General features: G+C 74.2%; 98 protein-coding genes (1 of these 98 running past the window's edge). 68 read left to right on the top strand and 30 right to left on the bottom strand.

Annotation, left to right across the window (positions count from 1 at the left end; all coding sequences use genetic code 11):
- On the bottom strand, positions 1 to 304 hold the 5' end (the start) of the coding sequence (locus ACJ6WD_RS27890; RefSeq protein ID WP_233660421.1) for a DUF1015 family protein. Its footprint begins 962 nt before the window's first position; only the first 304 of its 1,266 coding nucleotides appear in the window; it begins with the start codon at positions 302 to 304; its stop codon lies off the left edge, out of view.
- A gap of 177 nt (positions 305 to 481) precedes the next feature.
- Between ACJ6WD_RS27890 and ACJ6WD_RS27885 the strand changes: the two genes are divergently transcribed.
- Entirely contained in the window at positions 482 to 1,531 is a 1,050-nt protein-coding gene (locus ACJ6WD_RS27885) for an HAD-IIA family hydrolase (protein WP_374206861.1), read from the top strand.
- 95 nt (positions 1,532 to 1,626) lie between these two features.
- Here the strand turns inward: ACJ6WD_RS27885 and ACJ6WD_RS27880 are convergent, their stop codons facing one another.
- Positions 1,627 to 2,514 (bottom strand): siderophore-interacting protein, encoded by an 888-nt coding sequence (locus ACJ6WD_RS27880; protein WP_407616753.1) that lies wholly within the window; start codon positions 2,512 to 2,514, stop codon positions 1,627 to 1,629.
- Between the two features lie 73 nt (positions 2,515 to 2,587).
- Positions 2,588 to 3,616, bottom strand: a complete 1,029-nt coding sequence (locus ACJ6WD_RS27875) for an ABC transporter substrate-binding protein (RefSeq protein WP_233660423.1) — start codon at positions 3,614 to 3,616, stop codon at positions 2,588 to 2,590.
- Positions 3,617 to 3,728: 112 nt separating this feature from the next.
- Here ACJ6WD_RS27875 and ACJ6WD_RS27870 point away from each other — a divergent pair, with 112 nt between their 5' ends.
- The 3 genes from ACJ6WD_RS27870 (at position 3,729) to ACJ6WD_RS27860 (ending at position 6,895) form a co-directional block, all read left to right on the top strand.
- Complete coding sequence (locus tag ACJ6WD_RS27870) at positions 3,729 to 4,787, top strand: FecCD family ABC transporter permease (RefSeq protein WP_407616752.1); 1,059 nt, start codon at positions 3,729 to 3,731, stop codon at positions 4,785 to 4,787.
- 70 nt (positions 4,788 to 4,857) lie between these two features.
- Entirely contained in the window at positions 4,858 to 5,961 is a 1,104-nt protein-coding gene (locus tag ACJ6WD_RS27865; RefSeq protein ID WP_407616751.1) for a FecCD family ABC transporter permease, read from the top strand.
- 100 nt (positions 5,962 to 6,061) lie between these two features.
- The gene (locus ACJ6WD_RS27860) at positions 6,062 to 6,895 is read left to right on the top strand and encodes an ABC transporter ATP-binding protein (protein WP_407616750.1); all 834 of its coding nucleotides are present in this window, start codon (positions 6,062 to 6,064) and stop codon (positions 6,893 to 6,895) included.
- Here ACJ6WD_RS27860 and ACJ6WD_RS27855 read toward each other — a convergent pair.
- Complete coding sequence (locus ACJ6WD_RS27855; RefSeq protein ID WP_233660426.1) at positions 6,879 to 7,226, bottom strand: SCP2 sterol-binding domain-containing protein; 348 nt, start codon at positions 7,224 to 7,226, stop codon at positions 6,879 to 6,881. The genes ACJ6WD_RS27860 and ACJ6WD_RS27855 overlap by 17 nt on opposite strands.
- Before the next feature lie 64 nt (positions 7,227 to 7,290).
- Between ACJ6WD_RS27855 and ACJ6WD_RS27850 the strand changes: the two genes are divergently transcribed.
- The 3 genes from ACJ6WD_RS27850 to ACJ6WD_RS27840 are packed head-to-tail and all read left to right on the top strand — an operon-like array spanning position 7,291 to position 9,484.
- The gene (locus tag ACJ6WD_RS27850; RefSeq protein WP_233660427.1) at positions 7,291 to 7,716 is read left to right on the top strand and encodes a hypothetical protein; all 426 of its coding nucleotides are present in this window, start codon (positions 7,291 to 7,293) and stop codon (positions 7,714 to 7,716) included.
- 14 nt (positions 7,717 to 7,730) lie between these two features.
- Positions 7,731 to 8,546, top strand: a complete 816-nt coding sequence (locus tag ACJ6WD_RS27845; protein ID WP_233660429.1) for a TlyA family RNA methyltransferase — start codon at positions 7,731 to 7,733, stop codon at positions 8,544 to 8,546.
- 59 nt (positions 8,547 to 8,605) lie between these two features.
- Positions 8,606 to 9,484: an NAD kinase gene (locus ACJ6WD_RS27840; protein WP_016579030.1), complete on the top strand. Its 879-nt coding sequence runs from the start codon at positions 8,606 to 8,608 to the stop codon at positions 9,482 to 9,484.
- 25 nt (positions 9,485 to 9,509) lie between these two features.
- On the opposite strand, the gene ACJ6WD_RS27835 is transcribed toward ACJ6WD_RS27840, so the two are convergent.
- Positions 9,510 to 11,012 (bottom strand): S41 family peptidase, encoded by a 1,503-nt coding sequence (locus ACJ6WD_RS27835; RefSeq protein WP_407616749.1) that lies wholly within the window; start codon positions 11,010 to 11,012, stop codon positions 9,510 to 9,512.
- Between the two features lie 279 nt (positions 11,013 to 11,291).
- Here ACJ6WD_RS27835 and recN point away from each other — a divergent pair, with 279 nt between their 5' ends.
- The 3 genes from recN to ACJ6WD_RS27820 all read left to right on the top strand — a co-directional run bounded on the left by recN (position 11,292) and on the right by ACJ6WD_RS27820 (position 15,490).
- Positions 11,292 to 13,037, top strand: coding sequence for a DNA repair protein RecN (gene recN / locus ACJ6WD_RS27830; RefSeq protein WP_233660511.1), 1,746 nt, complete (start codon positions 11,292 to 11,294; stop codon positions 13,035 to 13,037).
- Positions 13,038 to 13,075: 38 nt separating this feature from the next.
- Complete coding sequence (locus tag ACJ6WD_RS27825; protein WP_407616748.1) at positions 13,076 to 13,906, top strand: hypothetical protein; 831 nt, start codon at positions 13,076 to 13,078, stop codon at positions 13,904 to 13,906.
- Positions 13,907 to 14,299: 393 nt separating this feature from the next.
- On the top strand, positions 14,300 to 15,490 hold the full coding sequence (locus ACJ6WD_RS27820; RefSeq protein WP_407616747.1) for a glycosyltransferase family 4 protein: 1,191 nt from the start codon (positions 14,300 to 14,302) through the stop codon (positions 15,488 to 15,490).
- 13 nt (positions 15,491 to 15,503) lie between these two features.
- Here ACJ6WD_RS27820 and ACJ6WD_RS27815 read toward each other — a convergent pair whose 3' ends face one another.
- On the bottom strand, positions 15,504 to 17,129 hold the full coding sequence (locus tag ACJ6WD_RS27815) for a PucR family transcriptional regulator ligand-binding domain-containing protein (protein ID WP_233660435.1): 1,626 nt from the start codon (positions 17,127 to 17,129) through the stop codon (positions 15,504 to 15,506).
- A 210-nt stretch (positions 17,130 to 17,339) separates the two neighbouring features.
- On the opposite strand from ACJ6WD_RS27815, the gene ACJ6WD_RS27810 reads away from it, so the two are divergent.
- Positions 17,340 to 18,527: a beta-1,3-glucanase family protein gene (locus tag ACJ6WD_RS27810; RefSeq protein WP_233660437.1), complete on the top strand. Its 1,188-nt coding sequence runs from the start codon at positions 17,340 to 17,342 to the stop codon at positions 18,525 to 18,527.
- 63 nt (positions 18,528 to 18,590) lie between these two features.
- On the opposite strand, the gene ACJ6WD_RS27805 is transcribed toward ACJ6WD_RS27810, so the two are convergent.
- On the bottom strand, positions 18,591 to 20,393 hold the full coding sequence (locus ACJ6WD_RS27805) for a glycoside hydrolase family 15 protein (RefSeq protein WP_233660512.1): 1,803 nt from the start codon (positions 20,391 to 20,393) through the stop codon (positions 18,591 to 18,593).
- A gap of 448 nt (positions 20,394 to 20,841) precedes the next feature.
- On the opposite strand from ACJ6WD_RS27805, the gene ACJ6WD_RS27800 reads away from it, so the two are divergent.
- The 10 genes from ACJ6WD_RS27800 to ACJ6WD_RS27755 all read left to right on the top strand — a co-directional run bounded on the left by ACJ6WD_RS27800 (position 20,842) and on the right by ACJ6WD_RS27755 (position 33,171).
- The gene (locus tag ACJ6WD_RS27800) at positions 20,842 to 22,530 is read left to right on the top strand and encodes a CTP synthase (RefSeq protein ID WP_016573845.1); all 1,689 of its coding nucleotides are present in this window, start codon (positions 20,842 to 20,844) and stop codon (positions 22,528 to 22,530) included.
- 99 nt (positions 22,531 to 22,629) lie between these two features.
- Positions 22,630 to 23,256: an NUDIX hydrolase gene (locus ACJ6WD_RS27795; RefSeq protein ID WP_016573846.1), complete on the top strand. Its 627-nt coding sequence runs from the start codon at positions 22,630 to 22,632 to the stop codon at positions 23,254 to 23,256.
- Between the two features lie 185 nt (positions 23,257 to 23,441).
- Positions 23,442 to 25,547: a tetratricopeptide repeat protein gene (locus ACJ6WD_RS27790; RefSeq protein ID WP_376557188.1), complete on the top strand. Its 2,106-nt coding sequence runs from the start codon at positions 23,442 to 23,444 to the stop codon at positions 25,545 to 25,547.
- A 167-nt stretch (positions 25,548 to 25,714) separates the two neighbouring features.
- The gene (ald, locus tag ACJ6WD_RS27785; RefSeq protein ID WP_331248477.1) at positions 25,715 to 26,830 is read left to right on the top strand and encodes an alanine dehydrogenase; all 1,116 of its coding nucleotides are present in this window, start codon (positions 25,715 to 25,717) and stop codon (positions 26,828 to 26,830) included.
- 342 nt (positions 26,831 to 27,172) lie between these two features.
- The gene (locus ACJ6WD_RS27780; protein WP_078487510.1) at positions 27,173 to 28,336 is read left to right on the top strand and encodes a ParA family protein; all 1,164 of its coding nucleotides are present in this window, start codon (positions 27,173 to 27,175) and stop codon (positions 28,334 to 28,336) included.
- Positions 28,321 to 28,971, top strand: coding sequence for a hypothetical protein (locus ACJ6WD_RS27775; RefSeq protein WP_331248472.1), 651 nt, complete (start codon positions 28,321 to 28,323; stop codon positions 28,969 to 28,971). The genes ACJ6WD_RS27780 and ACJ6WD_RS27775 overlap by 16 nt, the downstream gene beginning before the upstream one ends.
- 187 nt (positions 28,972 to 29,158) lie before the next feature.
- Positions 29,159 to 30,244 carry a segregation and condensation protein A gene (locus ACJ6WD_RS27770; RefSeq protein ID WP_407616746.1) on the top strand — a complete coding sequence of 362 codons (1,086 nt, stop codon included), beginning with the start codon at positions 29,159 to 29,161 and terminating at the stop codon, positions 30,242 to 30,244.
- Between the two features lie 17 nt (positions 30,245 to 30,261).
- The gene (scpB, locus tag ACJ6WD_RS27765) at positions 30,262 to 30,924 is read left to right on the top strand and encodes an SMC-Scp complex subunit ScpB (protein WP_374206864.1); all 663 of its coding nucleotides are present in this window, start codon (positions 30,262 to 30,264) and stop codon (positions 30,922 to 30,924) included.
- Positions 30,924 to 32,039 carry a pseudouridine synthase gene (locus ACJ6WD_RS27760; protein WP_376442182.1) on the top strand — a complete coding sequence of 372 codons (1,116 nt, stop codon included), beginning with the start codon at positions 30,924 to 30,926 and terminating at the stop codon, positions 32,037 to 32,039. The genes scpB and ACJ6WD_RS27760 overlap by 1 nt, the downstream gene beginning before the upstream one ends.
- 85 nt (positions 32,040 to 32,124) lie before the next feature.
- Entirely contained in the window at positions 32,125 to 33,171 is a 1,047-nt protein-coding gene (locus tag ACJ6WD_RS27755) for an ADP-ribosylglycohydrolase family protein (protein WP_407616745.1), read from the top strand.
- Between the two features lie 37 nt (positions 33,172 to 33,208).
- Here ACJ6WD_RS27755 and ACJ6WD_RS27750 read toward each other — a convergent pair whose 3' ends face one another.
- Positions 33,209 to 33,934: a DNA polymerase beta superfamily protein gene (locus ACJ6WD_RS27750; RefSeq protein WP_267953247.1), complete on the bottom strand. Its 726-nt coding sequence runs from the start codon at positions 33,932 to 33,934 to the stop codon at positions 33,209 to 33,211.
- A 140-nt stretch (positions 33,935 to 34,074) separates the two neighbouring features.
- On the opposite strand from ACJ6WD_RS27750, the gene aroH reads away from it, so the two are divergent.
- The 5 genes from aroH (at position 34,075) to der (ending at position 38,590) form a co-directional block, all read left to right on the top strand.
- Positions 34,075 to 34,437 (top strand): chorismate mutase, encoded by a 363-nt coding sequence (aroH, locus tag ACJ6WD_RS27745; RefSeq protein ID WP_407616744.1) that lies wholly within the window; start codon positions 34,075 to 34,077, stop codon positions 34,435 to 34,437.
- A complete protein-coding gene (locus ACJ6WD_RS27740; RefSeq protein ID WP_233660445.1) occupies positions 34,434 to 35,519 on the top strand; it encodes a prephenate dehydrogenase in 1,086 nt (361 codons plus the stop codon). Before aroH ends, ACJ6WD_RS27740 begins: the two co-directional genes overlap by 4 nt.
- A gap of 131 nt (positions 35,520 to 35,650) precedes the next feature.
- A complete protein-coding gene (gene cmk, locus ACJ6WD_RS27735; RefSeq protein WP_016573451.1) occupies positions 35,651 to 36,394 on the top strand; it encodes a (d)CMP kinase in 744 nt (247 codons plus the stop codon).
- The gene (locus ACJ6WD_RS27730; protein ID WP_016573450.1) at positions 36,391 to 37,047 is read left to right on the top strand and encodes a 1-acyl-sn-glycerol-3-phosphate acyltransferase; all 657 of its coding nucleotides are present in this window, start codon (positions 36,391 to 36,393) and stop codon (positions 37,045 to 37,047) included. The genes cmk and ACJ6WD_RS27730 overlap by 4 nt, the downstream gene beginning before the upstream one ends.
- A gap of 70 nt (positions 37,048 to 37,117) precedes the next feature.
- Positions 37,118 to 38,590 carry a ribosome biogenesis GTPase Der gene (gene der / locus ACJ6WD_RS27725; RefSeq protein ID WP_016573449.1) on the top strand — a complete coding sequence of 491 codons (1,473 nt, stop codon included), beginning with the start codon at positions 37,118 to 37,120 and terminating at the stop codon, positions 38,588 to 38,590.
- Between the two features lie 55 nt (positions 38,591 to 38,645).
- Here the strand turns inward: der and ACJ6WD_RS27720 are convergent, their stop codons facing one another.
- Both ACJ6WD_RS27720 and ACJ6WD_RS27715 read right to left on the bottom strand, forming a co-directional pair.
- On the bottom strand, positions 38,646 to 38,993 hold the full coding sequence (locus ACJ6WD_RS27720; RefSeq protein WP_020930089.1) for a hypothetical protein: 348 nt from the start codon (positions 38,991 to 38,993) through the stop codon (positions 38,646 to 38,648).
- Positions 38,994 to 39,109: 116 nt separating this feature from the next.
- Positions 39,110 to 39,916, bottom strand: a complete 807-nt coding sequence (locus ACJ6WD_RS27715; RefSeq protein WP_233660447.1) for a hypothetical protein — start codon at positions 39,914 to 39,916, stop codon at positions 39,110 to 39,112.
- 287 nt (positions 39,917 to 40,203) lie between these two features.
- Here ACJ6WD_RS27715 and ACJ6WD_RS27710 point away from each other — a divergent pair, with 287 nt between their 5' ends.
- The 3 genes from ACJ6WD_RS27710 to ACJ6WD_RS27700 all read left to right on the top strand — a co-directional run bounded on the left by ACJ6WD_RS27710 (position 40,204) and on the right by ACJ6WD_RS27700 (position 43,199).
- The gene (locus ACJ6WD_RS27710) at positions 40,204 to 40,785 is read left to right on the top strand and encodes a transglycosylase family protein (protein WP_331248468.1); all 582 of its coding nucleotides are present in this window, start codon (positions 40,204 to 40,206) and stop codon (positions 40,783 to 40,785) included.
- Positions 40,786 to 40,992: 207 nt separating this feature from the next.
- Complete coding sequence (locus ACJ6WD_RS27705; RefSeq protein WP_331248467.1) at positions 40,993 to 42,264, top strand: glycosyltransferase; 1,272 nt, start codon at positions 40,993 to 40,995, stop codon at positions 42,262 to 42,264.
- Between the two features lie 83 nt (positions 42,265 to 42,347).
- Positions 42,348 to 43,199 carry a hypothetical protein gene (locus tag ACJ6WD_RS27700; protein WP_407616743.1) on the top strand — a complete coding sequence of 284 codons (852 nt, stop codon included), beginning with the start codon at positions 42,348 to 42,350 and terminating at the stop codon, positions 43,197 to 43,199.
- Positions 43,200 to 43,235: 36 nt separating this feature from the next.
- Here the strand turns inward: ACJ6WD_RS27700 and ctaD are convergent, their stop codons facing one another.
- Complete coding sequence (gene ctaD / locus ACJ6WD_RS27695) at positions 43,236 to 44,915, bottom strand: cytochrome c oxidase subunit I (protein ID WP_233660452.1); 1,680 nt, start codon at positions 44,913 to 44,915, stop codon at positions 43,236 to 43,238.
- A gap of 476 nt (positions 44,916 to 45,391) precedes the next feature.
- Here ctaD and ACJ6WD_RS27690 point away from each other — a divergent pair, with 476 nt between their 5' ends.
- Entirely contained in the window at positions 45,392 to 45,610 is a 219-nt protein-coding gene (locus tag ACJ6WD_RS27690; protein ID WP_233660453.1) for an I78 family peptidase inhibitor, read from the top strand.
- 107 nt (positions 45,611 to 45,717) lie between these two features.
- Here ACJ6WD_RS27690 and ACJ6WD_RS27685 read toward each other — a convergent pair whose 3' ends face one another.
- Together ACJ6WD_RS27685 and ACJ6WD_RS27680 are read right to left on the bottom strand one after the other, a co-directional pair.
- Positions 45,718 to 46,752, bottom strand: a complete 1,035-nt coding sequence (locus ACJ6WD_RS27685; RefSeq protein ID WP_331248464.1) for a phosphatase PAP2 family protein — start codon at positions 46,750 to 46,752, stop codon at positions 45,718 to 45,720.
- A gap of 265 nt (positions 46,753 to 47,017) precedes the next feature.
- Positions 47,018 to 48,211 (bottom strand): mannosyltransferase family protein, encoded by a 1,194-nt coding sequence (locus ACJ6WD_RS27680; protein ID WP_407616742.1) that lies wholly within the window; start codon positions 48,209 to 48,211, stop codon positions 47,018 to 47,020.
- A 226-nt stretch (positions 48,212 to 48,437) separates the two neighbouring features.
- Between ACJ6WD_RS27680 and ACJ6WD_RS27675 the strand changes: the two genes are divergently transcribed.
- Together ACJ6WD_RS27675 and ACJ6WD_RS27670 are read left to right on the top strand one after the other, a co-directional pair.
- The gene (locus ACJ6WD_RS27675; RefSeq protein WP_407616741.1) at positions 48,438 to 50,081 is read left to right on the top strand and encodes an MFS transporter; all 1,644 of its coding nucleotides are present in this window, start codon (positions 48,438 to 48,440) and stop codon (positions 50,079 to 50,081) included.
- A gap of 129 nt (positions 50,082 to 50,210) precedes the next feature.
- Complete coding sequence (locus ACJ6WD_RS27670) at positions 50,211 to 51,404, top strand: acyl-CoA dehydrogenase family protein (RefSeq protein ID WP_016578964.1); 1,194 nt, start codon at positions 50,211 to 50,213, stop codon at positions 51,402 to 51,404.
- Between the two features lie 9 nt (positions 51,405 to 51,413).
- Here ACJ6WD_RS27670 and ACJ6WD_RS27665 read toward each other — a convergent pair whose 3' ends face one another.
- Complete coding sequence (locus ACJ6WD_RS27665) at positions 51,414 to 51,863, bottom strand: cell division protein SepF (protein WP_016578965.1); 450 nt, start codon at positions 51,861 to 51,863, stop codon at positions 51,414 to 51,416.
- A gap of 395 nt (positions 51,864 to 52,258) precedes the next feature.
- Between ACJ6WD_RS27665 and ACJ6WD_RS27660 the strand changes: the two genes are divergently transcribed.
- The 4 genes from ACJ6WD_RS27660 to ACJ6WD_RS27645 are packed head-to-tail and all read left to right on the top strand — an operon-like array spanning position 52,259 to position 56,088.
- Entirely contained in the window at positions 52,259 to 54,742 is a 2,484-nt protein-coding gene (locus ACJ6WD_RS27660; protein WP_407616740.1) for a nitrate- and nitrite sensing domain-containing protein, read from the top strand.
- On the top strand, positions 54,739 to 55,164 hold the full coding sequence (locus ACJ6WD_RS27655) for a roadblock/LC7 domain-containing protein (protein WP_016578967.1): 426 nt from the start codon (positions 54,739 to 54,741) through the stop codon (positions 55,162 to 55,164). The genes ACJ6WD_RS27660 and ACJ6WD_RS27655 overlap by 4 nt, the downstream gene beginning before the upstream one ends.
- Entirely contained in the window at positions 55,161 to 55,502 is a 342-nt protein-coding gene (locus tag ACJ6WD_RS27650; protein WP_233660457.1) for a DUF742 domain-containing protein, read from the top strand. Before ACJ6WD_RS27655 ends, ACJ6WD_RS27650 begins: the two co-directional genes overlap by 4 nt.
- A complete protein-coding gene (locus tag ACJ6WD_RS27645) occupies positions 55,486 to 56,088 on the top strand; it encodes an ATP/GTP-binding protein (protein WP_016578969.1) in 603 nt (200 codons plus the stop codon). The genes ACJ6WD_RS27650 and ACJ6WD_RS27645 overlap by 17 nt, the downstream gene beginning before the upstream one ends.
- Before the next feature lie 98 nt (positions 56,089 to 56,186).
- Here ACJ6WD_RS27645 and ACJ6WD_RS27640 read toward each other — a convergent pair whose 3' ends face one another.
- Both ACJ6WD_RS27640 and ACJ6WD_RS27635 read right to left on the bottom strand, forming a co-directional pair.
- The gene (locus ACJ6WD_RS27640; RefSeq protein ID WP_407616739.1) at positions 56,187 to 57,140 is read right to left on the bottom strand and encodes an ABC transporter substrate-binding protein; all 954 of its coding nucleotides are present in this window, start codon (positions 57,138 to 57,140) and stop codon (positions 56,187 to 56,189) included.
- Positions 57,137 to 57,643 (bottom strand): GNAT family N-acetyltransferase, encoded by a 507-nt coding sequence (locus ACJ6WD_RS27635; protein ID WP_331248460.1) that lies wholly within the window; start codon positions 57,641 to 57,643, stop codon positions 57,137 to 57,139. The genes ACJ6WD_RS27640 and ACJ6WD_RS27635 overlap by 4 nt, the downstream gene beginning before the upstream one ends.
- A gap of 491 nt (positions 57,644 to 58,134) precedes the next feature.
- Between ACJ6WD_RS27635 and ACJ6WD_RS27630 the strand changes: the two genes are divergently transcribed.
- From ACJ6WD_RS27630 to ACJ6WD_RS27580, 11 genes are all read left to right on the top strand, one after another.
- Entirely contained in the window at positions 58,135 to 58,998 is an 864-nt protein-coding gene (locus ACJ6WD_RS27630; RefSeq protein WP_016572979.1) for an amino acid ABC transporter permease, read from the top strand.
- The gene (locus ACJ6WD_RS27625; RefSeq protein ID WP_407616738.1) at positions 58,995 to 60,899 is read left to right on the top strand and encodes an FAD/NAD(P)-binding protein; all 1,905 of its coding nucleotides are present in this window, start codon (positions 58,995 to 58,997) and stop codon (positions 60,897 to 60,899) included. Before ACJ6WD_RS27630 ends, ACJ6WD_RS27625 begins: the two co-directional genes overlap by 4 nt.
- Positions 60,883 to 61,815, top strand: coding sequence for an amino acid ABC transporter permease (locus ACJ6WD_RS27620; protein ID WP_016577249.1), 933 nt, complete (start codon positions 60,883 to 60,885; stop codon positions 61,813 to 61,815). Before ACJ6WD_RS27625 ends, ACJ6WD_RS27620 begins: the two co-directional genes overlap by 17 nt.
- The gene (locus tag ACJ6WD_RS27615; protein WP_037634139.1) at positions 61,812 to 62,573 is read left to right on the top strand and encodes an amino acid ABC transporter ATP-binding protein; all 762 of its coding nucleotides are present in this window, start codon (positions 61,812 to 61,814) and stop codon (positions 62,571 to 62,573) included. The genes ACJ6WD_RS27620 and ACJ6WD_RS27615 overlap by 4 nt, the downstream gene beginning before the upstream one ends.
- An 83-nt stretch (positions 62,574 to 62,656) precedes the next feature.
- On the top strand, positions 62,657 to 63,625 hold the full coding sequence (locus ACJ6WD_RS27610; RefSeq protein ID WP_233660462.1) for an ABC transporter substrate-binding protein: 969 nt from the start codon (positions 62,657 to 62,659) through the stop codon (positions 63,623 to 63,625).
- Between the two features lie 61 nt (positions 63,626 to 63,686).
- A complete protein-coding gene (locus ACJ6WD_RS27605; RefSeq protein WP_407616737.1) occupies positions 63,687 to 64,802 on the top strand; it encodes an LLM class flavin-dependent oxidoreductase in 1,116 nt (371 codons plus the stop codon).
- The gene (locus ACJ6WD_RS27600) at positions 64,799 to 66,166 is read left to right on the top strand and encodes an NtaA/DmoA family FMN-dependent monooxygenase (protein ID WP_331248455.1); all 1,368 of its coding nucleotides are present in this window, start codon (positions 64,799 to 64,801) and stop codon (positions 66,164 to 66,166) included. The genes ACJ6WD_RS27605 and ACJ6WD_RS27600 overlap by 4 nt, the downstream gene beginning before the upstream one ends.
- 1 nt (position 66,167) lies before the next feature.
- Complete coding sequence (locus ACJ6WD_RS27595; RefSeq protein ID WP_407616736.1) at positions 66,168 to 66,974, top strand: DUF1684 domain-containing protein; 807 nt, start codon at positions 66,168 to 66,170, stop codon at positions 66,972 to 66,974.
- Positions 66,975 to 67,247: 273 nt separating this feature from the next.
- Positions 67,248 to 68,159 carry a S1 family peptidase gene (locus tag ACJ6WD_RS27590; RefSeq protein ID WP_233660467.1) on the top strand — a complete coding sequence of 304 codons (912 nt, stop codon included), beginning with the start codon at positions 67,248 to 67,250 and terminating at the stop codon, positions 68,157 to 68,159.
- A gap of 164 nt (positions 68,160 to 68,323) precedes the next feature.
- Positions 68,324 to 69,268, top strand: a complete 945-nt coding sequence (locus tag ACJ6WD_RS27585; RefSeq protein ID WP_233660468.1) for a slipin family protein — start codon at positions 68,324 to 68,326, stop codon at positions 69,266 to 69,268.
- 474 nt (positions 69,269 to 69,742) lie between these two features.
- A complete protein-coding gene (locus ACJ6WD_RS27580; protein WP_233660517.1) occupies positions 69,743 to 70,771 on the top strand; it encodes a S1 family peptidase in 1,029 nt (342 codons plus the stop codon).
- Between the two features lie 125 nt (positions 70,772 to 70,896).
- Here the strand turns inward: ACJ6WD_RS27580 and ACJ6WD_RS27575 are convergent, their stop codons facing one another.
- Together ACJ6WD_RS27575 and ACJ6WD_RS27570 are read right to left on the bottom strand one after the other, a co-directional pair.
- Entirely contained in the window at positions 70,897 to 71,337 is a 441-nt protein-coding gene (locus tag ACJ6WD_RS27575; protein WP_233660470.1) for a subtilase-type protease inhibitor, read from the bottom strand.
- 322 nt (positions 71,338 to 71,659) lie between these two features.
- Positions 71,660 to 72,364, bottom strand: a complete 705-nt coding sequence (locus ACJ6WD_RS27570) for a TetR/AcrR family transcriptional regulator (protein WP_044374702.1) — start codon at positions 72,362 to 72,364, stop codon at positions 71,660 to 71,662.
- 136 nt (positions 72,365 to 72,500) lie between these two features.
- On the opposite strand from ACJ6WD_RS27570, the gene ACJ6WD_RS27565 reads away from it, so the two are divergent.
- Entirely contained in the window at positions 72,501 to 73,271 is a 771-nt protein-coding gene (locus tag ACJ6WD_RS27565) for an SDR family NAD(P)-dependent oxidoreductase (protein ID WP_376447269.1), read from the top strand.
- A 139-nt stretch (positions 73,272 to 73,410) separates the two neighbouring features.
- Here ACJ6WD_RS27565 and ACJ6WD_RS27560 read toward each other — a convergent pair whose 3' ends face one another.
- Positions 73,411 to 74,484: a DUF3533 domain-containing protein gene (locus ACJ6WD_RS27560; protein ID WP_233660473.1), complete on the bottom strand. Its 1,074-nt coding sequence runs from the start codon at positions 74,482 to 74,484 to the stop codon at positions 73,411 to 73,413.
- A 186-nt stretch (positions 74,485 to 74,670) separates the two neighbouring features.
- On the opposite strand from ACJ6WD_RS27560, the gene ACJ6WD_RS27555 reads away from it, so the two are divergent.
- The 3 genes from ACJ6WD_RS27555 to ACJ6WD_RS27545 all read left to right on the top strand — a co-directional run bounded on the left by ACJ6WD_RS27555 (position 74,671) and on the right by ACJ6WD_RS27545 (position 80,399).
- Complete coding sequence (locus ACJ6WD_RS27555) at positions 74,671 to 78,231, top strand: DNA polymerase III subunit alpha (RefSeq protein ID WP_407616735.1); 3,561 nt, start codon at positions 74,671 to 74,673, stop codon at positions 78,229 to 78,231.
- Entirely contained in the window at positions 78,228 to 79,325 is a 1,098-nt protein-coding gene (locus ACJ6WD_RS27550) for a hypothetical protein (protein ID WP_233660475.1), read from the top strand. The genes ACJ6WD_RS27555 and ACJ6WD_RS27550 overlap by 4 nt, the downstream gene beginning before the upstream one ends.
- A gap of 216 nt (positions 79,326 to 79,541) precedes the next feature.
- On the top strand, positions 79,542 to 80,399 hold the full coding sequence (locus ACJ6WD_RS27545) for an esterase/lipase family protein (protein WP_407616734.1): 858 nt from the start codon (positions 79,542 to 79,544) through the stop codon (positions 80,397 to 80,399).
- Between the two features lie 64 nt (positions 80,400 to 80,463).
- Here the strand turns inward: ACJ6WD_RS27545 and ACJ6WD_RS27540 are convergent, their stop codons facing one another.
- On the bottom strand, positions 80,464 to 81,756 hold the full coding sequence (locus ACJ6WD_RS27540; RefSeq protein WP_376447981.1) for an APC family permease: 1,293 nt from the start codon (positions 81,754 to 81,756) through the stop codon (positions 80,464 to 80,466).
- Positions 81,757 to 81,836: 80 nt separating this feature from the next.
- On the opposite strand from ACJ6WD_RS27540, the gene ACJ6WD_RS27535 reads away from it, so the two are divergent.
- Positions 81,837 to 82,304 carry an Lrp/AsnC family transcriptional regulator gene (locus ACJ6WD_RS27535; protein WP_016578907.1) on the top strand — a complete coding sequence of 156 codons (468 nt, stop codon included), beginning with the start codon at positions 81,837 to 81,839 and terminating at the stop codon, positions 82,302 to 82,304.
- A gap of 87 nt (positions 82,305 to 82,391) precedes the next feature.
- On the opposite strand, the gene ACJ6WD_RS27530 is transcribed toward ACJ6WD_RS27535, so the two are convergent.
- Positions 82,392 to 83,408, bottom strand: a complete 1,017-nt coding sequence (locus ACJ6WD_RS27530) for a lytic polysaccharide monooxygenase (protein WP_407616733.1) — start codon at positions 83,406 to 83,408, stop codon at positions 82,392 to 82,394.
- A 507-nt stretch (positions 83,409 to 83,915) separates the two neighbouring features.
- Between ACJ6WD_RS27530 and ACJ6WD_RS27525 the strand changes: the two genes are divergently transcribed.
- Positions 83,916 to 84,974, top strand: coding sequence for a zinc-dependent alcohol dehydrogenase family protein (locus ACJ6WD_RS27525; RefSeq protein WP_376558852.1), 1,059 nt, complete (start codon positions 83,916 to 83,918; stop codon positions 84,972 to 84,974).
- A 65-nt stretch (positions 84,975 to 85,039) separates the two neighbouring features.
- On the opposite strand, the gene ACJ6WD_RS27520 is transcribed toward ACJ6WD_RS27525, so the two are convergent.
- Positions 85,040 to 87,541, bottom strand: a complete 2,502-nt coding sequence (locus ACJ6WD_RS27520) for a SpoIIE family protein phosphatase (protein ID WP_233660483.1) — start codon at positions 87,539 to 87,541, stop codon at positions 85,040 to 85,042.
- A 188-nt stretch (positions 87,542 to 87,729) separates the two neighbouring features.
- Here ACJ6WD_RS27520 and ACJ6WD_RS27515 point away from each other — a divergent pair, with 188 nt between their 5' ends.
- From ACJ6WD_RS27515 to ACJ6WD_RS27490, 6 genes are all read left to right on the top strand, one after another.
- Positions 87,730 to 88,902 (top strand): methyltransferase domain-containing protein, encoded by a 1,173-nt coding sequence (locus tag ACJ6WD_RS27515; RefSeq protein ID WP_376447353.1) that lies wholly within the window; start codon positions 87,730 to 87,732, stop codon positions 88,900 to 88,902.
- Positions 88,903 to 89,325: 423 nt separating this feature from the next.
- Positions 89,326 to 91,176, top strand: coding sequence for an asparagine synthase (glutamine-hydrolyzing) (gene asnB / locus ACJ6WD_RS27510; protein ID WP_233660485.1), 1,851 nt, complete (start codon positions 89,326 to 89,328; stop codon positions 91,174 to 91,176).
- A gap of 137 nt (positions 91,177 to 91,313) precedes the next feature.
- A complete protein-coding gene (locus ACJ6WD_RS27505) occupies positions 91,314 to 91,703 on the top strand; it encodes a GntR family transcriptional regulator (protein WP_016575414.1) in 390 nt (129 codons plus the stop codon).
- A gap of 91 nt (positions 91,704 to 91,794) precedes the next feature.
- Complete coding sequence (gene ddaH, locus ACJ6WD_RS27500) at positions 91,795 to 92,586, top strand: dimethylargininase (protein ID WP_016575413.1); 792 nt, start codon at positions 91,795 to 91,797, stop codon at positions 92,584 to 92,586.
- A 40-nt stretch (positions 92,587 to 92,626) separates the two neighbouring features.
- On the top strand, positions 92,627 to 93,592 hold the full coding sequence (locus tag ACJ6WD_RS27495) for a pirin family protein (RefSeq protein WP_233660488.1): 966 nt from the start codon (positions 92,627 to 92,629) through the stop codon (positions 93,590 to 93,592).
- A gap of 521 nt (positions 93,593 to 94,113) precedes the next feature.
- Positions 94,114 to 94,821 (top strand): YoaK family protein, encoded by a 708-nt coding sequence (locus tag ACJ6WD_RS27490; protein ID WP_233660490.1) that lies wholly within the window; start codon positions 94,114 to 94,116, stop codon positions 94,819 to 94,821.
- An 83-nt stretch (positions 94,822 to 94,904) separates the two neighbouring features.
- Here the strand turns inward: ACJ6WD_RS27490 and ACJ6WD_RS27485 are convergent, their stop codons facing one another.
- Positions 94,905 to 96,143 carry a S8 family peptidase gene (locus ACJ6WD_RS27485; protein WP_233660492.1) on the bottom strand — a complete coding sequence of 413 codons (1,239 nt, stop codon included), beginning with the start codon at positions 96,141 to 96,143 and terminating at the stop codon, positions 94,905 to 94,907.
- A 313-nt stretch (positions 96,144 to 96,456) separates the two neighbouring features.
- On the opposite strand from ACJ6WD_RS27485, the gene ACJ6WD_RS27480 reads away from it, so the two are divergent.
- Entirely contained in the window at positions 96,457 to 97,263 is an 807-nt protein-coding gene (locus tag ACJ6WD_RS27480) for an SGNH/GDSL hydrolase family protein (protein WP_233660494.1), read from the top strand.
- Positions 97,264 to 97,502: 239 nt separating this feature from the next.
- On the top strand, positions 97,503 to 97,766 hold the full coding sequence (locus tag ACJ6WD_RS27475; RefSeq protein ID WP_233660495.1) for a hypothetical protein: 264 nt from the start codon (positions 97,503 to 97,505) through the stop codon (positions 97,764 to 97,766).
- Between the two features lie 150 nt (positions 97,767 to 97,916).
- On the opposite strand, the gene ACJ6WD_RS27470 is transcribed toward ACJ6WD_RS27475, so the two are convergent.
- Entirely contained in the window at positions 97,917 to 99,185 is a 1,269-nt protein-coding gene (locus tag ACJ6WD_RS27470; protein WP_376447007.1) for a type ISP restriction/modification enzyme, read from the bottom strand.
- 170 nt (positions 99,186 to 99,355) lie between these two features.
- Between ACJ6WD_RS27470 and ACJ6WD_RS27465 the strand changes: the two genes are divergently transcribed.
- Positions 99,356 to 100,741, top strand: a complete 1,386-nt coding sequence (locus ACJ6WD_RS27465) for an MFS transporter (RefSeq protein WP_331248441.1) — start codon at positions 99,356 to 99,358, stop codon at positions 100,739 to 100,741.
- A gap of 40 nt (positions 100,742 to 100,781) precedes the next feature.
- Here ACJ6WD_RS27465 and ACJ6WD_RS27460 read toward each other — a convergent pair whose 3' ends face one another.
- Together ACJ6WD_RS27460 and hmgA are read right to left on the bottom strand one after the other, a co-directional pair.
- Positions 100,782 to 101,531, bottom strand: a complete 750-nt coding sequence (locus ACJ6WD_RS27460) for a GntR family transcriptional regulator (RefSeq protein WP_233660499.1) — start codon at positions 101,529 to 101,531, stop codon at positions 100,782 to 100,784.
- A 34-nt stretch (positions 101,532 to 101,565) separates the two neighbouring features.
- Positions 101,566 to 102,921: a homogentisate 1,2-dioxygenase gene (gene hmgA, locus ACJ6WD_RS27455; RefSeq protein ID WP_407616732.1), complete on the bottom strand. Its 1,356-nt coding sequence runs from the start codon at positions 102,919 to 102,921 to the stop codon at positions 101,566 to 101,568.
- A 345-nt stretch (positions 102,922 to 103,266) separates the two neighbouring features.
- On the opposite strand from hmgA, the gene ACJ6WD_RS27450 reads away from it, so the two are divergent.
- From ACJ6WD_RS27450 to ACJ6WD_RS27440, 3 genes are all read left to right on the top strand, one after another.
- Positions 103,267 to 103,926, top strand: a complete 660-nt coding sequence (locus ACJ6WD_RS27450) for a TetR/AcrR family transcriptional regulator (protein WP_331247633.1) — start codon at positions 103,267 to 103,269, stop codon at positions 103,924 to 103,926.
- 155 nt (positions 103,927 to 104,081) lie between these two features.
- Complete coding sequence (locus ACJ6WD_RS27445; RefSeq protein WP_407616731.1) at positions 104,082 to 105,476, top strand: aldehyde dehydrogenase family protein; 1,395 nt, start codon at positions 104,082 to 104,084, stop codon at positions 105,474 to 105,476.
- 74 nt (positions 105,477 to 105,550) lie between these two features.
- Positions 105,551 to 106,651, top strand: coding sequence for a Zn-dependent alcohol dehydrogenase (locus ACJ6WD_RS27440; protein ID WP_331247582.1), 1,101 nt, complete (start codon positions 105,551 to 105,553; stop codon positions 106,649 to 106,651).
- A 30-nt stretch (positions 106,652 to 106,681) separates the two neighbouring features.
- Here ACJ6WD_RS27440 and ACJ6WD_RS27435 read toward each other — a convergent pair whose 3' ends face one another.
- Together ACJ6WD_RS27435 and ACJ6WD_RS27430 are read right to left on the bottom strand one after the other, a co-directional pair.
- Positions 106,682 to 107,674 (bottom strand): urea transporter, encoded by a 993-nt coding sequence (locus ACJ6WD_RS27435; RefSeq protein ID WP_233660503.1) that lies wholly within the window; start codon positions 107,672 to 107,674, stop codon positions 106,682 to 106,684.
- A gap of 53 nt (positions 107,675 to 107,727) precedes the next feature.
- Entirely contained in the window at positions 107,728 to 108,390 is a 663-nt protein-coding gene (locus ACJ6WD_RS27430; RefSeq protein WP_233660504.1) for a TetR/AcrR family transcriptional regulator, read from the bottom strand.
- Between the two features lie 100 nt (positions 108,391 to 108,490).
- On the opposite strand from ACJ6WD_RS27430, the gene ACJ6WD_RS27425 reads away from it, so the two are divergent.
- The gene (locus ACJ6WD_RS27425) at positions 108,491 to 109,642 is read left to right on the top strand and encodes an acyl-CoA dehydrogenase family protein (RefSeq protein WP_407616730.1); all 1,152 of its coding nucleotides are present in this window, start codon (positions 108,491 to 108,493) and stop codon (positions 109,640 to 109,642) included.
- 131 nt (positions 109,643 to 109,773) lie between these two features.
- Positions 109,774 to 110,394, top strand: a complete 621-nt coding sequence (locus ACJ6WD_RS27420) for a TetR/AcrR family transcriptional regulator (RefSeq protein WP_376447010.1) — start codon at positions 109,774 to 109,776, stop codon at positions 110,392 to 110,394.
- A 15-nt stretch (positions 110,395 to 110,409) separates the two neighbouring features.
- On the opposite strand, the gene ACJ6WD_RS27415 is transcribed toward ACJ6WD_RS27420, so the two are convergent.
- Positions 110,410 to 110,871, bottom strand: a complete 462-nt coding sequence (locus ACJ6WD_RS27415) for a MaoC family dehydratase (protein ID WP_016576217.1) — start codon at positions 110,869 to 110,871, stop codon at positions 110,410 to 110,412.
- Positions 110,872 to 110,996: 125 nt separating this feature from the next.
- On the opposite strand from ACJ6WD_RS27415, the gene soxR reads away from it, so the two are divergent.
- Positions 110,997 to 111,566 carry a redox-sensitive transcriptional activator SoxR gene (soxR, locus tag ACJ6WD_RS27410; RefSeq protein ID WP_331247583.1) on the top strand — a complete coding sequence of 190 codons (570 nt, stop codon included), beginning with the start codon at positions 110,997 to 110,999 and terminating at the stop codon, positions 111,564 to 111,566.
- Between the two features lie 39 nt (positions 111,567 to 111,605).
- Here soxR and ACJ6WD_RS27405 read toward each other — a convergent pair whose 3' ends face one another.
- Positions 111,606 to 113,048 (bottom strand): amidase, encoded by a 1,443-nt coding sequence (locus ACJ6WD_RS27405; protein ID WP_407616729.1) that lies wholly within the window; start codon positions 113,046 to 113,048, stop codon positions 111,606 to 111,608.
- Between the last annotated feature and the right edge of the window lie 357 nt (positions 113,049 to 113,405).

Here is a 113,405-nt window from a genome sequence, read left to right as displayed (position 1 = left end):
CGCCGCCGCCGCGCTGCTCGTAGACGTACAGCGCCGGCTCCGGGTCCGGGGTGAGGATGCCCTCCGCGCGCCAGCGGCGCAGGGTGTCGGCGGCCTGGCGGTGCCGGGTGGCCGGGTCCGCGGCCTGCGGAAGGATCAACCGCACGATGTTGTACGGATCGGAGGTCTCCAGGGCGCGGACCTCGTCCGGCCGCACGACGACGTCGTAGGGCGGGGAGGTGACCGCGGTGAGGCTGCTGACCCGGTCCGGGGCGTAGCGCAGGCCGCGGAACGGGAGGAGGCGGAGGCCGTCGGTACTGGTCATTGAAGAATGCTATGCCGGGAACGGGTGCGGGATGATCGGGGGAGCGGCCGTGAATCGGCCGGAAATTTCGGTGGCCGCGCGGCGGCGGACGGACCGGCCCGGAACGGGGCGGGCGGGGTCGTACCGGCGCGTGGACGGCCTGTGCGTACGGCACGTGGGAACGAGGAGCAGGACGGCATGGACGAGCGGATGCGCGCAGCGACGGACGGGCGCGAGCGGCACCGGCCCGACGGGTGCCGGCGGGCGCTGAGCGAGGCGTACGACACGGCGCTGCTGGATCTGGACGGGGTGGTCTACGCCGGCGGGCGGGCCATCGAGCACGCCGTGGCGTCCCTGACCACGGCCCGCGAGGGCGGCATGCACCTCGCATACGTGACGAACAACGCGGCCCGCACCCCGCAGGCGGTCGCCGACCAACTGTCCGGATTCGGCCTTCCGACGACCGCCGAGGATGTGATCACGTCGGCGCAGGCGGTGGCCCGGCTGATCTCCGAGCAGGTGCCGGCCGGCTCCCGGGTGCTGACCATCGGGGGCGAGGGGCTGCGGGTGGCGCTGCGCGAGCGCGGGCTGGTGCCGGTGGCGTCGGCGGACGACGACCCGGCGGCCGTGGTGCAGGGCTACGACCCGACGCTGGACTGGGAGCGGCTGGCCGAGGCCGCGTACGCGGTGCAGCGCGGGGTGCCGTGGTTCGCGTCCAACACCGACCTGACCATCCCCAAGGAGCGCGGGATCGCGCCGGGCAACGGTGCGCTGGTGGAGGTGGTGCGGATCGCCGCCGGCGGGGCGCCGCAGGTCGCCGGCAAGCCGCAGCCGCCGATGCACCGCGAGACGGTGCTGCGGACCGGTGCCCGGCGGCCGTTGGTGATCGGGGACCGCCTCGACACCGACATCGAGGGCGCGTGGAACGGCGGGGTGGACTCGCTGCTGGTGCTCACCGGCGTCACCACGGCGGCCGCCCTGCTGGCCGCGCCGCCCGAGCACCGGCCGACGTACGTGGACGCGGACCTGCGCGGGGTGTTGCGCCCGCAGCCGGCGGTGACCGACGACGGCGCCGGCTTCCGCTGCGGCGGCTGGCGGGCCGGGACGGCCGGGGACGAACTGGTCCTGGACGGCGAGGGGACGCCGCTGGACGGGCTGCGGGCGCTGTGCGCGGCGGCCTGGACCGCGGCGGGCGCCGGGAGTTGTGCGGCGGACGCGTCCAAGGCGCTGCACCGCCTGGGCATGTGACGCGGCGCCCGTAGCCGTCGGGGGTAAGCCGGAGCGGTCCCGCTGCGCGGGGCGGCGGGACCGCGCAGCGGCGCCGGGGCGGCGGGCCGGGCGGTTCACTCCCGGCCGGCGGCGGCCGCCGCCGCGGTCAGCTCCGCGATCAGGTCCTCCTCGGTGGCACCGCGCCGCCAGTAGCCGGTGAACTTCACCGCGCGACGGTCGAAGCCGCGCTCCCCGACGAGGTGGCGGCGCACCGCCTTGACGCCGCCCGCCTCACCGGCGATCCAGGCGTACGGGGTGCCCGCGGGCAGGTCGGCGGCGCGCAGCGCGTCCAGCACGGGCGCGCCCTGGCCGGCCGCCGCCGGGTCCCGGACGAGCCAGTTGACCTCGGCGTCGGCGAAGGTCGGCAGCGCCTGCCGGTCGCTCTCGTGCCCGACCTCGATCCAGACCTTGGCGACCGTGCCCGGGGAGAGCCAGGACAGGATGCCGGCGATGGCCGGGAGGGCGGTCTCGTCGCCGGTCAGCAGGATCCAGTCGGTGCCGGGCGGGGGTCGGAAGTCCACCCCGCCGTTGTCCTCGACGGCCGGCGCGAGGACGGTCAGCCGGTCGCCCGCTCGGGCCCCGACCGCCCACCGGCTGGCCGGGCCGCCGCTGGTGGCGGCCGGGTCGTCGGCGCCGTGCAGCGCGAAGTCCACGTCGAACTCGCTCGGGTCGGGGCGCTGTTCGCGGATCGTGTACGAGCGCATGATCGGGCGCTCGGTCGGGTCCTGGGCCCGCCAGGCGGTGTACCAGCCGTCGCCGGTGTCCGCGAAGACCGGTGCCGCCTGGTGGGCCTGCGGGAGGAACAGCTTGAAGCGCTGGTCCCGGCCGCCGGAGACCAACTCGTCCAGCCGTTCCCCGGTGAAGGTGATCCGGACCATGGACGGGCCGAGCCGTCGGGTGCGGGCGACCTGGACGTCGAAGAAGCGGAACGGCGCGGCGGTGGGGGCGGCGGTCGCGGTCATTCGGGAACCTCCCGGGACGGTGCGGGCTGGGGTGGGCGGTGCGGGCCCGCGGCGGGGCGGGCCCGGTGGTGCGTCAGGTGACCTTCTTGGCACGCTCGATGGCCTGGGCGAGCTGCTCCATCAGCGGGGCGGCGCCGGCGTGGGAGAAGCGCGGCTCGCTGGACCAGGGGGTGATCTGGCCGGCCTTGACGGCGGGGAGCTTGTTCCAGGACGGCTTGGCGGCCAGGTCCTTGGGCTGGAGGGTGGCGGTCCGGTTGTCCAGCAGGAGCACGTCGGCCTGGTACTTGTCGGCGTTCTCCCAGCTGAGGCTCTCGAAGTAGCCGCCCTTGTCGACGTGGTCGGGGACGATCAGGTCCACGCCGAGGGACTTGAAGTAGAGGAGGTCCGCGCTGATGCCGGGGTTGGAGGCGTAGAAGAGGTCGGCGCTGCCCGAGCAGGCCAGGACCTTGACGCGGTGGGCGGCGGCGGCCTTGCGCAGGCGCGCGGCGGCCCGTTCGAAGCGGGCCTTGGCGTCGGTGACCTTCTTGGCCTTCAGGTCCGCGCCGAGCGACGCGGCGAACTCGCCGTAGCGCGCGATGATCTGGTCGAGCGGCTTGCGGGACGCGGTGAGCGCCACGGTCTTGGCGAGCTTGGTGATCTTGTCCTTGCTGTCGTCCGGGACGTACCAGAGCGCGCCCGGCTCGTACATGTTGGTGACCAGCAGGTCGGGGGAGAGGCCCGCGTACTTCTCGACGTTGAACTGGTTGTAGCCGTTGCCGATGACGGTGACCTTCTTGACGTCGAGGTCGCCGGCCTGCGGGTCGGGCTTGCCGTTCGCCAACGTGGTCGGGCCGAAGACGCCGACGATCTGGTCGTCGACGCCGAAGTCGTGCAGCGCCGCGGCGGTGCCGGTGAACGCGACGATCCGGTGCGGCCGGTCGGGCAGCGCGACCTTCTGCCCGCGGTCGTCGGTGAACGACCAGGGCCCGCCCCCGCCCCCGCCGGTCGAGCCGCCTGACGCTCCGTTCCCCCCGCAGGCGGCGAGCAGGGCACCGATGCCGACGGCGCCCCCCGCGGCCAGGACGCCGCGTCGGGACAGGGATACGCTTCGGGGGGTTCGCATGATGGTGGTGCTTCTCTCTGGAGGCGGGGTGCCCCCAACGGGCATGGTGGACGGGCCGCACCGGAAGAGCCGGTAGATCGACCGCTTGTGAGGGTAGGCTAACCTAACTGGCGTGTTGGTAGACAGTCCCCCCGTTGACAGTTCCCCCGACGCGGCGACGGCCCCCACCGCACCCGGGCGGCGGCCCGGTGTCCGCGCCGCGGGGTTGGGCGCGTCCCTCGTCCTCCTCGCCGCCGTCGCCGTCCTCGGCATCGCCGTCGGCGCCAAGCAGATCCCCCTCGACCAGGTGTGGCACGGCCTCTTCCACCACACCGGTTCGGACACCGACGTCGTCATCCGCGACGTCCGGCTCCCGCGCACCCTCCTCGGGGTGCTGGCCGGCGCCGCCCTCGGCCTCGCCGGCACCGTCATGCAGGCGCTCACCCGCAACCCGCTCGCCGACCCCGGCGTGCTCGGCATCAACGCCGGCGCCTCGGCCGCGGTGGTCTCCGCCATCAGCTTCCTCGGCGTCACCTCGCTCGCGGGCTACGTGTGGTTCGCCTTCGCCGGTGCCGCGGTGGTCTCCGTCGCGGTCTACGTCCTGGGCGGTACCCGCAGCGCCACCCCGGTCCGGCTCGCGCTGGCCGGCACCGCGCTGACCGCCGTCCTCACCGGCTACCTCAACGCCGTCAACCTCATGGACTCCGCGGCGTTGGACCGGATGCGCTTTTGGACGGTGGGTTCGCTGGCCACCGCGACCCTGCCCACGGTCACCCGGATCGCGCCGTTCCTGCTGGTCGGCGCGGCGCTCGCACTGCTGCTCGCCCGCCCGTTGAACGCCGTCGCGCTCGGCGACGACCAGGCGCGCGCCCTGGGCGCCCGCCTGACCCGCACCCGGGTGCTCGCGATGGTCGCGGTGACCCTGCTGTGCGGCGGCGCGACCGCGGTCTGCGGCCCGATCGTCTACGTCGGGCTGATGGTGCCGCACGCGGTCCGCGCCCTGACCGGACCCGACCTGCGGTGGATCCTGCCGTACTCGGCGGTGCTCTCGCCGGTCCTGCTGGTCGGCGCGGACGTGCTCGGCCGCGTGGTGGCCCGGCCCGGCGAACTCCAGGTCGGCATCGTCACCGCCGTGGTCGGCGGCCCGGTCTTCATCTACCTCGTCCGACGCCGGCGGATGGCCCAACCGTGACGGGACGCAGGAAGGGAGCACGGAGCACCGCAACCGGCCCGTGGACGCGAACGAACGAGGAGGAGCAGCAGTGAACGCCACGGTCAAGCCCGGCCCGACGGACGGGGCGGGCCCGCGGGGCCAGCCGCCGCCCGGCCGGCGCCGGGCCCGCACGCTACGGACCGCCGGCGGCCTCTCGATCCGCCTGGACCTGCGCGCCGTCCTGGCCGGCACGCTGCTGCTGGCCGCCGCACTGGCCGCGGCCGTCGCCCTGATCGGCTCCGGCGACTACCCGATGACGCCGTCGCAGGTGCTGACCACCCTGACCGGGGGCGGCACCACCGGCCAGCAGTTCGTCGTGCACGACCTGCGGCTGCCGCGGGTGCTGGTGGGACTGCTGGTCGGCGCGGCCTTCGGTCTCGCCGGCGCGGTCTTCCAGACCGTCTCCCGCAACCCGCTGGGCAGTCCCGACGTCCTCGGCCTGTCCCAGGGGTCGTCGGTCGGCGCGCTGATCGTCCTGGTGTGGTGCCACGGCGGGACGTTCGCGGTGGCCGGCGGCGCCGTCGTCGGCGGGCTGCTCACCGGCCTCGTCATCTTCGCGCTCGCCTGGCGACGCGGCATCCACGGCTACCGCTTCGTCCTCGTCGGCGTGGGCGTCGCCGCCATGCTCTACGCCGTCGTGCTGTACCTGCTGACGAAGGCCACCATCTACGACGCGGCCCGGGCCACCACCTGGATGACCGGTTCGCTCAGCGGCCGCGACTGGAGCCAGGTCTGGCCGATGGCCGCGGTCTGCGCGGTGCTGGTCCCGGTCGTGCTGCGCTGCGCGCGGCCGCTGCGGATGCTGGAGATGGGCGACGACGCGGCCGCCGCGCTGGGCGTCCGCACCGAACGGGTCCGGATCACCGCCCTGTTGGCCGCCGTCGTCCTCGTCTCCGCCGGCACCGCCGCGGCCGGCCCGATCTCCTTCGTCGCCCTCACCGCGCCCCAACTCGCCCGCCGGCTCACCGGCTCGCCCGGCCCCAACCTGCTGCCCGCGGCCCTGATGGGCGCCGCCCTGCTGGTCGGCGCCGACTGGGCCGCCCAACTGCTGTTCGGCGCCGACCAACTGCCGGTCGGCGTGCTGACCGGCATCCTCGGCGGCGGCTACCTGCTGTGGCTGCTGGCCACCGAACGGAAGGCGGGACGGGGATGAGCGGGCGGAGACCGCCACCACCGGCGCACGCCCCACGACCCCCCGCACCCACCGGCGATCCCGGCGAACCGACCACCCCCACCACCCCAGGAGCCCCGCAGTGAGCCGTCTCGCGGCCGAGCACGTCACCCTCGCCTACGACCAGCGGACCATCGCCGAGAACCTCTCGGTCGACATCCCCGACCACTCCTTCACGGTCATCGTCGGCCCCAACGCCTGCGGCAAGTCCACGCTGCTGCGCGCCCTGTCGCGGATGCTCAAGCCGACCACCGGCGCGGTACTGCTCGACGGCCAGAAGATCTCCGCGCTGCCGGCCAAGCAGGTCGCCCGGACGCTGGGCCTGCTGCCGCAGTCCTCGGTCGCCCCGGACGGCATCACCGTCGCCGACCTCGTCGCGCGCGGCCGCTACCCGCACCAGGGACTGCTGCGCCAGTGGTCGGCCGAGGACGAGCGGATCGTCGCGGAGTCGATGACCTCGACGGGCGTGGCCGAACTGGCCGACCGCTACGTCGACGAACTCTCCGGCGGACAGCGGCAACGGGTCTGGATCGCCATGGCACTGGCCCAGCAGACCCCGCTGTTCCTGCTCGACGAGCCGACCACCTTCCTCGACATCCAGCACCAGATAGAGGTACTGGACCTGTGCGCCACCCTCCACGAGGAACAGGGCCGCACCCTGGTCGCGGTGTTGCACGACCTCAACCAGGCGGCCCGCTACGCCACCCACCTGATCGCCATGAAGGACGGCCGGGTGATCGCCGAGGGCGCACCGTCCGAGATCGTCACCGCCGACCTCGTGGGCCGGGTCTTCGGCATCGGCTGCCGGATCATCGACGACCCCGAGACCGGCACCCCGCTGGTCGTCCCGGCCGCCCGCCGGCCCCGGGAGACCGCCGCGGCGGTCGGCACCGCGTCGGCTACAGCAGGCTCCTGAGCCGCAGCAGGTCGCGCAGCCCGGCCTCCAGCTTCACCCGGCCGCTGCTCCACGCCCGGGCGAAGTTCAGCCGGCCGTCCACCAGGGCCACCAGGTCGTCACCGGTCATGGTCAACCGGATCTCGGCCTTCTCCGGCGGCGGCCCGGCCACGCAGGACACGTCCTGGAGACTGCCGTCGGCCAGCCGGCCGACGAAAGTGGTGTCGAGGTCGGTGATGCGGCAGCTGACGGAGCGGTCGAGCGCCGTGGCGCCGCGCACCTCACCGTCCGCCGAGGACAGGTTGTGGGCCAGCCGGTCGAGCGCGGCACGGCACTGGTCGAGAGTTGCCATCGCGCCCGACGATACGCCAGGTCACGGACGGCCGGGGGCGCGCGAGCGAGGTAGCGTCGGGGGCATGGCAGACCCGATGAACGGCCCGGAGCCGGCGGCATCCGGCCCCCCGGTCGCCGCCGCGGCGACCGGCCCCGGCTCCTCCGATCCGGAGCCGCCGACCCCCCGGGCCCCGACGGCTCCCCAGGCCCCCGGTGCGGCAGCAACCCCGACAGGCGCGGAGCCCGCAGGGCCCGCAGAGCCCGCCGGGCCATCCGGCCCCCGGCCCCTCGGGGTGGCGGTGGCCCCCACCGGCCAGCCCGCCGTCGACGCGGGCCTGGCGCGCCTGGCCGAAGCCGACCACCTCCCGGTCGGCGGCCACCTCGGCATGTACGAGGATGTCCACCGTGGGCTGCGCGACGTGCTGGCCTCCCTCGACCAGCACTCCGGGCCGCCCGCACCGTCCCCGACACCCGATCGACCCGGCCGACCCGACCGGCACGACCAGTAGGAGCTGAACCACAGGTGGCAGGAGTGGCACGACGCCGTCTCGACGCGGAGCTGGTGCGCCGCAAGCTGGCCCGCTCGCGGGAGCACGCGAGCCAGCTGATCGCCGCGGGCCGGGTGACCGTCGGCGGGGCGACCGCGACCAAGCCGGCCACCCAGGTGGAGACCAGCGCGGCGGTGGTCGTCCGGGAGGACGAGAGCGACCCCGACTACGTCTCGCGCGGCGGCCACAAGCTCGCCGGCGCGCTCGCCGCCTTCGTCCCGCGCGGCCTGCGCGTCGAGGGCCGGCGGGCGCTGGACGCCGGCGCCTCCACCGGTGGCTTCACCGACGTCCTGCTGCGCGCCGGCACCGGCCACGTGGTCGCCGTCGACGTCGGCTACGGCCAGCTCGCCTGGCAGCTGCAGAGCGACGACCGGGTCACCGTCAAGGACCGGACCAACGTCCGCGAGCTGACCCTGGACCAGATCGACGACGTCCCCGTCGACCTCGTCGTCGGCGACCTCTCCTTCATCCCGCTGGGCCTGGTGCTGCCCGCACTCGTCCGCTGCGCGGCGCCCGACGCCGACCTGGTGCTGATGGTCAAGCCGCAGTTCGAGGTGGGCAAGGAGCGGCTGGGCAGCGGCGGCGTGGTGCGCAGCGCCGCACTGCGGGCCGAGGCGGTGCGCGGCGTCGCGGACCGCGCCGCCGCGCTGGGGCTGGGCGTCCTGGGCGTGACCGCGAGCCCGTTGCCCGGACCCTCGGGCAACGTCGAGTACTTTCTTTGGCTGCGCGCCGGGGCGCCTGCACTCGACCCGGCGGACGTCGACCGTGCAGTGGCGGAGGGGCCCAGTTGACCACTACCCAGGCAGTTGAAGGCAGCGCAGCACAGGAGACCGGCCGCGCCGGGCGCACCGTGTTCCTGCTCGCGCACACCGGCCGCCCGGCGGCCATCCGCAGTGCCGAACTCGTGGTCCAGGGGCTGCTGCGCAGCGGGATCGGGGTCCGGGTGCTGGACGAGGAGGCCGCGGACCTGCCGCTGCCCGACTCCGTCGAACGCGTCGCGACCGAGCCGTGCGCGGCCGAGGGCTGCGAACTCCTCGTCGTCCTCGGCGGGGACGGCACGCTGCTGCGCGGCGCGGACTTCGCCCGCACCTCCGGGGTGCCGATGCTGGGCGTCAACCTCGGCCGGGTGGGCTTCCTGGCCGAGGCCGAGCGGGACGACCTCGACAAGGTCGTCGACCGGGTCGTCACCCGCTCCTACGAGGTCGAGGAGCGGATGACCCTCGACGTCCTGGTCCGCAACAACGGCGCCGTGGTGCACACCGACTGGGCGCTCAACGAGGCGTCCGTGGAGAAGGCCGCCCGCGAGCGGATGCTGGAAGTGGTCACCGAGGTCGACGGCCGGCCGGTCTCCCGCTTCGGCGGCGACGGGGTGGTCTGCGCGACCCCGACCGGCTCCACCGCGTACGCCTTCTCGGCCGGCGGTCCGGTCGTCTGGCCGGAGGTCGAGGCGCTGCTGATGGTCCCGATCAGCGCCCACGCGCTGTTCGCCAAGCCGCTGGTCACCTCGCCGCAGTCGGTGCTGGCCGTGGAGGTCCAGCCCAAGACCCCGCACGGGGTGCTGTGGTGCGACGGCCGGCGCACCGTCGAACTCCCCGCCGGCGCCCGCGTGGAGGTCCGCCGCGGCGCCGTCCCGGTGCGCCTGGCCCGGCTCCACCACGCCTCCTTCACCGACCGCCTGGTCGCCAAGTTCGCGCTCCCGGTGGCGGGTTGGCGGGGCGCGCCGCACTAGCGCGGCGGTCGGGCCCGGCGCCCGGCTACGCCCCGCCGTGCAGCAGCTGCCGGGCCCGGGCCAGCGCGCTGTCGCGCCGGGCGGACAGCTCCGCCTCGGTGAAGACCGGGGTGCGGACGGCGGGCGGGATCCCGGGCCCGTCGAAGGTGCGGCCGTCGGCCGTCAGGAACTCCTCGTTGGGCAGCCCGAAGCTCCAGCCGTTGGGCAGCGCCCGTTCCAGCACGTCGGAGAAGACGCCCTGGGTGGGCTGGCCGATCCGGGTGGGCGCGGGGGAGCGGCCCATCAGGGACTGGGTGAAGGTCTCGCCCGCACTGATCGTCAACGGGCCGGTGAGGACCGCCACCGGCCCGGTGTAGACCGGTCCCCGGTGCGGGCGGACGGTGAGCGGTTCCGGTGCGGTGAACGCGCCCGGCTGCCGCGGGTCGTTCCGGGCCCGCTTGCGGTAGGCGAGGTAGGGCCGGTCGGTGAGCCGGGAGGCGATCCGCAGGCCGAGCGCGTCCGAGCCGCCGCCGTTGATCCGCAGGTCCAGGACGAGCCCGCGCAGCGCGTCCGGGCCCCGGGTGCGGGCCGCGGTGAACACCGCGTCCAGTGCCCGGTCGAGCGCGGCGACGTCGCCCGCGTGGTCACCCTTTTCGGTGTACCCGGCGAACTGGGTGATCCGGAAGTAGCCGATCCGGCCGGGCAGATCGGCGTAGCGCAGCTTGCCACCGGCCCACTGCCGCTGCACGACGTGCGGGCCGAGGGCGGCGGCGAGGGCCGCGTCGACCCGGGCGGTGGAGGCGGGGGTGGGCAGCACGGTGCCGGGGCGCTTGCCGGCGAACCACCGGTCCTCGCCGGCGACGACCCGGGTGTGCGCGTCGTGCAGCGGCTCGATCATCGCGCGCAGCACCGCGAAGAGTTCGGCGTCGGTGGTGGTGGCGGTGATCCGCGGGCGGTAGCGGTCCCGGACCGCGCGCCAGTCGATCCCCTTGGCGCGGAAGAAGGGGTAGTTCTCGGCGTACGTCTGCCAGAAGACGTCGAAGACCGCCCGCGGGTCCCGGGCCGGCCGGGCACCGCACCGTCGCGGCAGCCCACCGGTGCGGTGCAGGGTCCGGTGGCCGACGTCGTCGGCGGCGGACAGCCGGGCCCGGTCCGGGCCCGCGGGCGCGACGGTGAGCGGCGCCCCGTCCGGCACGGTGAAACGGAGCGTGCCGTCCGCGCCGGGGGCGCCCGCCCGGCTGCCCGTCACCGCGCCGGGCAGGCAACTGACGGCGGTGGTCTCGTACGTGGTGAGGGCGCCGCCCGCGATCCGGACGAGCGTGCCGTAGCCGTCCGTCCGCCAGACGCCGTCCAGGGCCGGCGCCGCCGCCCGCGCCCCGGCCGCGTGGGCGGCGGCGGTCGGGGCGGCGCAGGCCGGGAGCGCGGTCGCCGCGGCCAGGACGGCGGCCAGCAGGAGGGCGGGGCGCGGACGGCGGGCCGGGCGACGCCCGGTCGGGCGGGGCGTGGCCGGGCGGGGCGTGGCCGGGCGGGGCGTGGCCGGATCACTCATGGGGGTACCTCGTGGGGTCGGGACGGCAGCGTGGTGCGCGCGGGGGACCGGGGACCGGTCCGGAAGGGCGACCGGTGCGGTGTGCTGCCAGCGTGCCGATCGGGCCCGACCGGGCGCCATCCGGTGACCACCCGCCTTCCCGGTGGGGTTTTCCGCAGGTCCGGGCCGTGTGGCGGGTCCGGGGCGGGCGTTTTGGCGGCCGGGGCGGGGCGGTGGTGTGGGGGAGGCCGTCGCGGGGCGGCCCCGGGACCTCGTAAGGTCGTACCCGTGTTGGAGGAGATGCGGATCCGGTCCCTGGGCGTCATCGACGACGCTGTCGTCGAGCTGTCCCCGGGCTTCACGGCGGTGACCGGCGAGACCGGCGCGGGCAAGACCATGGTCGTCACCAGCCTCGGCCTGCTGCTCGGCGGGCGCGCGGACCCCGCCTTGGTGCGGATCGGCGCCAAGGCGGCGGTGGTGGAGGGCAGGATCGCCCTCGCGTCCTCGTCGCCCGCTGCCGTGCGGGCCGAGGAAGCCGGCGCGGAGTTGGACGACGGTGCGTTGCTGATCAGTCGCACGGTCTCGGCCGAGGGCCGTTCGCGGGCCCATGTGGGCGGCCGCTCGGTACCGGTCGGGCTCCTCGGCGAACTCGCCGACGACCTGGTCGCGGTGCACGGCCAGACCGACCAGCAGGGCCTGCTGCGGCCGGCCCGCCAGCGCCAGGCCCTAGACCGCTACGCCGGGGACGCGGTCGCCGGCCCGCTTGCCAAGTACACCGCCGCGCACCGCCGGCTGCGCACCGTCGCCGCCGAACTCGACGAGCTGACCACCCGGGCCCGGGAGCGTGCCCAGGAGGCCGATCTGCTCCGCTTCGGCCTGGACGAGATCGCCGCCGCCGAGCCGCTGCCCGGTGAGGACGTCGAACTCTCCGCCGAGGCCGAACGGCTCGGCCACGCCGAGGCGCTGGCCTCCGCCGCGACCGTCGCGCACGCCGCGCTGGCCGGCAACCCCGAGGACCCCGAAGGCATCGACGCCACCACCCTCGTCGCCGGCGCCCACCGCGGTCTGGAGGCGGTCCGCGGCCACGACCAGGAACTGGCCGCGCTGGCCGACCGGCTCGGTGAACTCGGCATCCTGATGGCCGACGTCGCCACCGAACTCGCCGGTTACGCGGACGGCCTGGACGCCGATCCGCTGCGGTTGGCCGCCGTCGAGGAGCGCCGCGCCACCCTCAACCACCTCACCCGCAAGTACGGCGAGTACGGCAAGGACACCACGGCGGTGCTGGCGTGGTCCGAGCAGAGCGCCGCACGCCTCGCCGAACTCGACGGCGACGACGACCGGATCACCGAGCTGGCCGCCGAACGCGACGGCCTCCGCGCCGAACTGGGCGAACTGGCACAGCAGTTGACGGACGCCCGGACCGCGTCCGCGGAGCACTTCGCCGCCGCCGTCACCACCGAACTCGGCGAACTCGCCATGCCGCACGCCCGGGTGAGCGTCGCCATCCGCCAGACCGAGCTCCCCGAGGACGCCGACGACGCCGACGGCATCGAGGTGAACGGCCGCAGCGTCGCGTACGGCCCGGCCGGCGCCGACGAGGTCGAGATCCTGATGGCCCCGCACCCGGGCGCCCCGCCCCGGCCGATCGCCAAGGGGGCCTCCGGCGGTGAGCTGTCCCGGGTGATGCTCGCCGTGGAGGTCGTCTTCGCCGGGTCGGACCCGGTCCCGACCTACCTCTTCGACGAGGTCGACGCGGGCGTCGGCGGCAAGGCGGCCGTCGAGGTCGGCCGGCGCCTGGCCCGGCTCGCCAAGTCGGCACAGGTCGTGGTGGTCACCCACCTCCCGCAGGTCGCCGCGTTCGCCGACCGGCAGTTGCTGGTGGAGAAGACCAACGACGGCTCGGTGACCCGCAGCGGCGTCACCGTCCTGGAGGGCGAGGACCGGATCCGCGAGCTGTCGCGGATGCTGGCCGGCCAGGAGGACTCCGAAACGGCCCGCGCGCACGCCGAGGAACTCCTGGAGACCGCCCGCACGGGCACCTAGAGGCGAGGCCGGCCACCGGGCCGGCGAGGGGGAGCGGGATGAGGCGAACGACCACGGACGGCGGCCCGCCGGTCCGCAGTGCGGCGCTGCTCGCGGCGGCGGGCGCGAGCAGCGCCGGCTACGCGGCGCTGCGGCGCCGACCACCGGGCGGCGCCGCGCGCTGGCAGCGGACGAACCACGCGGGCCGGCCGGTCACCCTGCACGCGGGTCCTGCGGTCGCCCTCGGCACCGCGCTCGCCGCGGCCGGCGCACCGGGTCTGCCGGCCCGGACCCGCGCGGCGGCGGCGCTGGCCGTCCTGGCCGCCGGCGGCTGCGGGGCCTACGACGACCTCGTCGGCGCCGGGGACCCGCGCCGCGGCTTCCGGGCGCACCTGTCCGCGCTGCGGCACGGCGAGGTCACCAGTGGCGCCGTCAAGCTCTTCGGGATCGGCGCCGCCGGACTCGCCGCCGGCGCCCTGCTCCAGGATCGGCCGGCCGATCGGCTGTTGGCGGGCGTGGTGATCGCCGGCTCCGCCCACCTGGTCAACCTCCTGGACGTCCGCCCGGGCCGGGCCGCGGTGGCCGCCGTCGCGCTGGCGGCACCGGGCCTGCTGCGCAGCGGACCGGCCGGGGCGCTGTCCGCCGTCCCCCTGGGCGCCGCCGCCGCGCTGGCGCCCGAGGACTTCGGGGAGCGCACGATGCTCGGGGACGCCGGCGCGCACGCCCTCGGCGCCGCCCTCGGACTGGCCGCCGTCGCCGGAGCCGGGTCCCGCGGCGCGCACGGCGCGGGGCGCGGCGGAAGCCGGGCGGTGCTGGCCGTGCACGCTGCCGCGCTGGTCGCCGCGGCGGCCGCCGGGGACCGCGTCAGCCGCCTGGCCGGGGCGCGCTGACGCCGCCGCCGGCGGCGCGCGGCGGGCGCGGCGGGAAAGAACCGGAGCGACCCGATCCGGACAGTGAAGGACGGGTTCCGGACAGCGCGGTGGCGCACCGCGAAGGTGCGTCCACTCCGTTCGGGCGGCAATCCACACGCCCGCCAAGTCGCCCATGTGGGTGAATCCGTGGATCCGGGGGTGAGACTTCCCACCGGAACGGCGTCCGCACGGTGCCGAATTGACGCCGCCGGACTGGCATCCTGGGCGCGGTGCGCAGTGCCGGGGCGCGCCCGCCCCGACCTGCCCGCAGGACGGGGCCGACGCCACGGCCCGGAACATCGCAGCACCTCGCAGTGCCAAACCGCCCCGCCGGTACGGTACGTACCGCCCCCGACCCAGGAGCCCGACCTCGTGACCAGCCCCCTGACCCCGCCGCACGGGCAGTCGCCGCTGCGCACGGTCCAGGTGCTCGGGCGCGGCGGTGCCGGCAGCGCGGCGCACGTCCGTTCGCTGTCCGAAGGGCTGGTCGCCCGCGGGGTCCGGGTGACCGTGTGCGCCCCGCCGGAGGCCGAGGAGGCGTACGACTTCACCGCGGCCGGCGCCCGGTTCGTGCCGCTCGCCCCGCGGATGGACCCGGCGGGCCTGACCGTGCTGCGCGGCGCCTGCTGGGACGCCGACCTGGTCCACGCGCACGGCCTGCGGGCCGGCCTGCGCGCCTCGGTGGCGCTGCGCGGCCTGCGCGGCCCCCGCGCCTGCGGCCTGGGCGCCGGTGGTTGGGGCCAGGTCCCGCTCGTCATGACCTGGCACACCAAGGCGCACACCGAGGGCGCCCGCGCCGGAATGGTGCACCTGATGGAGCGGCGGGTGGCCCGGGCCGCGGCGGTCGTCCTCGGCGCCTGCTCCGACCTCGTGGACCGGGCGCGCGAGCGGGGCGCCCGGGACGCCCGCCTCGCCCCGGTCGCCGTGCCGCGGGCCCGCTCCGGCCGCACGGGGCACGCCGCGGACCCCGACCGCAGCCGCGACAAGGAGCGCGCCGAACTGGGCGCGGTGGACCGCCCGTTGCTGCTCGCGGTCGGCCGGCTCGACCCGTCACAGGGCCATGACCTGCTGCTGGACGCGGCGCACGCCTGGTGCGCGCTGGACCCCCAACCGCTGCTCGCCATCGCCGGCGAGGGCGAGCAGCGGGCCGCGCTCCAGCGCCGCATCGACAGCGAGCGGTTGCCCGTCCAGCTCCTCGGCCGCCGCGACGACGTGCCCGAACTCCTCGCCGCCGCCGACCTGGTGGTGCTGCCCAGCAGATGGGAGGCGCGTTCCCTGATCGCCCAGGAGGCCCTGCGCGCCGGCGTCCCCCTGGTGGCCACCGACACCGGCGGCACCCGCGAACTGGTCGGCCAGGGCGCCGCGTTGGTCCGCTACGGCGACGCCACCGCACTGGCCCGCACGGTCCTGGACCTGCTCGCCGACCCGGTGCGCCGCGCCGCGCTCGCCACCGCCGGCCGCGTCCAGGCCGCCGGCTGGCCCAGCGAGAACGACACGGTCGCCCAGGTCCTCAGCGTCTACGACGAGCTGACCCAGCCGCCGCAGCCGGCCTCGCAGGTCTGACCCGGCGCCCGTCCTACCGGTCGGTGTGCCGTCGCGCCCGCAGCGCCAGCCGCAGCCCCAGCACCGTCTGCGGGTCCTCCAGGTCGGTCCCCAGCAGCTGCGCGATCCGCGCCAGCCGGTCGTAGAGCGTCTGCCGGTTGACGTTCAGGTCGCGGGCGGTCTCCGCCTTGCGGCCGGCGCTGGCCAGATAGGCCTCCAGGGTCGGCAGCAACGGCTGGCGGGCGCCCCGGTCGTGGGCCAGCAGCGGGCCGATGGCGCGCTCCACGAAATCGGTGAGCACCCCCTGCTCGCCGTGTTCCCGCATCCGCCACAGCAGCAGCTCGATGTCCAGGCGGCGGGCGTCGTACCAGGGCGCTTCCGGCAGTCCCTGGGCCGCGGCCGCCGCCTCCGCCGCGTGCCGCAGGCCCGGGCCGGCCGCCGCCCAGTCACCCGCGGTGCCGACCACCACCACCGGGCGGTGCGCCGACGGCCGGTCCAGCCCGGCCCGGACCACGCCCGCGCGCAGCGCCTCGGCGACCCGGTCGGCCAGCGCCGCCCGGTCCGGGCCCGCCCGCAGCGCCACCAGCAGCGGCACCCGGCCCTCCACCGGCCGCACGCCGAGCAGCACCGGCACCCCGAGGGCGGCCAGTTCCTCGCGCAGCGCCTGGGCCAGCAGCGCCCAACTGCCGGGGGAGGGCAGCGCGGCCGGCAGCCGCATCACCACCGGCAACACCGCCTCGGCACCCGTCCGGAAGCCCAGCAGCCGGGCCTGCGCCGGCGCCTCGGACGCGGAGATCCGGCCCTCCGCCAGCTCGGCCAGGAAGTCCCCGCGACCGCGGGCGGCCAGCACCTCCTCCTGCCGGGACTGGAGCATGACCACGGCCAGCAGGTCGGCGGCGCGTTCCGCGGCGAGCCGGTGCACCGGCTCCAGCGGCCCGTTCACCGGGAGCAGCACCAGCCGGGCGCGCACCGCGTCCGGCCCGGGCCCGCCGCCGGGCACCTCGATGCGCAGGCCGGAGTCCCGCAGCCCCTCCCAGGCCAGCAGCGGATCGGCGTCCGCCGCGCCGTCGTCGCCCTCGGGCCCGGCGGCGTACAGCGGACTGCCGTCGGGGGCCTCCAGGCACAGCGGGTTGCCGGTGAAGACGGCGAGCAGCCGCAGCACCTCCGGGGCGCCGCCGCCCCGCAACAGCACGTCGGTGCAGCGCCGCAGCAGTTCGTCGGCGCGCCGCAGCAGGGTGTAGTGGCTGTTGATGATCTCGGTGTGGATCTCTTCGGTGACCGTGACGTACGGGACCTCGCGGTGCAGTTGGATCAGCGGCAGCCCGCAGTCCCGCGCGGCGTCGACCAGCGCCACGGGCAGGGTGTCGAACCGCGAGCCCAGCTCCACGACCAGCGCGGCGACGTCCCGGTCGGCGAGCTTGCGGATGAAGGCGCGCTGTTCGGACGGCCGGGTGCCCACTCCCAGCCCGGTGGTCAGCAGCAGCTCGCCGCCCTTGAGCAGTGAGGCGATGTGCGGGACCTCGCCGGCGTGCACCCAGCGCACCGAGCGCCCCAACCGGTCCTCGCCGGCCAGCACCTCCGGCAGGCCGCGCCGCAGCGCCGGCAGCTCCAGCGCCCTGCGTACCGTGACGTCGGCTTCGATCTTCCCGTGCGGCCCCATGCCGGGAACGCTACCGCGCGTACGGCTATCCGGAGGAACGCGATCCGGATCGCCTCCGCCGGTCGCCCGGGACGGCTCGCGCACACCCTCACGCCCGCCGCTCAACTCCTTTTCCTGGAAGCACACTTGACGTTGGCAAGGGGGCCTGGGCAGGGTGCTTGGACCATACCAACGAGAGCGCTCACCCCACCCCCCACAAGGAGCCGCCTCATGATCTCCCGTCGCACCCTGCTCGGCGGACTCGCCGCCGGTGCCGCCACCGCCGCCGTCGCCGGCCGGGCCCTCGGCGCCCCCACCCCCCGGGCGGCCGGCACCCTCCCGCTGCACCTCGTCAACACGTCGGGCGCCTACGCCAACGGCTCGGTCTGGGTCTACATCCTGGGCAACGACGGCACCCAGCAGGTCAGGGTCACCCCGGACGGGAAGCTCGCCCCCGTCGCGGTCGCCGACAACGGCCCGGACGGCTTCACCGACTACGCCATCCCGCTCGCCGCCACCGGCACCACCACCCTTCAGCTGCCCCCGATGTCCGGCCGGATCTACACCAGCCTGGGCGCCAAGCTCAAGATCAAGGCGGTCGCCGACGGCAACGGCAAGCCCGCCCTGGCCTACCCCGCGGGCTGGGTCGCCTCCGACCCCAACTACGACGTGCTGCACGACTGCGCCGAGTTCACCTACAACTCCGCCGGGATGTTCTGCAACACCACCATGGTCGACATGTTCAGCGTCCCGCTCGCCCTCCGGCTCACCGGCAGCGGCGACCAGACCACCGGCACCCTCAAGGACGGCGCCCGGGCCCGGATCTTCTCCGAGGTCAAGGCCGCCGCCGGCTTCGACCGCCTGGTCGTCGACGACCGGCGGGTGATAGCGCCCGGCCACGGCCTGGACAGCGGCCTGTTCGCCGCCGACTACTTCGCCCCCGCCGTCGACGCCGCCTGGTCCGCCTACGCCGGCAAGGACCTGACCGTCACCACCAACGCCGGCACCTTCACCGGCCGGGTCAGCGGCGACCAACTCGCCTTCACCGGCCCCCAAGGCCGCGGGACCCGCTCGGCGGCCCCCGCCGGCCCGATCGCCTTCGGCAAACCGTCCACCCGCGACGTGCTCTTCTGCGACGGCATCCTGGCCGCCCCCAACGACGGCGTCCGGGGCCCGCTGGCCGCCGTCCTCGGGGCCGCCCTCAACCGCTCCACCCTGGCGACCCACCCCGCCCAGCCGGGCACCGACCCGGCCGCCTTCTACCAGCAGCAGGTCACCAACCACTACGCCCGCGTCATGCACGGCGCCACCAAGGACGGCAAGGCGTACGGCTTCGCCTTCGACGACGTCGCCGGCTTCGCCTCCTATGTCGAGGACCACGCCCCCAAGGAGCTCACCCTCACCCTGACGCCCTTCTAGGGACGCCGGCCGGCCGCGGACCGCAGCGAAGGACCTCCGGGGGCGTGGTGCCCCGAAGGGGCGTCACCCCCCGTAGGCCCCGCTCGCGGTCAGCCGCAGCGCCGTGTCGATCAGCGGGACGTGGCTGAACGCCTGCGGGAAGTTGCCCACCTGCCGCTGGAGCCGGGAGTCCCACTCCTCGGCGAGCAGCCCCAGGTCGTTGCGGAGCGAGAGCAGCTTCTCGAACAGCTTGCGGGCCTCCTCCACCCGGCCGATCATCGCCAGGTCGTCGGCCAGCCAGAACGAACAGGCCAGGAACGCCCCCTCGTCGCCTTCGAGGCCGTCCACGCCGAGCCCCTCGCCGGACGTCGGGTAGCGCAGCACGAACCCGTCCTCGGTCGACAGCTCCCGCTGGATCGCCTCGATGGTGCCGATGACCCGCTTGTCGTCCGGCGGCAGGAACCCGACCTGCGGGATCAGCAGCAGCGACGCGTCCAGCTCCTGCGAGCCGTAGGACTGGGTGAAGGTGTTCCGCTCCTTGTCGTAACCCTTCTCGCAGACGTCCCGGTGGATGGTCTCCCGCAGGTCCTTCCACCGGTCCAGCGGGCCGTCCACGTCCCCGGACTCGATCAGCTTCACCGTCCGGTCCACCGCGACCCAGGTCATGACCTTGGAATGCACGAAGTGCCGGCGCGGCCCGCGCACCTCCCAGATGCCCTCGTCCGGCTCGTCCCAGTGCTTCTCCACCCACTCGATCAACTTGATCTGGAGCAGCGAGGCGTAGTCGTTGCGGGCCAGCCCCGTCATGTGCGCCAGGTGCAGCGCCTCGGTGACCTCGCCGTAGACGTCCAGCTGGAGCTGGCCGGCGGCGCCGTTGCCGACCCGCACCGGCCGCGAATCCTCGTACCCGGGCAGCCATTTGAGTTCGGTCTCGCCCAGCTCCCGCTCACCGGCGATGCCGTACATGATCTGGAGGTTCTCCGGGTCGCCGGCCACCGCCCGCAGCAGCCACTCGCGCCAGGCCCGGGCCTCCTCGCGGTAGCCGGTGCGCAGCAGCGAGGACAGGGTGATCGCCGCGTCCCGCAGCCAGGTGAAGCGGTAGTCCCAGTTGCGGATCCCGCCGACGCACTCCGGCAGCGACGTCGTCGGCGCCGCCACGATCCCGCCGGTCGGCGCGTACGTCAGCGCCTTCAGCGTGATCAGCGAGCGCACCACCGCGTCCCGGTAGGGCCCGTGGTACGTGCAGTGCTCGACCCACTCCCGCCAGAACTCCTCGGTCGCCTCCAGCGACGCCTCCGGGTCCGCCAGGGCCGGCGGCTCGTGGTGCGAGGGCTGCCAACTGATCGTGAACGCGATCCGCTCGCCCGGCGACACCGTGAAGTCGGAGTACGTCGTCAGGTCCTTGCCGTAGGTCTCCGCCGAGGTGTCCAGCCACACCGAATCGGGCCCGGCGACCGCGACGGTGCGCCCGTCGACCTTGTGCACCCAGGGCACCACCCAGCCGTACGCGAACCGCATCCGCAGCTCCGAGCGCATCGGCACCCGGCCGCTGACGCCCTCCACGATCCGGATCACCTGCGGAACGCCGTCCCGCGGCGGCATGAAGTCGATCACCCGGACGGTACCGCGCGGTGTGTCCCACTCGGACTCCAGGACGAGTGAATCCCCGCGGTAGCGCCGCCGGTCCGCGGCCCGCGGGCCCTCCGCGCCGATCGGGCCCATCCGCCAGAAGCCGTGCTCCTCAGTGCCCAGCAGCCCCGCGAACACCGCCGGCGAGTCGAAACGGGGCAGGCACAGCCAGTCGACCGTGCCGTCCCGGCACACGAGAGCGGCGGTCTGCATATCACCGATAAGTGCGTAGTCCTCGATGCGCCCGGCCACGTGCATCTCCCGTCGAACTGGAGTCACGCCCCCCATGGGACGTTGTGTGCTGTCCGTCCTGCCCATGAAACGTCGCCGAGCAGCGGGACCGGGAAACGGGCTGGGGGCACTCCCCCAGCTATCACTGGGGCCCCACCCAGCGGTGACTGGGGGAGCGTGGTGCCTTCCCGGACGGCTCGTAGCGAGTGTCCGAGCAGGATACGACGCAGGGGGGTGCTCCGCGCGACGCTCACGTCGAGTGGGGGTGGTCCGAACGGGTGGCCTGGGCGCGGACGCCTTTCGGTGCGTGGCCGGACGCGACCATGTCCGGTCGCTGATAGCCTGGTACCCCGTGGACCGGTGGGACCCAACGGAAGTACGGCACCCCCGAACCGCAGCGACGGCGCCCCTGGCTCTCAGGACCGGCGTCCCTCGCATCTCTCCACCTCGCGACCACGGGAGCCCCCTCTTGGCCATGCCGCCCTCTGCTTCTCGAAAGAACGCAGCCACGACGACCAAGCACCTCTTCGTCACTGGGGGCGTCGCCTCCTCGCTCGGCAAGGGGCTCACGGCCTCCAGCCTGGGTGCTCTCCTGAAGGCGCGCGGCCTGCGGGTCACGATGCAGAAGCTCGACCCCTACCTGAACGTCGACCCCGGGACGATGAACCCGTTCCAGCACGGTGAGGTCTTCGTCACCAACGACGGTGCCGAGACCGACCTGGACATCGGCCACTACGAGCGGTTCCTCGACGTCGACCTCGACGGCTCGGCGAACGTCACCACCGGCCAGGTCTACAACACCGTGATCGCCAAGGAGCGGCGCGGCGAGTACCTCGGTGACACCGTCCAGGTCATCCCGCACATCACCAACGAGATCAAGCACCGCATCCGGCGACTGGCCACCGACGACGTCGACGTGGTCATCACCGAGGTCGGCGGCACGGTCGGCGACATCGAGTCGCTGCCGTTCCTGGAGACCGTCCGCCAGGTCCGCCACGAGGTGGGCCGGGACAACGTCTTCGTCGTGCACATCTCGCTGCTCCCCTACATCGGCCCGTCCGGTGAGCTGAAGACCAAGCCGACCCAGCACTCGGTCGCGGCCCTGCGCAACATCGGCATCCAGCCCGACGCGATCGTGCTGCGCGCCGACCGCGAGGTGCCCACCGCCATCAAGCGCAAGATCTCGCTGATGTGCGACGTCGACGAGGCCGCGGTCATCGCCTGCCCGGACGCCCCGTCGATCTACGACATCCCCAAGGTCGTGCACGCCGAGGGCCTGGACGCCTACGTCGTCCGCAAGCTGGACCTGCCGTTCCGGGACGTGGACTGGACCCAGTGGGCGGACCTGCTCGACCGGGTCCACAACCCCTCGCACGAGGTCAAGGTCGCGCTGGTCGGCAAGTACATCGACCTGCCCGACGCCTACCTCTCGGTGACCGAGGCGCTGCGCGCCGGCGGCTTCGCCAACAAGGCCCGCGTCAAGATCAAGTGGGTCACCTCCGACGACTGCAAGACCCCGGCCGGCGCTCGCGCGCAGCTCGCCGACTGCGACGCGATCTGCGTCCCCGGCGGCTTCGGCGACCGCGGCGTGGACGGCAAGGTCGGCGCCATCACCTACGCCCGGGAGAACAAGATCCCGCTGCTCGGCCTCTGCCTGGGCCTGCAGTGCGTGGTGATCGAGGCGGCCCGCAACCTCGCCGGCATCGAGGGCGCCAACTCCACCGAGTTCGACCCGGCCGCCACCGACCCGGTGATCTCCACCATGGCCGAGCAGATGGACATCGTCGCCGGCGAGGGCGACATGGGCGGCACCATGCGACTGGGCATGTACCCGGCCAAGCTCGCCGAGGGCTCCATCGTCCGCGAGGTCTACGCCGGCGAGCCCTACGTCGAGGAGCGCCACCGCCACCGCTACGAGGTCAACAACGCCTACCGCGGCGAGCTGGAGAAGAAGGCCGGCCTGCTGTTCTCCGGCACCTCCCCGGACAACAAGCTGGTCGAGTACGTCGAGTACCCGCGCGACGTCCACCCCTACCTGGTCGCCACCCAGGCGCACCCGGAGCTGCGGTCCCGCCCGACCCGCCCGCACCCGCTCTTCGCCGGTCTGGTGAAGGCCGCCGTCGAGCGCCAGGAGGCAGCGCGGGAGGCGGGCGCCAAGAAGTAGGCGCCGGCCCGCCGGTTACGGTTGCCGGGGTACGGCCTCCCCCACGGGAGGCGGTACCCCGGTTTCCGCGTTGGCACAGCTATCCACAGGAGGACGCGCATGGCGATCAAGGACACCGCGGTGGAGTGGACGGTCACCGGGACCACCACGCCGTTCACCGGGGCCAAGACGAGCGTGCGCACCGACCGTGTCGTCATGCCGGACGGTTCCACCGTCAGCCGCGACTACCAGGTGCACCCGGGCTCGGTGGCGGTCCTCGCCCTCGACGACGCCGACCGGGTGCTGGTGCTGCACCAGTACCGCCACCCGGTGCGGCAGAAGCTGTGGGAGATCCCCGCCGGGCTGCTCGACGTCCCCGGCGAGAACCCGCTGCACGCCGCACAGCGCGAGCTGTACGAGGAGGCGCACGTCAAGGCCGAGGACTGGCGGGTGCTGACCGACGTCTACACCACCCCCGGCGGCAGCGACGAGGCGGTGCGGATCTTCTTCGCCCGGGGGCTCTCCGAGGTCGACGGCGAGCGTTTCGAGGTCTCCGAGGAGGAGGCCGACATGGAGCTGGCGCGGGTTCCCCTCGACGAGTTGGTCCGCGGCGTCCTCGCCGGCGAACTGCACAACAACTGCCTGGTCGTCGGCGTGCTGGCGCTCACCGCGGCACGGGCCGGCGGCGGCCTGGACGCCCTCCGGCCGGCCGAAGCGCCCTGGCCGGCCCGCCCCTTCGGGGCCTGACGCCGGCACCGGGCGCCGCCGCCTGCCCCCGTTCCGCTCCCGGTCGGATGGTCCGCCGATCCGATCGAGTGACCCAACAGTCCTGCTCCGCAGGGGACGTGACGGGTCGTGAACTACGCTCGACAGGGTTCCCGTACGCGTCCGCGACGGGAGCGTGTCAGCGCGGGCGGACGGGAGCGTGACCGGTGACGGACCAGGTGGTGGGCGGGGGACACCGCGCGCCGGAGGCGGCGCGCGGGTCCGGCACGGGGGACCGGCGGGGGACCCTGCCCCGCCAGGACGGCGCCGCCACCCGTTCCGCACTCCCCGGATTCGCCGGCCGCCGGCACGAACTCAAGGCGCTGCGCACCGACATCCGACGGGCCGGCCTGGACACCCTCACCGGCCGTCGGGGCGCCCGCAGCCGGGTCCTGCTGATCGCCGGCCGCCCCGGCTCCGGCCGCACCACCCTGGCCGAGGCCCTGCTGCGCGAGATCGCGGACGAGTACCCCGACGGGGTGCTGCGCGCCGTCCTGACCGGCCGGGACGGCGCCCCCGTCGGCCTCGACCGGACCGCCCGCGACCTGCTCGCCGCGCTGGGCACCGACGCCCCGCCGGGCGCCGACGAGGACGAGCTCGCCGAGGCGGTCCGCACGGCACTGGCCGACCGGCGGACGGTGCTCCTGCTGGACGACGCGCCGGGTGCCGAGGACGTCGAACCGCTGATCCCGGACGCCCCGGACTGCCTGGTCGTGGTGGTCTCGCAGGGCCCGCTGACCGGCATCTCGGACGTCCGCCCCTGCGCCCTGGGCGGCCTCGACACCGCGGCCGCCGTCGAGGTGCTGTGCCACTACGCGGGGGCGACCCGGGTCACCGTCGACCCGCGGACCGCGGAGGCCGTCGCGCAGGAGTCGGGCGGTCAGCCGGCGGCGCTGATACTGGCGGGTGCCTGGCTCGCCGCCCGCCCCAAGCTCTCCGTCGCCGACCTGCGCCAGGCGCTGCTCGCCGCCCCCCTGCCGCCGGACCTGCCGGCCGGCGCCCACCCCCTGCACCGCGCCTTCCGCCTCACCTACGACGCGCTGCCGCAGGCCGCCGCCCGGATACTGCGACTGGCCACCCTCGCCCCGGACGGCCTGGTGGACCCGCACACCGCCGCCGCACTGGGCGGCTGCACCGTCCCGGCCGCCGCCGCGGTCCTGCACGACTTCGTCGCCCTCGGCCTGCTGCGGCCGCTGCCCGAGGACGACGGGCCGACCGCCCCGCCCGCGGACGCGGCGATCGGCCCCCGGTACCGGCTCCCCGGTTGCCTGGTCCCGCTCTCCCGGGACCTGCTCCGGGAGCAGGAGCGACCGGCCGACGTCCAACTCGCCCGCGCCCGGATGTTGGAGCGGACCGTACGGCTGCTCCAGTCCTGCCGGGCCGCCGCGGAGCCGGAGGGCTCGCCGTCCCGGCGCAAGGCCGGCGAACTGCCCCGCTCGCTGCGCTTCGGCAACCGGGCCGCCGCCGCGTACTGGCTGCGCACCCGCCGAGGCGCCCTGTTGGACGCCGCCCGGATGGCCGTCGAGGACGGTCAACTCGACACGCTGGACCGGAGGTTGATCTCCGCGCTGACCCGCGCGCTGCTCGCCCACCACGGCCCCGAGCGGGCCGCGCCCGACCTCTACACCCTGCACGCGCTGGTCCTGCGGGTCGCCGAACGGCGGCCGTTGCCGCGCGAGCGGGCCGCCGCGCTGCTCAACCTCGGCGACCTGGACGCCGGTGCCGACCGCAGGGAGCAGGCGCTCACCCGGTACCGGGGAGCGCTGGAGGCGGCACGTTCGGTGAAGGACCCGGTGGCCACCGGGCGGGCGCTGGAGTCACTGGGCGACACCTACGGCGCGCTCGGCGACTGGGTCCGCGCCGCCGACTGGTACGGGCGGGCGCTGGAACTGCGGCTGGGCCGGGGCGAGCGGGCCGACGCGGCGCGGCTGCACGCCCGGATCGGTGCCGCGCACGGCGCCGCCGGCCGTTACGAGCAGGCCCTCAAGGACTGCCGGGCCGCCGCCCGGGCCTTCCGCAGGCTCGGTGATTCCGCAGGTCAGGCGCGTGCGGCGGAGGCAACGGCCGGGGTCCACGAGTACGCCGGGGAGCTGGACGCGGCGCTGCGCAGCCGCCTGGAGGCGCTCGATTTCGCCCGTGCGGCGAGCGACACACCCCTGGAGATCCGCCTCCAGCTACGGATTGCGGAGATCCTCGACCGGCTCGGCGACCCAGCAGCGGCACGGCTCCACCGGGCGGCGGGGGAGCGACGACAGCGGGAGCCGCGCGACTGACCTACGAAATCGGTAGTGCTCTTCCGAAAAATGGGTCCTTTGCAAGGCTAGACAACGCGAGGTCCTTCAATAGACTGGTTGAGCCGCGTCCGGCGCGGTCAGTTCCGTCATGCATCGCATGAGGGATAATTCCTTCTGCAAGCTCTCATTCAAGGACCGTGATCGACGTGAAGGTCGGCATCCCCCGCGAAGTCAAGAACAACGAGTTCCGGGTGGCTATCACGCCCGCCGGAGTCCACGAGCTGGTCCGCAACGGCCACCAGGTGTTCATCGAGAAGGACGCCGGCCTCGGCTCGTCCATCCCGAACGAGGAGTACGTCTCCGCCGGTGCCACGATCCTCGGCACCGCCGACGAGGTGTGGACCACCGCCGACCTGCTGCTGAAGGTCAAGGAGCCGATCGCGGAGGAGTACCACCGCCTCCGCAAGGACCAGACCCTCTTCACCTACCTGCACCTGGCCGCGTCCAAGGAGTGCACGGACGCGCTGCTGGAGTCCGGCACCACCGCGATCGCCTACGAGACCGTCGAGACCGCCAACCGCGCGCTGCCGCTGCTGGCCCCGATGTCCGAGGTCGCGGGCCGGATCGCCCCGCAGGTCGGCGCCTACCACCTGATGCGCCAGGCCGGCGGCCGCGGCGTGCTGCCCGGCGGCGTTCCCGGCGTCCAGGCCGGCAAGGCCGTCGTCATCGGCGGTGGCGTCTCCGGTTGGAACGCGGTGCAGATCGCCGTGGGCCTCGGCTTCCACGTCACCCTGCTCGACAAGGACATCAACAAGCTCCGCGAGGCCGACAAGATCTTCGGCACCAAGGTGCAGACGATCGTCTCCAACGCCTACGAGCTGGAGAAGGCCGTCGTCGAGGCCGACCTCGTCGTCGGTGCGGTCCTGATCCCCGGTGCCAAGGCCCCCAAGCTGGTCACCAACGAGCTCGTCGCCAAGATGAAGCCGGGCAGTGTCCTTGTCGACATCGCCATCGACCAGGGCGGCTGCTTCGAGGACTCGAAGCCGACCACGCACGCCGAGCCGACCTTCCCGGTCCACAACTCGGTCTTCTACTGCGTCGCCAACATGCCGGGCGCGGTGCCGAACACCTCCACCTACGCCCTCACCAACGCCACCCTGCCCTACATCGTGGAGCTGGCGAACCGCGGCTGGGTCGAGGCGCTGCGCCGTGACCCCGCGCTGGCCAAGGGCCTGAACACCCACGACGGCAAGGTCGTCTACCCCGAGGTCGCCCAGGCCCACGGCCTGGAGTACGTGGAGCTGCGCACCCTCCTCGGCTGAGGCGTCAACCGCACGCGTCAAGCACCGCACAACCGGCCGGGCCTCCTCGACAGGGCCCGGCCGGTCGCATGTGCGACGCGCCCCCGAGGAGGCTCTCCTCGGCCGTCTCTCAACTCGCCGTGAACGTAACCGTTTAACCGATTCGCGCACCCCCGAAACATCCGTCTTGTGCGCTGTGCACTCTTGACATCGGGGGGTTCCGTTACCGACACATCGGGCCGGGTCCGGCGGATTGTGTTGCTGCGGACGCCCGACACGCCATAGAGTCGCCAACCGTCGGCATGGTGCCACGCTGACCTATCGATAAGTTTCCTGGTCACATCCAAGGAGGTAAGACGACTTGTGAATGAGTCGACATTTACTCCCGGAAGTGGTCGGCCAGGAGCGGTTGCACGGGGCCAGGGTCCCTCGGGGCGCGAGGCTGTCGGCTCCGTAGCGGTCCACACCTTCGCAGCCCATCAGAGCACTTCCACGACAGCCCACCAGAGCATGGACGGCCAACACGTGAACGCCATGGCCGGCGACCGGGGCAGTGGACAACCCGCCCGTCTCGCTGACTACGACGACCTGCCCGAAGGGCACTTCTACGACCCGGATGCCGAGTACGAGCCGGACCCGGAATACGCGGCGACGCTCGCACCGGACGCGGCGCGCCAGCGTCGCGAGCGGGTCGGCCCGACCGGGCGCCCGCTTCCTTACTTCCCCATCCCGGGGCCGTTGTCGGAACACGGCCCGGCGAAGATCATCGCGATGTGCAACCAGAAGGGCGGGGTCGGCAAGACCACCTCGACCATCAACCTGGGTGCCGCACTCGCCGAATACGGCCGTCGGGTGCTGCTCGTCGACTTCGACCCGCAGGGTGCCCTGTCGGTCGGACTCGGCGTCAACCCGATGGAGCTGGACCTGACGGTCTACAACCTGCTCATGGAGCGGGGCATGTCGGCCGACGAGGTCCTCCTCAAGACCGCGGTCCCCAACATGGACCTGCTGCCCAGCAATATCGACTTGTCTGCGGCAGAGGTCCAGTTGGTCAGCGAGGTCGCCCGCGAGTCGACGCTCCAGCGGGCGCTGAAGCCGCTGCTGCCCGACTACGACTACATCGTCATCGACTGCCAGCCCTCGCTCGGCCTGCTGACCGTCAACGCCCTGACGGCCGCTCACAAGGTCATCGTGCCGCTGGAGTGCGAGTTCTTCGCGCTGCGCGGTGTCGCGCTGCTCACCGAGACGATCGAGAAGGTCCAGGAGCGGCTCAACCCCGAACTCCAGCTGGACGGCATCCTCGCGACGATGTACGACTCCCGGACCGTGCACAGCCGCGAGGTCCTGGCACGCGTCGTCGAGGCGTTCGACGACCACGTCTACCACACCGTCATCGGCCGTACGGTCCGCTTCCCGGAGACCACCGTCGCCGGTGAGCCGATCACCACCTACGCCTCCAACTCCGTGGGGGCCGCGGCCTATCGCCAGCTCGCCAGGGAGGTGCTCGCCCGGTGTCACGCCGAGTGAGTCTGCCCGGAGCCGACGAACTGTTCCGCACCACCGGGGGAGTGGGCCTGCAACCGTCCGCTCCCCGCCGTACGAACGGTGGCGCGGCCACCGGGGGCGACGACGCCCGGGTGCCCGCGCCGGCCGGCGAGCCGACCCCCGCGTCGGACGCTTCCGAGGAGGGCCCCGGGGCGCGTCGGCGGCGGGCCGGTGACGGCCCGGACGGAGGGGCGCCGTCCGCCGGTGACGGCGCCGTCGGGGCGGCGCGCAGCGCACCCGCAGCGGCGCCGGCCGAACACGCCGGCCGCGAGTCGGAGGCGGAGGCCGCCGCGGGGCACCGCACGCCGGGCGGCCGGGCGGCCCGCGCCGAGCGGGAGGCCGCGGCCTCGGCCCCGGCCGGTGCGTCGGGCCGCCGTCGGGGGCGCGGCGCCAACCGTCGCCCCAGTGGCCGGGAACGGCACGACGAGAAGATCACCGTCTATGTCTCCGCCGAGGAGCTCATGGACCTCGAACACGCCCGCCTGGTGCTGCGCGGCGAGCACGGCCTCGCGGTCGACCGCGGCCGGATCGTGCGCGAGGCGGTGGCAGTGGTCCTCGCGGACCTGGAATCGCGCGGGGACGCCAGCATCCTGGTGCGGCGGCTCCGCGGCCGCTAGGCACGTCTTCCCCGCCCCGCGCCCGCCCGGCCCGGCTGACGGTGCCTGGGGCCCCTTCCCGGGGTGCGTGCGACACGCCCCGCGGGACCGGTCCCCGGCGCGCGGCGGGATAGCCTGCCAGTCCGGCGGGGTGTCCCGCCGTGACCACCCCCCGCCCCGGCGCGGGACCGCAGCACCCTGGACCGCCATGCCGACGACCGACGACGACGCCCCCGCCCCGCGCCGTACCCGCCGCACCCTCGGACGGGGGCCGGGCACCCTCCTGGAGGACGCGCCCGGGACGTCCGGCCGGACGGTCGTGGCGGAGCACGACACCGCGGACGAGGGGGCCACCGCAGCGGCGCAGACGGGCGTCCCGGAGCCCGTGGCGGGCGCGGAGACGGCCGCGCCGACGCCTCGGAAGGGGGACGCGGAGGGCGGCGACGGCCGGTTCACGCTCCGGCTGGAGAACTTCGAGGGGCCCTTCGACCTCCTGCTCCAGCTGATCTCCCGGCACAAGCTCGACGTGACCGAGGTCGCGCTCTCCCGGGTGACCGACGAGTTCATGGCCCACATCCGGGCCATGGGGCCGGACTGGGACCTCGACCAGACCACCGAGTTCCTGGTCGTCGCGGCCACCCTGCTCGACCTCAAGGCGGCCCGGCTGCTGCCCGTCGCCGAAGTGGAGGAGGAGGCCGACCTCGCCCTCCTGGAGGCCCGGGACCTGCTCTTCGCCCGATTGCTCCAGTACCGCGCGTACAAGCGGATCGCGGAGATCTTCAGCGGCCGGCTGGCCGAGGAGGCCCGGTGCTTCCCCCGTACCGTCGGACTGGAGCCGCACCACGCGGAGCTGCTGCCCGAGGTCGTCATCGGCATCGGGGCGGAGGGGTTCGCCAAGCTCGCCGTGAAGGCGATGCAGCCCCGGGCGAAACCGCAGGTCTACGTCGACCACATCCATGCCCCGCTGGTCAGCGTGCGGGAGCAGGCCGAGGTGGTGATGGCGCAGCTCCGGGCGTCCGGCGAGGCCGCCTTCCAGGACCTGGTCGCGGACGCCCCGGACACCCTGACCGTCGTGGCGCGCTTCCTGGCGCTCCTGGAGCTCTACCGGGAGCGGGCGGTCGCCCTGGACCAGGAGGAGGCGCTGGGCGCGCTGACGGTCCGTTGGACGGGCGCGGAGGGGGCGGCCCCACGGGTCACCGACGAGTTCGACCGGGCGGCCGGCGCCGCGGACGGCGGGACGGCGGGGGCCGCGGACCAACCGGAGACGGACGACGAGCAGGAGGAGCCGGCGTGAGCGGCGCGGGATACGAGATCACCGAGCAGGGGCCGGGGGAGCACCGCGGGCCCGAGGAGGCGCCGACGGGTGCGCTGGGCGTGGCCGCGCTGGAGCTGAAGCCGGCGCTGGAGGCCGTCCTCATGGTCGTCGACGAGCCGGCGACCGAGGAGCACCTGGCCCGGGTGCTCCAGCGGCCCCGCCGGGCGGTGGCGCTGGCGCTGCGCGAGCTGGCGGACGACTACACCCGCCAGGGCCGGGGCTTCGACCTGCGGCTGGTGGCCGGCGGCTGGCGGTTCGCCTCGCGCGCGGCGTACGCGGACGCGGTGGAGGGCTTCGTCCTGGACGGCCAGCAGGCCCGGCTCACACAGGCCGCATTGGAGACTCTGGCCGTGGTCGCGTACCGTCAGCCGGTCAGCCGTTCCCGCGTCTCGGCCGTCCGCGGAGTCAACTGCGACGGCGTGATGCGCACGCTCCTCCAGCGCGGCCTGGTGGAGGAGGCGGGGACGGAACCTGAAACAGGTGCGATCCTGTACAGGACGACGAATTACTTTCTGGAGCGGATGGGCCTGCGCGGCCTGGACGAGCTCCCTGAGCTGGCCCCGTTCCTCCCGGAGGCGGACGCGGTCGAGGGCGACTCCCCGGAAGGTATCCCGTCGTTCGACGTAGACGACAGCGGCGACTCTCAGACGGATCATTGATGCGAAGCAGCGGCAGTAACAGCAGGGGCAGCGGCGGCGGTAGGGGCAACAACTACCGCGGCGCGGGCAACAAGCGGGACGAGAAGCAGCAGCGCGCTGGCCGACCCCGTCCCGAGGAGCGCCGCTACGACGTCGGCGGATCCGCGGGCGGCGACGAGCGCCGGGAGGGCGGCAAGTCCGGTGCCCGGGGCGCGGCGGCCCGCGGCGGCGCCAAGGGCGGTCCCCGTACCGGCGCGTCCCAGGGCGGCCGGCCGGGCGGCAAGGGCGGTCAGCAGCGCGGCCGCGGGCAGGCCCCCGCACGGCCCCGCGAGTACGACGCCAAGATCGAGGAGCGCAACCGCGCCCGCTACGAGAACAAGCCGCAGGTCAAGACCCCCAAGACCTTCGGTGACCAGGAGGGCGAGCGGCTGCAGAAGGTGCTGGCCAGGGCCGGCATGGGCTCCCGGCGCGCCTGCGAGGAGCTGATCGACCAGGCCCGGGTCGAGGTCAACGGCCGGATCGTCACGGAGCAGGGCGTCCGGGTCGACCCGGAGAAGGACGAGATCAAGGTCGACGGCCTGACGGTCGCCACCCAGTCGTACCTCTTCTTCGCGCTGAACAAGCCCGCCGGTGTGGTCTCCACCATGGAGGACCCCGACGGCCGCCAGTGCCTGGGCGACTACGTCACCAACCGGGAGACCCGGCTGTTCCACGTCGGACGGCTGGACACCGAGACCGAGGGCATCATCCTGCTCACCAACCACGGCGAGCTGGCCCACCGCCTCACGCACCCGCGGTACGGCGTCACCAAGACCTACCTGGCCGCCATCCAGGGCCCGCTCCCGCGCGACCTGGGCAAGCGGCTCAAGGACGGCATCCAGCTGGAGGACGGCTACGCCCGCGCCGACCACTTCCGGGTCGTGGAGAACACCGGCAAGAACTACCTCGTCGAGGTGACCCTGCACGAGGGCCGCAAGCACATCGTGCGCCGGATGCTCGCGGAGGCCGGCTTCCCGGTCGACAAGCTCGTCCGGACGCACTTCGGCCCGATCGGGCTGGGCGACCAGAAGTCGGGTTGGCTGCGCCGGATGACCAACACCGAGGTCGGGATGCTGATGCGCGAGGTCGACCTCTAGGGATCGCCCCGTCCGGCCCGGCCGTCGCTTGCGGGGCCGCCCACCACCCCTTAATGTCACTGTGACGATTAAGGGGTGGTTTTCCATGACCGAAGCGATGGGGGAAGCGATGCGGGCGCCGACGGGCGCCCGGACCGCGGCGACCGGCGCGCTCGTCGGGCTGGCGCTCGGTGACGCGCTCGGCTTCCCGACGGAGTTCGACGACGTACCGGCGATCCTCGCCCGGTGCGGTCCCTGGCGGGAGCTGGCACTGCCCGAGCCCGCCCTGGTCAGCGACGACACCCAGATGACGCTGGCGTTGGGGCGCGCCGTCCGCGCGGCCCTGGACGGCGGCCCGCTGACCGCCGCGACGCTTCTCCCGCCGGTCCGCCGGGAGTACGTGGCCTGGTGGCGCTCGCCCGACAACAACCGGGCCCCGGGCGGCACCTGCCTGCGGGCCTGCGCCCTGCTCGCCGACGCCCACCACCCCTGGGCCGAGGCCAGCCAGATCGGCTCGAAGGGGTGCGGCGCCAACATGCGGGTGGCGCCCCTCGCACTGGTGCCCTCGCTCACCCCCGAACAGCGCGCCGGCGCCGCCCAACTGCAGTCCGCACTGACCCACGGGCACCCCACCGGGCTCGCCGCCAGCGACCTCACGGCGCGTGCGGTGCGCGCCCTCGCCGACGGCGTCCGCCCCGCCGAACTGCCCGGCCTGCTGCGCGCCCACGCCCACGCGCAGCGCACCCGCTACCGCGAGGACTGGCTCGGCGACCTCTGGCGGCGCTCCACGGCCCCGACCCCGACGACGTTCATCGCCCGCGGCTGGGACGACTGCCTGCGCGTCCTGGACCGGCTGGACGCGGCGCTCGCCGCCCCCGACCGGGAGGCCGACCCGTGCCTGGCCACCGGCGCCGGCTGGATCGCCGAGGAGGCGCTGGCCACCGCCCTGCTGTGCTTCCTGCTCTTCCCGGACGAGCCGGTCACCGCCCTGCGCCGGGCCGCGTGCAGCTCCGGCGACTCGGACTCGATCGCCTGCCTCGCCGGCGCCTTCGCCGGCGCCCGGCTCGGCGCCGACGCCTGGCCCCGGGAGTGGACCGCCCGCATCGAGCACCGCGACGAGCTCCTGGCCCTCGGGGCGGCCTGGGACGGCTGATCCCCGCCGTGCGGGGGCGGCCGCGGCCCGGGCGCTCTCAGTCCCGCAGCGCCGACGCGCGGCGCGTGCGGTGCAGGAAGTCCGCGACCCGGGCCCGGTCCGGGCCGGCCGGCAGCGGCGAGTCGGGCAGCGCCGCTGCCGCCTCCGTGCACAGCACCGACAGCCGGCGCTCGACCTCCTCCCACGGAACGTCGCCCCGGCGCACCGCCAGCAGTTCCTCCCGGGCCGCGCCGACCTCCAGCGTCAGCACGCCGGTGCGGAGCAGGTCGCGGACGCCCGCCATCGTGCGCAGCAGGTGCATCGCCTGCTTCCACCGCGGCGCCCCGCGCCGGGCCACGTCGGCCCGCAGTTCCTTGTGCCGCCCGGCGGCGTAGCGGGCGTAGACGTCGTGGACCGCGCGGGACAGGAAGGCGCCGCGTAGCGCCAGCAGCTCCCGGCCGGTGGCGTCGACGTGCTCCACGAGGGGGGAGTGCAGGCATTCCAGGGCGGTGGGGTTGGCCCGCAGCGCCAGCTCGCAGAAGCGTTCCAGCTCCCAGGAGAACTGCTCCGGGCGGGGCCCTTCCACATGGGTCGGCGGCTTCTCGAAGCGCCAGAAGAGCGGGGTGGGTGCGAGGAAGACCCCGCGCCGGTCGGTGTCGCTGTCCTCGGTGGCCAGCCCGAAGGCGCGCGAGCCCATCACGCACGCGTAGACGGTGTGCCCGGTGACGAGCGCGTGGTGCGGCGGGTCCGGGGGGCCGGCCGGATCCGCGGGAGGGGTCGGCATGACCGGATTGTCGCCGGGCGGGGCCGTCGCCTGCCACCGGTTTCCCGGGAGCTCGGGGTCCGTTCGTCAGTGGCGCTGGTTACGCTGATCAGTGCGTACGCGGACGTGTGCGCGTACGCACGACGCAGGGGAGCAGGGACGTGGCGGTACGGGCCGTGCGCGGGGCCGTCCAGTTGGAACGGGACGACGTGGAGCACATGCGGGAGCAGGTCGGCGCGCTGCTCACCGCGCTGTTGGAGCGCAACGACCTGGTGCCGGACGACCTGATCAGCATGTGGTTCACCGCCACGCCCGATCTGCACAGCGACTTCCCGGCCGCCGCCGCCCGCGCCCTGGGGATCACCGACGTCCCGCTGATCTGCGCCCAGGAACTGGACGTGGCCGGTGCCATGCCGCGGGTGGTGCGGGTGCTCGCCCACGTCGAGACCGAGCTCTCCAAGGCCGGTGTCGCCCACGTCTACCTCGGCGCCGCCGCGGCGCTCCGGAAGGACATCGCCCAGTGAGAACCGCACTCGTCATCGGAACGGGCCTGATCGGCACCTCGGCCGCCCTCGCGCTCAGCGCCCGCGGCGTGCAGGTCTACCTGGCGGACCACGACCACGCCCAGGCCCTGACGGCCGCCGCGCTCGGCGCCGGCACCGCCGAGCCGCCCCCGGGGACGGTCGACCTGGCCGTCGTCGCGGTGCCCCCGGCGCACGTCGCCGCGGCGCTGGACGACGCGATCCGGCGCGGCGCGGCGCGCGCGTACATCGACGTCGCCAGCGTCAAGGGCGGCCCGCGCCGCGAGCTGGAGGCACTCGGCTGCGACCTGTCCGGCTACCTCGGCACGCACCCGATGGCCGGCAAGGAGCGCTCCGGACCGCTGGCCGCCACGGCCGACCTCTTCGAGGGCCGCCCCTGGGTGCTCACCCCGTCCCCCGGCGGCGACACCGAGGTGCTCAACCTCGCCCTGGAGCTGGTCGCGCTCTGCCGGGCCGTCCCGGTGGTGATGGACGCGGACGCCCACGACCGTGCCGTCGCCCTGGTCTCGCACACCCCGCAGCTGGTCTCCAGCCTGGTCGCGGCCCGCCTCAAGGGCGCCGACGAGACCGCAGTCCGCCTGTGCGGCCAGGGCATCCGCGACGTGACCCGGATCGCCGCCTCCGACCCCGGGATGTGGATCGACATCCTCTCCGCCAACCCCGGCCCGGTCGCCGACGTCCTGGCCGAGGTCTCCGCCGACCTGGACGCCACGGTCCGCTCGCTGCGCTCCCTGGAGTCCACCGACGAGGACAGGCGCGGCACCGGTGCCGACGGCATCGCGGACGTCCTCCGCCGGGGCAACGCCGGCCGCGAGCGGGTCCCGGGCAAGCACGGCGCCGCCCCGTCCGTCTACGAGGTCGTCGCGGTCTACATCGGCGACCAGCCCGGTGAGCTGGCCCGGATCTTCGCCGACGCCGGCCGCGCCGGGGTCAACATCGAGGACGTCCGCATCGAGCACGCCACCGGCCAGCAGGCCGGCTTCATCCAGCTCATGGTGGAGCCGCAGGCGGTGCCGGGGCTGACCGCGGAGCTGCGGGAGCGGGGGTGGTCGATCCGGCAGTGACACCGTGGACGGCGCGCTCCGGGTGAGCCAGTAACCTTGTCCGAGGCCCTGGGCCCCTTCGTCGAACGCCCGACCGCCGGTCGACGACCGGATCCAGCGTCCTGGACCGCGCCCCGTGTGTATCAAGAAAGGTGTTCGTCACCGTGGAAACCGCCGACCGGACCGCCCCGGCTGCAGTGATTGTCGCCATCGACGGCCCCGCAGGCACGGGCAAGTCCAGCACGTCCAAGGCCGTCGCCGGCAAGCTGGGGCTGGGCTACCTCGACACCGGTGCGCAGTACCGCGCGATCACCTGGTGGATGCTGACCAACGGCATCGACGTCAACGACCCGGTCGCGGTGGCCGACGCCTGCGTCAAGCCCGTGATCGTCTCCGGCACCGACCCGGCCGCGCCCACCATCACCGTCGACGGGCTGGACGCCGCCGGCCCGATCCGCAGCGCTGAGGTCACCGCCGCGGTCAGTGCGGTCAGCGCCGTCCCCGAGCTGCGCGCCGTCATCACCGACCTCCAGCGCACCATCGCCGCCGAGGCGCCGCACGGCATCGTCGTCGAGGGCCGGGACATCGGCATAACCGTCCTGCCGGACGCCGACCTCAAGATCTTCCTCACCGCCTCCCCCGAGGCGCGGGCCGCCCGGCGCAACGGCGAGCTCAAGGGCACGAACGCGCAGCAGGCGACCGACCTGGCCGCCACCCGCGAGGCGCTGATCAAGCGGGACGCGGCCGACTCCTCCCGCAAGACCTCGCCGCTGGCCAAGGCGGACGACGCCGTCGAGGTCGACACCACCGACCTGACGCTGGATCAGGTCATCGAGTGCGTGGTCACCCTCATCGAGGGTGTCAGCGCCGAGAAGGCGGGGCGGGACATCCGGTGACCGACGGCGGCAAGGCGCCGAGCCCCCGCGGGGCCGCGGTCGGCCGGCGGATCGGCATCGGACTGATGTACGGCCTGTGGAAGCCGCGGGTGCTGGGCGCCTGGCGGGTGCCGGCCTCCGGGCCGGTGATCCTCGCCGTCAACCACTCCCACGGCATCGACGGCCCGATGCTGATGGGCACCGCACCCCGACCGGTGCACTTCCTGATCAAGAAGGAAGCCTTCGTCGGTCCGCTGGACCCGTTCCTGCGGGGCATCGGACAGCTGAAGGTGGACCGCCAGAGCACCGACCGCAAGGCGATCACCGACGCGCTCGACGTGCTGACGTCCGGCGGAGTGCTGGGAATCTTCCCGGAGGGCACCCGCGGCGAGGGCGACTTCGCGTCCCTGCGGGCCGGCCTCGCCTACTTCGCGGTGCGCTCCGGCGCCCCGGTCGTCCCGGTGGCGGTGCTCGGCAGCACCGACCGCCTCAGCCGGCTCACCCCGGCCCTGCCGCGGCTGCGCGGCCGTGTCGACGTCGTCTTCGGCGACGCCTTCGACGCGGGCGACGGCAGCGGGCGGCGCACCCGTAAGGCGCTCGACGAGGCGACCGTACGGATCCAGGAGCGGCTGACCGCCCACCTGGCACAGGCCCGGCGCCTTACCGGGCGCTGACCGACACTTGAGCAGTGGGCCCGCCTTCGAGCGGCCCACCGACCACATGGATGAACGAGGAACGGACTTCATGAACGACCAGATCCCCACCGGCGACGAGCACGGTGCGCTTGGCGACGCCGAGTACGCGGAGTTCATGGAGCTCGCCGCGGAAGAGGGCTTCGACCTGGAGGAGGTCGAGGGCGACATCGCCGCGGCCGGCCACGGCCCGCTCCCGGTGCTCGCCGTCATCGGCCGTCCCAACGTCGGCAAGTCGACCCTGGTGAACCGCATCATCGGCCGCCGCGAGGCGGTCGTCGAGGACCGGCCGGGCGTCACCCGCGACCGCGTCACCTACGAGGCCGACTGGAACGGCCGTCGCTTCAAGGTCGTCGACACCGGCGGCTGGGAGCAGGACGTCCTCGGCATCGACGCGTCCGTGGCGATGCAGGCCGAGTTCGCCATCGAGGCCGCCGACGCGGTGGTCTTCGTCGTCGACGCAAAGGTCGGTGCCACCGACACCGACGAGGCCGTGGTCAAGCTGCTGCGCCGCGCCGGCAAGCCCGTCGTCCTGGTCGCCAACAAGGTCGACGGCCAGTCCGGCGAGGCCGACGCGGCGATGCTGTGGTCGCTGGGCCTGGGCGAGCCGCACCCGATCTCCGCGCTGCACGGCCGGGGCACCGGCGACATGCTCGACGCGGCGCTGGAGGCGCTCCCCGAGGCGCCCGCGCAGACCTTCGGCACGGCCGTCGGCGGCCCCCGCCGGATCGCCCTGATCGGCCGGCCGAACGTCGGCAAGTCGTCGCTGCTGAACAAGCTCGCCCGCGAGGAGCGAGTGGTCGTCAACGAACTCGCCGGCACCACCCGCGACCCGGTCGACGAGCTGATCGAACTGGGCGGCAAGACCTGGAAGTTCGTGGACACCGCCGGCATCCGCCGCCGGGTGCACCTCCAGGAGGGCGCCGACTACTACGCCTCGCTGCGCACCGCGGCGGCCGTGGAGAAGGCCGAGGTCGCGGTCGTCCTGATCGACGCGGGCGAGTCCATCAGCGTCCAGGACCAGCGGATCATCACGATGGCCGTGGAGGCCGGTCGGGCCCTGGTCATCGCCTACAACAAGTGGGACAACCTCGACGAGGAGCGCCGCTTCTACCTGGAGCGCGAGATCGAGCGGGACCTGGTGCAGATCCCGTGGGCGATGCGGGTCAACGTCTCCGCGCGCACCGGCCGCCACATGGACAAGCTGGTGCCGGCGATCGAGACCGCACTGGCCGGCTGGGAGACCCGGATCCCCACCGGGCGGCTGAACGCCTTCCTCGGCGAGATCGTGTCCTCCCACCCGCACCCCATCCGCGGCGGCAAGCAGCCCCGGATCCTCTTCGGCACCCAGGCCGGCACCAAGCCGCCGCGCTTCGTGCTCTTCGCGTCGGGCTTCCTGGAGGCGGGCTACCGCCGCTTCGTCGAGCGCCGGCTGCGCGAGGAGTTCGGCTTCGAGGGGACGCCGATCCACATTTCGGTGCGGGTGCGTGAGAAGCGCGGCACCAAGAACAACAAGAAGAAGTAACCGCGGTCCGGTCCGCGGGCGGCGCCCCGCTCCGCCCGCGCCGGCCCGGTACGGGTCAGCGCCCGCCGTGGGGCCGGGAGCCGTCCCGCGGGCCCGGCGGCAGCGCCGCCGGGAGCTGCCCCCGCGGCCGGAACGGCTGCCGGCCCACCACCTCCCACTGTCCCGGCGCCGTCGCGCCGTGGCTCCAGTTGCCGCCGCGCAGCGCCTCCGGTACCTCCGGCTCGTCCGTACGGTCCCCGGGCAGCGCCCGGAAGGAGCGGCGGTACTCGGCGTAGAGCGCGTCGTAGATCGGCGTGGCCGAACCGCGGTCGGCGATGCGCGGCGCCCCGTGGTCGCGGGCCGGGCGCATGCCGGGGATGGGGTGGGGGAACTGGGCGCGGGGGGAGGGGTCGTATGCGTGCACGTAGGTGCAACGACCCCGATCCGCACGGGATGCGGCTTTCGGGGCGAAATGGCTGATCGCGGGTGCAATCCCGCCCCGTTGGCCGGTCATGCTCCCGCGATCGGACGACCGGATGCTCAGGTTCCGGCCAGCGGCATCGCCGCGGCGACCAACAGGCCCTTGGCGGCGGCCTGCTCCAGCGCCTGGCGCATCAGGTCCTCCCGCGGCTGGTGGCCGATGGTGCCGGACGGTGCGGCGTACATCAGCACGGTCTTCTCCTTGTTGGCCGCGGTGCGCCAGCCGTCCGAGACGGCCAGCGGCTGGTGGGCCTGCCACCAGGCGGACTGGCTGCCGGTGGTGCCCGGCTGGAGCACGGCGTGCAGCTTGCCCATGGCCAGCAGCGCCGACCAGCCGGCGATCGGGGCGGGCCGCTGGTTCATGTCCGACACCGGGGTGAAGCCGTGCTCCAGGAGCAGCGGGAGGAAGTCGTCGTCCAGGCTGGTGGAGCCGGGGCGGGCGATCGGGCCGTTGGGCTCCACCACGAGGGCCGGGTGCAGCTCCTCGTTGATCAGCACCAGTCCGCAGGTGATGCCGAGGGTGGCCTGGCGGTCGGTGGTGGGGATCGGGGCGCCCGGGGCGCCCGGAGCGCCCGGGGCGGGGGCGGCGTCCTCGCCGGTGATGGAGCGCACGGCCCCGCGGAGCTGCTCCTCGGAGACCGGCACGACCTGCGAGGGGATGCAGGTGGCGTGGGCGAACGCGAGCACCGCGGTCTCCTCGCCGACGAACAGGACGGTGCTGGTGCGCTCCTGCTCGCTGTTGCCGGGCGTCCGGCAGGACGTGCAGTCGTAGCTGCCGGGGGCGTCCTCTCCGGCCAGCAGCCGGTCGGCTTCTTCGTCGCCGATCTCGGCGCGAACGTCGTCGCTGACGTCGAGCATGCGCGGCACGGGTGGCTCCTCGATCTTCATGAACGGCTGCCGGGCGGTCTCCCGGCTCGTACAAAAACAACGGGCGACCCCCGGCAGAGTCACGCGCGGACGCGAACAGAATCGAACCATGCCGCGCACGGTGGGGAAGCGGTGCAAACCCGTCGTCCCGGTGGTCACGCAACGCCAATTCCTGCGCATAACCTGGCGCAGGTGGCCGTGTTCTGTACACCGGACGGGGTGGGGTCGTCCCCTGGAAGGGCGCGGCGCACCGGCGCCCGCCGACCCGCTGCCTACCGTCACCGGCTATGTCGGACAACTCTTCGGCGCCGCGGCGCCGCGTGGAATCCGTCGGGCTGCTGATCGCGGCGGCCGCCGCCCTCGTCCTGTGCCTGCCCGGCGCCGCCGCCGCCGACGGGGAGCCGGGCGGAGACGGCGGCGGGGAGGGCGGCGGTCGACCGTCGTACGCCTGCGCCGACGACCAGTGGCCCTGGGGCTGCCTGGCCGAGTGCGAGAGCAGCGGCGACTGGCACATCAACACCGGCAACAGCTACTACGGCGGGTTGCAGTTCTGGCAGCCCACCTGGGAGGCGTTCGGCGGCCTCAAGTACGCCAAGCGGGCCGACCTGGCCACCCGGGACGAGCAGATCGAGGTGGCCAAGCGGGTGCAGGCCGCCCAGGGGTGGGGCGCCTGGCCGGTGTGCGCCCGGCGCTACGGCCTGCTGGAGAGCAGCCGCACCCACGTCGTCCGGCGCGGCGACACCCTCGTCGAGATCGCCCGCCGACACCGGGTGGAGGGCGGCTGGCAGGCCCTGTACGACGCGAACCAGGACGTCGTCGGGGAGTACCCGAACCACCTGCGGGTCGGCATCCGCCTCACGCTGAACTGAGCACGGGCCCGTGACCGGGGGCGGTGCGCCGCCCCCGGAAGAGTTCCCGCCACGCCATACCGATGCCCTAACTTTTTCGGCACGACTTGGCCAATACCCCCAACCCTGAAGGCCGTTTCGCGGTCTTACCTTCCAACAGCCGGACACCGGGCGTCCGGACCACGGGGGAACAGGACCAGTGCGAGGGACCAGGGGACGCGGGGACGGATGCACATCTCATTCCTGATGCACCACGCCTACGGTGTCGGCGAGACCGTCCGGGCCACCTTCGGCCTGGCGGACGCGCTCGCCGCGCGGCACGACGTCGAGATCGTCTCCGTCCTGCGACACCGCGACGCCCCGGCGCTCGACCTCGGTCCCCGGGTGGCGCTGCGGCACCTGGTGGACCTCCGGGAGCACGCCCCCTCCGGCGACCGCAGGGACCCGGTGCACGCCCGTCCCGCCCGGGTCTTCCCGGCCGCCGAACCGCGCTTCGGCCAGTACAGCGAGCTCACCGACCGCCGGATCGCCGAGCACCTGCGCCGGACCGAGGCCGACGTGGTCGTCGGCACCCGGCCCGGCCTGACCGTGCACGTCGCCCGACAGACCCGCCGTGGGCCGCTCCGGGTCGGCCAGGAGCCGCACTGCCTGGCCGTGCGCGGCCGGGAGCTGCGGCTGGCGCTGCGCGGCGCCTACCCGCGGCTGGACGCGCTGGTCACCGCCACCGAGGCGGACGCCCGCGCCCATCTGCGCCGGCTGCGCCTGCCCGGCGTCCGGGTCGCGGCGGTGCCGCGCGCGGTGCCGGCACCGCGACTGGCGCCCGCCGACGGCACCGGCCGGTGGGTGGTCGCCGCCGGCCGGCTGACCCGGGCCAAGCGCTACGACGTGCTGGTCCGCGCCTTCGCGGGGGTGGTCGCGGCGCGTCCCGACTGGCGGCTGCGGATCTACGGCGGCGGGCCGGAGAAGCCCGCGCTGCGCGCCCTGATCGACGAACTCGGCCTGTACAACCACGTCTTCCTGATGGGCCCGGCCGGCCCGCTGGAATCCGAGTGGGCCAAGGGCTCCCTCGCCGTCGACCCGGCCGGTCGGGAACCCGCCGGCGCGGCCCTCGCCGAGGCGATGCGCTGCGGTCTGCCCGTCGTCGCCACCGACTGCCCCTACGGGCCGGGCGAACTCGTCGAGGACGGCGTCACCGGCCGGTTGGTCCCCGCCGGGCAGCCCGTGGCGCTGGCCGCCGCGCTGCTGGAGCTGATCGACGACGACGCCGCCCGGGCCCGGTTGGGCGCCGCGGCGCTCGCCGGCTCCGCCCGCTTCGACCCGGTGGCGGTGGCCGGCCGGCACGCCGCGCTCTTCGAGGAGTTGGTCGCCCGGCGGCGCGGCAACGGACTGCGCGGTTCCCTGCACCATGCGCGAGGGGCCCTGATCGGCGGTGCGTACGCCGTCAAGTACGCCACGAGGCACACCGCCCGCGCCGCGGTGAGAGGGGTGCGGACGGTATGAACGCATCGACGCAGTCGCCCGTGACCGGGCCCGGAGCGGCCGAGCGCCCGCGGCGGACCGCCGCGGCGGGAGGAGGGGCGCCGGTGCCCGTGGATCTGAAGGCCGACTGCATCGCGGACTCCGCCGGCGGCCTCACCTTCGACCTGAACGTCCCGCAGGGCACCGGCACCACCTGGAGCGCGGCCCTGGTGCTGCGGTTGCGGGCCGGCGCCGACGACACCGGTGCCGCCGAGGGCACCGACGCCGACGAGGTGCGGCTGCCGCTCGGGCCCAACGGCCCGGGCCGGTTGCGCGCGGTGCTGCCCAGCACCGTCGCACTGGCCGAGGGCCGTTGGCACGCCTTCGCCGACCTCGGTGACGGGGTGGACCCGCGCCGGTTGCTGCCCGGCGTGAACGACCTGCGGTCGCTGGTGGACCGCCGGCCGCTGGCGGGCATCGGCCGGCTCGGGGTGCGCATCCCCTACGCCACCAAACTGGGCAACCTCGCGCTGCGCAGCTGGTTGCGCGGACCGCACGCCGAGGCCGGCGACATCCTCGTCGCCCCCGAGGGCCTCACCGTCACCGGGCGCCTGTACGGGGCGAGCCCGACGGCCGGCGCCCATGCGGAGGCCCGCGCCCGCCGGGCCGGTCTGGACCCGGTCGCCGTTCCGCTGACCGCGGACGGGCCGGACTTCCACTTCACCCTCCCCTTCGAGGAGTTGGCCGCCCGGTGGCGGCACGGCAGCGAGCCCTGGGACCTGTGGCTGTGTCCCGCCGTCGAGGTGCCGCCCGTCCGGATCGCCCGGCTGCTGGACGACGTCCCGGAGAAGAAGCAGGTGTTCAGCTATCCGGCGCTGTCGGTGTCGGCGGCGGACCGCGAGTTGCGGATCGGCCCGTACTACACGCTCGACAACGACCTGGCCGTACGGGTCAGCGGCCCGGCCGGCGAGGAGTAGGCCGGGACCGCGGAGTGCGGTTCGACGGCGGCCGGTTCAGGCCCGGGGCCTGCCGGCCTGGGGGAGGGCGGCGGGCCAGTCGGCCATCTCCGGGTGGTGCAGGTCGAAGGCCGGGGATTCCGAGCGGATCCGGGGCAGGGTGGCGAAGTTGTGGCGCGGCGGCGGGCAGGCGGTGGCCCATTCCAGGGAGCGGCCGAAGCCCCAGGGGTCGTCCACGGTGACGCGGGTGCCGTAGTGCCGGGTGTGCCAGACGTTGTAGAGGAACGGCAGGGTGGAGGCGCCGAGGAGGAAGGCGCCGACGCTGGAGAGGGTGTTCAGGCCGGTGAAGCCGTCGGCGGCCAGGTAGTCCGCGTAGCGGCGCGGCATGCCGGCCACGCCCAGCCAGTGCTGGACGAGGAAGGTGGTGTGGAAGCCCACGAAGAGCAGCCAGAAGTGGAGCTTCCCCAGCCGCTCGTCGAGCATCTTGCCGGTGAACTTCGGCCACCAGAAGTAGAAGCCCGCGAACGTCGCGAAGGTGACCGTGCCGAAGACCACGTAGTGGAAGTGGCCGACGACGAAGTAGCTGTCGGTGACGTGGAAGTCCAGCGGCGGGGAGGCCAGGATGACGCCGGTGAGCCCGCCGAACAGGAAGCTCACCAAGAAGCCCACCGACCACAGCATCGGGGTCTCGAACGACACCGAGCCGTGCCACATCGTGCCGATCCAGTTGAAGAACTTCACCCCCGTCGGCACCGCGATCATGAACGACAGCAGGGAGAAGAACGGCAGCAGCACCGCCCCGGTCGCGAACATGTGGTGGGCCCAGACCATCGCCGACAGTGCGGTGATGGCCATCGTCGCGCCGATCAGCGTCACGTAGCCGAAGATCGGCTTGCGGGAGAAGACCGGGATGATCTCGGTGATGATCCCGAAGAACGGCAGCGCGATGATGTAGACCTCGGGATGGCCGAAGAACCAGAACAGGTGCTGCCACAGCAGCGCCCCGCCGAAGCGGGCGTCGAAGACCACCGCGCCGAACTTCCGGTCGGCCTCCAGCACCAGGAGGGCCGCGGCCAGCACCGGGAACGCCATCAGCACCAGCACCGAGGTGAACAGGACGTTCCAGGTGAACACCGACATCCGGAACATCGTCATGCCCGGTGCCCGCATGGTGATGATGGTGGCGATGAAGTTGACCGCGCCGAGGATGGTGCCGAAACCGGAGAACGCCAGCCCCATGATCCACAGGTCGGCGCCGATGCCGGGCATCCGGACGATCGAGTTCAGCGGGGCGTACGCGGTCCACCCGTAGGAGGGGGCGCCCTCGGGGGTGAGGAGGCTGCTCAGCACCATCAGGCCGCCGAAGAGGTAGAACCAGTAGGCGAGCATGTTCAGCCGCGGGAAGGCGACGTCGGGGGCGCCGATCTGGAGCGGCATGATCTCGTTGGCGAAGCCGGCGAAGGCCGGGGTGGCGAAGAGCAGCAGCATGATCGTGCCGTGCAGCGTCACGGCCTGGTTGAACTGTTCGGCGCTGATCAGTTGGAGTCCGGGACGGGCCAACTCGGCGCGCATCAGCAGCGCCATCAATCCGGCCACGAGGAAGAAGCCGAACGACGTGATCAGGTAGAGGTGCCCGATCTTCTTGTGGTCGGTGGTCGAGAGCCAGTCGGCCAGCACCGCCCCGCGGCGTCGCGCCCGGCGCGGCCCGGCGCCCTCCCGGGAGATCTGACTGACCATCGGTTTCCACCTCGCTGGCGGGGGTGTATCGGTGCCCGGTCATGATGCGCGGGGCCCGGTCGCCAAGCGAGGGGGCGCTCCGGTCCGTTCCGGTGGGATCCGCGCCGCCGCCCGGCCGTCCCGGGGCGATGTGCGGGAAATGTGTGTGGAATGTGTCTCGTTGGGCAATTCCAGGACGGCCGGAAAAGGGCGTTAGGCAGGGGAATCCGGGACGGCCGGGCGATTAATCCCGGGGGGCTGTCCGGCCTTGCCCGAAGTGGCGGCACACGCTTCCGCTTCTGATCAAGGGGGAATTCCGGCCGCTTTGTTTTCCACCCGGTTGCGGGGGTGTGCAGCGCGTATGGGGGGAGGGGCCGGCGGCAATCGCCGGGGCGTTCGCCGTGACAGAAGTGTGACCAATGGGGGACCGGCGGGTCACCATGGTGTGCGAGGGGCGGGCCTTCCGCGGGCCGCCGCGGGCGCCTACGGTGGCTGCCATGGCACCGAACCTTCCTGGAGAGACACCGGAAACCCCAGACGATCCCGAGGTCTACGTGGGCCTCACCCAGGAGGCCGCGGAGGAGCGGGCCCGCCACCAGGGCTGGCGCACCGTCCGGGCGGTCCCACCGGGCGCGATGCTCACGATGGAGTACCTCGTCGGCCGGATCAACTTCGAGGTCGAGGGCGGCGCGGTGGTGCGCAGCTGGCGCGGCTGACGCCGGCCCGCCCGGTCCGCCGACGACGAGGGCCCCGACCGCTCCTGCCGGGAGCGGTCGGGGCCCTCGTCGTGCCGGGCGGGGTGCGTACGGGCCCGGCGGGGTCGTCAGCCGGTGCCGTTGCGGGGGCGGCCGCCGGTCGGGCCGAACGGTGCGGCGCCGCGCGGGACGCGGTCCGCGTGCGGCGGCCGGCGGCTGCCCGTCGGGGTGACCGGGGTGCGCTCGGTGCGCGAGGTGTGCGGGCGCGGCGGGTGGTGCGGCCAGCCCTCCGGGGCGTGGGCGGTGCGACCGGTGGTGGCGCCGACCGCCTCGCGCACCAGGACCTCCCCGTCCGGGGAGATCCGCTGGCGGGACACCTCGGAGGCCAGTGCGCCGGCCGGCAGCGGGCCGCGCAGCGAGTTGGGCCGCAGGCGCAGCCACAGCCGCAGCAGGATGCCCATGAGCCGGTCCTCGACCCAGGTGATGCCGGGCTCCAGCCACGGCATCGCGAGCAGCACCAGCAGCCCGGCGGCCCAGCCCAGCAGGACGTCGCTGACCCAGTGGGTGCCGAGGTAGACGGTGGTCATCCCGACGCCCAGCGCGCCCAGCGCGGCGATCACCGACAGGGTGCGGCGGAGCAGCGGGGTGGTCGCCAGGTAGGCCAGCACGCCCCAGGTGACGACCGCGTTGGCGGTGTGGCCGGAGGGGAATATGTCGCCGCCGAGCCACATCTCGTTGGAGCCGACCACCGTCGCGTAGTGCGGGCCGAGGCGGCCCATCCCGAGCTTGGCGGCGCCGACCGTGATGTTCAGCAGCAGCAGTGAGGCGCCGAGCACGAGCAGTGGGTGGAGGTTGCGCTGCCGCCAGCAGCGCCAGCCCAGCCAGGCGGCCACCGCCAACGCGGTCGGCCCGCGCTGCCCCAGGACGACGAAGTAGTCGAGGAAGGCGTGGACCTCCGGCCACTGCTTGTACGGCCGGAAGAGCATGAGCTGCCAGTCGATGGCGACCAGGGAGGTGTTGGCGAGCACCCCCGCGACGATCGCCGCGTACACCGCCAGCGTGCCCCAGAACAGCCACAGGCGGGTCCGGGTCATGCGCGGCGGTCTGACGCGATCGGTCGGGAGGCGCTCCTCCATCTGGTCGAGCTTGTCATCGGTACGCACTCAAACGACGTTACCGCGTGTGATGTATGCACTTGGTCAAACCGTGCGCTTTGTAATGACGATGTGATGTGGAATGGGTCTCAATCCGGGCCGGGTTCCCGGGATTTCGAAGAGAATTTCCGGGGTACTGGATTCTGTTCCAGTCGTCCGCGTGTCGCCCGCATAGCTGTTTATCTGTTTTTCGGCGGCGGAGTTTATCCGTCATTCGCATGGGTGTCGCGGCGTGTTTTCCCCGGACCGGTGATTACGGAACGAGATCTTCCGGTCACGGCGGGCCCGAGCCGTTGAGCCAGAACGCCCCGTAGACCGCCGAGCCGACCGCCACCGCGCCGATGACCAGCCACGACCGCACCGGGCGCCATCGGGCCAGCCCCGCCGCGAGCGGCAGCAGCAACGGGAAGGCCGGCATCATCAGGCGCGGCTTCGACCCGAAGTAGCCCTTGGCGGTGAGCGCGATCAGCAGCACGGTGCCGCCGTAGACCGCCAGCGGCAGCGGCTGGCCCTTGCGCACCCCTTGCACGTACAGCCAGATCACCAGCGCGACGCCGACCAGCAGGCCGAGGCCGGCGGCGAACGCGGGCCCGGTCAGCTGGTGCCAGATGAAGGTGCCGAACGCGATGCCGCCGTCGAAGCCGTTGTGCCAACCGGCCTGGACGTCCAGGTAACCGGTGAGTGACCCCTGGCGGGCGCTGACCCACAGCACGTAGCCGCACCAGCCGAGCGGGGCCAGCAGGACGCCGAGCAGCATCCGCCGGTGCCGGCCGTGGAGGAAGGCGCGCGGTCGGACCCCGCCGGCCCGTTCGTTCGCCACCGTCACCGCCGCGGTGATCCACACCGCCGCGACCACCGCGGCGCCCACCGGGCGGGTCAGCCCGGCCAGCGACGCCAGGACGCCGGCCCAGACCCAGCGGCCGCTGAGCACGCAGTAGACGCCCCACGCCGCGAGGGCGGTGAACAGCGACTCCGAGTAGGCCATCGACTGGACGATCCCGACCGGCAGTGCGGCCCACAGGGCGGCGAGCGCCACCCCGGCCCGCGGCCCGTGCAGGCGCTCGCCGGTGGCGTACAGCGCCACCGCCGCGGCCAGCGACGCCAGCCAGGCCACCGCCATGCCGGCGTCCGCGGCGGAGAGCGGGGTGAGCGCGGACAGGCCGCGCTCCAGCCAGGGCAGCAGCGGGAAGAACGCCAGGTTGGAGTGGACGTCGCCGTTGGCCAGGTGGACGGTGTAGCCGTAGCCCTGCTCGGCGACCCGGGTGTACCAGAGGGAGTCCCAGCGGGCGGTGAGCAGCGTGTGCCAGTCCTTGCCGTTGGTGGCCGACCAGGCCGCGAGGACGACCAGCCCCAACGACCGGATCGCCGCGTACGCGGCGAGGCCGGGGACGGCACGGCGCAGCGCGGCGCGGACGGCGGGCGGACACAGGGCCCGGCCGGGTGCGGCGGTGGAGGCAAGATCGTTCACCCAGTCGATTATCCAGGTGGCCGAGGCCCGCCGGTCCGTGCCCGCCGCGGGAACGCCGGGGCTGCGACGAGCGTCTCACCGTGAGGTGGACCACGCAGGCCATGGTGGGACTCGCGTAGTCTGACGTCTCCACTCGCCCGTGCCGCCGGTTCCGCCGGCGCGTCGTCGCGTCTTTGACCGCGCGGCCGCGAGCGCAGCACGGCGAGCGCATGACAGGAGGTTCTGTATGTCAGGGACGACCGCGTCCGGCAGGGGGCGGACGGGTGGTGTTCCCGGGCACACAGGCGGCGGCGTGAACCGCTGGACGGTGCTGACCGTGCTCTGCGTCAGTCTGCTCTTCGTCGCGCTGGACACCACCATCCTCTACGTGGCGGTGCCCTCCATCACCGAGGACCTGCGGCCCGGCCCGGTCGAGCTGCTGTGGATCGTCGACATCTACCCGCTGATCGCGGCCTCGTTGCTGATCCTCTTCGGCACGCTCGGCGACCGCGTCGGCCGCCGCCGCGTCCTGTTGCTCGGTTACGGGCTCTTCGCGTTGGCCTCGGCCGCCGCCGCGCTCGCGCCCAATCCGCAGATCCTGATGGCGGCCCGGGCCCTGCTCGGCATCGGCGGCGCCATGATCATGCCGGCCACGCTGTCCATCCTGCGCCAGGTCTTCCCCGACCGGCGGGAGCGGGCGGTCGCCATCGGGGTGTGGAGCGCGGTGGCCGCGGTCGGTGCCGCGGTCGGCCCGGTGCTCGGCGGCTTCCTGGTCGAGAACTTCTGGTGGGGTTCGGTCTTCCTCATCAACATCCCGATGATGGCGGCGATGTTCCTGATAGGGCGCTGGCTGCTGCCGGAGTCGCGGGGCGAGCGCAACGGCCCCTGGGACCTGCTGGGCGCGGTGATCGCGGCGCTGGGCGTGCTGGGCATCGTCTTCGGGGTCAAGCGGCTGGGCAGCGGCGCCCCGGTGGTCGGGGTGACCACGCTGCTGCCGATCGTCGTCGGCGTCGTGCTGCTGATCGTCTTCGTCCGTCGGCAGGGCGGCCGCACGCAACCGCTGATCGACATGCGGCTGTTCGCCCGGCCGGCGTTCGGCACCTCCATCGGCTGCATCGTGCTCGCCATGCTCGCCCTCGTCGGGCTCCAGCTGATCGCCGTCCAGTACCTCCAGTTGGTGCTGCACCTGAGCCCGCTGGAGACCGGGCTGCGGATGCTGCCGCTGGTGTTCTCCGCGATGGCCGCCGGCCTCACCGGCTCCAAGCTGTTGCAGGCCGTCGGCCCGCGGGTGATGGTCTCCGGCGGCTTCACCCTCACCGCGCTCGCGGTGGTCTCGCTGACCGCCTTGGGCAGCCAGGACCACTTCTGGCAGCTGTCCCTCGGCTTCGTGCTGCTCGGCTACGGCTTCCAGTCGACGCTGTTCGGTGCGTACGAGTCGATGCTCAGCGAGGCTCCGGCCGCGCAGTCCGGCGGCGCGGCGGCGCTCGGCGAGACCGCCTACCAACTGGGCGCCGGCATCGGGGTGGCGCTGCTCGGCAGCGTGATGAACGCCGCCTACGCGCCGGGCCTGAACCACGTCGAGGGGGTCTCGGAACGGGCCTCCCGTTCGGCCTCGCACTCGCTGGGCGAGGCGTACAAGGTCGCCACCGGCCTCGGGGAGCACGCCAGGGAGGCGTTGCGGGTGACCGCCCGGGACTCCTTCATCCACGGGCTGCGGGTCACCCTCGTCGCCAGCGCGGTGCTGCTGCTGGTCGGCGCCGGGATCGCGCTGCGGCTGCCGCGCCGGGCCGCGGAGTCCACGGAGCGCGCGGATGCGGACGCCGCGGCAGAGGAGGGCGCCGCGGGCGTCGGGTGCGAGGGGACGCCGGCCCCGGCGAACTCCGGGCGTTGACCCGGGGGCGGGACGGTGGGTGTCGTCGGGCGGGTGGCCCTTGCCGGCGCGCCGCCGGGGACCGTACCGTCGGACGCGCGTAACTACCACTGCTAGTTTTTCGCGCGAGAAGCCGCCGGAGGACCCGCCATGACCGCAACGCCGTCCCCGCTCCCGCCCTTCGACCCCAGCGATCCGCTGGGCCTGGACGACCTGCTCACCGACGAGGACCGGGCGGTCCGCGCCACGGTCCGCCGGTGGGCCGCCGACCGGGTCCTGCCGGACGTGGCCGACTGGTACGAGCGCGGCGAACTCCCCGGCATCCGCGAACTCGCCCGCGAGCTCGGCGCGATCGGCGCCCTGGGCATGTCACTGACCGGCTACGGCTGCGCCGGCGCCTCGCACGTCCAGTACGGACTCGCCTGCCTGGAACTGGAGGCCGCCGACTCCGGCATCCGCTCGCTGGTCTCCGTCCAGGGCTCGCTCGCCATGTACGCGATCTGGCGGTTCGGCTCCGAGGAGCAGAAGCGGCAGTGGCTGCCGCGGATGGCCGCCGGCGAGGTCATCGGCTGCTTCGGCCTGACCGAGCCGGACCACGGCTCCGACCCGGCGGGCATGCGCACGCACGCCAGGCGCGACGGATCCGACTGGGTGCTCACCGGGCGCAAGATGTGGATCACCAACGGGTCGGTGGCCGGTGTCGCGGTGGTCTGGGCCCGCACCGACGACGGCATCCGCGGCTTCGTGGTCCCCACCGACCTCCCCGGTTTCGCCGCCCCCGAGATCAAGCACAAGTGGTCGCTGCGGGCCTCGGTCACCAGCGAACTGGTCCTGGACGAGGTGCGGCTGCCCGCCGACGCGGTGCTGCCGGACGCCCGGGGGCTGGGTGCCCCGCTGCGCTGCCTGGGCGAGGCCCGCTACGGGATCGTCTGGGGCGCGATGGGGGCGGCGCGCACCTGCTTCGAGGCGGCGCTCGACTACGCGCGGACCCGGGAGCAGTTCGGCCGGCCGATCGGCGGCTTCCAGCTCACCCAGGCCAAGCTGGCCGACATGGCGCTGGAGCTGAACAAGGGGGTGCTGCTCGCGCACCACCTGGGGCGGCGGCGCGACGCCGGCACGCTGCGGCCGGAGCAGATCAGCTTCGGCAAGCTCAACAACGTCCGCGAGGCGATCGACATCTGCCGCACCGCGCGGACCGTCCTCGGGGCCAACGGCATCTCGCTGGAGTACCCCGTCATGCGGCACGCCACCAATCTGGAGTCGGTGCTGACCTACGAGGGCACCGCGGAGATGCACCAGCTGGTGCTGGGCAAGGCGCTCACCGGGCTGGACGCCTTCCGGTGAGCACCCCGCTCAACTCTGGTTGAAGAAGCCGCCGTTGCGGGTGCCGCGGGTCTCGCCGGTGACGACCCGGTAGTCGGCCGGGGTGAGCAGGAACACCCGGGTGGCGACCCGCTCGATGGAGCCGCGCAGGCCGAAGGTGAGGCCGGCGGCGAAGTCCACCACCCGCTTGGCGTCGGCGGACTCCATGGCCGTCAGGTTGACGATCACCGGGACGCCGTCCCGGAACAGTTCGCCGATGCCGCGGGCGTCCCGGAACGAGGCCGGGGTGACCGTGGCGATGCGGGTGCCCTGGTGCTGGGCGGCCTCGTCGGCCACCCGGACCCGGGGGTCGGTCACCCAGGGGTTGCCGCCCGAGTCGGCGGACTCGGGCCCCTCGGCGTAGTCGTCGTCGTAGTAGCGCTCGTCATCGTTGTCGTCGACGAGGCCAAGCCAGGCACTCGCCTTGCGCACCGATCCCATTGACGCCTCCTCTCACCCGCGGCGTGCGTGTTCCGTTCGCCCTATCGTCGTCCATGAGGGCGAGGGAGTGCCAAGCGGATAGCCGCCGCACGGGGGGTTCGTGACATATCTGGTGCAAAGAGGGTGGTGCGCCGTCAGCTTCCGTGCCCCCGTCGTGAACTGACAGTACGAAAGGCATCACGGAAGGTACCCGAATCGGTGATGTCGACAAGTTGACGGCGGCGGCGGGATTCGACTGGGGGGTAGGTTCGGGCCTGGGACCAGGGCATATGTCCGGGGTCTTGGCAACACTGTGCAATGCAGTCCGATGATCGGGTGACTGACCCATCGGAGTGTCGTTGACACCGGAACAGAAAAACCTCTGTTCCTCTACAGACACTCCGAAAGTTCAGCACGTGACTACACCGATCACGGAGCAGCGCATCCCGCGCCTCCGCAGGGCGTTCACGGCGACGGTCGTGGCGCCCCGCACCATCCGGGCCAAGCTGATCCGCATCCTCGCGGTGGCCCTGGCGATACTCCTGGCGCTCCTGGGCCTCTCCGCGGCCCGCCAGCTCGGCGACTACGAGAACGCCAGCACCACCGCCGCCGACGCGCACCTCTCCGACGCGCTGCAGGGCTTCGTCCACGAGCACCAGAAGGAGCGTGGCCTGACCACCGGATACGTGGGCGGGATCACCGACTTCCACGACCGGATGCTGGCCCAGCGCAAGCTCACCGACCGGGCGCTGGCCCAGGTGCAGGAGGAGCTGGCGGGCCGTCAGGACCGCGCCGCCGACGCCGTGCGCCGGGACCTGGGCCGGGTCGACGCCCTCCAGGGCATCCGGACCGCCGCGGACCGCGGCACCGGGCAGGTCGAGCGCACCTACGACTACTTCACCGACACCAACACCGCCCTGAACCGGATCGGGACCGGGCTGGTCGAGGTCCGGGACGCCCAGCTGCGCGCCGACTACCAGGCGCTGCAAGTCCTCAGCGGCGCGAAGGAGTTCACCGGGCAGGAGCGGGCCATCGTGCTCGGCTCGCTGCACGCCGGGCGGTTCCTCGGCAACGACTACACCCGCTTCATGACCACCCGGTCCGGGCGGCTGGCCGCGCTGGACGAGTTCCCCCAGTGGGCCACGCCCCGCCAGGAGCGCCTGGTGACCCGGGCGCTGGCGACGCCGGCCGCCAAGGAGCTGTTCGGCTACGAGAAGCAGATCGTGGCCGGGCGGGGCACGCTGCCCGGGGCCGGCACGGTGCCGCCGGGCGCCTGGTACAACTCCGCCACCGCCACCATCAACGGGCTGCGCACCGTCCAGGTCGCCCTCGGCTCCGACATCAAGGACCGCGCGACCGAGCTGGAGGACGAAGCCGCCCGCACCCTGGCGCTGTTCGCGGCGCTCGCCGTCGGCTCGGTGCTCGCCCTGGGCGCGCTCGCGGTGGGGGCCGCCCGCTCGGTCGCCGGGCCGCTGGGCTCGCTGACCCGGCAGGCCAGGGAGGTCGCCGACGAGCGGCTGCCGGCCGCGGTCGCCCGGGTCCAGAACGAGTCCGGCAAGCCGGAGCCGCTGCAACCGCTGACCGTGCCGCGCGGCGCGGGCGCCGAGGTCCAGCAGTTGGCCGACGCCTTCGACCAGGTGCAGAAGGCCGCCTACGACCTCGCCACCGAACAGGCCGTGCTGCGCCGCAACGGCACCGAATCGCTGGTCAACCTCGGGCGCCGCAACCAGAACCTGGTCCGCCGGCAGATCAGCTTCATCAACAAGCTGGAGCACGAGGACGCCGACCCGACGACGCTGGCCAACCTCTTCGAGCTGGACCACCTCGCGACGCGGATGCGGCGCAACGCCGAGAGCCTGCTGGTGCTGGCCGGCGAGGCCAGCCCGCGGACCTGGGCCACCCCGCTGTCCGTCACCGACGTGATCCGGGCGTCCCTCTCCGAGGTCGAGGACTACCGCCGGGTGAAGCTGCGCCGGGTCGACGCCGCCTTCCTCAGCGGCACGGTCGTCTCGGAGATCTCCCACCTGCTGGCCGAGCTGATCGAGAACGCGTTGAGCTTCTCGCCGCCGGACACCGACGTGGAGGTCGAGGGCCGCCGCACCAGCGCCGGCTACCTCGTCGCGATCGTCGACCACGGCACCGGCATGGACGCGCAGGCGATGGCCGAGGCCAACGTCCGGCTCTCCGGGGCGGCCAGCTTCCTGGCCGAACCGACCCGGTTCCTCGGGCACTTCGTGGTCGGTGCGCTGGCCCGCAAGTGCGGGATCGAGGTCCGCCTCGGGGAGGCGCCGGCCGCCGGCACCGTCGCCCGGGTGCTCATCCCGGCCGCCCACCTCGCGGAGTCGGCCGCCACGCCGGCGGTGCCCGTCGCACCCGAGAAGCCGGTGCGGGACACGGTGAAGAAGAAGGGGAGCGCGGTGCCGGACGAGCACGCCACGGCGGCGGACGGCGGTGCGGACGCCGGACGGGCGGACGCGGCACGACCCGCGGCGGGCGGCGAGCGGTCCGAACCGCTGCCGCGGCCCCGTGAGGAACGGGCGGAGCGGGAGGCCGCGACCGCCGCCCCCGGCGGGCCGCGCGGCTCCTCGGCCGCCCGCACCCGCAACGGACTGGTCAAGCGCGCCAAGCGCAGCGCCATCCAGTCGGCGGTCGACGAGGCGGCGGCGCCGCGGTGGCAGCAGGAGGCCGCACCGACGCCGGACCGCTCGCCCGACGAGGTCTCCGGGATGCTCGCCACCCTCCGCAGCGCCCACATGCGCGGCGGGATCAGCGTGGAGAAGGAGCGCGAGCGGGCCAAGGAGCACGAGCGGGGGACCGCGGGCCGGGACGTGCCGGGCCGCGGGCAGGACGAGCAGGCGCAGCGGGCGGAGCCGGCCGCGCCGAAGGGGGACCAGAAGTGAGCGTCGACCTGCACAACGATTCGCAGACCTTCAACTGGCTGCTGGCCAGCTTCGTCCGCAAGACGGACGGGGTGCGGGACGCGGTGGCGGTCTCCTCGGACGGTCTGCTGATCGCGGTCTCGGACGGGTTGAACCGGACCGACGCGGACCATCTGGCGGCGGTGGTCTCCGGGCTGTCGAGCCTGGCCCGCAGTGCCTCGCGGCGCTACGAGTTCGACGGCGTCAAGCTCATCATGATCGAGATGGGCCGTGGCTTCCTGCTGGTCTCGGCGATCCGGGACGGCAGCTGTCTGGGCGTGCTCGCCGACTCGACCGGCGAACTGGGCCTGGTCGGCTACGAGATGGCCGTCCTGGCCGAGCGGGCCGGGGACCTGCTGAACCCGACGCTGATCGCGGACCTGCGGCAGGTACTGCCCCGATGAGCGAGGAAGCCGAGGAGGACGAACTGTTCGTCCGGCCGTTCATCATGACCGGCGGACGGGCCGAGCCGATGCACGCCGGCCTGCGGCTGGAGACGCTGGTCGTGGCAGTGCCCGAACCGCCGCTGGCGACGCTGGAGTTCGAACGCCGACGGATCGTCACGCTGTGCGCGCAGCCGACGACGGTGGCCGAGGTGGCCGCCGGGATCGGGGTGCCGCTGGGCGTCGCCAAGGTGCTCGTCGCCGACCTCGTCGTCGGCGGACTGCTGGTCTGTCAACAACCCAAGGAGCTGCCGCTCCATGTCCTGGAGAGGATCAGGGACCATGTCAGGGCGCTCTGAGAAGGTCGCACCGCTCGCCGTGAAGATCGTCATCAGCGGCGGGCTGGGCGTCGGCAAGACGACGTTCATCGGCGCGATCTCCGAGATCGAGCCGCTGGACACCGAGGCGGCGATCACGCAGGTCTCGGTCGGGGTGGACTCGCTCGTCGGCGTGGAGAACAAGACCACCACCACGGTGGCGCTGGACTTCGGCCGGATCACCCTCGACCCGTCGATCGTGCTGTACCTCTTCGGCACGCCGGGACAGGACCGGTTCTCGTTCCTCTGGGACGACCTGGTGGAGGGGGCGCTGGGGGCGATCGTGCTGGTGGACACCCGGCGCATCGAGGACTCCTTCCCGGCGCTGGACTTCTTCGAGGAGCGCGGGACGCCGTTCGTACTGGCGGTGAACCACTTCGACGGCGCCCAGCACTTCGCGCTGGCGGAGGTCAGGGAGGCGCTGGGCATCGACGACGCGGTGCCGGCGATCGCCTGCGACGCCCGGCACCGGTCGTCGGTGCGCGACGTGCTGGCGGCGCTGATGGACCAGGTCGTGCTGCGGCACGCGGCCGGCGGCGCGCCCCGGGTGGGGGCGCTGGCGCGCTGAACCGGGCGGGTCCCGCGGGGCGGGTGTCCCGGCCCCGGTCGACGGCCGGGGCCGGGACACCCGCCCCGCGGGCGCGCCGGCCGCGGCGCGGCGCACGGTCAGCGGATCTCCGGCGGGCTGATCCGGGAGGCCGTGAGGGCCGAGGGTCCGGTGCCCCACTTCCCGAGGATCCGGGCGTAGGTCCCGTCCTTGTGCAGACGGTTGACCGCGGCCTGGAAGGCGGGGGCCAACGGGGTCCCCTTCTTGAAGGCGAAGCCGACGTCCAGGCGCTTGAACTCGTTGAGGAAGCGCAGGTCCGGCTGTTGCTTCACGGCGTACCGCAGCCCGTTGATGGTGCTCATCACCACGTCGCTGCGGCCCTGTTGGAGCGAGATCCACAGGGCGCCCTGGTCGGCGTAGGTCTTGACGTCGTAGGGCCGCTTCCCGGCCTCCCCGCACCGGTGGGCGTTCTCCTCCAGCGTGGCTTCGAAGGTGGTGCCGGCGCCGGTGGCGACGGTCAGGCCGCACAGCTGGGTCAGAGCGGTGATCTTCTTCAGCGGGCTGTCCCGGCGGGCCGCGAAGCCCTGGCCGTCGTTGACGTAGGTGACGAAGTCGAGTGTCCTGCGGCGTTCGTCGGTGACGCCGAAGTTGCCGGTGCCCACGTCGTACTTGCCGCTGCCCAGCGCCGGCAGGATCGCCTCGAAGCTGGCCACCTCGCGGGTCAGCTTGAGGCCGAGGACCTTGCCGACCGCGTCCGCGAAGTCGATGTCCTGGCCGGCGAGGGTCTTGCCGTCGGGCAGGTAGGTGGCGCCGGGCGGCGTGCCGACGCTGCTGGCCAGGGCGAGGGTGCCGCGGGCGCGGACGTCGGCGGGCAGCAGCGCGGCCGCGGCCGGGTCCTTGCGCACGCCGGAGACCACGTCGGTGGTGGGGATCTGGGCGCGGCCGGCGGCCGGGCCGGCGTCCTGGGTGCCGGCGGCCGTGCCGCCCGCGCCGCAGCCGGTGACCGCCAGGACCGCGGTGGCCAGGAGCGCGGCGGTGCGCAGCGCGGTGCGGGTGGTGCGGGTGGTGGTCATGGGCGCGGGATCTCCAGGTGCTTCTCGAACGGCAGCGGGCCGATCGACTCCGGGTCGGCGGTCAGGTCGAACAGGGGGCGGTAACCCGCCGCCAGGTAGAGGTGTTTGGCCTCCGGCTGGCGGGGGCCCGTGGTGAGGTACAGCCGGGTGTAGCCGCGGCCGGCGGCGTGCTGTTCCAGGGCGGCCAGGACGCGGCGGGCCAGTCCGCGGCGGCGGTGCGCGTGGTGCGTCCAGATGCGTTTGAGTTCGGCGGTGTCGGGGGCGTAGCGGCGGTAGGCGCCGCCGGCGACCGGTGCGCCGTCCTGGAGGAGCAGCAGGAACGCGCCCCGGGGCGGGGCGAATTCGGTGGCCGGGTACTCCTGGTCCAGGTCGACGGGCCGCCCGTAACGGGTGGTGTACTCGTGGGTCAGCTCGTCCAGCAGGGGGCGGGCGAGCGGGTCGGTGACGGTGGTCTGACGGATCGTCAGTTGGGCCGCGCGGGGCGGCCGTGGCGCGGCGGACATCGGCGCCTCCGTGGCCGGCGGCGCCGCTCGACGGCGTGCGAGCGTGCCGGATGGACAGGACGGGGCGGAGCAGGGGAGGGCGAAGCGGTGGAGCGAGGGGAGGGTGCGCCGGACGGCGGCGCGGGTGTGAAGGCGCGCGGCGGGAAGGAAGGAGAACCGCGGAAACGGCCCGGCCTGGAACGGCGGGCCTCAAGGGCAGGGGGTCAGCTCAACAGGAGGACGACCACACGCGACCGAAGTCGATGTGGTCACGGGTGACCAGCCGCTGCCATGGATGCATGCGACCAAGTGGAACAGGCATCCGTTTCCGCGTCAACCGTCACGTGATCCATCGCTCACCACGTGGACGGCATCCCCGACGCCCTTGACAACGGGCCGTGTTGACCCCATAGCCTCAAGGGCCGGTCGTGCTGAGGGGCGCGACCCGTTCTCCGCCGTGTGAAGGCGCTCCACTCCCGTGTCTCGATCTGACGCGTCCACGGAGCCTTCGCATGCCTTCCGACACCCTCGACGCCCCTGCCGTGTCCGCGGCGCCACCCGCCGGGCCGGCGCCGACCGGCCCGCGCATCGTGCCGCGCCGCCGCTTCGGCCAGTGGACGGCCGCCGCCGTCCTCCTCGCCCTCCTGGCGCTGGCCCTCACCTCCGTCGTCCGCAACCGCGCCTTCCAGTGGGACGTGGTCGCCGACTACTTCCTGACCTCCGCCGTGCTGCGCGGCCTGGGCCTGACGCTCTGGCTGACCGTCGTGGTGATGGTGCTCGGCTTCGCGCTGGGCACCCTGCTCGCGGTCCTCCGACTGTCCGGCAACCCCGTGCTGCGCGGCATCGGGTGGGGCTACGTCTGGCTGTTCCGCTCGATGCCGATCCTGGTGCAGCTGCTGTTCTGGTTCAACATCGGGGCGCTGTACCCGGTCGTCCTCGGCGTGAAGACCGTCAACCTGCTCTCGCCGGTCGCGGTCGCCGTCATCGGACTGACCCTGCACGAGGCCGCCTACGCCGCGGAAGTGGTCCGCGGCGGCATCCTGTCCGTGGACAAGGGGCAGTTGGAGGCCGCCCAGGCGCTGGGCCTGGGGGCCGGCCGGCGGCTGCGCCGGATCGTGCTGCCGCAGGCGATGCGGTCGATCGTGCCGCCGGCCGGCAACATGCTGATCGGCACCCTCAAGGGCACCTCCATCGTCAGCGTGATCGCCGTCCAGGACCTGCTGTACTCCGTCCAGTTGGTCTACCACCGCACCTATCAGGTGATCCCGCTGCTGCTGGTGGCCACCCTCTGGTACGTCCTGGTCACCTCGGTCCTCAGCGTCGGCCAGCACTACGTCGAGCGGCACTACGCCCGCGGTACGGCCGGTGCCCGGTGAGCCCGGCCGCGGGCACCCCGCTCCGCCCGTCGGTGGTGATCGTGGGCGCCGGCCCACGGGGCACCGGGGTGCTGGAGCGGATCGCCGCCAACGCCCCCGAGCTGTACGGCGACGCGCCCCTGGACCTGCACCTGGTCGATCCGCATCCGCCCGGCGGCGGCCGGATCTGGCGGCGGGCGCAGTCCCCGCTGCTGTGGATGAACTCCACCGCGGAGGACGTCACCATGTTCACCGACGACAGCGTCGAACTGGCCGGTCCGGTGCGGCCCGGCCCCTCGCTGGCCGAGTGGGCCCGCGCGGTGCGCGACGGACGGCTCGCCGCGCCGCCCGACGTGGCCGACGACGTGGCGGCGCTGGGCCCGCGGGACTTCGCCGGGCGGCGGCTGCAGAGCGCCTACCTGCGGTGGGTTTACGAGGACGCGGTGGCCGCCCTGCCGCCCCGGGTGACCGTGCACGAGCACCGGGGGGCCGCGGTGCGGATCTCCGGTGCGCCCGACGGGCGGCAGCAGGTGTGGCTGGCCGGTCGCCCCGCCCCGCTGCTCGCCGACGCGGTGGTGCTGACGCTGGGGCACCTGGAGTCCCAACCCGGGCCGGAGGAGCGCCGGTTGACGGACTTCGCGGACCGGCACGGGCTGACGTACCTGCCGCCGGCGTTCACCGCCGACAGCGACCTGGACGCACTGCGGCCCGGCGAACCGGTCCTGGTGCGCGGCTTCGGGCTGGCCTTCGTCGACCTGATGGTGCTGCTGACCGAGGGCCGCGGCGGCACGTACACCACCGGCCGGGACGGGGAGCTGACCTACCACCCCTCGGGGCGTGAGCCGGTGCTGCACGTCGGGTCCCGACGCGGCGTCCCCTACCACTCCAAGATCGGCTATCCGCCGGTCGGCGACCGGCCCCCGCTGCCGCGGTTCCTCGGGCCCGCCGAGGTCGACGCGCTGCTCGCCCGGCCCGGGGGCGTCGACTTCCGGCGGGACGTCCGACCCTTGATCGACAAGGAGTTGGGCTTCGCCCACTACCACCGGCTCTTCACCGCGCACGCCGACCGCACCCGGATGGCCTGGCCGGACTTCGAGGAGAAGTACGCCGCCGCCGAGCCCGGCAGCGCCGCCCTCCAGGCGCTGGTCTCCGCCGCCGTCCCCGCCCCGGCCGACCGGATCGACCTGGACGCGCTGGACCACCCGTTGGACGGGATCCGCTACGCCGACGGCGCGGCCCTCCAGGCCGGACTGCGCGGTCACATCGAGGCCGACCTGGCCCGCCGGCACGACCCAGCCCACAGCCCCGACCTGGCGGTCTTCCTCGCGCTGCTGTCGGTCTACGGCCAGCTGGTCCGGCTCGGCGACCACGGGCCCTGGTGGCACGGGTTCTTCAGCTTCCTGGCCTCCGGACCGCCCGGCCCCCGCCTGCGGCAGTTGCTGGCGCTCTCCCGGGCCGGCGTGGTGCGCTTCCTGGGCGCCGGACTGACCGTCACCGCCGACCGGGACCGCGGGGTGTTCCGCGCCGGGTCCGCCAGCGTGCCGGGGGAGTGGACCGAGGCCCGCGCCCTGGTCGAGGCGCGGCTGCCGGAGCCGACCGTGGCCCGCACCCGGGACCGGCTGCTGGCCGCCCTGCACGCCGAGGGCGCCCGGGCCACCGCCGGCGGCCTGCTGGCCGTCGACCCCGCCGACGGCCGGATCCTGGACCGGTCCGGGCGCCCGCACCCGCGGCGGTTCGCCCTCGGACCGCACACCGACGCCCGCGGCAGCGGTGCCTTCACCCGTCCCCGCACCAACGCGCCCGCCTTCCGGCAGAACGACGCGAGCGCGCGGGCCCTGCTCACCTTCCTCCGCGACCGCACCGCCCCACCGGTCCCGGTCCCCGCACCCCCTTCGAGGAGCGACGATGCCGCCGACCGGTGATTCCGCCGTCACCCACCGACCCCCCGCCCGTGCCGCCGGGGACGACCCGCCGGTCCCGCGGCGGGCCGGGCCCCCGCAGCCGGACGATCCGGCGGCGCTGAAGGTCGTCCCGGTGCGCCATCCCTGGCGCTGGGTGGGGATCGCGGTGACCGCGGTGCTGCTCGCCCAGTTCGCGCACGGCCTGCTGACCAACCCGGCGTGGCAGTGGGGGGTGTTCGCGCGGTTCTTCACCAACGCCACGATCCTCCAGGCGGTCTGGGTCACCCTCCAACTCACCGTCTACGGCACCGCCCTCGGCTTCGTGCTGGGCCTGGTGCTGGCCCTGATGCGGCTGTCCGCCAGCCCGTTCCTGCGCTGGGTGGCGTTCGGCTACGTCTGGGCGTTCCGGTCCATCCCGCTCATCGTCCAGCTGCTGTTCTGGTTCAACCTCGCCTACCTCTACAAGCGGCTGGACTTCGGAATCCCGTTCGGCCCCGGCTTCTTCCACTTCGACACCATGGGGCTGGTCGGGGCGATGGGCGCCGCGGTGCTCGGGCTGGCGCTGCACCAGGCCGCGTACGCCGCCGAGATCGTCCGGGCCGGGGTGCAGGCCGTGGACGCCGGCCAGTTGGAGGCCGCCGCCGCGCTCGGCCTGCCGCGGCTGCGCCGGCTGCGCCGGATCGTGCTGCCGCAGGCGATGCGCTCCATCCTGCCGAACGCCACCAACGAGGTGATTTCGCTCTTCAAGGGCACCTCCATCGTCTCGGTGATGGCGATCGGCGAACTCTTCTACCAGGTCCAGGTCATCTACGGACGGAACGGCCAGGTGGTGCCCCTGCTGATGGTCGCCACCGCCTGGTACATCCTCCTCACCACCGTGCTCTCCGTCCTCCAGCACTACGTCGAACGCCACTACGCCAAGGGGGCCGCGCGATGAGCGCCATGGTCGAAATCCGTTCCGTCCACAAGAGCTTCGGGTCCGCGCAGGTGTTGCGCGGCATCGACCTGGAGGTGGCGGCCGGCGAGGTGACGGTGGTGCTCGGGCCGTCCGGATCGGGCAAGTCGACGCTGCTGCGCACCATCAACCACCTGGAGAAGGTCGACAGCGGCTGGATCAGCGTCGACGGGGCGCTGGTGGGGTACCGGAGGTCCGGAGACCGGCTGTACGAGCTGCGGGAGCGGGAGATCCTCAAGCAGCGCACCGGCATCGGCTTCGTCTTCCAGAACTTCAACCTCTTCCCCCACCTGACGGTGCTGGAGAACCTCGTCGAGGCCCCGATCGCCGTGCAGCGCCGCCCGCGCAAGGAGGCCGAGGCCGCCGCCCGCCGCCTGCTGACCCGGGTCGGCCTGACGGAGAAGGCGGACGCCTACCCCAAGCAGCTCTCCGGTGGCCAGCAGCAGCGGGTGGCGATCGCCCGGGCGCTGGCCCTGGAGCCGACCCTGCTGCTCTTCGACGAGCCGACCTCGGCCCTCGACCCCGAACTCGTCGGCGAAGTCCTCGACGTCATCAAGGACCTGGCGCACCAGGGCACCACCATGATCGTCGTCACCCACGAGATCGGCTTCGCCCGCGAGGTCGCCGACACCGTCGTCTTCATGGACGGCGGACGGATCGTCGAGCAGGGCCCGCCGGCGCAGGTCCTCGACCACCCGCGCCACGAGCGCACCCGGGCCTTCCTCTCCAAGGTGCTGTGACCGTGCCCGCCACCACCACCCGCACGACCCGTATGACCCGTACGCCCCCCTTCCTGCCCGCAACGCCTCCAAGGAGACGCCCCGTGATCCGCCGCACCCTCGCCGCCGCCCTCACCCTCGCCGCCGGCTCCGCCCTGCTGACCGGCTGCGGCGCCGGCGACGCGGCGAGCGCGGAGGTCGCCGCCGGCAACCACGGCCCGAAGCTCAACATCGGCCCCGAGCAGCACCGCGTCCGCGGGACCAAGGACCCCCGCAGCGCCGCGCTGGTGCCCGCCCGGGTCCGCGAGAGCGGCGCACTGCGGATCGGCGTGGGCGCCGAGAGCAGCCCGCCGCTCAGCTTCTACGCCACCGACGACAAGACCCTCATCGGTGTCGAGGAGGACGTGGCCACCCTGGTCGCCGACACCCTCGGCCTCGCCCCGCGCTTCGAGCCGCTGTCCTGGGAGAACCTCTTCGTCGGCCTGGACAGCGGCAAGCTCGACGCGGTCTTCAGCAACGTCACCGTCACCGAGGAGCGCAAGGACAAGTACGACTTCGCCACCTACCGGCTCGACCAGCTGGCGATGGAGGCGAAGAAGGGCAGCGGCTGGAAGGTCCGCGGCGCGGCGGACGTGGCGGGCAAGACCGTCGCGGTCAGCTCCGGCACCAACCAGGAGAAGATCCTCGTCGACTGGAGCAAGGAGGACGAGGCGGCCGGCCGCAAACCGGTGGACATCAAGTACTTCCAGAAGGCGTCGGACGTCTACCTCGCGCTCCAATCGGGCCGGATCGACGGCTACTTCGGCCCCAACCCGACCGCCGCCTACCACGTGGGCGTCGCCGGCCAGACCGAGATCGTCGGCACCTTCTCCGGCGGCGGCGCCCGCCTCAAGGGCGAGATCGCCGCCACCACCCGCAAGGACAGCGGCCTGGTCAAGGCGTACGCCGCGGCCCTGCAGAAGGTCATCGACGACGGCCGCTACGCCAAGGTGCTGGCCCGCTGGGGGCTGTCCGGGGAGGCGGTGCGGACCTCGCGGATCAACCCGCCCGGCCTGCCCAGGACCAGCGACTGACCCCCGGCACCCGGCCCCGTACCCCACCGGCCCCCAAGGCCCCACAGGAAGGCCCCTCCCCATGCCCGTACCGCACCCCCCGCTGCGGCTGGCCGTCGCCCTGGACGCCCCGCAGCTCCCGCCCCGCTACGACGCCGCCCACCACCTCGCCCTCGCCCGGCTCGCCGAGCGCGGCACCCTGGACTTCGTCACCCTCGACGACCGCTTCGGCGGCGCCGGCCCGGACGCGCTGGCGGTGCTCGCCCGGATCGCGCCCGCCACCGAACGGATCGGACTGGTCCCGACGGTGACCACCACCCACACCGAGCCGTTCCACGTCTCCACCGCCGTGGCCACCCTGGACTGGGTCAGCCGCGGTCGGGCCGGCTGGACGGCGGAGGCGTCCACCACCGGGGCCGAGGCCGCGCTCGTCGGACGTCCCCGCGCCCTCGCCTCCGCCCCCACCGGGCGGGAGCCCCGTCCGACCGCCCCGGCCGCCGCGGTCTGGTCGGAGGCCGGCGAGGTCGCCGATGTCGTCGGGCTGCTCTGGGACAGCTGGGAGGACGACGCGGAGATCCGCGACCGGGCCACCGGCCGCTTCGTCGACCGCGCCAAGCTGCACCACGTCGACTTCACCGGACGCACCTTCGCGGTCCGCGGGCCGTCCATCGTGCCGCGCCCGCCGCAGGGCCGCCCGGTGACCGTCGTCGACGCGACCGGGGAGACCGGCGGGCCGGACGGTGCGGACGGCGCACCGGTCGGGGCGGGCCCGGAACCCGGCGGGGCGCGCTGGGAGGTGGCCGCCGCCCGGGCCGACGTCGCCCTGGTCCGGGCCGAGGACCCGCAGACCGCCGGCACCGCCCGCACCGCGCTGCACGCCCGCGCCCGGGCGCTCGGCCGCGACCCCGACCGGCTGCTGGTCCTGGCCTCGCTCCCGGTCGAGCTGCACTCCGCGGCCGACGCCGCCGGGCTCGCCGACCTGCTCGGCGACTGGTTCGCCCAGGGCGCCGCGGACGGCTTCCACCTGCGCCCCGCCGACCCCGGCCGGGACCTGACCCGGTTCGTCGAGACAACCGTCCCGCTCCTGCGGGAGCGCGGCCTGTTCCGCCGCTCCTACGAGGGCACGACCCTGCGCGAGCACCTCGGCCTGCCGCGCCCCGCCAGCACGTACGCCCTCGCCCGGGAGGCCGCCCGATGAGCCGGGAACCCCGTCCCCGCAAGCAGATCCACCTCGCCGCGCACTTCCCCGGCGTCAACAACACCACCGTCTGGGCCGCCCCGCCCGCCGGCCCGACCACCACCGCCGGCCGAGACGCTGCGCGTCACCCCGCTCTCGGCAGCCAGATCGACTTCTCGTCCTTCGAGCACCTGGCGCGGACCGCGGAGCGCGGCCTGTTCGACTTCTTCTTCCTGGCGGAGGGGTTGCGGCTGCGCGAGCACAAGGGCCGGATCCACGACCTCGACGTGCTGGGCCGGCCCGAGTCGCTCACCGTGCTGAACGCCCTGGCGGCGGTCACCGAGCGGCTGGGCCTGGCCGGCACGGTCAGCGCCACCTTCAACGAGCCCTACGAACTCGCCCGGCGCTTCGCCTCCCTGGACCACCTCAGCGGCGGCCGGGCCGCCTGGAACGTCGTCACCACCTCCGACGCCTTCACCGGGGAGAACTTCCGGCGCGGCGGCTTCCTCGACCGCGCCGACCGCTACACCCGCGCCGCGGAGTTCCTCGCCACCGCACGGGAGTTGTGGGACTCCCGGCCGGCCGGCGAGCCGCCGCGGCGGGTGGACCACCGGGGCCGGCACTTCACCGTCCGCGGCGAGTTCGGCGTGGCGCGCAGCCCCCAGGGCCACCCCGTCGTCATCCAGGCCGGGGACTCCCCCGAGGGCCGGGAGTTCGCCGCCTCCGCCGCCGACGTGGTCTTCACCCGGCACGGCGGGTTGGCGGCCGGCCGGGACTTCTACGCGGACGTCAAGCGCCGGCTCCCGGCGTACGGGCGGCGGCCCGCCGACCTCAAGATCATGCCGGGGGTGACCTTCGTCCTCGGCGACACCCTCGCCGAGGCCCAGGAGCAGGCCGCCGAGATCCGCCGGCAGCAGGTCTCCCCGCAGACCGCGCTGGTCACCCTGGAACAGGTCTGGGGGGTGGACCTGTCCTCCTACGACCCCGACGGGCCGCTGCCGGACATCGACCCGGACCCCGACGGCGAGCTGGCCCGCGGCCGGGTGCGGATCGCCGACCCGCAGGCGGTCGCGGACAAGTGGCGGGCGCTCTCCCGCGCCAAGGGGCTGTCCATCCGGGAGACGGTCATCGAGACCACCGGGCGGCAGTCGTTCATCGGCACCCCCGAGAGCGTCGCCCGTGAGATGGACGACTTCGTGCAGGGCGACGCCGCCGACGGCTTCATCCTCGTGCCGCACCTCACGCCCGGCGGCCTCGACTCCTTCGTGGCGCGGGTCGTCCCCCTGCTCCAGGAGCGCGGTGTGTACCGCACGGAATACACCGGGACCACCCTGCGCTCCCATTTGGGGCTGCCCGATCCGGCGCGCCCCGTAGGGAAGGACTGACATGACCAGCAGCACGACCGAGCCGGATGCCGTCCGCGCCTGGCAGGAGTGGCGCGAGGGCCGCCTGACCACGGTCGCCGCACCGTACGGTCCGCTCGCCCTCGTCGGCACCCACTGGCTCGCCGACCACCCCGACGGCCGCATCGCGGGGCTGCCGGGACACTGGGCGGTCGCCGCCGACGGAGCCGCGGTCGTCCTGCGGGCCGCGCCCGAGGACGGGCTCGCCGTGGACGGCGCACCGGCCGCCGGTACCGTCCGGCTCGCACCGGACGGCGGGCCGGCGGCGGCCCGGGTCGCCCACGGGGCGCGCCGCCTGGTGGTGCTGGAGCGCGAGGGCCTGTGGGCGGTCCGCGACTTCGATCCGGACTCCCCGGCCCGGCGCGCCTTCGCCGGCATCGACGTCCACCCGTACGACGCGCGCTGGGTGCGCCCGGGCCTGTTCCGCCCGTACGCCGAGCGGCGGACCGTCCAGGTGCCCAACGCCGACGGGCAGGAGCGGGGCTTCGTCCTGGGCGGTGAGCTGGCCTTCCCCCTCGACGGCGACGAGCACGTCCTCCAGGTCGCGGTCGAGCCGGACGGTTCGCTGTGGGCGGTGCTGGCCGACGCCACCAGCGGAACCGACAGCTACCGCTTCCGCTTCCTGCGGACGCCCGAACCGGCCGCGGACGGCACCGTGCCGGTCGACCTCAACCGCACCCAGTTGCCGCCCTGCGCCTTCGCCGACCACTTCATCTGCCCCTTCCCGGCGCCCGGCAACACCCTGCCGTTCGCCCTGCGGGCGGGGGAGCGGAACGCACTCGTCCGCTGAGCCGGACATCCCCCGCGTGCGGGGCCCGCCGCCCCGGCAGTCGTCAACTCGACTGCCGGGGCGGCGTGTTGAGGGCGCGCGTCGGGGTGGTGCGTGGGGCGTGGGATCGCGCCGGCCCTCTTGCGCCACGGGGGTCGGGCACCGGACACTCCCGCTCAGCGAGCTTTTGTCAGGGGCACGCAAAAAGCAGGTTCCCCACACGTCCGCGTGCCCTTCGGCTGCTCGCCTCACCGGTCGCCCCTCGGCGGCCCCCGATCCCCCTCGGAGGAATCAGTGAGGAACGAGCGCACCACCCCCCGCAGCGGCGTGGCGAGACGCACCCGGCTGATCGCCGCGGCGTCCGGACTGGTGGCCGTCGGCGCCATCGCCCTCCCGACCGCCGCCGGCGCCCAGACCCCTGCCCCCGCCACGACGTTCAGCGCCGCCCAGCTCAGTGCCGCGGGCAACGCGATCCGCACCGCGGACGTCGCGGGCACCGCCTGGCGGGTGGACCCGACGACCCACACCCTGGTCGTCACCGCCGACAGCACCGTCTCCCCGGCCCAGCTCACCAGGATCCAGCAGGCCGCGGGCAGCAACGCCGGGGCGGTCCGGATCGAGCGCACCACGGGCAGGATCCGCAAGCTGATCGCCGGCGGCGACGCCATCTACGCGCCCAGCTGGCGCTGCTCGCTCGGCTTCAACGTGCGCAGCGGCAGCACCTATTACTTCCTGACGGCCGGCCACTGCACCGACGGCAAGCCGCCCTGGTACACCAACTCCGCCGGCACCACCAGCATCGGACCGACCACCGGCTCCAGCTTCCCCGGCAACGACTACGGCATCGTGAAGTACACCAACGCCTCGGTGGCGCACGAGGGCACGGTCGGCAGCCAGGACATCACCAGCGCCGGGAACCCCACGGTCGGCCAGGCGGTCACCCGCCGCGGCTCCACCACCGGCATCCACAGCGGCAAGGTCACCGGCCTGAACGCCACCGTGAACTACGGCAACGGCGAGATCGTCTCCGGCCTCATCCAGACCACCGTCTGCGCCGAGCCCGGTGACAGCGGCGGCCCCCTCTACGCGGGCACCAAGGCGCTGGGCCTGACCTCCGGCGGCAGCGGCGACTGCACCAGCGGCGGCACCACCTTCTTCCAGCCCGTCACCGAGGCGCTCAGCGCGTACGGCGTGAGCATCTACTGACCTGCTGAGACGGCTCGCCCGCGCGCGAGGGAGGGCCCCCGCCGACCGGTCGGCGGGGGCCCGGCGGCGGGTCCGTCGCGCGCCTCGACCGGCCTCGGGGCCGGGCCTACCATGGGAGACGAAGGCGACTCGGGCGATGCGACGGCACGTTTCAGGGGGCCGTGATGGTCGGAGAACTGGTGGCGGCCGGAGTGGCGCTGGCCTCCGCGGGGACGGTCTACGTGATGGCCGCGGCGCGGGTGGTCAAGCAGTACGAGCGCGGCGTGGTGCTGCGGCTGGGGCGGCTGACCGCCCCGGTGCGCGGCCCGGGCTTCACCATGATCATCCCGGGCGTGGACCGGATGCGTAAGGTCAACATGCAGATCGTCACGATGCCGGTGCCCGCCCAGGAGGGCATCACCCGGGACAACGTCACGGTCCGGGTGGACGCGGTGGTCTACTTCAAGGTCGTCGACGCCGCCGACGCCATCGTCGAGGTGGAGGACTACCGCTTCGCGGTCTCCCAGATGGCGCAGACCTCGCTGCGGTCGATCATCGGCAAGAGCGAGCTGGACGATCTGCTGTCGAACCGCGAGAAGCTCAACCAGGGCCTGGAGCTGATGATGGACAGCCCGGCGATCGGCTGGGGCGTGAGCGTCGACCGGGTCGAGATCAAGGACGTCTCGCTCCCGGAGACGATGAAGCGCTCGATGGCCCGCCAGGCGGAGGCCACCCGGGACCGGCGGGCCCGGGTGATCAACGCGGACGCCGAGCTCCAGGCGTCCCGGAAGCTCGCCGAGGCCGCCGCGGCCATGTCCGACCAGCCCGCGGCGCTGCAACTGCGACTGCTGCAGACCGTGGTGGCGGTCGCCGCCGAGAAGAACTCCACCCTCGTCCTGCCCTTCCCCGTGGAGCTGCTGCGCTTCCTGGAGCGCTCCGGCCTCCAGGCCGAGGCGCAGACCGCCCAGGTGGCGGCGGAGGGCCAACGGGCCCGTGCGCAGCGGCCGGCCGGTGCCGCCGCCCCGCCCCCGGCGTCGAAGCCCCCGGCCCGGGGCCCGGTGGGCGGCGGTCGCGTCGAGGACGTCCTGCCGGCGCTGGAGGACCTCCCGGAGAGCGAACGCCTCGGCTGACGATTCGCTGTAACGCCGTTACGGGTGGCCGTCGTACCGCGGTACGACGGCCACCCGCCGTTGTCCGGCGTCCGTGCGCCCGGCCGTCGGGCCGTGACCGGACCGGAATTCCGCAGACGTTTTCCGGACAGCCGCGGCCCTCACACTTCGGGTGCCGCCGCCCGCGCCGTGCACCCTCTGATGTCCGCACTCAGGACTTCGGCGCGCGGATATCGGTGTGAACGCCGTGTGCTGAAAACGTGAACTCCCGTACCTGAGACCGGAACCCGGTCTTGTGCACGAGTGGGGCGGGTGGGAATACTCGGCTCCGTTGGCATGGACGCGACTCCCCGCGGCGGCCGCCACGGGGTCGACTCGTCCGTGCTCGGTACCTCACACCTCGCTCTCGGGCCCGCAGGACTCCCCACGGTCTGGGCCCATCCCCCCACGGGAGGCTCTGAGTTGACGCACCGACGCATACCCCACCGCCGCGCGATGCTGGCCAGTGCGGGCGCGCTCGCGCTCGCCGCCACCGCGACCCTGACCCTCGCCAACGCCCACGCGGCCCCCGCGCCCTCGGCGGCCAAGCTCTCGCCGGCCGCCGCGACCACCCTGGCGTCCCAGCTCAAGTCCGGTACGGCCGGCGCGTTCTACGACGCCAAGGCCCAGAAGCTGGTCGTCAACGTCGTTGACGAGGCGTCCGCGGCGACCGTCCGGGCCAAGGGCGCGGAGGCCAGAATCGTCAAGCACTCGATGGCGCAGCTCGACGCCGCGCGGCAGACGCTGAAGGCCAAGGCGACCATCCCCGGCACCGCCTGGGCGATGGACCCCCGCACCAACAAGGTCGTGGTGACCGCCGACCGCACGGTCACCGGTGCCAAGCTGGACCGGCTCACCACGGTCGCCAAGGGCCTCGGCGACACCGTCGAAGTCCGCCACAGCAAGGGCGAGTTCAAGCCCCTGATCGCCGGCGGCGACGCGATCTGGGGCAGCAGCGCCCGCTGCTCGCTCGGCTTCAACGTGGTCAAGGACGGCCAGCCGTACTTCCTGACCGCCGGCCACTGCGGCAACGCGGTCAAGGAGTGGTCCGACCAGCAGGGCGGCCAGACGATCGCGACCACCGAGGAATCCACGTTCCCGGGCAACGACTACTCGATCGCCAAGTACTCCGGCAGCGCCGAGCACCCCAGTGAGGTGGACCTCTACGGGGGCACCCAGAAGATCACCAAGGCGGCGGACGCCACCGTCGGCGAGAAGGTGAAGCGCAGCGGGAGCACCACCCAGGTGCACGACGGCACCGTCAAGGCGCTGAACGCCAGCGTCAACTACCAGGAGGGCACGGTCAACGGGCTGATCCAGACCGACGTCTGCGCCGAGCCCGGCGACAGCGGCGGCGCCCTCTTCGACGGCGAGAGCGCCCTGGGCCTCACCTCCGGCGGCAGCGGCGACTGCTCCAGCGGAGGCGAGACCTTCTTCCAGCCGGTTCCGGCCGCCCTCCAGGCGTACGGCGCACAGATCGGCTGACCCGGCTGCTCGGCCCCGGCCGACGGCAGGCACCGGCCCCCGGACGCGCTCCTCGTCCGGGGGCCGGCGCCGTTGCCGCCCGTCGCCGCGATCCTGACGTCACATCAGGACGTGGCCGGGGCGGGTCAGAACTCGAAGACCGAGCTCTTTCCGGCCGCCATCTCGCAGGAGTTGGCGAAGGTGTGGGTGTACGAGACCCGGCGCCCCTGCCAGACGCCGTCCGCGGTGACCACGATGGGCGCCCAGATCTTGTTGCATATCCGCTGCCCCTGGGCCTCGGTCACCTTGGTGAAGTCCCCGGCGACAGTGCGCAGTTGGGCGCAGGCGGCCTGCGCGTACGGGTGGCTGCCGGTGGCCTTCGGCATACAGCTCAGCGTCGTCGCGCGCAGCGCCGTGGCGCTCGCGCGGCTGTCGCCCTGGCCGATCGTCAGGACCATTTCGGTGGGTGCGTACAGGCCACCGGTCCGGGCGGGCTGGGCCGGTGCGGCGGCGGCCTGCGCGGTGGTGGACAGCGCGCCCAGAACCAGCGCCGCGCCGATTGCGACCGCCCCAGTGATGTACCGCATGACGAACACTCCTTGTGTTGTGGGTGTAGATGCCGGACGGGAGTCTGGCCCAACCGCATCTCAAACGCACGCGGCCCGATCACTTTCAGTCGATAGATGAAAGCTGAGGGTAATGGCGCGAATGCGCCCGGCGGCGGGGGAGCGGAGTGCCCGGGGGTGGTGTGCGGCCAGCGCCGATGAGGCTCCGCCGGTGGCGGCGGGAACGCCCCCGTGCGGAGCGAATCCGGCCGCCGACCGGTCGTTCGGGCGGTCTTCGATCTCCGGCGATTGGCCGAAGGGCGGGGCCTGGCCGGCGGTCGCCGCCGTCGCCCCGCGGGGCCGCCTACCCGTTGCCCGGCCCCGCATTCCTGCCGTCCGCGCCGTCGGGGCGCCCGTCCAGGCCGGGCAGTCCCGCGGTGAGTGCCCGCATGCCCCGGGCGACCAACTCCGCGGGGCCGTGCGGGCCGTCCGCCCGCGCGTCGCCGGCGGCCCACTCCTCGACCGCGACCCGCATCGCGGTGTTCGCCGCGGCCGCGGCCAACCGCACGTCGAGCGGGTCGGCGCCGGTGAGCCGTGCCAGCACCGGCTGCAACTCCTCCTCGGAGTCGTGGTGGACGCGGTGCCAGACCGCGCGCAGCGCCGGGTCGCCGGGCATCGCCCGGAGCAGCCCGCGGGTCCAGCGCAGGGCCTCCTCGGCGGGGCCGTCGGTGGGGGTCAGCGCGCGGCGGGCGGCCTGCTCCAACGCGGCCCGGGTGGGCGGCGCGTCCGGGCGGGCGGTGGCCTCGGCCAGGTCGTCGATCCACTGCCGGACGCCGACCGCGAGCAGCGGGGCCACCGCGTCCTCCTTGGTCCGGAAGTACCGGTAGAAGGTGCGCAGGGCGACCCCCGCGGTGCGGGCGATCTCGTCGGCGGTGACGCCGGGGCCGCGCTCGGCGAACAGGGCCGCCGCGGTGCGGGCGATCTCCAGTTGCGTCTCGGCCTTGCGGCGCTCGGTGAGGGAGGGTCGCGCGGGGGTGTGCGCGGCTGTGGTGCGCGGTGCGGTGGGCATGGTCCCAGCTTACGGAGCGCAGTGGCGCATAGGCATGACGTGCGAATATGGCACATCGTGCCAAGTGGGCGTACGGTGCGGACAGAACCCCCTAGAGGCACCCCGCCCCCGGGCACTTCACGAACGGAGCAGGACCATGAACCGCTTTGACGGACGCCGCGCACTGATCACCGGCGGCGGCTCGGGCATCGGACAGGCCACCGTGCACCGGATCCTCGCGGAGGGCGGCCGGGTCGTCGCGGTCGACGTCGACGAGGCGGGCCTGGCGGCCACCGCCGAGCGGGCCGCCGCGGACGGCACCGCCGACCGCCTCCACACCACGCGCCTGGACATCGCGGACGAGGCCGCGGTGCAGTCCGGCGTCGCCGCCGCGGTGGCGCACCTCGGCGGGCTGGACGTGCTGGTCAACGCGGCCGGCATCCTGCGCTCCGCGCACACCCACGCCACCACGCTGGACTTCTTCAACAAGGTCATTTCGGTCAACCTGACCGGCACCTTCCTGATGATCCGCGAATCGCTGCCGGCCCTGCTGGAGGGGCAGACCCCGGTGATCGTCAACTTCAGCTCCACCTCGGCGTCGTTCGCCCACCCGTACATGGCGGCGTACGCGGCCAGCAAGGGCGGCATCCAGTCGATGACGCACGCCATCGCCAGCGAGTACAGCAAGCAGGGGCTGCGCGCGGTGTGCGTGGCGCCGGGCTCGATCGCCAGCAACATGACCACCGGCCGTGGCCCGGGGCTGCCGGAGGACGCGGACCTGAGCCTGTTCGTGAAGCTCGCCCCGGCGCTCGGCCAGGGCTTCGCCGGCCCGGAGACCGTCGCCGGCGTGATCGCGATGCTCGCCTCGGAGGACGGCGCGTTCGTCACCGGCACCGAGATCCGCATCGACGGCGGTACGCACATGTGACGGACCGGCGACGGCCGGAAACCGCCGGCCCGTGGGGATCACCGCGGGCCGGGGGCCGCGAGAATGAGGGACGGCGCCCCGTGTGTGCCGCGTCGGGAGGGGCGTGGCAGGCGCGGGGCGCCGTCGTTCGTGCCGGTGCTCAGGCCGGCAGGTGCTTCTCGCCGCCGGCCGTCACGCCGCCGGCCCGCTCGTCGGCCGTCCTGTGCAGCGCCGCCAGTGCGACGGTGACCAGCGCGCCGCCCACCGCCCACGCGGAGAGCACCAGCAGTGGTCCGGTCAGGGACTGGCCCCGGAAGTAGGCGATCGAGCGCGCCGCCCAGGTGCCGGCGCCCGGCGGCAGGGCGGGGCCGATCGCCCGCCAGAACGGCGGCAGCAGCGGGTACGGGTAGGCGCCGCCCGCGCTCGGATTGCCGAACACCACGATCACCAGGATCGCCAGGCCGATGCCGATGACGCCCAACAGCCCCTGGAAGGCCAGGGTGGTGGCGCCCACCGCGAAGACGGTCAGCGCGCCCAGGCCCCACAGCCCGAAGAGGCTGCCGGGCAGCGCGCCGAGGACCGGGCCGACCACGATCGCCCCGGCCAGCCCGGCGGCGATCGCGTAGAGCGCCAGCGCGGCCAGCCGGATGACCGCCCGCTGCCGGTTGGCCGGGCGCGCCCCGGCGCTGATCGCCAGGATCGCGGCGCACAGGTAGCCGCCGACGCACCACCCCACGACCAGGTAGAACGACGACAGGCTGCGGCCGTCGCCGGCGTCGGTCGGAATCACGTCCTGGGTGCGCACGGTCCGTCCCTGCTGCTTCTCGGCCGCCGTCACGACCGCCTCGACGGCCTGGGAGAGCGAGGCGCCGCCCCCGCTGGCGACCAGCAGCCGGTCGGTGGTGCCGCGCGGATCGACGAGCAGCGCGGCGTCGAGGGTGCGGTCCTCGATCTGACGCCGGGCGGCCTGTTCGGAGGCGACCGGGCGCGGGTCCAGCGGTGCGCCCGGGAGCCGGTCGAGCTTCTGCACGAGGTCCCCGCGGATCTGGGCGGGGGCCACCACGGCGAGCGGCACGCGGTCCGGCTTCGGGTGGTGGAAGGCGCCGGCGTACGACGTGATGAACGCGACCATCAGGCCCAGCACCCCGATCACCAGGAGCGCCGCCCGGGCCGTCACCGCGCTCCTCACCTCCTCGACGAAGGTCGGGCGGGTGCCGTCGTCGATCGTGGCCATGCGCCGCTCCGTTCCGGGGTTCGCAGCTCTTCCAGGGGCTTTATATACCTTTTGGTTGATATCTCCAGGATCGGGTGCACCCCGGGCGCGTGTTCGTACGGATGTTCGAAAGAAGCGTTATGGTGGAGGAAGTGAAACGAGGGACGCGAATACAGCCGGGGGGCGTATGAGGTGCAGGAGGTGCGGATGCCCGGGTTCACGCATCTGCACACCGCTTCGGGCTTCTCGCTGCGCTACGGCGCCTCCCACCCGGAGCGGCTGGCCGAGCGCGCCGCCGAACGCGGGATGGACGCCCTCGCCCTGACCGACCGGGACGGGCTCTCCGGCGCCGTCCGGTTCGCCAAGGCCGCCGCCGCGGCCGGCGTCCGCCCCCTGTTCGGCGCCGAACTGGCCGTCGCCGACGGGGAGTCCGTGCCCCGACCCGCCGTCCGCCCCCGCACCCCGGTCCGCGGCGGCGCCTTCCTCGACGAGTCCGCCGCCCGCGCCGTCTTCCTGGCCCGGGACGGCGCCGCCGGCTGGGCCGCCCTGTGCCGACTGGTCTCGGCCGCCCACGCGGGCCGCACCGAACGCCCGGTCCTGCCGCGGCACGCCCTGGACGCCGCCACCGACGGGCTGACCGTCCTGCTCGGGCCGGACTCCGAGGTCGGCCGGGCGCTGGCCGCCGCCCGCCCGGACCGCGCCGCGCGGCTCCTCGCCCCCTGGCGCGAGCGGTACGGCGACGCGCTGCGCCTGGAGGTCGTCGACCACGGGCGCCCGGGCAGCGGCCCCGGTTCCCTGCGGCTGGCCGCCCGCACCCTCGGCTTCGCCGTCGACCAGGGCGTCCCCGCCGTCCTGAGCAACGCGGTCCGCTACGCCGACCCCGGTCAGGGCCCGGTCGCCGACGTCCTGGACTCCGCCCGCCGCCTGGTGCCGGTGGACCGGCGCCGCCCCGAGACCTGGGACGGCGGCGAGCGCTGGCTGAAGGACTCCGCCGCGATGGGCCGCGCCGCCGAGCGGATCGCCGAGGCGGCCGGCTTCCGGCGCGGCCGGGCCCACCGGCTGCTCGCCCTGACCGAGGAGACCGCGGGGGAGTGCCGGGTGGACCCCCGAAGCGACATCGGACTCGGCCGGATCCACTTCCCCGAACCCGCCCTGGTCGGCGCCGCGCACCGCACCGCCGCCCGGGTGCTGCGCTCCCGCTGCGCCGCCGCGATGGTGCTGCGCGGCTACGACCGCGACCGCGCCCGCTGGGCCCGGTTGCACGACGAACTGGGCACCATCGAGCGGCTCGGCTACCCCTCGTACTTCCTGACGGTCGCTCAGGTAGTCGACGACGTTCGGAGCCTGGGGATCCGGGTGGCCGCCCGGGGCTCCGGCGCCGGGTCCCTGGTCAACCACCTGCTGGGCATCGCCCACGCCGACCCGGTCGAGCACGGGCTGCTGATGGAGCGGTTCCTGTCCGGGCGGCGGGCCGCACTGCCGGACATCGACATCGACGTGGAGTCGGCGCGCCGGCTGGAGGTCTACCACGCGATCTTCGACCGCTTCGGTGCCGAGCGGGTGGCGACCGTCGCGATGCCCGAGACCTACCGCGTCCGGCACGCCGTGCGGGACGTGGGCGCCGCCCTGGGCCTGGACCCGGCGCGGGTCGACGGGCTGGCCAAGGCGTTCCCGCACATCCGGGCCCGGGACGCCCGCGCCGCGCTGGCCGAACTCCCCGAACTGCGCGGGGTGCGGGAGGGCGTCGACGAACGGCTGTGGCAGCTCGTCGAGGCGCTGGACGCGCTGCCCCGCGGGATGGCCATGCACCCGTGCGGGGTGCTGCTCTCCGACGCCACGCTGCTGGACCGCACCCCCGTCGTGCCCACCAGCGGCGAGGGGTTCGCGATGTCCCAGTTCGACAAGGACGACGTGGAGGACCTGGGACTGCTCAAGCTCGACGTGCTGGGCGTGCGGATGCAGTCCGCGATGGCGCACGCGGTCGCCGAGATCGGCCGGGCCACCGGGGTCCGCCTCGACCTCGACGACCCGGCGCAGGTGCCGCCCGGCGACCCGGCCACCTACGACCTGATCCGCTCGACCGAGACGCTGGGCTGCTTCCAGATCGAGTCGCCCGGCCAGCGCGACCTGGTCGGCCGGCTCCAGCCCGCCACCTTCCACGACCTGGTCGTCGACATCTCGCTGTTCCGGCCCGGCCCGGTCGCCGCCGACATGGTGCGGCCCTTCATCGACGCCCGGCACGGCCGCGCGCCCGTCCGCTACCCCCACGCCGACCTGGCGGAACCGCTGCGTGAGACCTACGGGGTGGTGGTGTTCCACGAGCAGATCATCGAGATCCTGCGGATCATGACCGGATGCGGCCGGGACGAGGCGGACGAGTGGCGGCGCGCCCTGGCCGACGCGGAGCAGCAGGCCCGGGTGCGCGACTGGTTCGCCCGGCGGGCCGCCGGCCGCGGCTACGCCCCCGACGTCGTCGCGCACACCTGGGAGATCGTCGAGGCGTTCGGCGCGTACGGCTTCTGCAAGGCGCACGCGGTGGCGTTCGCGGTGCCCACCTACCAGTCCGCCTGGCTCAAGGCGCACCACCCGGCGGCCTTCTACGCCGGGCTGCTCACCCACGACCCCGGGATGTACCCCAAGCGGCTGCTGCTCGCGGACGCCCGGCGGCGCGGGGTGCCGGTGCTGCCGCTGGATGTGAACCGGTCGGCGATCACCCACCGGATCGAACTGGTGTCCGGTCGGGAGGGTGCTCCGGACGCCTGGGGGCTGCGCCTGGCCCTCTGCGACGTGCACGGAATGAGCGGGGTCGAGGCCGGCCGGATCGCGGACGGCCAGCCCTACCGCTCACTCGCCGACCTCTGGCAGCGGGCCCGGCCGAGCCGCCCGGTGGCCGAGCGCCTCGCCCGGGTCGGCGCCCTGGACGCCTTCGGCGCCAACCGCCGGGACCTGCTGCTGCACCTCGCCGAACTGCACCGGCACGGACGCGGCGCCCCCGGCGGGCAGTTGACGCTCCATCTGGACGGCCAGCCGGGGCTCCCGCCCCGTCCGGGCGGAGCCGGTGACGGGGCGGGAGTCGAATCGGCCGAAACGGTCGAGCCGGCCGGCCTGCCCGACCTCAGCGACGTGGAACGGCTCAGCGCCGAGCTGGGCGTCCTCGGCATGGACGCCTCCCGCCACCTGATGGCCGACCACCGGGACTTCCTCGCCGAGTTGGGCGCGGTGCCGGCCCGGCTGCTGCGCGACGCCCGGCACGGCGACACGGTGCTGGTCGCCGGCGCCAAGGCGGCCACCCAGACCCCGCCGATCCGCTCCGGCCGCCGGGTCATCTTCACCACCCTCGACGACAGCACCGGCCTGGTCGACTGCGCCTTCTTCGACGACAGCCATGAGGCATGCGCCCGGACCGTCTTCCACTCGTGGCTGCTCCTGGTGCGCGGCACGGTCCAGCGCCGCGGCCCGCGCAGCCTCAGCGTGGTCGGCAGCGCCGCCTGGAACCTCGCCGAACTGGCCGAACTCCGCCGCACCGGCGGCCTGGAGGCGGTCACCGCCCGGCTCGCCGCCGCACCGGAACCGGACCGTGCGCCCCAAGACGGCGCCCCCTCGGACGGGCCCGCCGCCGAGCCCGGCCCCTCCGGCGCGGGCGCCGGCCGCACCATCCGCCTGGAGACCGGTTACGCACTGCACCCGTGGGCGGACCTCCAGCCGCCCGGCGAACGCGCCGCCACCGGCCGCAAGCTCTGGCACGCCAGCCCCGGGAGCGCCGGATGACCCCCACCCCGAAACCGCCCGCCGCCCCGCCGCCCCCGACCGGGGGCCGACGGCCGCCCGGCACGCTGTACGTCCGCTTCCGGACCGCCGCCGGCGCCCCGGACGGCCCCGGCGGCCCCGTTGACGCTCGCCAGTACGAGCAACTGCTCGCCCTGCTCGGCCAGTTCACGCCCGTCGTCCAGGCGCTGCCGCCGGACGCCGCGCTCGCCGACGTCCGCGGCGCACTGCGCTACTTCGACCGGGACGCGGCGGGCATCGCCGCCCTGATCCGGCTGCGCGCCCTGGCCTGGCACGGCGTGCGGTGCACCATCGGCATCGGCAACAACCCGCAGCTGGCCCGGATCGCGGCCCAGGACGCCCCGCCCGGCGGCATCCGGGCCGTGCCCGCCGACCCCCGGTCGGCCGCCGCCTTCCTCGACCGCCGCCCGGCCTCCGCGCTGTACGGCGTCGGACCCGCGGCGGCCCGCGCGCTGTCCGCCTACGGGCTCGACAGCGTCGGCCGGATCGCCGCCGCCCCGCCCGCCACCCTCCAACGCATCCTGGGCGCCCGGGCCGGCCGGGCGGTCTCCGAACGGGCCCGGGGCATCGACCCCACCCCCGTCACCCCCAACGCCGCCACCCGCTCGATCGCCGCCGAACACCGCTTCCCCCACGACGAACTGGACCCGGACCGGCGTCGCCGGGCGCTGCTCTCGCTCGCCGACGAACTCGGCGCCCGGCTGCGAGCGGACGGCCGGGCGGCCCGCGCGCTCACCCTCACCGTCCGCTACGCCGACCGCTCCACCACGACCCGCACCCGACGGCTGGACGCGCCGACCGCGCACGGTCCCGCACTGACCGCGGCGGCCTACGCGCTGCACGCCGCCCTCGGCCTCCAGCGGGCCCGGGTGCGCACGCTGGCCCTGCGCGCCGAGGACCTGTGCCGCGCCGAACGCGCCGCGCGCCAACTGACCTTCGACCCCACCGACGACAAGGCGCACCGCATCGAAGCGGCCGTCGACCGCGCCCGGGCCCGCTTCGGCACCGCGGTGGTGCGCCCCGCGGCGGTGCTCGGCCCGGCGGCCCCCGGGCCGGACCGGCCCCTCGGCCCGTAGTACCGCCCGTCATCTCCCCTGCACGCAACCGGCGTTGCGCACCCGGTGGTGCGGTGTGGATCAGGTGCGTTTTCCTTCACCGTCACGCCACTGGTACGCCCTGCTTACCCGCTCGTAACTTACTTGGCAGTCACCACGTTGGCCCTTGCGATCCGGATCGCAGGTGACCGGCTCACGAAGCACTTCGGAAGCCCCTCACCCCGCAAGGAGCATCGTATGAAGCTGCGTTGGTCGAGACTGTGCGCAGTCCTCCCGGCGGCCGCCCTGGCCCTCGGACTCACCACGGCAACCCCCGCGGCGGCGTCCCCCACCGTCAGCAGCGGCTGGAACGACTTCTCGTGCAAGCCCTCCAGCGCCCACCCCCGCCCCGTCGTCCTCGTCCACGGCACCCTCGGCAACGCGGTCGACAACTGGCTCGGCCTCGCCCCCTACTTGGTCGCCCGCGGCTACTGCGTCTTCTCCCTGGACTACGGCCAACTGCCCGGCGTCCCCCTCTTCGACGGGCTCGGCCCGATCGACGCCTCGGCGGGCCAACTCGCCACCTACGTCGACCGGGTGCGGGCCGCGACCGGCGCGGACAAGGTGGACCTCGTCGGGCACTCCCAGGGCGGCATGATGCCCCGGGTCTACCTGAAGTTCCACGGCGGCGCGGACAAGGTGCACACGCTGGTGGGGCTGGCCCCCGACAACCACGGCACCACCCTCGACGGCCTGACCAGGCTGCTGGACCTCTTCCCCGGCGCCAAGCAGTACCTCGACACGTTCACCCCGGGGCTGACCGACCAGGCCACCGGGTCCGCCCTCCTGGCCCGCCTCAACGCCGGCGGCGACACCCTCCCCGGCATCCACTACACCGTCATCGCCACCAAGTACGACGAGGTCGTGACGCCCTACACCTCGGGCTTCCTCAAGGGCTCCGACGTGCACAACGTCGTCCTCCAGGACCTGTGCGCCCTCGACCTCTCCGAGCACGTGGCCATCGGAACGGTCGACCGGATCGCCTTCCACGAGACGGCCAACGCGCTCGACCCGGCGCACGCCACCCCGACCACCTGCGCCTCGGCCGCGAGCTGAGCGCCGGCCCGGCCCGCGGTCGGCGCGCGGGCCGGGCCGTGGGCCGGGTGCCTGCCCGGACGGCTCAGTGGGCGCCCCGGCCCGTCCGGCGCAGCGTCAGGAAGGCGCCGGACGCGCCCGCCAGCACCACCGGGATCAGCAGCAGCCACCCGGAGAAGGCGAGCACCGCGGCCGTCAGCACGGAACTGGCCAGCCCGCCGTACCAGAGCGGGGTGCGCCGGGGCAGCAGCACCGACGCGGCGACCAACCCCGCCAGCGTCACCGCGGCCAGGCAGGTGGCGGTGGCCCGCATCAGCAGGTCCAGGTCGGCGGCGCCGGCCCCGGCCGGCACCGCGAGCACCGCCGCCACCCCGCCCAGCACCGCCAGCGACCGGCGCGGCACCTCGCCCGGCGCGCCGCCCTTGGCCATCCAGCGGGGTGCGGCGCCGTCCCGGCCGAGCGCAGCGCCGAGCCGGGAGGCCCCGGCCAGATAGGAGTTGACCGCCCCGAAGGTCAGGAACAGCGCCGCCGCGGCCGCCACCGGCCGGGCGGCGGTGCCCACGCTCTGGGCGAGCAGGGCGGTCAGCGGGGTGTCGGTCCTCGCGGCGGCCGGACCCAGCGCCCCGATGGTGGTGACCGCCAGCCCCAGGTACAGCACGGTGATCACGGCGAGCGTGCGGCGGGTCACCCGCGGCAGGTCCCGGGCCGGATCGGCGAACTCGCCCGAGAGGTGGCTGGCCGCCTCCCAGCCGGCGAACGCGAAGAACAGCACCGAGGCCGCCGACCCCACCGACGTCCAACCGCCGGGCAGGAACGGGGTGAAGTGGTCCGCGGACACCCGGGGCGCGGCGGCCAGCACCGTGCACAGCAGCACCGCCGCCAGCAGCCCGCCGAGCAGCAGCTGCACCCGGCCGGACATCCGCAGCCCGACCGCGTTGGAGACCAGCGCCCCCACCAGCACCGCCGCGCCGACCGCGGCCGCACCGGTCGGGCCCCAGCCGGCCGCGTCGGCCACGTACTTCCCGCCGATCCAGGCGGCCGAGACCACCCCCAGCGGCACCGCCCCGTAGAACCACCACCCGACGACCGCCGCGGCCCGCGGTCCGATCGCCCGGTGGACGTACGTGGCGACGCCCCCGCCGTCGGGGAACCGGGCGCCCAGCGCCGCGAACGACGCGGCCACCGGGACGCACATGGCGAGCAGCACGACCCAGGCCAGCAGGGAGGCCGGACCGGCCGCGGCGGCGGCCAGCGACGGCAGCGTCAGCACGCCGGGACCCAGCACGGCACCGGCGCACAACGCGGTACCGCTGCCGATGCCCAGCCGCCGTACATCCGGCCGCGGAGAAGCAGTAAGAGATGTTTCTTGTACGGACACAGCCGAATACGCTAATCGGAACTTTGATCATATTGCGGTTGCGCCGAACTAAATTCGGCAGCGGCCGCCATCATGGGCGCATGGACGACATTGATTCGGCGATTGTCCGGGAACTCCAGCGCGATGCACGGCAGACCAACCGCGAACTGGCCGGCAAACTGAACATCGCCCCCTCGACCTGCCTGGAGCGGGTCCGTGCCCTGCGCGCCCGCGGAGTGATCACCGGCTACCGGGCGACGGTCGACCTGCGCGCCCTCAACCGCCCCGTGCAGGCCCTGCTGACGGTCCGGATCCGGCCGATGAACCGCGAGGTGATCGAGCGGTTCAAGGCGTTCTTGACCTCGCTGCCCGAGGTGCTCAGCGTCTACGTCGTCGCGGGCGGCGACGACTTCCTGGTGCATGTCGCGGTCCCGGACGTGGACCGGCTGCACGCCCTGCTGATGGACCGCATCTTCAAGCGCCGGGAAGTCGTCGACTGCCGCAGCTCGGTGATCTACCAGCACGTCGCCAACGACGTCGTCGAGCCGCTGCCGGCCGAGCGGTCCTGAGGGACCCACCCGGACGGCGGCGGCCCGACGACGGCCCGGCCCGGCCCGACTCGCGACGGGCCGGGCCGGGCCGGGCCGCCGCGCGGTCTACCGGCGGACGGCCCGGCGGCGGGCGGTCGTGAACAGCACCGCGGCGCCCACCGCGAGCACCGCGGCGCCCCCGATGGCCAGCGGGGCGGTGCTGCCGTCGCCGCCGGTCTCCGCCAGGTGCCTGCCGTCGACCGGCTTCGACGCACCGTCCGGGTGCGCACCGCCCGCCGCGGAACCGGCGCCCGGCGCGGGGGCCGGGCCGTCGGCCGGTGCCGCGCCGGACGGCTGCTCGTGGCCGCCGCCCATGGCGTGGTCGTGCTGGCTCATGTCCATCGAGGACCTGTCGGCGCCCGCCGCGATCTGACGGTCGGTCGGCGCGGACGCGGCCGGCGCGGACGCGGCCGGCGCCGGCGTCGACGGACCGCCGGCACCGCCACCGTCCTTGCCGAACACCACGTCGGAACAGGTGTAGAAGGCTTCCGGGCTGTCCGAGCGCTGCCAGATGCTGTACACGAGGTGCCGGCCGGACCGGGCGGGCACCGTACCGTCGAAGACGTAACTGCCGTTGGTCAGCGTCGGGTCGGTGACCTTGGCGAACGGCTGCGCCTCCAGGTCGGACCACTTCAGGGGCTTCGCCGGGTCGTAGCCGTCCTTGGTGAGGTACAGCTCGAACGTGCCCTTGTGCGGGGCGGTCGCCCGGTAGCGGAAGGTGTGCTTGCCGGCCTTCATCGGGGTGGACGGCCAGTCGGCGCGCGGCAGGTCCAGCCCCTTGTACTCGTCGTTGCCGGCGCTGCACAGCTTCCCGTCCGGGATGCGCTCCTTCGACTTGCCGCCGGCGGCGCCGTCCCGGACGCCGTTCCAGTCGTACAGCGCCTGCGCGCCGCCGACCTGCACGGCGGCCTTGCACGCGGCGGACCGCGGACTCTCGGGCCCCTCCGCGTAGCAGGCGGAGACCCGGCTGACCGGGTCCGACATCGACCCGTGCGCGGCGGCCGGGGTCGCGGTGAGCACGGTGAGCGCCACAGGGGCGAGGCCGAACAGGGCGATCCCGGCGGCCTTGCGGCGAACGGTCATCGTGGGGGTCTCCTTCATCGGGCGGGTCGGTTGCGGCCGCGCGGCACGCCCGCGCCCGGCGGGGGCTCGGGGCGGTCGCACCGCGCGGACGGGTGCGCCGGCGGTGGGGGTCGGTCCGCGGCCGGCACCGGTGCCGCCCCCCGGAGAACGGCACCGGCACGTCCGCGAACCCGCCGTGCGCAACCGAAGCTAGCCGCCCTGAACAGCGGATTTGAGGCCCGACGGGCGATCCGGCGGATCCTTATGGTCGCGTTAAGACGGCTCTAAGCAGGGGCACAGGAAAGAGCCTGCGGGAGCCGGTAGTTGAGGCGTCGGCCGGCCGTGGGCGTCCGGGGGAGCCGACCCTCCCAGGTCCCAGGAGGACCGACGCGGCGGAGGCGCCGCGAGGAGCGCCCGGCACGGCGGTGCACGACATGACAGCGCCCGCGAGCAAGCGCAAGCTGGGAGGAGTGCAGGCGGAGAGTTCGTCGGGTGCGGGGAGACGAGAGGTCACTCATGCCGCGATCCATGCGCGCGCTCGTAGCCGGCGGGGTCGGCGAGCCGATCGACGTCCTGCGGCTGGAGTCCCGGCCCGTTCCCGTGGCGGCGGCCGGCCAGGCGTTGATCCGCGTGACGGCGGCCCCGGTCCACGCCAGCGATCTGCACGTGGTGCGCGGTCGCTACGGTTTCACCCCCGAGTTCCCCGCCGTCGGGGGGCACATGGAGTGCGTGGGCCGCATCGAGGCCCTGGGGCCGGACGTCGGCGGATGGCAGGTCGGCCAGCGCGTGGTGGTCGTTGCCGTCCCGGCCGTACCCGGGCCGCCGGCGGTCGGCACCTGGCAGGACCGCCTCGTCGCCGACGCGCACCGGCTGGTGTCGGTCCCCGACTGGCTGGACGACGGGCGTGCCTGCCAGCTCGCCGTCAATCCGTTGACCGCGCTGCTCCTGGTCACCCGCGAACTCCGCGCACAGCCGGGGGAGTGGCTGATGCAGACGGCGGCCGGCTCCACCGTCGGCCGGCTCGTCATCCAGCTGGCCAGGCACCTGGGCGTGCGCACGATCGACGTGGTGCGGCGGCGCGCCGCCGTCGAGGAGATCACGGCGCTCGGCGGCGACGCGGTCATCTGCACCGAGGACGAGGACCTGGTGCAGCGGGTGACGGAGATCGCCGGACCGGCCGGCGTGCGCAAGGCCGTCGACTGCGTCGCGGGCCAGGTGGGTGCCCAGGTGTCCCGGGCACTGGCCCCGGGAGGCGAGCTCGTGGTCTACGGCGCGCTCTCCACGCACCGGCAGACCGACCCGGCGGCGCTGACGATCCCGCTGCTGGCGCGCTCGGTCATCTACGAGACCCAAGCGGTCCGCGGCTTCTGGCTGAACCGCTGGTTCGGCACGACCTCGCCCACGGACGCGCTGCGCGCGCTGTCCGAGGTCCGCGACCTCGTCGCCGATGAGGTGCTGAGCATCCCCCCGGGCCGGCCGTTCCCGCTCGAACGCTTCGCCGAGGCCCTCGCGTTCGCCGAGGCACCCGCGCACGGCGCCAAACCGCTCCTCGTCCTCGACGACGACCGGGACGGCGGCGACGCGTAGGCCGCCGCCGGGTGGCGTGCCGCCCTTCGAGGCGCCCTGCCGGCGCGTCGGCCGACCGGTGCCGGTCAGGTGCCCGCCGGGTCGTCGAAGGCGTCGACGAGCGCGTCGAGGGTCTTTGCGGCCGGGCCCTCGGCGACCGCGTCCAGGGGGAGTTCGGCCCAGATGAACTTGCCCTGCGGGGTGTAGCGGGCGCCCCACCGCCGGGCGTACCGGGCGATCAGGAACAGCCCGCGGCCGCCCTCGTCGGTGGTCCGGGCGTGCCGCAGGTGCGGTGCGGTGCTGCTGCCGTCGGAGACCTCGCAGATCAACGCCTCCGCCCGGATCATCCGCAGCCCGATCGGGCCGGAGGCGTGCCGGATGGCGTTGGTGACCAGTTCGCTGACGATCAGTTCGGTGGAGAACTCCAGTTCCGCCAGGTCCCAGCGGGCCAGCTGGTCGGCGGCGGACCGGCGGGCCGCGCCGACCGCCGAGGGGTCCGCGGCGACGTCCCAGGCGGCCAGCTGCTCCTGCGGCACGGCCCGGGTGCGGGCCAGCAGCAGGGCCACGTCGTCCACCGGCCGGGTGCCGGGCAGGCTGCTGATGACCCGCTCGCAGAGCTCCTCCAACGGAGCCTGGGGGTCGGCCAGCGCGGTCCGCAGCCGGGTGATCCCGCCGTCCAGGTCGAGCGCCTTCCCCAGCAGCAGCCCGTTGGTGTAGAGCGCCAGCAAACTCCCTTCGGGCAGCGGCAGTTCGATGGATTCGAAGGGCATCCCGCCCAGCCCCAGCGGCGGCCCGGTGGGCAGCTCCAGCAGTTGGCAGCCGCCGGCGGGGCTGACCAACAGGGGCGCGGGGTGCCCGGCCCGGGCCAGGGTGCAGCAGCAGGCGACCGGGTCGTAGACCGCGTACAGGCAGGTCGCCCCGATCACCCCGTCGTCGCTGTGCGCGTCGTGCGCGACCCGGTTCACCATGTCGTCCAGGTGGGCCAGCACCTCCTCGGGGGCCAGGTCGAGGCCGGCCAGCGCCTGCACGGCGGCCCGCAGCCGGCCCATCGTGGCCGCGGCGTGCACCCCGTGCCCGACCACGTCGCCGACCACCAGCGCCACCCGCGCCCCGGACAGCGGGATCACGTCGAACCAGTCCCCGCCCACCCCGGACTGCGAATCGGCGGGCAGGTAGCGGTAGGCCGCGTCCACCGCGCTCTGCTCGGGCAGGTCGCGCGGCAGCAGGCTGCGTTGCAGGGTGAGCGCCGCGGCGTGCTCACGGGTGTACCGGCGGGCGTTGTCGATCGAGATCGCCGCGCGGGTGACGAACTCCTCGGCCAGGACCAGGTCGTCGGGCTGGAACGGGCCGGTGGGCCGCCAGCGGGCGAAGGTGGCCGCGCCCAGGAAGCTCCCCCGGGCCCGCAGCGGCACCACCATCAGCGAGTGGAAGCCCAGTGCGCGCAGCCGCCCGGCCCGCACCGGGTCGTCGGCCGCCCAGTCGGCGCGGTCCAGGTCCAGCTCCGGCAGCAGCACCGACTCGCCCCCGGTCAGGCTCAGCACCACCGGCGCCGACGGCGGGTACGCGGTCCGCTCCCCGACGGCGATCACCGCCTCCGGGCACCCCTCCCGGACAGACTGCTGCCCGGCCCGGCGCACGCTGAGCAGCGCGGCGGGCTCGACCGGACCGGCCGCCGGCTCCTCGCCGGTGAGCATCGCGTCGAGCAGGTCGACGGTGACGAAGTCGGCGAGGTCCGGCACCGCCACGTCGGCCAGCTCCTGGGCGGTCCGCCAGACGTCCAGGGAGCCGCCGATCCGCTCGCCGGCGCGGTTGAGCAGCGCCATCCGCTGCCGGGCGCGGTAGCCCTCGGTGACGTCGAGGACCATGTAGCAGATGCCGAGCACCTGGCCGGACTCGTCCTCCAGGCGGAAGAAGGACGTGGAGTAGGCGTGTTCGTGCTGCGGGTCGGACTCCGGGCGTCCGAGGTACTCGTAGCCCATGGACGGCACGCCGGTCCGCAGCACCCGCCGCATCTCCGCCTCGACGGACTCCACCGCCAGGTCCGGCAGGACGTCGCTCAGCCGCTTGCCCAGCCGCTCGGCGCGCGGGGTGCCGCCCATCCGTTCCAGGGCGTCGTTGAGCCAGACGTAGCGCAGCTCGGGGTCGAGCATGGCCACCCCGATCGGGGACATCCGCAGGATCCCGTTCAGCAGCGAGCGGCTCGCCCCCGACCAGGGCGTCCACGCCACCTCGGCGGCCAGCACCAGGCGTGCGGACGGATCCGGGCCGGCCCGCAGCGGCAGCACCCGCACGTCCAGGTCGAGCCGGTGTCCGGTGCGGTCGCGCACCGCGACCAGTCCGCTCCAGCCGCCCTCCGCCGCGAGCCGGTGCCGCCAGACCCGCTCCCCGGACGCGCTACGGGCGTCCGCCGCGGTGAACAGCTCCGCCAGCGGCCGTCCCAGCGCCCGGGCCGCCGCGTGACCGAGCAGCCGCTCGGCGCCCCCGGTCCAGCCCCGCACCACCCCCGCCCGATCGGCCAGCACCACGGCGGTCCGGGTGAGGTCGAAGGCACCGTCGCCAGGAAGGCGGCTGCTCGGGGAGGCGCTCATACAAGACCGATCCACTGCCGGCTCCACACCCTGCGAAGGCCCGGGGCGCCGGGCCGCCACCGCGTACCACCAGCGCCTCCCACGGTACTCCGGGAACCCGCCGGGGCGCTTGTGCAGCCGGCCCCCGCACCGCCCGGCCACCGCCGCCGGCACCGCCCGTTGTCAGTGCCCGCCGGCACCCTCGGACCATGAGCGCACCCACCCCCGCCGACCCGGCGGGACCGCCGCCCGTTCCGTCCGCCGCCTACTGGGAAGCCGCCGCCGCGACCTACGACACCGAGCCCGACCACGGCCTGCGGGACCCGGCCGTCCGCGCCGCCTGGGCCGCCCGGCTGCGCGGCTGGCTGCCCGCCGAACCCTCCGACGTCCTCGACCTCGGGTGCGGCACCGGCAGCCTGGCCCTGCTCGCCGCCGAGCAGGGCCACCGGGTCACCGGGGTCGACCGCTCCCCGGCCATGCTGGCCCGCGCCCGGACGAAGCTCGCCGGCCGGGCCGCCCGGTTCGTCGTCGGCGATGCCGGTCAACCCCCCGTCGGGCAGCGGCGGTTCGACGTCGTCCTGGTGCGGCACGTGCTCTGGGCGCTACCGGACCCGGCGGCCGTCCTTGCGCGCTGGGCGGGGCTGCTCGCCCCCGGCGGCCGCCTGGTGCTCGTCGAGGGCCGCTGGGGCGAGTCCGCCCCGGCGGGCCTGTCCGCCGCCGAACTCACCGCGCTGACGTCCCCGTTGGCGGCCCGCACCGAGCTCGTCCCGCTCTCCGCCGACCCGACGCTGTGGGGCCGGGAGGTGCGCGACGAGCGGTACGCGCTGGTCGTGCGGGTGGCGCCGGCGCGGCCCGCTCCCCGGCCGCGCCACACCGAGGTCGTCGACGTCCACCTGGTGCTCCGCCGCGGTGACGAGGTGCTGTTGGCCCGCCGCGCGGGGACCGGCTACGCGGACGGCCTGCTCAACTGCCCCTCCGGCCACGCCGAGGACGGCGAGGACGTCCGCGCGGCGCTCCTGCGCGAGGCCGCGGAGGAGCTGGGACTGCGCCTGGCGCCCGAGGACGTGCGGGTGGCCCTGGTGATGCAGCACTGCGCGCCGCCGCCCGCGCGGCCCCGGATCGGCTGGTTCTTCGAGGCGGCGTACGGGGCGGGCGGCGAGCCCCACAACCGCGAACCGGACAAGTGCGCGGGGCTGGCGTGGTACCCGCTCGACGCCCTGCCGGACGACATGGTCGCCTACTGCCGCGCCGGGTTGGACGGGCTGCGCGCGGGCCACCGCTTCCTGCTCCACTGGCACCGGCCCGGCGACGCGATCGCCCACGACCCGGCCGGCCCCGGCCGCGCGGTCGTCCTGGACGGCGGGGGCGACGCCGTGCCGTGAGGGCCGTGCGGCGGCCACGGTCCGGGCGGCGACCTCGCAGCCGACGGCGACCACCGCGGTGGCCTCCGCGTCCGCCTCGTACCGGGCGCGCGGGTCGGCCCCGAGGTCCGTGCCGGTGACGGCCTTGGTGTCGGCGGGCGGAAGCCGCGCACGGTGAGTGCCGTGGTCGCGCACGGCACGTCGGCTCGGCCCGCTCCACCGCCTCCTTCCCCGGCCCGCGACGGCCGGTCGGGGCGGCCCGTCCACTGCCCGGCACGCGCGCCGCGCCGATGCCGGTCCGGTGAGCGGTGGCGGCGTGGCTCATTCCGGACGCTCGCCCAGACGTATAGGTGGCCCCTGCAACTATCCGGGCGTACGGTGATCGCGCAGGCCGCCGCCGGGAACGCGCGCGGCCCGGCGTACCCCGAAGGAGGAGCCGCGAGCATGTGCGGAATCACCGGATGGATCTCCTACGACAACGACCTCACCACCCAGCGCCCCGCCCTTGAGGCGATGACCCGGACCATGACCTGCCGCGGCCCCGACGCCGGCGGCATATGGCTCGGCCCGCACGCCGCGTTGGGGCACCGCCGGCTCGCCGTCATCGACATCGACGGCGGCAAGCAGCCGATGAGCGTCGAACACGACGGCCGCACCCTGATCGTCACGACCTACAGCGGCGAGGTCTACAACTACCTCGAACTGCGCGCCGAGTTGACGCGACTGGGTCACGCCTTCCGGACGAACAGCGACACCGAGGTCGTGCTGCACGCCTACCTCGAATGGGGCGAGGCGTTCGTCGAGCGCCTCAACGGCATGTACGCCTTCGCGCTCTGGGACCCGCGCACCGAACACCTCCTGCTGGTCCGCGACCGGATGGGCATCAAGCCGCTCTTCTACTACCCGACCCGCGACGGCGTCCTCTTCGGCTCGGAGCCCAAGGCGGTGCACGCCCACCCGGACGTCCGCCCGGCCGTCGACGCCGAGGGCCTCGCCGAGCTGATCACCTTCACCAAGACGCCCGGCCACGCCGTCTACAAGGGCCTGCACGAGGTCCGCCCCGGGCACGTGGTCCGCGTCGACCGCAACGGCGTCCACGTCACCCGCTACTGGGCCCTCGAAGCCCGCGAGCACACCGACGACCTGGACACCACCGTGGCCCGCGTCCGGGAGCTGCTCGACGACATCGTCGCCCGCCAGCTGATCGCCGACGTGCCGCTGTGCACCCTGCTCTCCGGCGGCCTGGACTCCTCCGCGATCACCGCGCTCTCCGCCAAGGCGCTGGCCGCCCAGGGCAGCGGCCCGGTCCGCTCGTTCGCCGTCGACTTCACCGGCTACACCGAGAACTTCACCCCCGACGACCTGCGCGGCACCCCCGACGGCCCGTACGCGCACGCCCTGGCCGAACACGTCGGCTCCGACCACCACGACATCGTGCTGGACACCGCCGCCCTGATGGACCCCGGCCACCGCGCCGCGGTCCTGGCCGCCCGCGACCTGCCCAACGGGTTCGGTGACGGCGACACCTCGCTCTACCTGCTGTTCAAGGCGGTCCGCGAGCAGTCCACGGTCGCCCTCTCCGGCGAGTCGGCGGACGAGGTCTTCGGCGGCTACCGCTGGTTCCACGACCCGGAGTCGGTCAACGCCGACACCTTCCCCTGGGTCGCCGCGGGCCTGTCCGGCCGGTTCTCCGGCGGCAACTCGGTCCGCGAGGCGCTCCTGGACCGCGCCCTGCTCAAGCGGCTGGACCTGCCCGGCTACGAGCAGCGCCGCTACCGCGAGGCGCTCGCCGAAGTCCCCTACCTGGACGGCGACACCGGCCACCAGCGCCGGATGCGCGAGGTCAGCTACCTGCACCTGACCCGCTTCGTGCAGATCCTCCTGGACCGCAAGGACCGGGCCAGCATGGCCGTCGGCCTGGAGGTCCGGGTGCCGTTCTGCGACCACCGCCTGGTCGACTACGTCTTCAACACCCCGTGGGCGATGAAGACGTTCGACGGCCGGGAGAAGTCGCTGCTGCGCGCCGCCACCCGCGACGTACTGCCCGACCTGGTCGCCGACCGCGTCAAGAGCCCCTACCCCAGCACCCAGGACCCGGGCTACAACGAGGCGCTGCGCAGCGAGCTCAAGGAGCTGGCCGCGGACCGCGACGCCCCCGTCCGCCCGCTGCTGGACTCCGCGGTGCTCGCCGAGGCCACCGCCGTCGGCGCCGACCACGACGTCCGCCCCGCTGCCGAACTCGTCCTCGGGATGAACGCCTGGCTGCGCACCACCGGGACCACCCTGGAGCTGTAGGCCGCCGCGGTCCCCTCCGGGCACGGTGGCCGCTCCTGACGCACAATGGATGCGACAAAACCGCGCACCCGCGCCGACGGACGCGCGCACCCCGCGCACCCGCCGCCCGCGTCACCACCAGCACCAGGAGCGCCACCGTGTCCCCGCAGTCCCTGACGATCACCATCGACCCGGCGGCGGCCGAGGCCCCGTTCGAACAGGTCCGCACGCAGATCGCCGACCAGGCCCGCACCGGCACCCTGCCGGTCGGCCACAAACTCCCCACCGTCCGCGGCCTCGCCGAGGACCTGGGCCTGGCCGCCAACACCGTCGCCAAGGCGTACCGCGCCCTGGAGACCGACGGGGTGATCGAGACCCGCGGCCGCAACGGCAGCTTCGTCGCCGCGGCCGGCGACGCCGCCGACAAGGAGGCCGCCGCGGCCGCCGCGGCCTACGCCCACCGTGCCCAACGGCTCGGCCTGGACCGCACCGCCGCGCTCGCCGCCGTCACCGACGCCCTGCGCGCCACCTACGACGGCGGCGCCTGAGGCGGCCAGCGGCGCCGCGCAGCAACCGGCCCGCGACCGGGGCCCCACCCGGCAGCCCGGTCCGGGCCCCGCCCCAGCACCGGAGGAGACCATGCCCAGCCGGCTCGCCCTCGTCCGACGCCCCGGCCCCCGCCTCGCCGAGGGCCTGGTCACCCACCTCGACCGGCAACCCGTGGACCCCGCGCTCGCCCTGCACCAGTGGGAGGCGTACGTCCGGGTGCTGCGCGACCACGGCTGGCGGACCGTCGAGGTGGCGCCCGCCGACGACTGCCCCGACGCGGTCTTCGTCGAGGACACCATGGTCGTCTTCCGCAACGTCGCCCTGCTCGCCCGCTCCGGCGCCGACTCCCGCCGCCCCGAGCTCCCCGCCGCCCGCGAGGCCGCCGCGGCGCTCGGCTGCTCCCTCAACGCCGTCCGCGCCCCCGGCACGCTCGACGGCGGCGACGTCCTCAAGGTCGGGGACACCGTGTACGTCGGCCGCGGCTGCCGCACCAACGCCGAGGGCGTACGCCAACTGCGCGCCGTCTTCGAGCCGCTGGGCGCCCGGGTGGTCGCGGTGCCGCACCGGCGGGTGCTGCACCTGAAGTCGGCGGTCACCGCCCTGCCCGACGGCACCGTCATCGGCTACCTGCCGCTGGTCGAGGACCCTTCGGTCTTCCCGCAGTTCCGGCCGGTCCTGGAGGAGGCGGGCGCGCACGTGGTCCTCCTGGGCGGCGACGCGCTCCTGATGGCCGCCTCCGCGCCCCGCACCGCCCGGCTGTTCGCCCGGCTCGGCTACCGCCCGGTCCCGGTCGACATCAGCGAGTTCGAGAAGCGCGAGGGCTGCGTCACCTGCCTGTCGGTGCGCCTGCGCGACCTGGTGGCGGACCCGGGACGGGGGTGACGCGAGGTCACCCGGGGACCGGCCGGGGCATTCTTGCGCCATGAGCAACCTCGACCTCCGCCCCACCCCCACCCGCTGCGGCGGCAACCGCCACACCGGCCCGGTCCGCGAACTCCAACCCGGCAAGCAGGTCCCGCTCGGCGAGAGCACCCTGGTCCGCCGCCTCCTGCCCAACCTGGGCCGCCGCATGGTCGGCGCCTGGTGCTTCGTCGACCACTACGGCCCCGACAACATCGCCGACGAACCCGGCATGCAGGTCCCGCCGCACCCGCACCTGGGCCTCCAGACCGTCAGCTGGCTCCGCGCGGGCGAGGTCCTGCACCGGGACAGCCTCGGCTCCCTGCAGACCGTGCGCCCCGGCGAACTGGGCCTGATGACCGCGGGCCGCGCCATCGCCCACTCCGAGGAGTCGCCGCGCCACCATCCCGACGTCCTGCACGGCGCCCAGCTCTGGGTGGCGCTGCCCGACGCCCACCGGGCCACCGCCCCCGCCTTCGAGCACCACGCGGACCTGCCCGTCATCACCGGCGGCGGCGGGCTGCGCGCCACCGTCTTCATGGGCGAACTGGCCGGCGCGGCCTCGCCGGGCACCACCTACACCCCGCTGGTCGGCGCCGACCTCGCCCTCGCCGCCGGCACCGACGCCCGCCTGCCCCTCGACCCGGACTTCGAGTACGCCGCACTGACCATCGCGGGCGCCCCCGAGGTCGACGGCGTCCCGCTGACGCCCGGTTCGCTGCTCTACCTCGGGTGCGGCCGCACCGACCTCCCGGTGCGCGCCACCGAGGCCAGCGACCTGCTGCTCCTGGGCGGCGAGCCGTTCGAGGAGGAGATCGTCATGTGGTGGAACTTCGTCGGGCGCACCGGCGACGAGATCGCCGCCGCCCGTGCGGCGTGGAACGCCGACAGCGACACCTTCGGCACCGTCCACGGCTACGCCGGTGACCGGTTGCTCGCCCCGGAGCTGCCGCCGGTCCCGCTCAAGCCGCGCGGACGGGCCCGCTGACCCGGCCGGGCACGAGCGGCCCGGGGTCCCTGTAACGCCGTTATCGGCGCACGTCCCGAGGCCGTGCCCCCGAGGCCGCGTCGCGAACGCCGCGCCGTGGGGGGCGTGCTCCGAGGGCGTGCCCGGTGCCCGGGGAGCGGGCCGGGCCCCGAGCGGTCCGCGGACGGCCGGTGTGCGGTCCGTGCGCCGGAACGCGCCCTGTCCGCGCCGGTCGGGGCCTGCCTAGGGTGGTCCGCCGTGCGACGTCGCGGTGGGGAACGGCAGGGACGGCGGCCAGGCGGGCCGGAGCGGACGGCCGACGGGCCCCTGCGGGGGCGCCGGGGGACGGCCTTCGGGGTGGCGGTGGTGGTCGGGGTGGCGGCGCTGGCGCTGCTGCTGGTGATGTGCGGGGCGGGCGGCGCGCACGGGGTGGGGCCCTCGGCGGGGCGCCCACTGACGGCGCAATGGCCCGGCGTCGCCCCCACGGGTGCGGAGACTGGCCGGACGCCGACCCGAGGTGCCCGGTGGAAGGAGCCGCATCCGTGGAGCCGCCCAGCGGAGCCGCCCTGACGGTGGTCATGGCGTGCCTGACCGTGGTGACCGGAGTGCTGGACGCCGCGAGCTTCCTGACCCTCGGTCACGTCTTCACCGCCACCCAGACCGGAAACCTGCTCTTCCTCGGCTTCGGCATCGCCGGGCAGGGCGGGCTGCCGGTGGTCGCCACGGTGGTCTCGCTCGGCGCGTTCCTGGCCGGGGCGGTGGCCGGGGCGCGGGTGGAGTCCGCCCTGGCCCGGCGCCGGCGCCCGTGGTTCCCGGTCGCCCTGCTGGTCGAGGCGGCGCTGCTGGTCGGCGCGGCGGTGGCGAGCTGGGGCACCGGTCCGGCCCGGGAGCTGACGGCCGACCAGCGCTACACGGCCATCGCCCTGATGGCGGCGGCGATGGGCATGCGCAACGTCACCGCGCTGCGGGTGGCCGCCCCGGACTTCAGCACGACGGTGGAGACCCGCGCGATGACGGCCCTGGTGAGCGGCTCGGTGTTGGGCGGCGACCGGCGGCTGGGCTACGGCACCCGCGCCGTGCCCCGCCGGCTGACGTCGGTGGGCGCGATGCTGCTGGGCGGGCTGTTGGGGGCGTGGCTGATCGGGCTGGGCACCCGCACCTCGCTGGTGGTGCTGCTGGCGGCGGTGACGGTCGCGGCCACCGCCCTCCTCGTCCCGGGCCTCGCGCACGGGCGCACCGCCGACGGCTGACCGGTCAGCCGTCGGCGGTGCGCACCGACCGGCCCCCGCGGGAGGCGCCCGTCACCGGGCGTCCCGCGGGGGGCCGCCGTGCCTTACGGGACGAGCTTCAGCAGCTTGTTGGGCGAGCCGCTGCCGGGGCTGGTCACGACCCCGGAGGTGGCGCCGTTCACGAGGGCCGTGGCGACCTGGGCCGGCGTGGCCGTCGGGTGCCCGGCGAGGTAGACCGCGGCGGCGCCCGCGACGTGCGGGGTGGCCATCGAGGTCCCGGAGATGGTGTTGGTGGCGGTGTCGCTGGTGTTCCAGGCGCTGGTGATGCTGCTGCCGGGTGCGAACAGGTCGACCCGGGAGCCGTAGTTGGAGTACGAGGCGCGGGCGTCGGTCGAGGTCGTCGCGCCGACGGTGATGGCCTCGGGGACCCGCGCGGGGGAGTAGTTCTGCGCGTTGTCCCCCGAATTGCCGGCGGCGATCGCGTAGGTCACGCCGCTCTTGATGGAGTTCTGCACCGCGGCGTCCAGCGCGGCGTCCGGGCCGCCGCCGAGCGACACGTTCGCCGCCGAGGGGCCCTTGTGGTTCTTGGTGACCCAGTCGATGCCGGCGACGACCTGGGCGGTGGTGCCGGAGCCGGAGTTGTTCAGCACCCGCACGGCGACGATCTTCGCCTTCTTGGCGACGCCGTACGAGGCGCCGGCGATGTTGGCCGCGACGTGGGTGCCGTGGCCGTTGCCGTCCTGCGCGACGTTGTCGTTGTCGATCGCGTCGTAGCCGTTCGACGCCCGGCCGCCGAACTCCTGGTGGGAGATCCGGACGCCGGTGTCGATGACGTACACGGTGGCGCCGGAGCCGGCGGTGGTGGGGTAGGCGTACTTCTTGTCCAGCGGCAGCTTCGCCTGGTCGATCCGGTCCAGGCCCCAGGACGGCGGGTTGTCCTGGGTGTCCAGGGCGTGCACGGTGCGGTCCTGGTAGACGCGGTCGACGGCGGGGTCGGCCGCCAGCCGTCTGGCCTGGGCCTCGGACAGGGTGACGGCATAGCCGTTGAGCGCGGCGGTGTAGGTGCGCTTGACGGTGCCGCCGTAGGCGGATATCACGCCGCGGCCGTCCGCCGAGGCGGCCTTGAGGCCCGCGGTCGGCTTGAGCGTGACGAGGTAGCTGCCGTGCACGGCGTCCGCGGTGCCGGCGCCGACGACGGTGCCCTGGGCGGGCGCCGCCTGGGCGGGCAGCACCAGGGCGCCGAGCGTGGCGGCGGCCGTGGCGGTGGCGACCGCCGCGGCGATCCGGAGGGTGCGGGAGCGCCGGCGGTCAGCGCGGGGGGTGGTGGAACGCATCACTGCCATCGCGAGGGAGTCCTCCTCATCGGTGGCGCGCCGTGGTGCGCGCGCAGGTGGGGCGTACGGGGTCGTACGCAATCGGTCGATCTGGGAAAGTCCGTGACCGACCGTCAAAAGGTTCGATGAGTCGCACCCAGGTATCAAGAGTCCCAACGGGATGTCATATGCACGTCATGGAAAGGCAATGGCACCGCAGTGATGAACCTGACACATCGGCAGATTGTTCGTGAACTCTGTACGACTTTTGGCATGGACACTACCGGCGGCGCGGGACTCTTGGTACGACGGATCACGCAGAGATCCTGCTATGGGAGGTTCCATGAGAGTGTCCCGTTTCGCGGCATTGACATCCGCCTTCTTCGTTGCTTCGTCGCTCGCGCTGACCGGCGCCGGCGCCGCCGAGGCAGCCCAACTCACCGCCGCCGGGGGCTATGTGGCCCTCGGTGACTCCTACTCGGCCGGCGTCGGCGCCGGCAGCTACGACAGCGGCAGCGGCGCGTGCAAGCGCAGCACCAAGGCCTATCCGGCCCTCTGGGCGGCCGCGCACTCCCCCTCGTCGTTCTCGTTCGCCGCATGTTCGGGCGCCCGTACGGGTGATGTCGTCAGCGGCCAGCTCGGCGCGCTCGGCTCCGCCACGAGCCTGGTCAGCATCACCATCGGCGGCAACGACGCCGGATTCGCCGACACCATGACGACCTGTGCCCTCCAGGGCGAGAGTGCCTGCCTCGCCCGGATCGACCAGGCCCGCACCTACATCAAGGACACCCTCCCCGGCAAGCTCGACACCGTGTACGCGGCGATCACCAACAAGGCCCCGTCCGCCCGCGTCGTCGCTCTGGGGTACCCGCACTTCTACAAGCTCAACGGCGTCTGCGTCGGCGGCCTCACCGAAAAGTCCCGGACCGCCATAAACGCCGCGGCCGACGACATCAATGGCGTCATCGCCAAGCGGGCCGCCGACCACGGCTTCGCCTTCGCCGATGTCAACTCGACCTTCGCCGGCCACGAGCTGTGCTCCGGCAGCCCGTGGTTGCACAGCGTGACCTACCCCGTCGACGAGTCCTACCACCCCACCGCCGCCGGCCAAGCCGGCGGCTACCTCCCGGTGTTCGGCTCCGCTGCGTGACCTTCCGTGCACAGGGCGCGGAGGAGGGGCTCCCCGCCTCCGCGCCACGCCCCGTCGGGCACCCCGCGCGCTCCCTCAACTCGCCCTGGCACGCGTGCTGTACGTGACATTCCGTATGGTGTTCGTCAACGTCAAGGCAAGGCAGGTGAATCCGTTGACCGGTCTGCACGCGTGTCCTCCAAGAGAGATAGGGTTACCCTGCCCGTTGGCCGGGTGCCCTCGTACGGGTGGGGAGAGTCATGGAACAGATAACAGTGCGCAGCAGGGCGAGGGTCCCTGCCATCACGTGCGGGAGCAGCGCGACCAGTGCGCGGCTCGACCGCCATCTCGCGGTGCTCGGCGGTCCCGCCATCCCGCAGCGTGAGGTGGAGGGTGCCGCGTCGCTGATGCAGGAGCTCACCGCGCGTGACCACACGCGCACCGTCAAGAGCCGCGGCCATCGCGTGTCGCTGTTCGCGCCGTTGCGCAGGTTGCGTCGTTCGCTCTTCGGCGGTCACGGCTGAGCCGCCCCTGAAGCGGCACCACCGGCTCAGGCGACCCACCGTCCCGGCCCGGCGCAACGCCGCCGCCAGGTGCCTCCTTCTCACCACCCGTCACCCCGTGGCGGGTGGTTCCTTGTGTGCCCGCACACCGGCCGCGGAGCGGCAAGCGGCTCACAGCAGGGCGAACTGGCCGTCCGGCCCTTCCTCTTGATGGTCCAGCACGGACGCCGGCCGGGTCGCCGCGGCCGGTACCGGCGCCACCCCGGCGGCCCGCAACTCCGCCACCCCGAGCCGCGGCCCCGCCGCCACCGCCCGCCCCAACTCGGCGGCCCGTGGCGCCAGTTCCGCCCGCAGCGTCAGGACGGTCACCAGCTCCAGCAGCTCCGAGGTCCACTCCTGCGGCCAGGCGGTGGGCCGCAGCGCCGCCAGGGAACCGGGCTCGGGGGGCTCGCCGCCCGCGGTCGCACTCCCGGTGCGTTGCGCGAACCACTCCGCCACCACCCGTACGCCCCCGGTGTGGAACTCCCAGGCACCCGCCGGCACCGGTGAGATCCGGCCGTCGCCCAGCAGCAGCGCCTCGTCGGCGGGGTCGTAGTCGAGGGTCCGCGGCAGCCCGCGGGCCGGCAGGGCGGCCCGTACGTAGGGCCGTCGGCCGCCCGGGAGCCGTGGCCGCCCGGCCGGCCCGTCGGCGCCGCCCCGGTGCGCGCCCCAGGTGTCCAGCCAGCGCAGTCGGGCGCCGAGCGCCACCCCGCGGTCCCAGAGGTCCGGGTCGGTGGTGAGTGGCACCGCGGTGCCGTCGGGGGAGTGTGTGGCGGTGGCGGTGATCCAGGCGAGCAGGTCGGTGGGCCCCACCGGGCGGTCCAGGTGGTGGGTGAGGAGTGCGGTCAGGCCGGGGGCGAGGTTGGGCTCGACGCCGCCGGGCCGGCGGTAGAGCGGATGGATCCGGCCGGGCCGCCCGGCGGGGGAGCGGCCGTCCGGCAGCAGCGCCGAGCAGACCACGGCGGGGCCGGCGGCCTGCGGGACGTGACCCAACTCCACCAGGAACAGCTGGTGTTCGTCGGCGACCCGCCACAGCTCCGGGCGGGCCGCGTCGAGCAGCCGGTGGTCGGGCAGCAGCCACTGCCGGTCGAACGGGCCGTGCAGGATCCGCACCGGTTCCGGGCAGCGGCCGACCGCCCGGGCCAGCCGGGCGGTCCCGGTGTCCTGTCCGGGGAGCTGGCCGACCGCGGAGTGCAGGGTGCGCGCCCGGGACGGGCGGAACAGCCGCTCGCGGACGGCGGGGTCCGCGGCGTCGGCGAGCGCCTGCCAACGGGCCCGCAGGGTGGCCGGATCCGGTCCCATCACCCAGGAGCGGCCGGGGCGCAGCGGCGCCACGGACCACGGCATCAGGTCCGACAGCCGTGGCGCGGCCGCCTCTGGCGCGCCCTGCTTCGCCGTCACGCGGAGCCCCTCCCGGACCGTTGGTTGCGCCTGGTTGCCCCCGGCATGGTAGCGGCGAGCGCGGTCCCCGTTCACTGCGCCCGCCCCTGCCGGCCGGCGCAGGCGCCCTTCCGTCTGCTGATCTTGGCGGAGTACGGTCCTGGCCGTACGTCTGCCGAGGGAGGGCCGCCATGACGGAGACGTCCCCCGCGCCGGAACGGCGCGGGACCGCCGACGGGACGCGGGTCGCCGCACGGTTGGACCGGCTGCCGCCGTCCCGGTGGCACCGCAAGGTCACCCTCCTCGTCGGGATCGGGGCCTTCTTCGACCTCTACGAGATCTTCCTGGGCGGGGTGCTCGCCGCGGTCCTCGCCGCGCAGTGGGGCCTGGGACCCACCGCGAAGTCGGCGGTGATCGCCGCCGGGTTCCTGGGGATGTTCGTCGGCGCCAACGTGCTGTCGGTGCTCGCCGACCGGCTGGGGCGGCGCCGGATGTTCCTGGTCAACCTGGGCGGTTACGCGTTCTTCTCGCTGGCCGCGGCGGCCGCGCCGGACCTGGGCTGGCTGCTGGCGCTGCGCTTCCTGGCCGGCCTCGGACTCGGTGCCGAACTCGTTCTGGTGGACACCTATTTGGCGGAGTTCCTGCCGCGGGCGGTCCGCGGCCGCTACCTCGCCCACGCGTACACCCTCGGGTTCGTCGGCGTTCCGGTGGCGGCGCTGCTCGGCGCCCGGCTGGTGGCCGGGCATCCGGTGCTGGGCGTGGACGGCTGGCGCTGGCTGCTGGTCGTGGGCGCGCTGGGGGCCGCCTTCATCCAGCTGATGCGCCGACAACTGCCGGAGTCGCCACGTTGGTTGAGCGTGCACGGGCGTTCCGGGGAGGCCGACCGCATCGTCACGGACATCGAGCGGCGGGTGGTGGCGGAGACCGGCATCAGCCTGCCGTCCGTGCCGGACACCACGGACGTCCCGGAGCGCAGGGTGCCGTTGGGCGCGATGTTCCGCGGCGAGCAGCGGCGCCGGACCGTGATGTGGTGGATCTTCCAGGTGCTCCAGACCGTGGGCTACTACGGCTTCGGCTCGTTGGCGCCCGTGGTGCTCACCGCCAAGGGGCACACCGTCACCGACTCGCTGCTGTACGCGGCGCTGAGCTACTGCGGCTATCCGCTCGGCTCCGCGCTGTCCGTCCCGCTGATCGACCGGATCGAGCGCCGGACGCTGATCGTCGCCGCCGCGCTCGGCATCGCCGGCTGCGGGCTGGCCTTCGGCTTCGCCACCGCCACCTGGGCGATCGTCACCTTCGGCGTCCTGCTGACGGTGTGCAGCAACGTCTTCTCCAACGCCTTCCACGTCTACCAGACCGAGATCTTCCCGACCGGCCTGCGCAGCAGCGCCATCGGGATCGCCTACTCGCTGTCCCGACTCACCTCGGTCGTGCTGCCGTTCGTCGCGCTCGGCGTGCTGGCCGACCTCGGCGCGCCCGCGGTCTTCGCCGGTTCCGCGGTGCTGATGGTGCTGCTCTGCCTGGACGTGGTGCTGCTGGGGCCGCGCAGCACGGGGCGGAGCCTGGAGCGGATCTGAGGCCCGCGTCCGTCCGGCCGGGGGTCCGGCACCTGTGTGCTCAGTGCGCGTCCAGCGTCACCGTGAAGGAGAACCGGTCGCCGCGGTAGTGGATCTGGGCGATGTCGAGCACCTGTCCGGACTCGTCGTGCGTGATGCCGGTGTAGTGCAGGATCGGGCTGAGCAGCGGCACGTTCAGCAGGCGGGCGGTCTCGGGGTCGGCCAGCCGCGCCTCGACAGTGTCGGTGATCCGTCCGATGCGGATGCCGACCGCGTCGCGCAGCACCTTCGTCATCGGCCACCGCTCCAGGTCCGCGAGGTCGATCCGGGCGGCGATGTCGGGGCGCACGAAGTTGCGGGCGTGGTTGGTCGGTTCCCCCGTCGCCTCGTCGCTGCGCAGTCGCCGAAATCCGGCCACCTCCGTCATGTCGGGAAAATATTCGGCCAGTTCGGTGGGAACCGGTACCGGCCCGTGTCCCAGCACGATGGTGCTCATCCCGGACTGCTGGGCCACGATCGCGTCCACCGAGCCGAGCAGGCGCACCGGCGCGGCCCGCCGCGCGTGCGGCTCGATGAACGTGCCCCGCCGTCGGTGCCGGCTGATCAGGCCCTCCTCCTCCAGCTCCTTGAGCGCCTGACGCATCGTCAGCACGCTGACGCCGTAGTGCGCGGCGAGCGCGTCCTCCGTGGGCAGTCGCAGCGGCGCCTCGGGGGAGCGGCCCAGTATGGAGGCACGCAGGGACTGCGAGACCTGGTACCACAGCGGCAGCTTGCGGTTCAGGGCGAGCGAGTCGGGAGCGAAGGTCGTCAAGGGCGTTCCCCGGTCTGCGGTGCTGGTCCCGGTGTCACGGGCGGAAGTGGCGCTGGAGACCCTGCCACACGTCGTCGTAGGCGCGCTGGCGGTGTCCGGCGTCCCGGGCCTGCTCGGTGAGGGTCAGCGGCCAGCGGGTCTCGAACATGAAGGCCAGCCCGTCGTCGATCTTCTGCGGTGCCAGTTCGGCGGCGCTGGCCCGGTCGAAGGTCTCCTGGTCCGGGCCGTGCGCCGACATCATGTTGTGCAGCGAGCCGCCGCCCGGCACGAAACCGCCCGGCCCGGCCGTCTTCGCGTCGTAGGCGCCCTCGATGAGGCCCATGTACTCGGTCATCACGTTGCGGTGGAAGTAGGGCGGCCGGAAGGTGTCCTCGCCGACCAGCCAGCGCGGCGCGAAGACCACGAAGTCCACCCCGGCCAGCCCCGGGGTGTCCGAGGGCGAGGTCAGCACGGTGAAGATCGACGGGTCCGGGTGGTCGTAGCTGATGGAGCCGATGACGTTGAAGCGGCGCAGGTCGTAGACGTACGGGACGTGGTTGCCGTGCCAGGCGACGACGTCCAGCGGCGAGTGGTCGTAGGTCGCGGTCCACAGCTGGCCGCAGAACTTGTTGACCACCTCGACCGGGCCCTCGACGTCCTCGTAGGCGGCGGTCGGGGCGAGGAAGTCCCGGGGGTTGGCCAGCCCGTTGGCGCCGATCGGGCCGAGGGCGGGCAGTTCGAAGGGGCGGCCGTAGTTCTCGCAGACGTACCCGCGGGCCGTCGGGCGTCCCGTGTCGGGGGCGTCGTCCAGCAGCTCGACCCGGAAGCGGACCCCGCGCGGGATCAGCGCCACGTGGCCCGGCTCGACGCGCAGCAGTCCGAACTCGGTGCGCAGCAGCAGCCCGCCGCGCTCCGGCACGATCAGCAGCTCGCCGTCCGCGTTGCCGAACACCCGCCGCTCCATGGAGGCGTTGATGTGGTAGAGGTGCACCGCCATGCCGGTCCGCTGGGTGGCGTCGCCGTTGCCGCCCAGCGTCCAGAGGCCGTCGACGAAGTCCGTCGGGTCGGCGGGCGCGGGGAGCGGGTCCCAGCGCAGCCGGTTGGGGTCGGGCAGGCACTCGGTGAACGGCGCGGAGCGGATCTCGCCGCGGTTGGCGCGGGCGAACGGCGGGTGCGCGGCCGACGGCCGGATGCGGTACAGCCAGGAGCGGCGGTTGTGGCTCCGCGGCTCGGTGAACGCGGAGCCGCTGAGCTGCTCGGCGTAGAGCCCGAGGGGCGCCCGCTGGGGGGAGTTGCGGCCCACCGGCAGCGCGCCGGGCACCGCCTCCGAACTGTGCTCGTTGCCGAAGCCGGAGGAGTAGGCGAGCCCCTCGGCCGCCTTCCTCGCCCGCTCGTTCTCCGTACCCGCCATCACACGCTCCCGCCGCTCGCCGAACAAGACGTCCACGCACTTCGAGGCACCACAGGACCCGAGGAGGGCCGCAGGCAATCCTATGGAAGACATTAGGAATGAGGTGGGGGTACGTCAACGACGGGCGCGCCTCCTGTCCGAGCGAAGCCGAAAGTCGGGGTAATCCCGGCCGTCGTGGCCGGATCGCCCCGCCCGGTCATCCCCGACCCGTGCGCCGGGCAGGATGACCACGTGCAGCCTTCGACGCCCCCGCCCGCCTCGCAGCCCACCCCCCAGTCCACCACGCAGCCCGCCTCGCAGCCCACCCCGCAGTCCGTCGAGCCGCCCGCCGCCGCGGCCCCGCCCCTGCTCCGTCGCGCGCCCGTCCAGCGACGCAGCGCCCAGCGCCTGGCCCGGATCCTCGACGCCTGTGCCGAACTGCTCGACGAGACCGGGTACGAGGAGCTGAGCACCCGCGCGGTGGCCGGCCGCGCCGGCGTCCCGATCGGCTCGGTCTACCGCTTCTTCCCCAACAAGCGCGCCATGGCCGAGGCGCTCGCCCGGCGCAACCTCGACGCCTACGCGGACCGGATCAGCGCCCGGCTGACCGCCCCGGACCAACCGGCGGGCTGGCGCGCCGCGATGGACGTGGTGATCGACGAGTACCTGGCCATGAAGCGGACGCTGCCGGGCTTCGCCCTGGTGGAGTTCACCGTTCCGGCGCCGCGCGAGTCCCGGCAGGCCAACTACGAGGTCGCCGACCGACTGCTGCACCTGCTCGCCGAACGGCTCGCCCTGGACCCCGCCGACGCCCGGCTGCGCACCGCGTTCCTGGTCGGCGTCGAGACCGCGGACGCGCTGCTCCAGCTCGCCTTCCGCACCGATCCGGCGGGCGATCCGGCGATCGTCACGGAGACCAAGGAACTGCTGCGGGCCTATCTGGCGCGCTATCTGGACGGGGCCGGGGACGGGGGCGGGGGCGGTCCGGCGGGTGGTGCGCCCGGGGCCGGTGGCGGGGGGCCGTAGGGCGGCGAGACGGTGGCCGATCCGCCCCGGGCGGGTCGCGGTGCCGCTGGCGGCCACGAAACTACCGGCGCTAGTTTGGATGGTGTCCCCCTAGGAAGTGCCCCAGGGCGCCCCTAGGGTGCCGATCACGACCAGCCGGCCCGGGAGGACCACACGTGAAGCACCACGAGGCGATGTACATCGGCGGCCGCTGGCGGCCCGCGCGGGGCAGCGGCACGATCGAGGTCGTCAATCCGGCCGACGAGCAGGTCATCGCCACCGTCCCGGCCGGCTCCGCCGAGGACGTGGACGACGCGGTGCGGGCCGCCCGCGCGGCCCTGCCCGGCTGGGCCGCCACCCCGCCCGCCGACCGTGCCGACCGGCTGGCCGCGCTGCACGGGCAACTCGTCGCCCGCGCCGAGGACATCGCGCGGACCGTCACCGCCGAACTGGGCGCACCGCTCGCCTTCAGCCGGGCCGTGCACGCCGGGGTGCCCGCAGCGGTCTGCGGCTCGTACGCCGCGCTCGCCCGCGAGCACGCCTTCGAGGAGACCCTCGGCAGCTCCACCGTGCTGCACGAACCGATCGGCGTGGTGGGCGCGATCACCCCGTGGAACTACCCGCTGCACCAGATCGTCGCCAAGGTGGCCCCGGCGCTGGCCGCGGGCTGCACGGTCGTCCTCAAGCCCGCCGAGGACACCCCGCTGGTGGCCCGGCTGTTCGCGGAGTGCGTCGAGGCGGCCGGGATACCCGGCGGGGTCGTCAACGTCGTCACCGGCCTCGGCCCGGTGGCCGGTCGGGCCCTGGTCGAGCACGACGGCGTCGACCTGGTCTCCTTCACCGGGTCGACCGCGGTGGGCCGGACCGTCGGCGCGCTCGCCGGGGGCGCCGTCAAGCGGGTCGCGCTGGAACTGGGCGGCAAGTCCGCCAACGTCATCCTGCCCGGCGCCGACCTGGGCCGGGCGGTCGCGGTCGGCGTCGCCAACGTCATGGCCAACTCCGGTCAGACGTGCAGCGCCTGGACCCGGATGCTGGTCCACCGCGACCAGTACGACGAGGCCGTCGCGCTGGCCGTCGCCGCGACCGCGAAGCACGTCCCCGGCGAACGGCTCGGCCCGCTGGTCAGTGCCCGCCAGCGGGACCGGGTCCTCGGCTACCTCGAACGCGGCGTCGCGGAGGGCGCGAAGCCGGTGGCCGGCGGCCCGGCGAGGCCCACCGGACCGGGCTTCTACGTGCACCCCACCGTCTTCGCCGAGGTCACCCCGGAGATGACCATCGCCCAGGAGGAGATCTTCGGCCCGGTCCTCACGGTCCTGCGCTACGAGGACGAGGACGACGCGGTGCGGATCGCCAACGGCACCGTCTACGGCCTGGCCGGCGCGGTCTGGGCCGGCGACGACGCCACCGCGGTGGCCTTCGCCCGCCGCCTGGAAACCGGGCAGGTCGACATCAACGGCGGCCGGTTCAACCCGCTCGCCCCGTTCGGCGGCTACAAGCAGTCCGGGGTCGGCCGGGAGCTGGGGCCGCACGGCCTGGCCGAGTACCTCCAGACCAAGTCCCTCCAGTTCTGAGCCCGCCCGCCGCCCGCCGAGCCCGCCCGCCGAGCCCCGCCCGTCGTCGTTCCGCCCCGCACCGAGGAGATCCCGTGGTCCGCGCCGCCGTCCTGCCCGCCGTGAACGCCCCGCTGAAGATCACCGAGATCGACCTGCCCGCGCCCGGCCCCGGCCAGGTCCGGGTCCGGCTCGCCGCCGCCGGCGTCTGCCACTCCGACCTGTCGCTGTCCAACGGGACGCTGCGCCAACCCGCCCCGGCCGTGCTGGGGCACGAGGGCGCGGGCACGGTCACCGCGGTGGGCCCGGACGTGACCGGCCCGTCGGTCGGCGACCGGGTGGTGCTCAACTGGGCGCCGTCCTGCGGCGACTGCCACTTCTGCCACCTGGCCGAGCCCTGGCTGTGCGTCGCCGCGGACCGGGCCGCCGGCGCTCCGTACGCCACCCTCGCCGCCGACGGCAGCGCGCTCTACCCGGGCCTGGGCACCGCCGCGTTCGCCGAGGAGACCGTGGTGCCGGCGCACGCCGCGCTGCCGCTGCCGGACGGGGTGCCGCTGACCGACGCGGCCCTGCTGGGCTGCGCGGTGCTCACCGGGTGGGGCGCCGTGCACCACAGCGCCCGGGTGCGGGCGGGGGAGTCGGTGCTGGTCGTCGGCGTCGGCGGGGTGGGGCTCGCGACCCTGCAGGCGGCACGGATCGCCGGGGCCGGCCCGATCGTGGCGGTGGACGTCTCGCCGGCGAAGGAGGAACTGGCCCGGGCGGCCGGCGCCACCGACTTCCTGGTCGCCGACGGCCCGGCGTTCTTCGCGAAGGAGGGCGCCAAGCGGGTCCGGGCGCTCACCGGCGGTTTCGGCGCCGACGTCGCGGTGGAGTGCGTGGGCCGCGCGGAGACCATCCGCGCGGCCTGGTCGGCCACCCGCCGCGGCGGCCGGACCACGGTGGTGGGCATCGGCGGCAAGGACCAGCAGGTCACCTTCTCCGCCCTGGAGCTGTTCTACTTCGGCCGGACGCTCGCCGGCTGCGTCTACGGCAACAGCGATCCGGCCCGCGACCTGCCGGTGATCGCCGAGCACGTCCGCTCCGGCGCGCTCGACCTCTCCGCACTGGTCACCGACCGGATCCCGCTGGACGGCATTCCGGCCGCCTTCGAGGCGATGCTCGCCGGGAAGGGCGGCCGGGCGCTGGTGGTGTTCTAGAACCGTGTGCGCCGGCCGTCCCACCCGACGTCAGCCGTCGGCCCGGCGCAGCCGCGGGAAGGCCGGCGCGGCGACCAGGAACACCAGCGCGACCAGCACGAACGGCCAGGTGAAGGCGTGCCCGCCGGACGGTGCGAAGAGCGCGCCGAGCGCCGGGCTCAGCACGGTGGAGGTGACCGCGCCCACCAGGGCGTACCCCACGCTCCAGGCGCTGGTGACCAGGAAGACGCCGCCCAGCGCCATCGCGACCAGCACCGCGTCGTACCCCATGAGGCCCTGCCGCACCTGGTCGGCGGGGGCGCCCAGGGCCCAGGACGTCAGGATGGCGACGGCGCTGCCGGCGCAGGCCAGGGCGCCCAGCCGGCGGTCGGCGACGAAGATCCCGACGAGGAAGATCAGGCCGACGTACCACTGCGGCATCAGGAAGATCTCACCGATGTTGGTGAAGAAGGCGTGCCAGAGGTCGGTGAAGTTCAGCGCGGTGGGCCCGGCGGCCGTCCTGGGCAGTGCCGCGAGGCCGCCCTCCAGGTGCCAGACGTGCCGGAAGCTGGGCGCGGCGACGGTCAGCGCGCTGGCCGTCAGGCAGAAGGGCAGCGTGAAGGTGGGCAGGCCCCAGGTGCCCAGCACTCGGGCGGTGGCCGCCGTGACGACCGTGACCGCCGCGCTGGCGGCCACCGCGACCAGCAGGGTGGAGAGGTGGTCGGCGTCGAGGAAGACCGCGCAGGCGACGCCGACCAGGCAGGAGTTGAAGCCTTCGAGCCCGGCCTCCAGCCGGCTGCGGTCCACGCCCAGCAGGTGCGCGGTGCCGGTGCCGACGGCCGCGCCGAGCAGCCCGTAGAGGCCGAACTGCCACCCCGCGACGAACAGGGCGATCGAGAACACCACCCCGGCCAGCGCGCTGGGCAGGAAGTCGACCTGCGCCTGACCGCGCAGCACCTCCGTGACCCACCGACCCCAGCGGCTCGCTGACAGGTCGTAACCCTTGGCTATCGGACCGTCGTTGGCCGTACTCGACTGGCGCATTTCCGCCTCCCGCAGGACGCACATCGTCCCTGCCCACCAGGGACTGCTGCACCTTACCCGCGTGGCCTGAATTCGATGTCGGGAGGTCCGAGTTCTGGATGACGCAGCGTCAAGCCGTCCACCAGCGCCTCCAGCCCCGCCTCGAAGGCGCCCTCGTCGACCCGGCGCTGGTGCTCGGCCAGCAGGTGCGCCTGGCCGAGGTGCGGGTAGTCGGCCGGGTCGTAGGCGCCGGGGTCGTCCACGAAGCCGCGGGCGAACGAACCGAGTGCGGAGCCGGCGACGAAGTACCGCACCATCGCGCACACCTTGGTGGCCAGGGCGGGCGGCCAGCCGGCCTCGACCATGCCGCCGAACGCCGCGTCGGCCATCCTCAGCCCCGCCGGTCGGCGGCCGGGGCCCTGGGCGAGGAACGGCACGACGTGCGGATGGGCGGCCAGCGCCGCGCGGTAGGAGCGGGCCCAGTCGAGCAGGCCGGCCCGCCAGTCGGCGCCGGTCGCCAGCGTCGACACGTCGACCTGGGCGATGACCGTGTCGGCCACCGCGTCGAGGATCTCGTCCTTGGTCGTGAAGTGGTTGTAGAGGGAGGGGCCGCTCACGCCGAGTTCGGCCGCCAACCGCCGGGTGGAGAGCGCCGCGAGCCCCTCCGCGTCGATCAGCGCCAGTGCGGTGGTGACGATGCGTTCGCGGCTCAGCAGGGGCTTGCGGGGTCGGGCCATGCCGCACATAGTAGGGGCCGTCCGGCTAAAACTAGCACCGCTAATTAACCGACTCGTTCATGGCCGCCGCACTCCCGTTCCCGACGACAAGGGGCCCGAGATGAACCTGGAGCTCACGCCCGAGCAGACCGCCGTCCGCCGGCTCGCCGCGGACTTCACCGACCGCGAGATCGCCCCGCACGCCACCGCCTGGGACCGCGCCGAACAGGTCGACCCGGGCATCGTCCGCAAGCTCGGCGACCTCGGATTCCTCGGGCTGACCGTTCCCGAGGAGTACGGCGGCTCCGGTGGCGACCACCTCTCCTACGCGCTGGTCACCGAGGAGTTGGGGCGCGGCGACTCCGCGGTCCGCGGCATCGTCTCGGTCTCGCTCGGGCTGGTCGCCAAGACCCTCGCCGCCTGGGGCGACGAGGAGCAGAAGCGGACCTGGCTGCCCCGGCTCACGTCCGGCGCGGCGCTCGGCTGCTTCGGCCTGACCGAGCCCGGCACCGGCTCCGACGCGGCGGCACTGACCACCCGCGCGGTCCGGGACGGCACGGACTGGGTCCTGGACGGGTCCAAGATGTTCATCACCAACGGCACCTGGGCCGACCTGGTCCTGCTCTTCGCCCGGACCGGCGGCGCCCCCGGCCACAAGGGGATCAGCGCCTTCCTGGTGCCCGCCGACACCCCGGGCCTGACCCGCCGCGCGATCCACGGCAAGCTCGGGCTGCGCGGCCAGGCCACCGCCGAACTGGTGCTCCAGGGCGTGCGGGTGCCCGCCGGCGCCCTGCTGGGCACCGAAGGCAAGGGCTTCTCGGTCGCGATGTCCGCGCTGGCCAAGGGGCGGATGTCGGTCGCCGCCGGCTGCGTCGGCATCGCCCAGGCCGCACTGGACGCCGCGCTCGGGTACGCCGGGCAGCGCGAGCAGTTCGGCGCCCCGATCGCCGGGCGCCAGCTCGTCCAGGAGCTGATCAGCGACATCGCGGTGGACGTGGACGCGGCGCGGCTGCTGACCTGGCGGGTGGCCGATCTGATCGACCGGGGCGAGTCGTTCGCCACCGAGGCGTCCAAGGCCAAGCTCTTCGCGTCCGAGGCCGCGGTGCGCGCCGCGAGCAACGCCCTCCAGGTCTTCGGCGGTTACGGCTACATCGACGAGTACCCGGTCGGCAAGCTGCTCCGGGACGCCCGGGTGATGACCCTGTACGAGGGCACCAGCCAGATCCAGAAGCTCCTCATCGGCCGCGCCCTGACCGGCGTCTCCGCCTTCTGACCCGCCGCCCGCCACCGCCCTCGCGACCGCACCCCACCCCCGATCGGGGCCTAAGCGCTTGCTCAGTGGCGCGGTATGGTGTTCGATCCGGCAGAGGAAGGTCCCTGGCGGATCGAGGAGCGGGGAGAGCGATGGGTGCGGCCGAGCGGGCGGCGAAGGAGAGCGACGAGTGGTCCGGCGTGACGCCGGACGCCGCGCGGCGGCTGGTCAGCGCGGCCGTCCAGGCGTTCGCCGAGCGCGGCTACCACGCCACCACCACCCGCGACATCGCCGGTCGCGCCGGCATGAGCCCGGCGGCGCTCTACATCCACTACAAGACCAAGGAAGAACTCCTCTACCGCATCAGCGGCACCGGCCACGAGGAGGCGCTGCGCATCATGGCCGCCGCCGCCGAGGCCCAGGGCAGCGCCACCGACCGGCTCCGGGACGCGGTGCGCACCTTCGCCCGCTGGCACGCCGAACACCACACCACCGCCCGGGTCATCCAGTACGAGCTCCAGGCACTCGGCGCGGAGCACTACGCCGAGATCGCCGGGCTGCGCCGGCGCACCGACCGGCTGCTCCGCCAGATCATCGAGGACGGCGCGGCCAGCGGGGAGTTCCGGGTGGACGACGTCCCCGGCACCACCCTGGCCGTGCTGTCGCTCTGCGTGGACGTCGCGCGCTGGTTCTCCGCCGACGGCGCGCGCACGCCCGACGAGGTCGGCGCGCTCTACGCCGACCTCGTCCTGCGGATGGTGGGCGCCTGCTGACGGCCCGCCCGCCTGCTACAGGTAGAAGCGGCTGACCGACTCCGCCACACACACCGGCTTCTCGCCGCCCTCCCGCTCGACCGTCACCACCGTGGTGAGCTGCACCCCGCCGGTCACCTCGGTGACCTCCGCGATCCGGGCGCGGGCCCGCAGCCGCGCGCCGACCGGGACGGTCGCCGGGAATCGCACCTTGTTGGTGCCGTAGTTGATGCCCATCTTCACGTTGTCGACCCGCAGCAGCTGCGGCACCAGGACCGGCAGCAGCGACAGCGTCAGGTAGCCGTGCGCGATGGTCGTGCCGAACGGTCCGGCGGCGGCCCGCTCCTCGTCGACGTGGATCCACTGGTGGTCGCCGGTGGCCTCCGCGAACAGGTCGATCCGCTTCTGGTCGACCGCCAGCCAGTCGCTGGGACCGAGCTCCTCGCCGACCGCAGCCCGCAGTTCCTCGACCGACCCGAACACCCGGGGCTCTGCCATCCTCGTCCGCCTCCTCAGCCGTGCTACTAAGCGCTTGCTCAGCATGCGAGGGCGGTCGCCCGCTGTCAACGCCCCGACCGCCGACCGCACCGGGGAACCACCGCACAGGCCGTAGGGTTGACGCCGTGCCCCAGCTTCCGTTCAAGGTCCACGAACTCTCGGTCGGCCAGCTCTCCGCGCGCAGCGGAGCGGCCGTCTCCGCGCTGCACTTCTACGAGTCCAAGGGGCTGATCAGCAGCACCCGCACGGCCGGCAACCAGCGCCGCTACACCCGGGAGACGCTGCGCCGGGTCGCCTTCGTCCGCGCCGCGCAGCGGGTCGGCATCCCCCTCGCGGTGATCCGGGACGCCCTGGCGGAGCTGCCGGACGAACGCACCCCCAACCGCGCCGACTGGGCCCGGCTCTCCGAGGTCTGGCGCAGCGAACTCGACGAACGCATCAACCAACTCGTCGAACTGCGCGACCGGCTCACCGACTGCATCGGCTGCGGCTGCCTCTCGATGGAGAAGTGCGCGCTGTCCAACCCCTACGACAACCTCGGCGAACAGGGCCCCGGCGCCCGCCGGCTCCGCGTCGACCGCCGCAGCGCGGAACCGGCACCGGCCCGGGCGGCCCAGCAGGCCGCCCCTCCCGCCGACGCGGCCGAGGGCTGCACCCCGCACGTGCGGGACTGCGCGTCCCGGCAGGAGTGCTGACGGCGCCCGGTGCCCCGAGGGGCACCGGGCGCGCCGCGTTCACCAGACGGGCGGCTTGCGGTGGGCCCAGGGGCGGGCCGCCTCCAGCTGCGCGGAGAGCGCGATCAACGTGGCCTCGTCGCCGTAGCGGCCGGCCAGCATGACGCCGATCGGCAGCCCCGCGGCGTTCCAGTGCAGCGGGACGTTGACCGCCGGCTGACCGGTGACGTTGTAGAAGGCGCTGAACGGCGTGAACCTGCCGACGGCGGCGAACTCGGCCTGCGGATCGGCGTCGTCGCGCAGCGCCCCGACCGGGGGCGGCGGTGCGGCCACGGTCGGGGAGAGGATCACGTCGTACCCGCCGTCGGGCGGCATCAGACCGTCGGCGAGGCCCTGGGCGAGCGCCCGGAAGGCGTACAGCGCGGCGGCGAAGTCCGTGCCGGACACCTCCCGGCCGCGGGCCCGCAGGTAGCGGGAGAGCGGCATCAGCCGTTCCTCGGCGTCCGCAGGGACGGGCCGGTTGGCGGCCATCACCGACCAGACCCGGGTGAAGTCGAGCAGGATCCGCTCGTCCACCGGCAGCGCCAACTCCTCGCTCTCGTGACCGAGTTGACCGAGCAGCGCAACGGTCTCCGCGACCGCCGCGCGGCAGTCGGGATGCACCTCGACGTCCGGGAGCGGCGTCTGCGTCAACACCGCGATCCGCAGCCGGCCCGGATCCCGCCGGACCTGGTCGGCGAAGGTCTCACCCGGCGGCAGGGCGGGCGCCGCGTACGGATCGCCGGGCAGGGTGCCGGCCATCGCGTCCAGCAGCACCGCCGCGTCCGCGACCGTACGGGCCAACGGGCCGGACGTGCTCAGGCCCGTCACGTCGTACAGCAGCGGACCGGCGCTGACCCGGCCGCGGCTCGGCTTGATGCCGTAGAGCCCGCAGAGCGACGACGGGATGCGGATCGACCCGCCGCCGTCGCTGCCGTGCGCGACCGGCGCCAGCCCGCCGGCCACCGCAGCGGCCGCGCCGCCACTGGAGCCCCCCGCCGAGCGCGCGGTGTCCCAGGGGTTGCGGGCCGGCGGGGCGAGCGCGTTCTCGGTGTAGCAAGGCAGCCCGAACTCCGGGGTGTTGGTCTTCCCCAGCATGATCGTGCCGGCCCGGCGCAGCGCGGCGACGACGTGGTCGTCGCCGTCCGGGACGTGGTCGGCCAGCGCGGCCGAACCCATCGTGCAGCGCACCCCGGCGACCCGGTTGAGGTCCTTCACCGGCACCGGGACCCCGTACAGCGGCGGCAGCGTCCGACCCTGGCGGCGGGCCGCGACGACCTCACCCTCGGCCTCCGCGGCCTGCTTGCGGGCGAGTTCCGGGGTGCGGGTGAGGAAAGCGCCCAGCGCGTCGTCCAGCCGGTCGATCCGCGCGAGGTAGTGCTCGGTGAGCTCGACCGGGGACAGCTCCCCGGACCGGATCTCCGCGGCCTGTTCGAGCGCGGTCAGATCGTGCAGTTCGGCCATGGACGTCCACCCTCTCGTCGGGGCCCGTGCGGCCGGTGCCGCACACGCCGGACGGGCCGCGCGCAGACGCGCGCCCTCCGGCGATCAGCCCGTGAACAGTTGTTTCAGTGTGCCGCCCGCCCCGTAAAGGCCCTGGGCGAACGGGACAGCCATCCATGGCCGTGGGCTGCTTCCCACGTGGTCGGCTTTCCCGCCGTGGGGGTTGCTGTTTGCGCCTGGCGGCGCGGGCGTTGTCGGCCGTCCCGCCGTGAGGGTTGTTGTTTGCGCCTGCGGCGCGTTGCCGCTGCGCGGGGCTGTTGGGTGGCGGTGACGGGCCTGCGGGGGTGGTGTGCAGGACTGCTGCGCTTTACGTCCTGC

Source organism: Streptomyces sp. VTCC 41912, assembly GCF_045799175.1.
Taxonomy (GTDB): domain Bacteria; phylum Actinomycetota; class Actinomycetes; order Streptomycetales; family Streptomycetaceae; genus Streptomyces; species Streptomyces albulus_C.
This window is presented reverse-complemented; position numbering and strand designations above follow the sequence as displayed.

Excerpts from the sequence above, each read along its gene's own strand:
- ACJ6WD_RS27560 (WP_233660473.1), bottom strand. The coding sequence starts at position 74,484 with ATGGCCACGATCGACGACGGCACCCGCCCGACCTTCGTCGAGGAGGTG.
- ACJ6WD_RS27415 (WP_016576217.1), bottom strand. The coding sequence starts at position 110,871 with ATGGCAGAGCCCCGGGTGTTCGGGTCGGTCGAGGAACTGCGGGCTGCG.
- ACJ6WD_RS27430 (WP_233660504.1), bottom strand. The coding sequence starts at position 108,390 with ATGGCCCGACCCCGCAAGCCCCTGCTGAGCCGCGAACGCATCGTCACC.
- ACJ6WD_RS27805 (WP_233660512.1), bottom strand. The coding sequence starts at position 20,393 with ATGCACGTGGCCGGGCGCATCGAGGACTACGCACTTATCGGTGATATG.
- ACJ6WD_RS27850 (WP_233660427.1), top strand. The coding sequence starts at position 7,291 with ATGGCAGACCCGATGAACGGCCCGGAGCCGGCGGCATCCGGCCCCCCG.
- ACJ6WD_RS27770 (WP_407616746.1), top strand. The coding sequence starts at position 29,159 with ATGCCGACGACCGACGACGACGCCCCCGCCCCGCGCCGTACCCGCCGC.
- ACJ6WD_RS27525 (WP_376558852.1), top strand. The coding sequence starts at position 83,916 with ATGCGCGCGCTCGTAGCCGGCGGGGTCGGCGAGCCGATCGACGTCCTG.
- ACJ6WD_RS27595 (WP_407616736.1), top strand. The coding sequence starts at position 66,168 with ATGACCAGCAGCACGACCGAGCCGGATGCCGTCCGCGCCTGGCAGGAG.
- ACJ6WD_RS27710 (WP_331248468.1), top strand. The coding sequence starts at position 40,204 with ATGTCGGACAACTCTTCGGCGCCGCGGCGCCGCGTGGAATCCGTCGGG.
- ACJ6WD_RS27600 (WP_331248455.1), top strand. The coding sequence starts at position 64,799 with ATGAGCCGGGAACCCCGTCCCCGCAAGCAGATCCACCTCGCCGCGCAC.
- ACJ6WD_RS27535 (WP_016578907.1), top strand. The coding sequence starts at position 81,837 with ATGGACGACATTGATTCGGCGATTGTCCGGGAACTCCAGCGCGATGCA.
- ACJ6WD_RS27520 (WP_233660483.1), bottom strand. The coding sequence starts at position 87,541 with ATGAGCGCCTCCCCGAGCAGCCGCCTTCCTGGCGACGGTGCCTTCGAC.
- ACJ6WD_RS27750 (WP_267953247.1), bottom strand. The coding sequence starts at position 33,934 with ATGCCGACCCCTCCCGCGGATCCGGCCGGCCCCCCGGACCCGCCGCAC.
- ACJ6WD_RS27755 (WP_407616745.1), top strand. The coding sequence starts at position 32,125 with ATGACCGAAGCGATGGGGGAAGCGATGCGGGCGCCGACGGGCGCCCGG.
- ACJ6WD_RS27885 (WP_374206861.1), top strand. The coding sequence starts at position 482 with ATGGACGAGCGGATGCGCGCAGCGACGGACGGGCGCGAGCGGCACCGG.
- ACJ6WD_RS27825 (WP_407616748.1), top strand. The coding sequence starts at position 13,076 with ATGAGGCGAACGACCACGGACGGCGGCCCGCCGGTCCGCAGTGCGGCG.
- ACJ6WD_RS27650 (WP_233660457.1), top strand. The coding sequence starts at position 55,161 with ATGAGCGAGGAAGCCGAGGAGGACGAACTGTTCGTCCGGCCGTTCATC.
- ACJ6WD_RS27795 (WP_016573846.1), top strand. The coding sequence starts at position 22,630 with ATGGCGATCAAGGACACCGCGGTGGAGTGGACGGTCACCGGGACCACC.
- ACJ6WD_RS27605 (WP_407616737.1), top strand. The coding sequence starts at position 63,687 with ATGCCCGTACCGCACCCCCCGCTGCGGCTGGCCGTCGCCCTGGACGCC.
- ACJ6WD_RS27420 (WP_376447010.1), top strand. The coding sequence starts at position 109,774 with ATGGGTGCGGCCGAGCGGGCGGCGAAGGAGAGCGACGAGTGGTCCGGC.
- ACJ6WD_RS27495 (WP_233660488.1), top strand. The coding sequence starts at position 92,627 with ATGAGCAACCTCGACCTCCGCCCCACCCCCACCCGCTGCGGCGGCAAC.
- ACJ6WD_RS27550 (WP_233660475.1), top strand. The coding sequence starts at position 78,228 with ATGACCCCCACCCCGAAACCGCCCGCCGCCCCGCCGCCCCCGACCGGG.
- ACJ6WD_RS27665 (WP_016578965.1), bottom strand. The coding sequence starts at position 51,863 with ATGGGATCGGTGCGCAAGGCGAGTGCCTGGCTTGGCCTCGTCGACGAC.
- ACJ6WD_RS27835 (WP_407616749.1), bottom strand. The coding sequence starts at position 11,012 with ATGAGTGATCCGGCCACGCCCCGCCCGGCCACGCCCCGCCCGGCCACG.
- ACJ6WD_RS27760 (WP_376442182.1), top strand. The coding sequence starts at position 30,924 with ATGCGAAGCAGCGGCAGTAACAGCAGGGGCAGCGGCGGCGGTAGGGGC.
- ctaD (WP_233660452.1), bottom strand. The coding sequence starts at position 44,915 with ATGGTCAGTCAGATCTCCCGGGAGGGCGCCGGGCCGCGCCGGGCGCGA.
- ACJ6WD_RS27515 (WP_376447353.1), top strand. The coding sequence starts at position 87,730 with ATGAGCGCACCCACCCCCGCCGACCCGGCGGGACCGCCGCCCGTTCCG.
- ACJ6WD_RS27670 (WP_016578964.1), top strand. The coding sequence starts at position 50,211 with ATGACCGCAACGCCGTCCCCGCTCCCGCCCTTCGACCCCAGCGATCCG.
- ACJ6WD_RS27815 (WP_233660435.1), bottom strand. The coding sequence starts at position 17,129 with ATGGGGCCGCACGGGAAGATCGAAGCCGACGTCACGGTACGCAGGGCG.
- ACJ6WD_RS27555 (WP_407616735.1), top strand. The coding sequence starts at position 74,671 with ATGCCCGGGTTCACGCATCTGCACACCGCTTCGGGCTTCTCGCTGCGC.
- ACJ6WD_RS27675 (WP_407616741.1), top strand. The coding sequence starts at position 48,438 with ATGTCAGGGACGACCGCGTCCGGCAGGGGGCGGACGGGTGGTGTTCCC.
- ACJ6WD_RS27435 (WP_233660503.1), bottom strand. The coding sequence starts at position 107,674 with ATGCGCCAGTCGAGTACGGCCAACGACGGTCCGATAGCCAAGGGTTAC.
- ACJ6WD_RS27855 (WP_233660426.1), bottom strand. The coding sequence starts at position 7,226 with ATGGCAACTCTCGACCAGTGCCGTGCCGCGCTCGACCGGCTGGCCCAC.
- asnB (WP_233660485.1), top strand. The coding sequence starts at position 89,326 with ATGTGCGGAATCACCGGATGGATCTCCTACGACAACGACCTCACCACC.
- ACJ6WD_RS27480 (WP_233660494.1), top strand. The coding sequence starts at position 96,457 with ATGAGAGTGTCCCGTTTCGCGGCATTGACATCCGCCTTCTTCGTTGCT.
- ACJ6WD_RS27405 (WP_407616729.1), bottom strand. The coding sequence starts at position 113,048 with ATGGCCGAACTGCACGATCTGACCGCGCTCGAACAGGCCGCGGAGATC.
- ACJ6WD_RS27810 (WP_233660437.1), top strand. The coding sequence starts at position 17,340 with ATGATCTCCCGTCGCACCCTGCTCGGCGGACTCGCCGCCGGTGCCGCC.
- ACJ6WD_RS27570 (WP_044374702.1), bottom strand. The coding sequence starts at position 72,364 with ATGCCCACCGCACCGCGCACCACAGCCGCGCACACCCCCGCGCGACCC.
- ACJ6WD_RS27425 (WP_407616730.1), top strand. The coding sequence starts at position 108,491 with ATGAACCTGGAGCTCACGCCCGAGCAGACCGCCGTCCGCCGGCTCGCC.
- ACJ6WD_RS27580 (WP_233660517.1), top strand. The coding sequence starts at position 69,743 with ATGCTGGCCAGTGCGGGCGCGCTCGCGCTCGCCGCCACCGCGACCCTG.
- ACJ6WD_RS27615 (WP_037634139.1), top strand. The coding sequence starts at position 61,812 with ATGAGCGCCATGGTCGAAATCCGTTCCGTCCACAAGAGCTTCGGGTCC.
- ACJ6WD_RS27875 (WP_233660423.1), bottom strand. The coding sequence starts at position 3,616 with ATGCGAACCCCCCGAAGCGTATCCCTGTCCCGACGCGGCGTCCTGGCC.
- ACJ6WD_RS27705 (WP_331248467.1), top strand. The coding sequence starts at position 40,993 with ATGCACATCTCATTCCTGATGCACCACGCCTACGGTGTCGGCGAGACC.
- ACJ6WD_RS27475 (WP_233660495.1), top strand. The coding sequence starts at position 97,503 with ATGGAACAGATAACAGTGCGCAGCAGGGCGAGGGTCCCTGCCATCACG.
- hmgA (WP_407616732.1), bottom strand. The coding sequence starts at position 102,921 with ATGGCGGGTACGGAGAACGAGCGGGCGAGGAAGGCGGCCGAGGGGCTC.
- ACJ6WD_RS27585 (WP_233660468.1), top strand. The coding sequence starts at position 68,324 with ATGGTCGGAGAACTGGTGGCGGCCGGAGTGGCGCTGGCCTCCGCGGGG.
- ACJ6WD_RS27485 (WP_233660492.1), bottom strand. The coding sequence starts at position 96,143 with ATGGCAGTGATGCGTTCCACCACCCCCCGCGCTGACCGCCGGCGCTCC.
- ACJ6WD_RS27640 (WP_407616739.1), bottom strand. The coding sequence starts at position 57,140 with ATGACCACCACCCGCACCACCCGCACCGCGCTGCGCACCGCCGCGCTC.
- ACJ6WD_RS27630 (WP_016572979.1), top strand. The coding sequence starts at position 58,135 with ATGCCTTCCGACACCCTCGACGCCCCTGCCGTGTCCGCGGCGCCACCC.
- ACJ6WD_RS27530 (WP_407616733.1), bottom strand. The coding sequence starts at position 83,408 with ATGACCGTTCGCCGCAAGGCCGCCGGGATCGCCCTGTTCGGCCTCGCC.
- ACJ6WD_RS27690 (WP_233660453.1), top strand. The coding sequence starts at position 45,392 with ATGGCACCGAACCTTCCTGGAGAGACACCGGAAACCCCAGACGATCCC.
- ACJ6WD_RS27620 (WP_016577249.1), top strand. The coding sequence starts at position 60,883 with ATGCCGCCGACCGGTGATTCCGCCGTCACCCACCGACCCCCCGCCCGT.
- ddaH (WP_016575413.1), top strand. The coding sequence starts at position 91,795 with ATGCCCAGCCGGCTCGCCCTCGTCCGACGCCCCGGCCCCCGCCTCGCC.
- recN (WP_233660511.1), top strand. The coding sequence starts at position 11,292 with ATGCGGATCCGGTCCCTGGGCGTCATCGACGACGCTGTCGTCGAGCTG.
- ACJ6WD_RS27565 (WP_376447269.1), top strand. The coding sequence starts at position 72,501 with ATGAACCGCTTTGACGGACGCCGCGCACTGATCACCGGCGGCGGCTCG.
- ACJ6WD_RS27635 (WP_331248460.1), bottom strand. The coding sequence starts at position 57,643 with ATGTCCGCCGCGCCACGGCCGCCCCGCGCGGCCCAACTGACGATCCGT.
- ACJ6WD_RS27545 (WP_407616734.1), top strand. The coding sequence starts at position 79,542 with ATGAAGCTGCGTTGGTCGAGACTGTGCGCAGTCCTCCCGGCGGCCGCC.
- ACJ6WD_RS27465 (WP_331248441.1), top strand. The coding sequence starts at position 99,356 with ATGACGGAGACGTCCCCCGCGCCGGAACGGCGCGGGACCGCCGACGGG.
- ACJ6WD_RS27800 (WP_016573845.1), top strand. The coding sequence starts at position 20,842 with ATGCCGCCCTCTGCTTCTCGAAAGAACGCAGCCACGACGACCAAGCAC.
- der (WP_016573449.1), top strand. The coding sequence starts at position 37,118 with ATGAACGACCAGATCCCCACCGGCGACGAGCACGGTGCGCTTGGCGAC.
- ACJ6WD_RS27575 (WP_233660470.1), bottom strand. The coding sequence starts at position 71,337 with ATGCGGTACATCACTGGGGCGGTCGCAATCGGCGCGGCGCTGGTTCTG.
- ACJ6WD_RS27880 (WP_407616753.1), bottom strand. The coding sequence starts at position 2,514 with ATGACCGCGACCGCCGCCCCCACCGCCGCGCCGTTCCGCTTCTTCGAC.
- ACJ6WD_RS27645 (WP_016578969.1), top strand. The coding sequence starts at position 55,486 with ATGTCAGGGCGCTCTGAGAAGGTCGCACCGCTCGCCGTGAAGATCGTC.